This window comes from Pseudomonas sp. F-14 TE3623 (genome assembly GCF_053629015.1).
Genome location: NZ_JBRJHM010000001.1, coordinates 1,146,681 through 1,262,023, shown reverse-complemented (window position 1 = coordinate 1,262,023; position 115,343 = coordinate 1,146,681). Strand labels below are relative to the sequence as shown.

Here is a 115,343-nt window from a genome sequence, read left to right as displayed (position 1 = left end):
GTGAGCTTCTCGTTGCGCCGATGATTGAAGAACGCCTTGACCGGTGCCACCAGCACTTCGAAACCCGGCGGAACATCGCCTTCCCAGATAAGCGTGTAGACGCGAATCTGATGGCCGCGCTGCTGACATTCCTGGGCGATGCGCATGAAATCGCGCTGCAAGCCACCAAACGGAAAATATTTGTACAGGACAAATGCCAATTGCATCAGCGCAGCTCCTCAGCCAGTAACAACGTGCTCAGTCGGCTCGCGACACGCTCGGGATTCAGACGCGTGAAGCACAGGGGCCACTCGCGTTTCAGGTCGAACCGACGGGCATCGTCGGCCGTCGGTTGATAGGTGCATTTCTTTTGCAGGCACGGCGCGCAGGGAAAGTCACTGGCCATGTGAATCTGCGACTTGCCGTACGCGCCGGTCAGGCCCGGGTTGGTCGGGCCGAACAGCGACAGGGTCGGCACATCCAGCGCCGCAGCGAGGTGACCGAGACCGGTGTCCACCGCCACACAGGCTTGCGCCCCGGCCAGGACTTTGCCGACACCCGCCAGGTTCAGCTTGGGCAGCACTTCGACGTGCTTCATGTCTTTGGCGATGCGCTCGGCGCGGGCCTTTTCGACCGGATTACCCCACGGCAGCTTTACCGCCACGCCGAGGTAACCCACCCGCTCGGCCAGCTCGCGCCAATAGGCTTCGGGCCAGTGCTTGGTGTCCCAGGTGGTGCCATGGAGAAACACCACGTACGGATTCTTGCGCGGCAACTCCACCAGTCGCTCGACGTTCAGACCATAGTCGCCCAGGCCTTTGGGCAGGTCGTAACCCAATGCGACCGCGAACAGCTGACGCACTCGCTCTACCGCGTGCTGCCCGCGGGCCACGGCCAGACGTCGGGAATAGAAACGCGCGGCGATCGGTTCGCGGGCCGAGTTCTTGTCCAGCCCGGCCACCGGGGCTTTGGCGTAGCGAGTCAGCAACGCGCTTTTCAGCAGGCCCTGGGCATCGATCACCAAGTCGTATTTTGTCGCGCGAATGCTTTGTTTGAAGCGCTTCCACTCGCCACTCTTGATGGTCTGCCAGATGTTCTTGCGCCAGCGACGGATCGCCACCGGAATCACCTTGCCCACGGCCGGGTGCCAGGTCGGAATCTCGGCGAAGCCTTCTTCCACCACCCAGTCGAACGTGATGCTGGGGATCGCCCGCGCTGCGTCGGTCAACGCTGGCAACGCGTGAATCACGTCGCCCAGCGAAGAAGTCTTGATCAACAGTACCCGCAAACTATTTGACCTCGACCACAGTGCCCAGCAACCGCTGCAAGGCTTCGTTCACTGCCTTCGGCATGAGCTGGCGCAAGCAATTGTAATGACCGAAACGGCAGGTGCGATCGAAGCACGGACTGCATTCGATGCCCAGGCGTACGATTTCGACGTGCTCGGCCAATGGTGGCGTGAAACCCGGCGACGTCGAGCCGTATACCGCCACCAATGGGCGGTTCAGCGCGGCGGCCACGTGCATCAGGCCGGAGTCGTTGGAGACCACCGCATCAGCGCAGGACAGCAGATCGATGGCCTCGGCCAGGGAGGTGTCGCCACTGAGGTTCACCGACTCTTCACGCAGACCGGGAATCAGCCGCGCGCGAATGTCTTCGCCCACCGCGTGATCGTTTTTCGAGCCGAACAGCCAGACCTGCCAGCCTTCACGGATCTTCGCTTCGGCGACCTTGGCGTAGTGCTCGGACGGCCAGCGCTTGGACTCGCCGAACTCGGCGCCGGGGCACAGCGCCAACACTGGACGGTCGAGGGCCAGACTGAATTTGGCCAGTGCGCCGTCGCGGGTCACCGGGTCGATCTGCAGGCTCGGCCGCGGATACGGCTTCGGCAACTCGACGCCGGGCTCAAAGGCCAGGGCCATGAAGCGCTCGATCATCAGCGGGTAACGTTCTTTGTCGAGCGTGCGCACGTCATTGAGCAGGCCGTAGCGGAATTCGCCACGCCAGCCGGTGCGTTTCGGGATACCGGCGAAAAACGGTACCAGTGCCGACTTCAGGGAATTGGGCAGCAGGATGGCCTGGTCGTACTGACCGACCAGGGATTTACCGATGCGCCGACGCGTCGCCAGCTCCAGCACGCCGTGGCCGAGCGGGAAGCTCAAGGCTTGGCGCACTTCGGGCATGCGCTCGAGAATCGGCCGGCTCCACTCGGGGGCCAGCACGTCGATTTCGCATTGCGGGTGGCGCTGCTTGAGACACTGAAAAAGTGTCTGCGCCATCACCATGTCACCGACCCAACTGGGCCCAACGATCAGAATTTTCATGTGGTTTCCATAAACGAGCCGGGGAGGCATACGCCTCCCCGCCTCGAGAATCCAGCACCTTCGGGGTGAACCGTCAGGTCATTTGGACGAGCCGATTGGGGCTCGTCGGATCAATTTTGTGCACATCCATGCGATACAGCTTAGCTGCCTCAATCTACCAGACACTGCAGATCTACTGTGGGAGCGGGCTTGCTCGCGAAGGGGCCGTCACATTCAATATCAGTAGTGACTGACACTCCGCCTTCGCGAGCAAGCCCGCTCCCACATTGGGTATCAGGTGTTGCAAATATCCAGTTTCAGCTTAACCCCAGCTCGCGCCAGATCCGCATTACCTGCCGTCGTTCATCCACGAACTGGTCGCCCGGTATCACGCCGGCGTCCTTCTGCAAGGCCTCCCGGTGAGCGGCGGAGCGATAGGCCTTATAGGCCTCACGCAACAGGCTGGCGTCTTCGGCGGGCATCAGCCCGACCTCCTCCAACCCTTCCAGAATGCGGATATTGTCGGTATAGCGCAGTAACGACGGATGCGCCTCAGACCATGCCAGAGCCGCGTATTGCACCATAAATTCAATATCGACGATACCTCCGGCGTCCTGCTTGAGATCGAACGGCGCCGTGGCCTCGAAGGCATTTGCCGCCGTGCCCGCCGCCGTGCTCTTGCTGCCGAGATTATCGCGCATCTTGGCGCGCATTTCGCTGACCTCCTGGCGCAAGGTCGGCAGGTCCCGCGGCTTGGCCAATACCGCCGCGCGAACCTTCTCGAACGCTTGACCGACATCCTGACTGCCCACCAGCACCCGCGCCCGCACCAGCGCCTGGTGCTCCCAGGTCCAGGCTTCGTTTTCCTGATACCGGGCAAATGCCCCCAGGGAACTCACCAGCAAACCGGAGGCACCGGACGGCCGCAGGCGCATGTCCACTTCATACAGCTGGCCGGAGTTGGTCTGCGCCGTCAGCAAATGAATGATGCGCTGCCCGAGCCGGGTAAAAAACTGTGCGCCATCGATAGGCTTCGGCCCGTCGGTTTCGGCCTGCGGATCGCCGTCGTGGATGAACACCAGATCCAGGTCCGAACTGTGCCCCAACTCCAGACCGCCGACTTTCCCGTAACCGACAATGATGAAACCAGGGTCGCACAAGCTGCCGTCGGTGCGCAGCGGCGTACCGTACTTGGCCACAGTCTGGCGCCAGGCCAGGGCCAGCACTTGCTCGAGGATCGCTTCGGCGAGCCAGGTCAAATAATCACTGACCTTCATCAAGGGCAGGCTGCCGGCGATTTCCGAGGCGGCGACGCGCAAGCGGTGCGCCAGTTTGAAATGCCGCAGGGCTTCCATTTGTTGTTCGAGGTCGTCTTCGGGAATCCGCGTCAAACGCTCGCGCAACTCGGCCGCCAGTTCTGGCGCCAGCGGCGGCTTGAACAACCGGCCTTCGTTAAGCAATTCGTCGAGCAGCAGCGGGAAGCGCGTGATCTGTTCGGCAATCCATGGGCTCGCGGCGCACAGTGTCAGCAAGCGGCGCAGGGCGCCGGGGTTCTCGGTCAATAACACCAGATAGGCGGAACGACGCGCCACGGCTTCCACCAGTGGCAGTACTCGCTCCAACACCAGATCGGGATTGGCATGCTCCACAGCCTGAGCCAGCAAACGCGGAATAAAAGCATCGAGGCGTTCACGCCCCAGGCGCTGCATGGCGCGCAATTGCGGACTGCCGCGCAGGCTGGCCAAGGCTTTCAGCGCTTTGGAGGCGTCGGCGAAACCACCCTCTTCCAGCTGACGGCAGGCGGCCTCCTCGTCCTGGGCCTCTTCCCACAGCGGCAACCATTCCCCGCCGACCACCACTTCGCTCTCGGCGCCGGCCTCTTCATCGGGATCGGCGATCACCTGAGCAAAGTGCCAGGCCACCCGGCCACGCCAGTACATCAGCTGTTCGTGGAATGCCGTCCAATTGGCAAAGCCGAGCATAAAGGCAATGCGCGCCTGATCCTGTTCGCCATCCGGGAGCATCTGGGTCTGACGGTCGGCAATGGCCTGTATCGCGTGTTCGGTGTAACGCAGAAATTCGTAGGCTTCACGCAATTCGCCGACCACCGCCGCCGGCAGGTAACCCTGACCTTCGAGGGTGCTCAGTACTTTTAATAGAGGACGCTGTTGCAGGCTCAGGTCGCGGCCACCGTGGATAAGCTGGAAGGCCTGCGCGATAAATTCGACTTCACGAATGCCGCCCGAGCCCAACTTGATGTTGTCGGCCATGCCCTTGCGCCGGACTTCCTGCTGGATCAGCTGCTTCATGGTGCGCAGCGCTTCGATGGCCGAGAAGTCCAGGTAACGTCGGTAAACGAACGGGCGCAGCATCTCTTGCAGTTGCGCGCCCGCCACTTGATCGCCGGCCACCACGCGCGACTTGATCATCGCGTAGCGTTCCCAGTCGCGGCCCTGATCCTGGTAATACTGTTCCAGCGCATTGAAGCTCAGCACCAGCGCGCCGGACGAACCATAAGGCCGCAAGCGCATGTCGACGCGGAACACGAAACCGTCGACGGTTATCGGGTCCAGCGCCTTGATCAACCGCTGGCCGAGACGAATGAAAAATTCCTGGTTATCCAGCGACCGCTTCACACCAACGGTTTCGCCGCCTTCGGGGTAGGCGAAGATCAAGTCGATGTCAGACGACAGATTCAGCTCCACGGCGCCGAGCTTGCCCATGCCGAGGATGACCATCTGCTGCGGCTCGCCGCTACGTCGCCCGGTGGGCGTGCCAAACTGCTGGCAATGGCGCTGATACAACCACTGATAGGCCTGATCGATACTGGCATCGGCCATGTCCGAGAGGTCGCGACAGGTCTGGATTAAATCAGCCTGGCGAGTCAGATCGCGCCAGATAATCCGCACTTGCTGGCGTGTGCGCTGGCGACGCAAGGCGCGACCAAGTTGGTCGTCGGTTTCAGCGGTACTCACCGCCGTCGCAATCTGTGCGCACAACTCGCCCGGCGCAAAAACACGGTCCAGCTCGCCGGATTGCACCAGCTCCAGCAACATCAAAGGGTCACGCACACTCTGTTCAATGACAAAGTCGCTGGCCGCGGTGACACGGGCAAATTGCGCCCAACGCTCAGGCGTCCAGGCGGACAAGCCATGATCATCGGCAAGCACCGCGACGGCCGTACGGAACGACTGCTCGGCACGGGTGACAAATGGCTGGAGTACGCCGGGCAGTTCGGCAAGCGAAGGGAGGCTCATGGTCTATCCTTGATCGGCGTGTGAAGGGCTGCATGTAGTGATTCGTGAAAATTCGCTACCTGACCGACTGTCGAACAAAGGTTAGAAATAGCTGAAATTTGTTTATTTTTGGCAGCGATCATCAAGCCTTCACCTTTTTTGGTTGGCAAAAGACCAACCTTAACGATTATTCTCACAACGCAGCCGGAGGCCACAAGCCAATCTTCTGTAGTTTTACTACTCGTCTATACATTCGAAAGGCTGAAATGCCCGATGATTTGTAGTAAAACTACACGCCGCCGGAACATACCTCTCGGCAATCCAAGAATTTATATCGTCTGCCCACAAGGCCAGTCGCAAACTCAGGCAACCGATTCTGGAAGCCTTTCCGCCCTGGAGCAAGCCATGCAAGACCTCGATCCCGTCGAAACCCAGGAATGGCTGGACGCCCTGGAATCGGTTCTCGACAAAGAAGGCGAAGACCGTGCTCACTATCTGATGACCCGTATGGGCGAACTCGCGACCCGTAGCGGCTCGCAGCTCCCTTACGCCATCACCACGCCTTACCGCAACACGATCCCCGTTACCCACGAAGCACGCATGCCTGGCGACCTGTTCATGGAACGCCGCATTCGCTCGTTGGTACGCTGGAACGCGATGGCCATGGTAATGCGTACGAACCTGAAAGATTCTGACCTGGGTGGTCACATCTCCAGCTTCGCTTCCAGTGCGACCCTGTATGACATCGGCTTCAACTACTTCTTCCAGGCCCCGACCGACGAGCACGGTGGCGACCTGATCTACTTCCAGGGCCACACCTCGCCAGGCGTTTACGCCCGCGCGTTCATGGAAGGCCGCATCACCGAAGACCAGATGAACAACTTCCGTCAGGAAGTGGACGGTCAGGGCCTGTCGTCCTACCCGCACCCATGGCTGATGCCTGATTTCTGGCAGTTCCCGACTGTATCCATGGGTCTGGGCCCGATCCAGGCGATCTACCAGGCACGCTTCATGAAGTACCTGGAAGCCCGTGGTTTCATCCCGGAAGGCAAGCAAAAAGTCTGGTGTTTCCTGGGCGACGGCGAGTGCGACGAGCCGGAATCCCTGGGCGCCATCTCGCTGGCTGGCCGCGAGAAGCTCGACAACCTGATCTTCGTTATTAACTGCAACCTGCAGCGCCTTGATGGCCCGGTTCGCGGCAACGGCAAGATCATCCAGGAACTCGAAGGCGTGTTCCGTGGTGCTCAGTGGAACGTGACCAAAGTCATCTGGGGCCGTTTCTGGGACCCGCTGCTGGCCAAAGACGTCGACGGTATCTTGCAACGTCGCATGGACGAAGTCATCGACGGTGAGTACCAGAACTACAAAGCCAAAGACGGCGCGTTCGTGCGTGAACACTTCTTCAACTCGCCAGAACTCAAGGCGATGGTTGCTGATCTGTCCGACGACGAGATCTGGAAACTCAACCGTGGCGGCCACGACCCGTACAAGGTCTACGCGGCGTACCACGAAGCGGTCAACCACAAAGAACAACCGACCGTCATCCTGGCCAAAACCATCAAAGGTTATGGCACCGGTGCCGGCGAAGCGAAAAACACTGCGCACAACACCAAGAAAGTCGATGTCGACAGCCTGAAGTTGTTCCGTGATCGCTTCGACATTCCGGTCAAAGACGAAGAGCTGGAAAATCTGCCGTTCTTCAAGCCAGAGCCAAACAGCGCCGAAGCCCGCTACCTGAGTGAGCGCCGCACTGCACTGGGCGGTTTCGTGCCACAGCGCCGCGCGCAAAGCTTCAGCGTTCCGACTCCATCGCTGGATACCCTCAAGGCTATCCTCGACGGTTCGGGCGACCGTGAAATTTCCACCACCATGGCGTTCGTGCGGATCCTCGCGCAACTGGTCAAGGACAAGGAAATCGGTCCACGCATCGTTCCGATCATCCCGGACGAAGCCCGTACCTTCGGTATGGAAGGCATGTTCCGTCAGTTGGGCATCTACTCGTCCGTCGGCCAGCTCTACGAGCCAGTCGATAAAGACCAGGTGATGTTTTACAAAGAAGACAAGAAGGGCCAGATCCTCGAAGAAGGCATCAACGAAGCGGGCGCCATGAGCTCCTTCATTGCCGCCGGTACTTCGTACTCCAGCCACAATCAGCCAATGCTGCCGTTCTACATCTTCTACTCGATGTTCGGCTTCCAGCGTATCGGCGACCTGGCCTGGGCCGCTGGCGACAGCCGCACCCGTGGTTTCCTGATCGGCGGCACCGCAGGCAGAACCACGCTGAACGGCGAAGGCCTGCAACACGAAGACGGTCACAGCCACATCCTGGCTGCCACCATCCCGAACTGCCGCACCTTTGATCCAACCTACGGCTACGAGCTGGCGGTGATCATTCAGGACGGCATGAAGAAGATGACCGAAGAGCAGCAGGACGTTTTCTACTACATCACCGTGATGAACGAGTCCTACCAGCAACCCGCCATGCCGGCCGGTGTAGAGGAAGGCATCATCAAGGGCATGTACCTGCTCGAGGAAGACACCCGCGAAGCGGCGCACCACGTTCAGCTGATGGGCTCCGGCACCATCCTGCGTGAAGTCCGTGAAGCGGCGAAGATTCTGCGTGAACAGTTCAACGTCGGCGCTGACGTGTGGAGCGTTACCAGCTTCAACGAACTGCGTCGCGATGGCCTGGCCGTCGAGCGCAGCAACCGTCTGCACCCGGGCCAGAAGCCTAAACTGAGCTACGTCGAAGAGTGCCTGAACGGCCGTAAAGGTCCGGTCATCGCGTCTACCGACTACATGAAGCTGTTCGCTGAGCAAATTCGTCAGTGGGTCCCGTCCAAGGAATTCAAAGTCCTGGGCACCGATGGTTTCGGCCGCAGTGACAGCCGCAAGAAGCTGCGTCACTTCTTCGAAGTCGATCGTCATTTCGTGGTGTTGGCAGCCCTGGAAGCTTTGGCTGACCGTGGCGATATCGAACCTAAGGTGGTGTCTGAAGCCATCGCCAAGTTCGGTATCAACCCGGAAAAACGCAACCCACTGGACTGCTGAGGAGACACTCTGTGAGCGAACTCATTCGCGTACCTGACATCGGCAGCGGTGAAGGTGAAGTAATTGAACTGTTTGTGAAGGTCGGCGACCGTATCGAAGCCGACCAAAGCATCCTGACACTTGAGTCGGACAAGGCGAGCATGGAAGTGCCTGCGCCGAAGGCCGGTATCATCAAGAGCCTGAAAGTGAAGCTGGGCGATCGCCTGAAAGAAGGCGACGAACTGCTGGAGCTGGAAGTCGAAGGTGCCGCTGCCCCGGCCTCTGCACCGCCGGCTGCGGCTGCCGCTGCGCCAGCTGCCAAGGCTGAAGCTGCACCTGCTGCCGCGAAAGCGCCAGCCGCTCCTGCTGCCGCGCCTGCTGCTGCCAGTGTTCAGCAAGTACACGTGCCGGACATCGGTTCGTCGGGCAAGGCCCAGATCATCGAGATCCAGGTCAAGGTCGGCGACACCGTCGCGGCTGATCAGTCGCTAATCACCCTGGAATCCGACAAGGCGAGCATGGAAATTCCATCGCCTGCCGCTGGCGTGGTCAAGGCCATCAGCGTCAAGCTCAATGACGAAGTCGGCACCGGCGACCTGATTCTGGATCTGGAAGTGGCGGGTGCCGCTGCACCGACCGCGGCCGCGCCAGCCCAGGCTGCTGCGCCTGCTGCCGCTGCTCCGGCGCCAGCCGCTGCGGCTCCGGCGGCTCCGGTTGCCGACACCGTTCAGGACATTCACGTCCCGGACATCGGTTCGGCGGGCAAGGCCAAGATCATCGAAGTGCTGGTCAAGGCTGGCGATACCGTCACCGCCGACCAGTCGCTGATCACCCTGGAATCCGACAAGGCGAGCATGGAAATTCCATCGCCTGCCGCTGGCGTGGTGGAAAGCGTTTCCGTCAAGCTGGATGACGAAGTCGGTACCGGCGACCTGATCCTGAAGCTGAAAGTCAAAGGCGCAGCGCCTGCTGCGGCTCCGGCTCCAGCCGCTGCTGCACCTAGCGCGCCTGCTCCAGCCGCCGCAGCACCTGCTGCTCCGGCACCTGCCGCACCTGCTGCTGCACCGGCCAAGCCTGGCGCCAAGGTTCACGCAGGCCCTGCGGTGCGCCAACTGGCCCGCGAATTCGGCGTCGAGCTGAGCGCGGTCAGCCCTAGCGGTCCGCACGGTCGTGTGCTGAAAGAAGACGTGCAGGTTTACGTCAAAGCCATGATGCAGAAGGCCAAGGAAGCTCCGGCCGCTGGCGGCGCAACCGGCGGCGCGGGCATCCCGCCGATTCCGGTCGTGGACTTCAGCCGCTTCGGCGAAACCGAAGAAGTGCCGATGACTCGCCTGATGCAAATCGGCGCGTCGAGCCTGCATCGCAGCTGGCTGAACATTCCTCACGTGACTCAGTTCGATTCGGCTGATATCACCGAGCTGGAAGCGTTCCGTATCGCTCAGAAAGCCGTTGCAGAGAAGGCCGGCGTCAAGCTGACCATCCTGCCGCTGCTGCTCAAATCCTGCGCGCACCTGCTCAAGGAACTGCCGGACTTCAACAGTTCGCTGGCGCCAAGCGGCAAGGCGATCATCCGCAAGAAGTACGTGAACATCGGCTTCGCGGTCGACACCCCTGAAGGCCTGCTGGTACCGGTCATCAAGAACGTCGACCAGAAGAGCCTGTTGCAACTGGCAGCCGAAGCCGCTGCGCTGGCTGCCAAAGCCCGCGACAAAAAGCTCACCGCTGACGACATGCAAGGCGCCTGCTTCACCATTTCCAGCCTCGGCCACATTGGCGGCACCGGCTTCACGCCGATCGTCAACGCGCCGGAAGTGGCGATCCTCGGTGTTTCCAAGGCAACCATCCAGCCAGTCTGGGACGGCAAAGCCTTCCAGCCGAAACTGATGCTGCCGCTGTCGCTGTCCTACGATCACCGTGTGATCAACGGCGCCGCTGCTGCACGCTTCACCAAGCGTCTGAGCGACCTGCTGGCGGACATCCGCACCATCCTGCTGTAACACCGACCGGCCCTCCCCTACCGGAGGGCCCGTCGCGTTCCACGTTTTCCGAGCGCCACGCTCGTACCTCAACCCCGCCAATTTGGCGGGGCTTTTTTTGGGTGCGCCAGGCATGGCGCGTTGCGCGCAAGCGCAACCAGCTTGGCTGTGGTGGCCACGCTGGTGACTTGGAGGTGGAAGTCCTCTACACACCCGGCAAGGGGAAGTGTTAGCCAGAGGCAAGGGTGTCGCGGGTGACTGCGAATCTGAAGGAAGCCCGAGGCAAAATGCTGGCCTGACGAACAGGAAGCGGATAGAGGCGGTGCAGCGGGGTAAGACGGCCCAAACCGTTAAAGCCCAATACTTGCACGGAACGCTGTGACGTAGATCCGACAGGCATAAGCAGGAAGGTCGCGCGAATTACCCTGGGAGATCTGCACGTTTGCCAGTGTGCTACCGAGCGTCGAGAGGCGACGGGATGAGCGTGCAGAAGTCAGCTGAAGCCGTAGTAAGTGGCGAATGACCATGCCGCCAAGGGCTGAACAGGTTATGCCGCCAGTAGGCGTCGAAGTCTCGTTGAATACCGAAATGCAGAAATTTCTCCCAGAGAAGACTGTTACTCCGAGTCCCGGACAGAATCCGAGGATGACGGCTGACAGCGCACAGGTATCAGCGGCGTCTGTGACGTGGACGAAAGCGGAGCCGGACACGTTGATGGGGCGGGTGCTTGCACCCGCCAACCTCAGGCGTGCGTATCAACGCGTAGCCAGCAACAAGGGCGCGCCGGGTGCCGATGGCATGACGGTCGACCAGTTGGCGGGCTATGTGAAACAGTATTGGCCGACCCTCAAGACTCGGTTGCTGGCCGGCGAGTATCACCCGCAAGGTGTACGCGCCGTCGATATTCCCAAACCCAAAGGCGGAACACGGCAATTGGGTATTCCCTGCGTTGTGGATCGCCTGATTCAACAGGCCCTGCTACAACAGCTCACGCCGATCTTCGATCCGCTGTTCTCGGACTACAGCTATGGCTTTCGTCCGGGCAGAAGCGCCCACCAAGCCATCGAAACAGCCCGCGGCCATGTGGCGGCGGGTCACCGCTGGTGTGTGGAGCTCGATCTGGAGAAGTTCTTTGATCGGGTCAACCACGATGTATTGATGGCCTGCATCGAGCGCCAAATCGAAGACAAGCGGGTGCTCACGCTGATCCGTCGTTTTCTCGAAGCCGGGGCGATGGCAGGTGGTATTGCCAGTCGGCGGCAGAAGGGGACGCCGCAAGGCGGCCCGCTCTCTCCGTTGCTGTCGAACATCCTGCTCAACGAACTCGACCGCGAGCTGGAACGGCGAGGCCATCGCTTCGTGCGTTATGCCGACGACGCGAACATTTATGTGCGCAGTCAGCGGGCAGGCGCGCGAGTAATGGCCGGTGTCGAGCGTTTCCTGAGCCAGCGCCTGAAACTGACGCTGAACCGGGAAAAGAGCCGCGTGGCGCGGCCTTGGGCCTGCGATTATCTGGGTTACGGAATGAGCTGGCACCAACAGCCGAGGCTGCGAGTGGCGACGATGAGCTTGGGTCGCTTGCGCGACCGACTCAGAGACCTGCTGCGCGGAGCACGGGGCCACAAGATGGCGACTGTCATCGAGCGGATAAACCCCGTGCTGCGTGGTTGGGCTGGCTTCTTCAAGCTAAGCCAGAGCAAGCGACCGCTTGAGGAGTTGGATGGCTGGGTACGTCATAAGCTTCGCTGTGTCATCTGGCGTCAATGGAAGCGGCCCTCTACGAGGGCGCGCAACTTGATGCGTCTGGGACTCGGTGAGGCGCGGGCGTGGAAATCGGCAGTCAATGGCCGAGGCCCATGGTGGAACTCAGGAGCGCCACATATGAATCAGGCGCTACCGAAGAAGCTGTGGGATCGACTCGGACTGGTCTCGATACTGGATACGATAAACCGGCTTAACCGCATAACTTGAACCGCCGTATACGGAACCGTATGTACGGTGGTGTGAGAGGACGGCGGATGTGAATCCGCCTCCTACTCGATCCTGAAGAAAGCCCTGCTCTGCGCCTTATTCCTACATTCATGGCTTACGCCGCCTACAACTCGAATCCACTTCCGCCCGATATTTTTCGCGAGCCAATAACTAGTCTTAGTTCGGAGAGTTTCTAATAGAAACTTCGACAACTTAATCTGCTTAGTTAGCATTACTTCGAATGGATTCGAACATGTTCAAACCGACTGTCGGCCCGATTATTGGCCACACCACAACTAATCACACCCGTATCTTCTTGCGCGGTAATTCACAGAACAACGCCTTGGTATTTGCAGGCATCCGTTATCGACGCGCCGGTGAGGAACACTGGTCAAAAGGCGTATTTGCAAAACTGACAATCTTGCGCGACATGTCCGATGTGATCGCCCTCAACGATCTCGCCACCGATACCGCCTATGAATATCAGGCAGGCTGGTTCAGCCCCATGAGCCCGGTGCATACCGTGGAGACGGTTCAGGAACTGCCGCTGCAATGGCCGCGGGAGATCTACCGCTTTCGCACGCAGTCCAGCAAAACCACCACGCCACGGGCCTATATCGCAGGCTCATGTCGTTACCTGCGAATGACCGCCGGCATTGCCTCAGCCCCGCATTTGGGTGATCGGATCTTTGCCTCGATCACAAGCCTGGCGGAACGCGCCGAGCCGCCTATCAGCGCCATATTGATGACTGGCGACCAAATCTACGTCGATGACCTGAACCTCGTGGCCCCCGACCGGGAATACAAGGACATCCTCAGCAAATACCGCACGGCTTTTTCTCAGCCGCATATCTCGAAGTTAATGTCCGGCATGCCGACTTACATGATCCTCGATGACCATGAAATTGAAGACAACTGGCCCGCCAATGCAAGTAAGAGCGATGTTCACTTATACCGAAACGCCATGACGGCGTATGAGCTCTATCAAGTCAGCCACAGCCCCGTACATGAACTGCTTGCCAACGGGCAAGTCAACAGAGCGCTGTTGCCGCACTATTGGTATCAATTCACCGAGGGCGATATCGAATGGTTTATTACCGACAGTCGAACCCGACGCAATCTGTCGGCCAGCGACCGGCGCATCCTTGATGAAGAGCAGGAACAGGCGCTGCTCAAATGGCTGATCAACAGCACGGCCCGGGTCAAATTCGTGGTCACCAGCGTCATGTTCTACCCCGACCGCAAGCTTCACGGTGATGACGCCTGGAAAGCTTTCCCGGAACAACGACTACGGCTGCTGGAGACGATTCGTACGTATGGCATCAAGAACATCTTCTTCATTTCCGGCGATGTCCATGGCTCGCTGACCAGTCGCCTGACTCACAGCGCGGACCCGGATTTCGAAGTTCACACCATCGTGTCTTCACCGCTGTGCAACAGCAAACTGCTGCCGTATGCCAAGGCATCGACCTTCATTCTCGACCAGGCGCTGGCCCGAACGACCGCGGGAGATTATCGGCATGAGCTGACCAGTGAGGTGATCAGCCAGGATAATTTCGCGCATCTGGTCGTCGATGCCGAACAGGTTCGCGTCAATTATCACGATCGGGATGGCAAGCAACTGCAGTCGATATCCATAGAATTGCGTTGATCCCGGGAAAGATCGCAGCCTTGCAGAAGCTGCCGAAGGCTGCGATTTTTTGACTCACTACATTACTTTTCGGCGCCTCGCTGGAGAAATCTTCGCGCCTGCCGACATATTCTTATAGCACTTGGCCTTCATGTCTCTTGTCAGTCGGTGTCGCAATGATGCAACCTTGCCGCAGACAACAGTAAAGAGGGCGAGAGCCCGGCGCGATCAGCATATTCGAAGCGAGTTTCCCTCCATATGAAGAGCCAACCCGATGCCGCCAGCCGTATGGTGGCCGAGGTAGTGACGCAGTTGCCAGTGCCCTCGCGGCTCGGCATGCTGCGTTTCGAACGGCTGAATGAACCGAGCTGGGCGCTGCTGTTTCTCGACCCCAATTGCGAGCGACAGTTTGGCCTGCCGGCAGTGGAGCTCTGTGCTTTGGTCGGCTCGCCCTATGCCAGCCTGATGGAGCCGGAAGCGCGCTATCAACTGCACGACACGATCCAGCAGCAACTCGCCGATAGCCCGCATTACCTGATCCGCTACACCTTGCACACTGCCGCAGGCGTACTGAGCCTGCTGGAACTGGGCGAAGCTTACAAACAACACAATCGACACCTGCTGCGCGGCTACCTGATGGTGGTGGACGGTCTGTTCGACGGCGAACCGCTAACGCCGGCACTGGACCTGGAAACCCAGAACTCACGCCTGCAAATCGCCCTGGAACTCAATCAACGCGCCCAGCAGGAACAACTGCAGCACCTGGACCGGGTACGCGCCCAGCAAGATCTGATTCTGCTGCTGACCCGCCAGCGCTACAGCACCAACAATTCCCTGCAAGAAGCCGCCGAGCTGATCACCCGCAGTGCCTGCGACATCTATGAAGTCGACTGCGCCAGCCTGTGGAACCTCGACGGCTCGCTACTGACGCCGATCTCCGCCTATCACCGCGTCACCCGGGGCCACCGACTGCCGGAGCCGATCGACGTCAGCGGTTTTCCCGATTACCTCGACGCCTTGCACACCGGTCGCGCCATCGACGCCCACAACGCCATGCGCGACCCACGCACCCGGGAAATCGCCGAAAGCCTGCGCCCGCGTGACGTCAACGCCATGCTCGACGCCAGCATCCGCGTCGATGGCCAAGTGGTCGGCGTGCTCTGCCTGGAGCAGATCGGTGCGACCCGCGCCTGGCAGTCGGACGAAATCGCCTTTGCCGGCGAGCTGGCGGATCAGTTCGCCCAAGTCATCAACAACCACAACCGCCGCACCGCCACCAGCGCTCTGCATCTGTTCCAGCGCGCGGTGGAGCAAAGCGCCAACGCCTTTCTGCTGGTCAATTGCGACGGCGTGGTGGAGTACGTCAACCCAAGCTTTACCGCGATCACCCAGTACACCACCGAAGAAGTCCACGGCCAGCGGCTGTCGGAACTGCCGGCGCTGGAAAACCTCAGCGAACTGCTGTTCGACGCACCGTCGGCGCTGGCCAAGAGCAACAGCTGGCAGGGCGAGTTCAAGAGCCGACGCAAAAACCTCGAACCCTACTGGGGCCAGTTGTCGATATCCAAGGTCTATGGCGACAACCGTGAGCTGACGCACTACATCGGCATCTACGAAGACATCACCCAGACCAAGCTCGCCCAGCAGCGCATCGAGCGCCTGGCTTACACCGACAATCTGACCAACCTCGGCAACCGCCCGGCGTTCATCCGCAACCTTGATGAACGCTTCGCCCGAGACAGCGACACGCCGATCAGCCTGCTGCTGGTGGACATCGACAACTTCAAACGCATCAACGACAGCCTCGGCCACCAGACCGGCGACAAGCTCCTGATCAGCCTGGCGCGACGCTTGCGCAACAGCCTGAGCCCGAGCGGCAGTCTGGCGCGCTTCGCCAGTAACGAATTCGCGGTGCTGCTGGACGACACTGACCTCTCGACGGGCCAGCAGGTCGCCAACCAATTGCTGGCGACCCTCGACAAACCGATGTTCGTCGACAATCAGTTGATCAGCGTCACCGGCTCCGTGGGCCTGGCCTGCGCGCCGCTGCATGGCCGCGACCCACAGACGCTGATGCGTAACGCCGGCCTGGCGCTGCACAAGGCCAAGGCCAACGGCAAACACCAAGTGCAGGTGTTCACCGAAGCGCTGAATGCCGAGGCCAGCTACAAACTGTTTGTCGAGAACAACCTGCGCCGCGCCCTGACCCAGAATGAGCTGGATGTGTTCTACCAGCCCAAGCTGTGCCTGCGCAGCGGTCGCCTGCTGGGCATGGAAGCGCTGCTGCGCTGGAATCATCCGGAAAAAGGCATGATCCGCCCGGACCAGTTCATCAGCGTCGCCGAAGAAACCGGGCTGATCATCCCGATCGGCAAATGGATCGCCCGCCAGGCCTGCCGCATGAGCAAAGAACTGACCGCCGCCGGCCTCGGCGATCTGCAAGTGGCGATCAACCTGTCCCCCAAACAGTTCTCCGACCCGGACCTGGTGGCGTCCATCGCCAACATCCTCAAGGAAGAAGAGCTGCCGGCGAACCTGCTGGAGCTGGAACTGACCGAAGGCCTGCTGCTGGAAGCCACCGAAGACACCCACTTGCAGCTCGACCAGCTCAAGCGCCTGGGCCTGACCCTGGCGATGGACGACTTCGGCACCGGTTACTCGTCGCTCAGTTACTTGAAAAAATTCCCGATCGACATCATCAAGATCGATCGAAGCTTCATCCACGAAATCCCCGACAACCAAGACGACATGGAAATCACCTCCGCGGTGATCGCCATGGCCCACAACCTGAAACTCAAGGTCGTGGCTGAAGGCATCGAGACGGCCGAGCAGTTGGCCTTCCTGCGCCGCCACCGCTGCGACGTCGGCCAGGGCTACCTGTTCGACCGACCGATCCCGGGTTCCGAGCTGATCGAAAAGCTCAAACGCTACCCGCGCGGCCCAATCGCCTGACCTGTGGGCGGGCTTGCTCGCGAAAGCGGTGTGTCAGACGCCATTGATGTCGACTGTCACACCGCTTTCGCGAGCAAGCCCGCTCCCACATTGGGTAGTGCTTAACCGGGCGTCATTAGGCAAACTGACGGTCTGTGTATTTACATCTCAACCTGACTGAGAGGACTGATCATGGTCTTGCGCTCGGAAATTCTGGTGAACAAAAACGTGCTCCCGACTAAAGAACAAGCTCTGCCTGGCCGCGAAACCCCAATGACCGTGCCGGAAAAACACTTCGTCCACGACGCCCCGCTGCTGGGCCCGTTCGTCACCGACGTGGATTTCGCGATCTTCGGCCTGGGCTGCTTCTGGGGCGCGGAACGCAAGTTCTGGCAGCGCGAAGGCGTGGTCAGTACGGCGGTGGGTTACGCCGGCGGCTTTACCCCCAACCCGACGTACGAAGAAGTCTGCTCGGGCCTGACCGGCCACAGCGAAGTGGTGCTGGTGGTCTACGAGCCGGCAAAAGTCAGCTACGAAGAGCTGCTGAAGATGTTCTGGGAACTGCACAACCCGACCCAGGGCATGCGCCAGGGTAACGACATCGGCACCCAGTACCGCTCGGTGATCTATGCCACCAACCCGACTCAACTGGCAGCCGCCAAGCATAGCGAGCAAGTATTCCAGGCCGAGTTGACCAAGGCCGGCAAAGGCACCATCACCACCGAAATCGAAGAAGCCCCGACGTTCTACTTCGCCGAGGCGTATCACCAGCAATACCTGGCTAAGAATCCTGAAGGGTATTGCGGGATTGGCGGTACAGGCGTGACTTGCCCGATCTGATCTCAGGCCCCAAAAAGCTTCGCGAGCAAGCCCGCTCCCACACTGGATCTGTGCCTGACCACACTCTTGTGATTGACATAGCCCCCTGTGGGAGCGGGCTTGCTCGCGAAGGCGTCCTTTCAGACGCCATCAATCCATCTGATCAGCAACTCAACTCTCGGCAATCAACCAATCCATCTGCCACCCACCCTGGGTCTGCCCAAGCTTCTTGGACAACCACGGCAGCAACTCACGCAATTCCTCTTCCAGCCCCCATGGCGGATTAGCAATCGCCAACCCCGAGCCATTCAGGCTATTGGGCGTATCCAACGGATGCACCAGCAATTCCACGCGCAACAACTTAGGCGCGCCCGTGCCGGCCAGATCCTGATAAAAACGACGCAACATGCGCTGGTCCTTCACCGGGTACCAGATCGCCGCCACCGTCTGACGCATCCGGCCAATCGCCTCTTTCAACGACGCCGCACAACGCTGCATCTCATCAAGCTGCTCGAACGGCGGATCAATCAGCATCACCGCCCGCTTCTCCTGCACCGGTAACATCGCCCGCGGCACATGCCAGCCCTCGCCCAAGTGAACCTTCACCCGACGATCACCGGCCATGTTGTCCTTGAGCAGCAAGCCGTCTTCGGGGTGCTTCTCGTTGAGCATCAGCCGATCCTGCGGCCGCGTCAGACGCCGCGCCAACTCCGGCGACCCCGGGTAATAGCGCAACTGGCCATCCGGATTCATGTCGTGCAGCACCTTCATGTAGTCGGCAGTCAGCGCCGGCAAATCCGGCTGATCCCACAACCGCGCGATCCCTTCCAGATACTCACCGGTACGACTGGCCTGATCGCCCTGCAGGTCATACAGACCAATACCGGCGTGAGTGTCGAGATAGGCAAACGGCTGCTCCTTGCGCGACATCAAGGCGATGAGGCGGGTCAAAGTCAGGTGTTTGAACACATCGGCGTGATTGCCGGCATGGAAGGCGTGACGATAATTCATGATTGCTCCTGCGAAGGCCGGGAAGTTTACCTTGTACGGCGCAGAACGTCAGGGGTTCGCGGCTGAGCGGACAATCTGCCCGGCAATCACCCCAACGCAAGAGCAAGGGGATGATCACAACCCCCTGTAGGAGCTGCCGAAAGCTGCGATCTTTTGATCTTTGCCCTTGTGGCGAGGGAGCTTGCTCCCGCTGGGCTGCGCAGCAGCCCCACAATATCCCGGTCAACCACAAAACCCCGTGGCGAGGAGGCTCGCCCCCGTTCGACTGCGCAGCAGTCGCCAAACCAAACACCGCGGTCTGCCTAAAAAAACCGGATTGCTGATTTTGGGGCCGCTGCGCAGCCCAACGGGAGCAAGCTCCCTCGCCACAAAAGCTGCTCGGCGCTAGTCCGAAGGCCGAGCCCGCAACCGCCGCCCAATCACATCCAGCACATCACACCCATCGCGCAATGGAATGGCGCAGAGCAAGGCAAAGTCACTGAGAATGAAGGACTCACACTCGACCGAACCGCGCATCGACATGTTCTCAAGCACCTGCGTGACGGCGCGAATTCGATAGTTGGCAGCGTCGTATAAAACATCGAGCGGCGCGTGGGTATCGACGAACAACGTGGGCATGTCGGTACAGTTGCCGGTCAATGCCATGAAGCGGTTTTCGGGATGAGGGATTATTTTTTCGTAGGGAGGATCAGGGGTCAGTGTTTTCATTTTTTGAGACCTTTGGCGGATAAATTTAAGCTACCAACGGCCTTTCCTACGGGCTTGGGTGGCAGCCGTACGCGGGAGTAGGAAACTGAGGAATCCACCAAACTCAGCCACGCCGAAGCGTGCCCCGCGCACAGCCGCCGCGAACGATCTTACGGACACGAATTAAGTGCCGCAATCAAACGACAGCGCTGATGCGCGGTGAATTTCCAAGGGTTCCTACACCCTGCCACTGCATTTGCAGCGACAGCCAAAGACTATCCATGGATCTCACTTCGCACCAGTTTATGGAAACCGATACGTTTTGAAGGAAACTTCCGACGACCTTGCCCAGAAATTTCGCTGTCTTTGAGACCGCAATCGCGGGCAAGCCTCGCTCCTACAGAATCGAGGTAGATCGCCAAAAATGGGAACGACTTCAATCCTGTAGGAGCGAGGCTTGCCCGCGATTGAGCGCGAAGCGGTCATGAAATCTATCTACCTCAGAGATAACAGACCTTACCAAGTTGATTGATCTTCAAGGCTGGCCTTCTGAAGATCGTCTTTCCACTCTTCGCTTGCCAATCTATATATATCTTCAAAAAAACCACGTGGGTCTTTCAGCGCATACCATTCAGCTCGCGGCCAACTTGAGTCATATATATCGTCTATATTGAACAAAATTTGAAAGTCATAGTTGCAATCTCTTAGCTTTTCGGCCAAAAACTCAAGCAACAAAAACTTATGCCGATAAGACAAGCACCCCAATTGCAAACTATACCTAATAATCAGAATATCTCTATCAACCTGGTTATCAGGATCAAAGGCTACGAGTTCTTCCCCACGAGTCTCCTCACGGTCATAGACATTAAATACCCCAATAAACCACATCAGGTTCGGTTCAAAATCTTCATTCATAAAAGGATCTTTCAACATTACTTTCTCTCCGAGGGAAAACCCGTATACGGCCAAGCCACCTTATCCTGATCGAACTTAACCTCGAACCAATTCAAATCATCATTCAGCGTGGGATTTTGTTTGTCTTGTTTATTAGGCCGATAACCGCGACCCGCCCCAGGCAACTCCATCCTTACAATTGGGTCATTATTGTGATCCCAACCTGTATATGGGGTCAGCCCTAGCCTTTCCCTCGTCATAGCTTTGTTCAACGCATTAAAATGAACCCTCCAGTTTGCGAACTGGGAGCTTAAATTTCCTCTTGGAGGTACTGGAACTCTTCCCGTTTTAGGATGCGCTCCATTTATAGCCCTCTGCTTGAGCGCAGCATCAGGTATTTCTGAACTGTGCTTTTTAACAGTGTGCATATCGTATTTATCCTCCATCGCCATGACCCGCCCCTTGGCATTCGCCTCAGCCAACTCATTTATCCGCGCGCGCCGCTGTTCAGTCGTCAACTTCGGCAGCGGTGGGTCGCCCTCATCCACCCTGACACCAGCAACACCATCCGGCGCAGAACACCCAGGCTTATTCGGCGGCGGACAATTCCCGCTCAACCCCAACGGGTCAACCCACCCCGTCGGATTCGGCGTGTACTGGTACTGATTCAGCCCACCCGCCAACTTGATCGGGTCCGGCGTCAGGTACCGTCCGACCTCCGGATCATAGTAGCGATGCCGGTTGTAGTGCAGGCCGCTCTCGGCATCGAAGTATTGCCCCTGAAACCGTAGCGGTTGCTCAAGCTGCTCGCCCCCGCCGAACACCAAATGCGTGACTTTGCCGTATGCGTTGTACTTCGCTGACCAGACGATCTCGCCGCCAAAATCGGTCAGTTCCTGCGGCGTTCCGAGGTGATCGAGTTGATAGTAGAACGGGCAGGCCTTGCGCGGGCCTTTGCCGTCGAGCATGGCCAACGGACGGAAGCTACCCGGTTCATAGATGTAACTGCGGTAATGCTCGCGGCCGCTTTCGGCGACGAGGTTGTCGCCTTGCCAGAAGAACTCGGTGGTGTGGCCGTCAACGGTTTTGGCGATACGACGGCCGAAGGCGTCGTAGCGGTAATTTGAGCTACGACCGTCCGGGGTGGTGACGCCGACCAGCCGGTGCTGGCAGTCGTAGCGGTATTCGGTGACGAGTTTTTGCCCGGTGCCGCGGCGTTCGCGGATGAGGTTGCCGAAGGCGTCGTAGTCGTAATGACGGTCGCCTTGCATGAGCAGGCGATTACCGAGCACCTTCGCGGCGCCGGGGCGGTCCTGCATCAGCAGGTTGCCCGCTGGGTCGTGGGCGAAGGTTTCCGGTGGGTCGTCGCGGGTGTGGCGCACGCGGGTCAGGCGGTTGAGTGCGTCGTAGTAATAGCTGCGCTGGCCATGACGGCTGTCGGCGATAGTCGCCAGGTTGCCGTTGACTGCGTAGCTGTAGTGACGCATGTACAGCGGACTGGATTGCTGGTTGATGGCGTGGGCTTGCAACCGGCCTTGTTCGTCGTAGTGGTATTGGCTGGTGAGCTGACCTTGTTGACGCTGCTGTTCGCGACCGAAGGTAAATTGGTGGCTGGTGAGCCGCGCGCCGTTAAGGTCGATGGCGGTGAGCGCGCCGCCCTTGGCGTGGTGGTAATCGAGTTTGCTACCGTCGGGCAGGCGCAGGCGATTGAGTTGCCCGCAGGCGTCGTAGCCATAGCGCAGCGTGCCCCAACCCTGATGCTCGGTGATCAGGCGGTCCTGCTGGTCATATTCGAATTCCAGCGGATGATCGTGGCCGTCGTCGACACTGGTCAGTCGGCCCAACGAGTCGTAGCGGTATTCGACGTTGATGCCGTCGGGCAGGGTCTTGGTCAGCAACCGTCCGGCCGAGTCCCGCTCATAAGCCGTGATCAGTTGCGAGGCGTCGTCGCCGAACTCGGTTTTCTCCAGCAGGTGCCCATTGAGATCGTAGGCGTACGCGGTACGGCGGCCGTCGAATCCGGTTTCCTGTCGGATCAACCCATTGGGCGTGTAATCCAGCTGATATTTTTCACCGGATTCGTTTTCGATTTCCGTGAGCAACAGCTGCGCGTTGTCGTAGCGATACTGGAGCTGAGTGCCATCGGGGTTGATCCGGCGGCTGACCACGTGCAGGTCGTCGGCGTATTCGTAGCGGGTGACGCGGCCCAGCTCATCACGTTCAGCGGTGATCTTGCCGTAGGCGTTGTAGGAGAAGGCGCGGCTGGCACCCGTCGGCAATGTCGTCTGGATCAGTCGGCCAACGGCGTCCCATTGGTACTGGGTGAGCGCACCGTGTTCGTCCTGACGGGTAATCTGCCGCCCCAATGCGTCGTAGGAAAACCGTCGCTGCCCACCGTCCGGCAAGGTCTCTTCGAGCAACTGCCCCAAGGCATTCCAGACGAACACATGGCGACTGGTGTCCGGGTAGCGGATCGACAGCAACCGCCCCTGAGGGTCGTAGTGATAATGAGTGACCTGGCCGTCCGGATCGGTCGCCTCGGTGACATCGCCCTGAGCATTGCGTTGGTATTTCCACACCGCTTTGCCGCGATAGCGAGCATGCAGGAAACCGTTGCGATACTCGTAGGCCGTTGGCTCGTCTTCCGGTGGAATCAGCGCCACCAACCGTCCGACGTCGTCATAGCGGTATTCGGTGACGGCGCCGAGCGGATCCTGCTCGGCCACCAACCGGCCCTGATCGTCATAGGCCTTGAGGTGTTCGCCACCATCCAGCTCAACCTTGCGCACCAGCCGCGCCCGGTCGTCGTGGACGTAAACCTCTTCGCTGCCGTCGATGTTCTGGACGGTGACGCTGCCCTGGTCATCCCAGACATAACGCGTGTCCATCTGCGAAAACGACGCCCAGTGCCGGATGCAGCGCGCCGCCTTGCCGGGCCGCTCCCACTCCCAGAAGAAACTCGCGCCACCGGCCAGTTGCCGCTGCAGAATCACGTGCTGATCGTCGTAGTCGTAACGCTCGCTTTCCCCGGCGGCGTTGCTCGCCTCGATCAGTTGAGCGCATTCGTCGTAGCGGTAACTGACCAGCGCTTGCTCGGTGTGCCAGGCCTCGTCGAGGGCCTGCGCCGGGACAAAAACCTGATAGTCGACGGCGATCAGGTGGGCGCGGTCATAGCGCAACAACAAGGCGCGACCGGCGCCGTTGTCCATGCGTTGAATGCGCTCCTGACGGTCGCGGGTGATGCGCAAGCGGTTGTCGTACGCATCGCTGATCGCCGTCAGCCGACCGTTATGAAAGTGGTAAAAACGCGTGTCGTCGCCAGCCTGGGCGAGGATCAGTTCTTCGGGATCAGCGCCGAGATAAATCGCCGCGCGCGACAGGCTGTTGTGGATCGCCGGGCGTTCGTAGTTCGGCAGCGGGAACGTGGTGCGGCGGTTTTCGTGGTCGATCCAGATGACCTGATCGCCCTCGATCTCCAGTCGATGGGCGAGCGAATGACTCCAGCCAAAGCCGAGGCCGCAGTCGATCTCGGCGGCGCTGGTGCGATAGAGCCGGGTGAAGTCGAACGGCAGGATTCCGTCCAGCGAGCCGTCGGTGAGGGTCAGCAATTCTTCGCCGGTGACCATCGACACCGGGCAACCGTTCTTGCAGGTGGACGGCGCGCAAGTGGCGCTGTCGCCGTTGGGGTTTTTTGCTTGATCGGGGGAGTCGTCGTGGTGTTCGTCTTTCTTCAGCACAGCGTTGCGACGTGCGCTCCAGCTCAATTGCATCCGGCCTTTTTTCATGCCCGCCGCGATGCCACGCGCGGCGACTTTTTTGTAGCGGTCGACATAGCTGATGAAGTTATTGATGATCGTGAAAATCGCCTTCACGAGACGCAGAACGGCACTGAGTAACTGCGCGGTTCGATCAGCCAAACGCATCGTCAAATAGGCGATGCCAGCGCCCGCACCGGCGAACGTCAGGACGATGCCAATCAGGATGTCGATCAACAGCTGCACCACCATCATCGACACCGCCTCGGCGGTTTTGCCGGCGATTTCACTCGGTGGCAGCATGTCCAACCACAGGCTGGCGCAGCGCACCAGCAGGCACAGCGCTGCTTCGTCACTGGCTAGCAACTGGGCTTTTTCCATGACATCCGGTGCGGTTTTGGCGAGCTTCTCCAGCGCTGCGGCGCTTTCGCCCAACCGCTCTGCGAACCTCGTCGGATCCTTGAGAATGTCCGACAGCAGGCTGATGCCGTCCCACACACCTTCAATGGCCGCCCAACTGCCCGCGAGCATTCCATTGCCTACAGCAACCGAAGGCGACTGCGACCACTTCGGTTTGAACGTCTGCCATTCATCGCGCAGCCAGCTATCGAGCTTCTTCGTCAGGCCATCGTAGGAAGAGAAAAGATCTTCAACTTGCTGCGGTGTGACTTCGTTGTGGACGTGAATGCGGTAGAACTTGCCCGCTTCCCCTCGGAACATTCCTTTGCCGTTTACATCGAGTGTGACCGGCGTCGACTCCCCGCCCTCCTGCGCAATCACATCGACCTGAATACCCCCCACGGGAATGTCGTAAACCGATTCGAACTTGCTCTCGATTTCGAGCTTTCCACCTTTCGGGCACTGCACGACGGTGGAGAGAAAGTCGTCGTCACCACTGCTCACGACGGTGCTGGCATTGCCGAACCGGATGATCCGTTCCATGCCCATCAGCGACGGCAGATCCGCGGCGTGACTGGCCGTATCCGCCGCCCGACTGAACCAGTGCTTGAGTTGTTCACGGTAGAGAGACAGGGTGTTCGGAAAACGGTCGAGCTCCTGCTCGATGCGCACAATCTGATCCATCAGTTCAGCTCCGCCATCAGGTAATCCACCAACGCTTGTTTCGGTGCTTGGGGCAGGTCCGACGCCTCAAGAAAACTCCCGGCCTTGCGCCGCAAAACGCTTTCGGAAAACGCTTCAAGCAGGTCTGGGCGGTCTTCGCTCAGCCACTTCAGCAGGTTGTTGATTCGGGTGATTTCAGACTGTGCGGCGAGCTGCTCCAACAACGTCGCCGGGACTTTCCACCATGGAAAAACGAGGGAGGTTTTCAGCGCGCGACCACCGATCTCGTGCGCCTGGCCATTGATCAGGCAACGCCCGATCAGCGGCAGCAGCTGCACAGAATCGACCTCGGCGGATTGCAGAATTGGCAGCAGATAGCGCCCATCCCAGAACCGAAAAAACACCTTGTCGCCGTTGGGAAGCAGCGCTTGTGTGAGAGAACGAAAGTGCTCGACCAACGCTTCTTGTCTGGCCGCAGAAACCACCAACCACCCCCAGTCGCGAGATTCAGTAGCGGCAACCCACTCCAAAAACTCACCGCCAGCAGCGACGATTCCGACATAGGGCATCACCGCTTCCCACTCGGCATACGCGGTATCAGCCCAAATCGGGCTCGGCGCTTGAGCTGAGATCGAGCATTGCCAGGCTTTGAACGGTTCCGCAGCACTGGCACTACTGAAGATCGCGAACAGTTGCTCTGCCGGTTCCAGCGGCTGGCGCTCCAGCCAGGCGTGAGGTGACAAGGCATCAGGCGGCACAAACACCGTCCTTGCAGCGCTCGCACTCTTCGCAGAAGGGCGCGTCGCTTTGCAGGCTGAGTATTTGTGCTGCGCTGAGCAGCGCCGCCGGGGCGGCGGCGAGTTTCAACGGAACGTCCGGCAGGCTCGGCGCCGCAGCCATGGCCGCCATCGGCGCGCCACCGACCTGGATCGGCACGCTGCTGAAAATCCCGCCGGGGCCGATGTTGATCCACTGCCCGCCCGCCTGAATGGTCGTGCTGGCGCCGCCGTCGATGACCACTTGCTGGCCGGCGCTGACGTGGAATTGCTGACTGGCGTTGAGGGCCTGACTGGTCACGCGAATGTGCCGGTCGCCGACCACCACCAAGTGATCGTCCAGCCGCACTTCGGTCTGGCGCTGACCGTGGGTGATGCGCTTTTCGTCGGCCTTCAGTTCATGGCGAGCGGTGCCAGTGACGACGATGTTGCGCTGGTTATCGACCTGCACCTGCTGATCATTCAGTACGTGCTGAGTCCAGTTTCGCTGGGCGCGCAGGTAGATTTCCTCTGCGCCTTTGCGATCCTCGATGCGCAATTCGTTGTAACCGACGCCACCGGGACTACTTTGGCTGCGGAAAATGCTGCGGGTTTTGTCCGCCGGTAGATCGAGCGGCACCGGGGTCGCCGCGTTGGGCAGGCAACCCATCACCAATGGTTTGTCGGCATCGGCGTCGACGAACCCCACCAGCACTTCCATGCCGACGCGCGGAATCATCACGCTGCCGTAGCGGTCGTGCGCCCAGCCAGTGGCGACACGCAACCAGCAACTGGAATGCTCGTTGAGCTGGCCGTCACGGTCCCAAGCGAGTTGAACCTTGACCCGACCGTACTCGTCGCAATGGATTTCGCTGTCAGTCGGGCCGGTGACCACGGCGGGTTGATAACCAAGCATCCGCGGCTTTTCTGGCCCCAGCGGCGGGCGAAAGGAAACGTCCCACGGCGTCGCCAGAAAGGTATTGCGATAGCCTTGGAAATCATCCGGGCTGTCACCGGTGGCCGACTCTTCCAGCACCTGCGGCTGCCGGCCACGGTGTTCGATTTCGGTGATCAACCAGAGGTCATTCCACGCCTGACGCGGGTGTTCGGCGAGGTGCAGGAAATGCCCACTGACCAAAGCAGATTCATCGCCGCGACCTTCAGCCTGGCGGTAATTTACACTGTGGCGCTCCAAGGCCCGTTGCGCCAGATGCTTGCCGTGTTCGCGATCGGTGAATTGGCCGGGAAAGTGGTAGTCCTCAAGCACCGGTCGCTGTTCGCTGTCGAGGCGGCTTTCGAGTTGCAAACGCGGTTTCTGGAAGTCGTAGTCCCGACGAGTGACCGCCGTGGTGCGGGTTTCCAATCGCACGTTGAAACGTTTGATCGCCGGCGCATCCGCCGCCATCCCACTGCCCGGCAGGTACAGCGTCGGCTCGGGCAGCCGGGGGAAAACCGTCTGATCATCGCCGAACACCAACAGATGCCCGTCGGGGCTGTGCTGGAAGTGGTAATGAATGCCGACTTCTGCACATAACCGCTGGATGAACGCCAGATCGCTTTCGGCGTACTGCACGCAATACTCGCGATCGGGGTAGGCGCTGCCGAGCTGGAACTCGAAGGCATCGCGCTGGATGCCGTGGTCTTTGAGGATTTGCGTGACGATCGCCGGCACGCTTTTGTGCTGGAAGATTCGCTGATTGATGCGCCGAGCGAGGTACGCCAGACGCGGTACGAGACTGATTTGATAGCCCGTCAGACGTTGGCCGGAATCGCTCTGGCCGACGCGAAAAATCTGACCGTGAATACCGGAACCTTGCGCATCGAAACTCAGAAACGCCTGACGATGCAGCAGGCTTTCGAGGTCAATGTCGGGCCGTTCGCTGACCAGTTCCAGGTCAAAGCGGTAGGGTTGGCTGATGGCTTCCTTGCCCGTGAACTCAAGTACCTTGAGCTCATTCTGGACGCCGTCGAGGGTCAACGTGAAACGCGGTTGATTGGCAGACGCGAACATCCGATGTGTCTCTGCAGAATGAAGGCGGGCGATTCTGCATGAGCGACAAGGGGTGTTGACGGAGGGACAAGGAAATCAGATTTTCCCTACTTTTTTAGGGATTTTTCCTTCACCAGTTGAGGTATAGAACTACAGACATTCCTGTCAGAAGCACCGCCAAACAAATGTGGGAGCGGGCTTGCTCGCGAATGCGGTGTGTCAGTCGACATCAACGCTGCCTGTCACACCGCATTCGCGAGCAAGCCCGCTCCCACAGTGGAATTTCGAGGCTTCACGCCTTGCGCCAAAAGAAAACCGCAAAAAAAACGGCCCGCCTCCAAAAGGAAGCGGACCGTTTTCATGTCCGGCGAAAGATCAGAGCATCAGCTCATCCCCATCACTGGTTCAGGCGGAAATCCTTCTCGGCCGCGGCAAAGCGCTGAAGCATGCCGGCGGTCGGTGCGCCCATTTTGCTGACGAAGTAGATCGCCAGGCTGGCGAAGATGAAACCAGGGATGATTTCGTACAGGCCCAGCAGTTCGAAGTGTTTCCAGACGATCACGGTGATCGCGCCAACCAGGATGCCGGCCAGTGCGCCGTTGCGGGTCATGTCTTTCCAGATTACGGAGATCAGGACGACTGGACCGAAAGCGGCACCGAAACCAGCCCAGGCGTAGCTGACCAGACCCAGCACACGGTTTTCCGGGTTAGCCGCCATCGCAATGGCGATCAGGGCAACCAGCAGCACCATGGCGCGGCCGACCCAGACTAGCTCAACCTGAGAAGCGGTTTTACGCAGGAAGGTTTTGTAGAAGTCTTCGGTCAGGGCGCTTGAGCACACCAGCAACTGACAGCTCAACGTACTCATCACCGCAGCCAGAATAGCCGACAGCAAAATGCCAGCGACCCATGGGTTGAACAGGATTTTTGCCAGTTCGATGAATACACGCTCGTGGTTCTCGGATACTGGCATCGCCACGGCCGGGTTGGCCGAGAAGTAAGCAATACCGAAGAAACCTACAGCGACGGTGCCGCCCAGGCACAGGATCATCCAGGTCATGGAGATGCGACGTGCGTTGGCAATCGACTTGACCGAATCCGCCGCCATGAAACGCGCCAGGATGTGCGGCTGGCCGAAGTAGCCCAGGCCCCAGCCCATCAGCGAGATGATGCCGATGAAAGTGGTGTTTTTCAGCATGTCGAAGTTGCTTGGATCTTGTGCTTCGATCGCCAGGAACGTGGTGTCGATACCGCCAGTCGCCAGCAGCACGATGATCGGCGTCAGCAACAGGGCGAAGATCATCAGCGTGGCTTGTACGGTGTCAGTCCAGCTCACTGCCAGGAAACCACCGACGAAGGTGTAGGCAATCGTCGCCGCAGCACCGGCCCACAGCGCTGTCTCGTAGGACATGCCGAAGGTGCTTTCGAACAGACGGGCACCGGCCACGATGCCGGAAGCGCAGTAGATGGTGAAGAACACCAGGATCACGACCGCGGAGATGATCCGCAGCAGGCCACTTTTATCTTCAAAACGGCTGGAGAAGTAGTCCGGCAGGGTCAGTGCATCGCCGTTGTGCTCGGTCTGCACACGCAGACGGCCGGCGACGAACAGCCAGTTCAGGTAAGCACCGATAATCAGGCCGATGGCGATCCAGCTTTCGGAAAGACCGGACATGTAGATAGCGCCCGGCAGGCCCATCAACAACCATCCGCTCATGTCGGAAGCACCGGCAGAAAGCGCGGTCACGACGCTGCCCAGGCTACGACCGCCCAGAATGTAATCAGAAAGGTTGTTGGTGGAGCGATAGGCCATGAAGCCGATCAGCACCATTGCTGCGATGTAGATCACGAACGTGATCAGTGTTGGATTGCTTACGCTCATTGAGTTACGCCCTGGCATTGTTTTTATGTAACGGCGGCTGATGAACCGCTCGCAAACGACGACGTTTGACAGACGATTCCGGATCCCGCGCATTTATGACTGATGTTTCCCCAGGAAAGCCATCAGCCGGCACACCGATATTTTTGACCGGTTGCACCTTGGCCGCGAATGCTATTCAACAAAGCAAATAAGGTGCAACCAGTTTCGTACGAATAAGTTGCACCTAGTCGGATTTTCCTGAAAAGGGTCGGTTCTTGCTCCTTTTTAGGGCGTTTTTCGGTTTGCGCTAGAAGTAAAAGCACCAAGCAGGCGCGGGAGGAATGGATCAGAATCAGTTTCCTGACGAGCTGCTTATTATTCCGACAAAAAATGGTTGCACCCGGTTGCACCTCGACCGACGCACAGCTAATCTTGCCGCCAGCTGATGCCACGCGGTCGTGGCAAACATGAGGATAAAAATATGGCTACCACCACTCTTGGGGTCAAACTTGACGACCCGACCCGCGAACGCCTCAAGGCTGCCGCGACCTCGATTGATCGCACGCCGCACTGGCTGATCAAGCAGGCAATTTTCAATTACCTGGAAAAACTCGAGGGTGGTGCAACCCTGTCCGAGCTGAACGGTTTGAACGGCAAGGAAGTTGACGAAGCGGGCGAGATCCACGTCGATCACGCGCATCAATGCTTCCTGGAATTCGCTGAAAGCATCTTGCCGCAATCGGTGCTGCGCGCTTCCATCACTGCCGCCTACCGTCGCCCGGAACCTGAAGTGGTGCCGATGCTGATCGAGCAGGCGCGCCTGCCGGCCACGATGGCCGAAGCCACCAACAAGCTCGCCGCCTCGATTGCCGAGAAACTGCGCAATCAGAAAAGCGCCGGCGGCCGTGCCGGAATTGTTCAGGGCCTGTTGCAGGAATTTTCCCTGTCGTCCCAGGAAGGCGTGGCGCTGATGTGCCTGGCCGAAGCGCTGCTGCGCATCCCGGACAAAGGCACCCGTGACGCCCTGATCCGCGACAAAATCAGCACCGGCAACTGGCATCCGCACCTGGGCAACAGCCCGTCGCTGTTTGTCAACGCCGCCACGTGGGGCTTGCTGCTGACCGGCAAACTGGTCGCCACCCACAACGAAGCCGGCCTGACATCGTCCCTGAGCCGCATCATCGGCAAGAGCGGCGAGCCGATGATCCGCAAGGGCGTCGACATGGCCATGCGCCTGATGGGCGAGCAGTTCGTGACCGGCGAAACCATCGCCGAAGCCCTGGCCAACGCCAGCAAGTTCGAAGCCAAAGGCTTCCGCTATTCCTACGACATGCTGGGTGAAGCCGCACTCACCGAGCATGACGCCCAGAAGTACCTGGCCTCGTACGAACAAGCCATCCACTCGATCGGCAAAGCGTCCCACGGTCGTGGGATTTATGAAGGCCCAGGCATTTCGATCAAGCTGTCCGCCTTGCACCCGCGTTACAGCCGCGCCCAGTACGAGCGCGTGATGGAAGAGCTGTACCCGCGCCTGCTGTCGCTGACTCTGTTGGCCAAGCAATATGACATCGGTCTGAACATCGACGCCGAAGAAGCCGACCGCCTCGAGCTGTCGCTGGATCTGCTGGAGCGTCTGTGCTTCGAGCCGCAACTGACCGGCTGGAACGGCATCGGTTTCGTGATCCAGGCTTACCAGAAGCGTTGCCCGTATGTGATCGACTACGTGATCGACCTGGCTCGTCGCAGCCGTCATCGCCTGATGATTCGTTTGGTAAAAGGCGCGTATTGGGACAGCGAAATCAAGCGCGCCCAAGTCGAAGGCCTGGAAGGCTATCCGGTCTACACCCGCAAGGTGTACACCGACGTGTCCTACATCGCCTGCGCACGCAAACTGCTGTCGGTGCCGGAAGTCATTTATCCGCAGTTCGCCACGCACAACGCCCACACCTTGTCGGCCATTTATCACATCGCCGGTCAGAACTATTACCCCGGTCAGTACGAGTTCCAGTGCCTGCACGGCATGGGCGAACCGCTGTACGAACAGGTTGTAGGTAAAGTTTCCGAAGGCAAGCTGAACCGTCCGTGCCGCGTGTACGCACCGGTTGGCACTCACGAAACACTGCTGGCGTACCTGGTGCGTCGTCTGCTGGAAAACGGTGCGAACACTTCGTTCGTCAACCGCATCGCCGACCAGTCTATTTCGATTCAGGAGCTGGTGGCCGATCCAGTAGCCAGCATCGAGCAGATGGCTACGCTGGAAGGCGGCTTCGGCCTGCCGCACCCGCGTATCCCGCTGCCGCGTGATCTTTATGGTGCCGAGCGCGCCAACTCCAGCGGCATCGACATGGCCAACGAACATCGTCTGGCTTCCCTGTCGTGCGCCCTGCTGGCCACCGCTCATAACAACTGGAAAGCGGCGCCGATGCTCGGTTGCGCGTCCAGCACTGAAACCCCTGCGCCAGTCCTGAACCCGTCCGATCTGCGTGACGTAGTCGGCCATGTACAGGAAGCCACCGTCGAAGACGTCGACAACGCGATCCAGTGCGCCCTGAAAGCTGCACCGATCTGGCAGGCGACCCCACCGGCCGAGCGCGCCGCGATTCTGGAACGTGCCGCCGATTTGATGGAAGGCGAGATCCAGCCGCTGATGGGCCTGTTGGCTCGCGAAGCCGGCAAGACCTTCGCCAACGCCATCGCCGAAGTGCGCGAAGCCGTGGACTTCCTGCGTTATTACGCGGTGCAGGCGCGCAACGATTTCACCAACGATGCCCACCGCCCATTGGGTCCAGTGGTCTGCATCAGTCCGTGGAACTTCCCTCTGGCCATCTTCAGTGGTCAGGTCGCTGCTGCCTTGGCCGCCGGTAACCCGGTACTGGCCAAACCTGCGGAACAAACCCCGCTGGTGGCCGCTCAAGCCGTGCGTTTGCTGCTCGAAGCCGGGATTCCGGAAGGCGTGCTGCAACTGCTGCCGGGCCGTGGCGAAACTGTCGGCGCCCGTCTGGTCGGCGACGATCGCGTCAAAGGCGTGATGTTCACCGGCTCCACCGAAGTCGCTCGTTTGCTGCAACGCAACGTCGCCGGTCGTCTGGATGCTCAGGGCCGTCCGATTCCGCTGATCGCTGAAACTGGCGGCCAGAACGCGATGATCGTTGACTCCTCGGCACTGACCGAACAGGTTGTGATCGACGTGGTGTCGTCGGCCTTCGACAGTGCTGGCCAGCGTTGCTCGGCGCTGCGGGTACTGTGCCTGCAGGAAGATTCCGCTGATCGTGTCATCGAAATGCTCAAGGGTGCCATGGCTGAATGCCGTCTCGGTAATCCAGAGCGCCTGTCCGTGGACATCGGCCCGGTGATCGACGCCGAAGCCAAGGCGGGCATCGAGAAGCACATCCAGGCCATGCGCGACAAAGGTCGCAATGTGTACCAGGTGGCCATCGCCAACAGCGAAGAAGTCAAACGCGGCACCTTCGTGATGCCGACCCTGATCGAACTGGAAAGCTTCGACGAACTGCAACGGGAGATCTTCGGTCCGGTGCTGCACGTAGTTCGCTACAAGCGCAAAGAGATCGATCAACTGATCGGCCAGATCAATGCTTCCGGCTACGGCCTGACCCTGGGCGTACACACTCGCATCGACGAGACCATCGCCAAGGTGATCGACAACGTCAACGCCGGTAACGTCTACGTGAACCGCAACATTGTTGGTGCTGTAGTTGGCGTGCAACCGTTCGGCGGTGAAGGCCTGTCGGGTACTGGCCCGAAAGCCGGTGGTCCGCTGTACCTGTACCGTCTGCTGTCGACACGTCCTACCGATGCGATCGAACAATCCTTCGCTCGCGGCGACGCTATCGCTGCACCTGACGTCCGTCTGCGTGATGCCATGAGCAAACCGCTGACCGCGCTGAAAGCCTGGGCCGACAGCAACAAGTTCGCAGACTTGAGCACCCTGTGCGTACAGTTCGCGGCGCAATCGCAAAGCGGGATCACCCGTGTTCTGGCGGGCCCGACCGGCGAGCGCAACAGCTACGCCATCCTGCCGCGCGAACACGTGCTGTGCCTGGCTGAAGTCGAAGGCGATTTGCTGACCCAACTGGCTGCGGTATTGGCCGTAGGCGGCTCGGCGGTATGGCCGGACGCTGAACCGGGCAAGGCACTGTTCGCACGCCTGCCGAAAGAAATCCAGGCGCGGATCAAGCGGGTTGCCGACTGGACCAAGGACGAGGTGGTAATTGATGCGGTTCTGCATCATGGCCATTCCGACCAGTTGCGTGCGGTCTGCCAGCAAGTGGCCAAGCGTGCCGGTGCGATTGTTGGGGTTCATGGTTTGTCGCAGGGCGAAACCAACATTGCGTTGGAGCGTCTGGTGATCGAGCGTGCATTGAGCGTTAACACCGCTGCGGCGGGTGGTAACGCCAGTTTGATGACGATCGGCTAAACCGCAATAAGACCGGGCATCCGCAATGGCTGCCTGGTTAGCAGAACCCTTGTGGGAGCGGGCTTGCTCGCGAAAGCGGTCGTTCATTCAACATTGATGTTGAATGTGCTGGCCTCTTCGCGAGCAAGCCCGCTCCTACATTTGATCAGTGGTGCTCTCGCTGCACCATCACGCTCATCAATCATCCTGTTCAGCCAGCCCTCCCCACGCCTAGACTCGGTCCATTCCAAAAAAAGGTAGGCCGCCATGTCCGAGACGTTGCTCAGTTCCCGCAATCTGGCTTTCGAGCTGTATGAAGTCCTTGATGCCGAGGGCCTGACCCAGCGTGAGCGGTTCGCCGAGCACAACCGCGAGACCTTCGATGCGGCCATCGGTACCGCCCGCAACATCGCCGAGAAGTTCTTCGCCCCACACAACCGCAAGGGCGACGAGAACGAACCGCGCTATGAGGACGGTCAGGCGATTCTGATTCCGGAAGTGAAACCGGCGGTGGATGCCTTCCTTGAAGCCGGTTTCCTCAACGCCGCGCGCAGTTTCGACGCGGGCGGCATGCAACTTCCTACATTGCTGTCGCAAGCTTGCTTCGCGCACTTTCAGTCGGCCAACGCAGCGTCGACTTCCTACCCATTCCTGACCATGGGCGCGGCGAACCTGATCGAAAGCTTCGGCACCGATGAGCAGAAGCAGCGCTTCCTGCAACCGATGATCGACGGCCGTTTCTTCGGCACCATGGCCCTCACCGAGCCACATGCCGGCTCGTCGCTGTCGGATATTCGTACACGCGCGGAGCCCGCGTCCGACGGCACCTATCGACTCAAGGGCAACAAGATCTTCATCTCCGGCGGCGATCACCCGCTGTCGGAAAACATCGTGCACATGGTGCTGGCCAAACTGCCGGACGCACCGGCCGGGGTGAAGGGCATTTCGCTGTTTATCGTGCCCAAGTTTTTGGTCAACGATGACGGCAGTCTCGGCAAGCGCAACGACGTATTGCTGGCCGGGTTGTTCCACAAGATGGGCTGGCGCGGTACTACGTCCACCGCGCTGAACTTCGGCGACAACGGCGAGTGTGTCGGCTATCTGGTGGGCAAGCCGCACCAGGGTTTGAGCTACATGTTCCAGATGATGAACGAGGCGCGGATCGGCGTCGGTATGGGCGCGGTGATGCTCGGTTATGCCGGTTACCTGTATTCCCTGGAATACGCCCGTGAGCGACCGCAAGGTCGGGTGCCGGATAGCAAGGATCCGAGCACCGCACCGGTGGCGATCATTCAGCATGCCGATGTCAAACGCATGCTGCTCACGCAGAAAGCCTACGTCGAAGGCGCGTTCGACCTCGGGCTGTACGCGGCGCGGCTGTTCGACGACACCACAACCCTTGAGAACGAAGCCGAGCGCAAACAGGCCCATGAGCTGCTGGATTTACTGACGCCGATCGTCAAATCCTGGCCGTCGGAGTTTTGCCTGAAGGCCAATGAACTGGCGATCCAGATTCTCGGTGGCCACGGTTATACCCGTGAGTACCCGGTGGAGCAGTACTACCGCGACAACCGACTGAACCCGATTCATGAAGGGACTCACGGCATTCAGTCGCTGGACTTGTTGGGGCGCAAGCTGGCTCAGAACGGGGGCGCGGGGCTCAAGCAGCTGATCCGCCTGATCGCCAACACCGCCGAGCGAGCGCAGGCGTATGAATCACTGACGCCGCTGCGTGAACCGCTGGAGAAACTGGTGGCACGCCTGCAAACCGTGACCATCGGCCTGCTGACCGATCTGGCTCAGGGCAAGGTCAACAGCAGCCTGGCGAACTCAGCGCTGTATCTGAAAGTGTTCGGGCATATGGTGATTGGTTGGCGTTGGCTGGAACAGGCGATTCGCGCCGAGGAAGGATTGGCCAAGGGGAATGCGGCGGATGAGAGCTTTTATAAAGGCAAGCTGCAGGCGGCGCGGTATTTCCTGACGTGGGAAGTGCCGGGTTGCCACCATGAACTGGCGATTCTTGAGGCGCGGGATGATGTGTGCCTGGCGATGCGGGATGAGTGGTTTTGATCCTATCCTTGTGGTGTTGCTGAAATTCGCGAGCAAGCCCGCTCCCACACTGATTCTGCGGCGAACACATAATTTGTGAACACCTTCGATCGAGTGTGGGAGCGGGCTTGCTCGCGAAGGCGTCAGTTCAGGCAACGCATATATCAGCCCAACCGAAACCCACCCATCTGCCGCGCCAAATCATCCGCCAACCGCTGCAACATCTGACAGTCTTCCCGACAAGCCCTGACCTCCCCCGCCGTCGCTCGAGCCAAATCAGAAATCCCCTGCACATTCCGGTTGATCTCTTCCGTCACCGCCGACTGCTCTTCCGTCGCCGTGGCCACCTGATGGTTCATGTCGCTGATGCGCTCGACCTGCCCGGTAATCGCCGTCAACGACGCCCCGGTGCGCTGACTCGACTCAACACCCGTGCCAGTCGCCCCTTGCCCGGCGTGCATGGAAGACACCGCCTTCTCTGCGCCCTGCTTGAGGCTGCCGATCATCTGCTGAATCTCGTCGGTAGACGATTGAGTTCGCCGCGCCAGGGTCCGAACTTCATCGGCCACCACCGCAAACCCGCGCCCCATGTCCCCGGCTCGCGCCGCTTCGATGGCGGCGTTGAGCGCCAGCAAATTGGTCTGCTCGGAAATCCCGCGAATCACCGCCAACACCTGATCGATGGACGCTACTTGATGGGCCAACTCGCCCACCGCTCCGGCGGCGATGCCGATCTCGTCGGACATGCTTTCGATATGCCGGATCGACCCGCCCACCACTTCCCGCGCCTGCAGCGCTTCCTCCCGCGCGGTTTGCGAAGCGACGGCCGCGTTGCCGGCGTTTTGAGCGATTTCCTGCACGGTCAGGCCCATCTCGTGGACGGCGGTGGCGACCATGTCGGTCATTTCCTGCTGACGGCCCGAGCGTTCGGCCGTGTTGTCCACCACCCGTGCCACTTGGCCGACCGCCGTGCGCAAACGCTCACTGGTAGCCAGGACTTCGCCGATCATGTCGCGCTGACTTTCCAGGAACCGATTGAAGCCGCGAGCGAGGTCACCCAGCTCATCGGCGCGGCTGGAATCTAACCTGTGGGTCAAATCTCCACCACCGCTACCGATGGCTACCAGCGCCGCTGTTACCTGACGAATCGGTCGCACCAATCCACGGGCCAGCAACACCACCAGCAACAGGCAAACCAACGCAACCGCCAGGCCAATGCCGCTGCTCATCCACATCGCGCGACGGGCTTCGGCATAGATTTGCGACTGCGGCACTTCGGCCACCAGGGTCCAGCCCAGATCACGCAGCGGCAGGCTCAGCGCCAGAAAATCTTCGCCATCGCGGACAAAACTGCTGGTGGCGGACGCGATGGAGGTAGAGAGCGGCCCCATGACCGCTTGCGCCGCCGGAGCACCGATTTGTTCGACCAGCGTGCGTTTGCCGCTGAACTGCGTCTCGGGGTGAATCTGGATCAAACCGTCGGAGCGCACGAGATAGACCTTGCCGCGCTCACCGAAGTTGAAATTCCGGATCAACTCCGACAGCTCTTTCATGCTCAGGCCCAGCCCGGCGACGCCCACGACTTTGCCGGCCTGCTCGACCTTGAGGTCAATGAACAGCGCCAACTCACCGGTGGCGGTGTCATTGTCGATATTGAGGGTGCGCGGCTGGTTGCTGTCGAGGAAAGAATAGAACCAAGCGTCATTGGGATTGGAACGGCTGAGCGTCCGGTCCAGGCCTTTTTCAGTGATGTAATGGCTTGAAGCGGCCCCGATAATCAGCGCGGTAAAGGCTTTGTGCTCGGCGCGGATGCCTTCCAGATACTTCACGAATGTGTCGGTTTGGGCATTGTTCTCACCCCCGGCCAACCAGTCGCGCACCATGCTGTTACTGGCGATGTCCTTGGCGGCGGTGAGGGGTTGAACGAGGATTCGTTCGATGTCGTTGCGCATCGCTTCGATGCTCGACGGCAGCGCTTGCTCGACCAGATAGCGCTGGGCGAGGCGGTTGACCACGAGGGTATAAACGCCAACCACGATCAGAATACTGACCAGCAGGGCGGTGCCCATGCTCAGGATCAACTGCCATTGAATACTGCGTCGCCAGAACTGCATGGAGCACCCCCAAAGAATAAGAGGCTGAAACACTGCAACAGCCATGCCGATTGTATACAACGCAAACGACAATTTATTCTTTGGTTGTGCGCAAAGCTGATCAGGCTTGATTGATTGTCTTGGCGATCACTTCAACCGTGGCGCTGACTTGCTCTTGGTAACGGTTGAGTTCCTCCTGATGACGCTTTTGCATTTCGATCTGCTGCGAGCACAGATTCATCGCCGCCAGCACCAGCAAGCGGTCACCGATCAGCGTCGGGTATTTCTTTTTGGTCTCGGCCAAGGCGGCCTTCAACATTAATGCGGCGTCCAGCAGGGTCTGCTCTTCCCCGGCCGGCGCCTTGATCGAATAGTCCTCCCCCAGAATCGAGACGACTTTTACCCCTGCGGCGCCGTAACTCATGCGCTGACAGGGCCTGCGCTGACGCGCTCAACCAAGGCCTGAATGCGTGCCGCGGTGGAGCCTTGTTTCTCTTCCTGTTCCATCAGGCTCAGTTGCAGGCTTTCGTTTTCATCCTTGACCTGGGCCAGTTCTGCACTCAGGGATTGATTGGTGCCGAGCAGGGTCTGGTTCTGCTGCACCAGGTCGCTGACCAGTTGTTCCAATTGGCTTAGGGATGCTTCCAACATTTTGATTTTCCGGGCATTTTCAAAGGGCGCGTACGATAAAGAAAAGTCACCGTGGATGCCAGGGTTATACAGGCGCAAGGCCTTGATTTTCCTGGCAGGCGACCTTCCTCGCGAGCTTTAAAGACTGTGTTTGGCGGTTCTGGTTCCTGCACTTCGTCGCCGCGGCCCTTCTGCGACAAAAGCGCGCAGCGCCTCAAGACTTTAGTCGTATGACCGATAAGTCATCCATACAGCAGTCTCAGCCCCGCACGGATGCGCTTTTTTCGGTGAACACCATGTCCTTACGAAATATGAATATCGCACCGCGGGCGTTCCTCGGTTTTGCCTTGATTGGCAGCTTGATGCTGGTTCTGGGGGTGTTTGCGCTGAACCAGATGAGCAAAATTCGCGGCGCCGCCGAAGAAATCACCTCAAACAGCGTACCCAGCATTAAAAGCCTCGACGAGTTCACTCAGCTAACCTTGCGCCTGCGCGTCCTGTCTTACCGTCTGTTGGTGAACCGCGAGCCGGACGTCCAGCAGAAAACCATGGACCTGCTGGAAACCCGTAACCAACAGATCCGAGCGGCTCAAGCCGTCTACGAAAAACTGATCGCCAGCCCGCAGGAACGTGCAGCCTATGATCAGTATGTGCAGCTGCTGGGGCAGTATCGCCAGATCGAGGACCGGATGAAGAGCCTGTCGCGCAACAATCAGGTCGACGAACTGCGCACGCTGCTCAATACCGATTTGCTGACTAACTCTGAAGCGATCAACGTCGTGCTGAACCGTTTGCTGGAAATCAACACCCAGCAGACCGTCGACACCAACCAGCAGGCCGCCGAAGAGTACTCATCAGCCTTCAACCTGACGGTGACCCTGCTGGTCATCGCCACCGGCCTGACCCTGCTGTTCGCCTGGCTGCTGACCAACAGCATCACCAAGCCGATCGCCAACGCCCTGAGCGCCGCCGAAGAAATTGCCGAAGGCAACCTGACGCGCCCGATCACGGTCGATGGTGAAGACGAAGCCGGTCGCCTGCTGGCCGCGATGGCGAAGATGCAGGACAAACTGCGCGACACCCTGCAACGGATCTCCGGTTCGGCCACGCAACTGGCGTCCGCCGCGGAAGAGCTCAACAGCGTCACCGACGAAAGCGCCCGCGGCCTGACCCAACAGAACAACGAAATCGAACAAGCCGCCACCGCGGTCAATGAAATGACCAGCGCCGTGGAGGAAGTCGCCCGCAACGCCGTGAGCACCTCCGAAGCTTCGAAAAACGCCACCACGTCGGCGGGCGACGGTCGTGACCTGGTGCAGGAAACCGTCAGTGCCATCGAGCGCATGAGTGCCGATGTACAGAGCACCGCCACCCTGATCGGCGATCTGGCCAACGAGTCGCGGGACATCGGCAAGGTGCTGGACGTGATTCGCGGCCTGGCCGACCAGACCAACCTGTTGGCGTTGAACGCTGCCATCGAAGCAGCCCGTGCCGGTGAAGCTGGTCGTGGTTTCGCAGTGGTCGCCGACGAAGTGCGTGCCCTGGCCCATCGCACCCAGCAGTCGACCAGCGAAATCGAGCGGATGATCGGCAGCATCCAGAGCGGCACCGAACACGCCGTGGATTCGATGCGCAACAGCACCGAGCGTGCTGAATCGACTTTGAACATCGCCCGTGGTGCAGGCATGTCGCTGGACACCATCAACAGCGCCATCGTCGAAATCAACGAACGCAACCTGGTGATCGCCAGCGCGGCCGAAGAGCAGGCACAGGTGGCCCGTGAAGTGGACCGCAATCTGGTGAACATTCGTGACCTGTCGGTGCAATCGGCCACCGGTGCCAACCAGACAAGCGCGGCCAGCAACGAGCTGTCACGCTTGGCGCTGGACCTGAACAACATGGTTGGGCGGTTTAGTCTGTAACCTGCGACTGATCGTTCCCACGCTCCGCGTGGGAACGATCAGTCGACTCACGTTAAAAGCTTTTTGACAGCATCACATTTCAACAGGTTAGAATCGCTGGCACGCAGACTGCATGGTCAGTTTGTGCCCGCCTTTAGCTTTCTGGAGTACTGCCTTTGAATGCGACGACCATCAACAGCCTGTTCTTGATCGGCGCGTTGCTGGTAGGTGCGAGCATTCTGGTGAGCTCACTTTCATCACGCCTCGGTATCCCGATTCTGGTGATCATCCTCGCGGTGGGCATGGCGGCTGGTGTCGACGGCGCCGGCATTATTTTTGATAACTACCCAACAGCTTATCTGGTCGGCAACCTCGCTCTGGCGGTAATCCTGCTCGACGGCGGCTTGCGCACCCGGGTGGCGAGTTTCCGCGTGGCGTTATGGCCTGCGCTGTCGCTGGCCACAGTCGGGGTCTTGATCACCACCGGGCTGACCGGGATGGCGGCGGCGTGGTTGTTCGACCTTAATCTGATGCAAGGCCTGCTGATCGGCGCCATCGTTGGCTCCACTGACGCCGCCGCTGTGTTCTCGCTGCTGGGTGGCAAGGGTCTGAACGAACGGGTGAGCGCGAGCCTGGAGATCGAATCCGGCAGCAACGATCCGATGGCGGTGTTCCTCACCGTGACCCTGATCGACATGCTCGCCAGTGGCGAGACCGGCCTGCACTGGAATCTGCTCGTGCATTTGGTGCGCGAGTTCGGCATCGGCGGTGTGATCGGCCTCGGCGGTGGTTGGCTACTGCTGCAACTGGTCAACCGAATCAACCTGGCCACCGGCCTTTATCCGATTCTGATGATTGCTGGCGGGTTGGTCTTGTTTGCTCTGACCAACGCCCTGCACGGCAGCGGCTTTTTGGCGGTGTACCTGTGCGGTCTGGTGATCGGCAACCGCCCGGTCCGCAGTCGCCACGGCATTCTGCACATGCTCGACGGCATGGCCTGGCTGGCACAGATCGGCATGTTCCTGGTGTTGGGGCTGTTGGTTACGCCCCATGACCTGCTACCGATTGCCTTGCCGGCGCTGGGCCTGGCGCTGTGGATGATTCTGTTTGCCCGCCCGTTATCGGTGCTGGTCGGCCTGTTGCCCTTCAAGGCGTTCCATGGCCGCGAAAAGGCATTCATTTCCTGGGTTGGCTTGCGCGGTGCCGTACCGATCATTCTGGCGGTGTTCCCGCTGATGGCAGGGCTGCCCAATGCTCAGCTCTACTTCAATCTGGCGTTCTTTATCGTCCTGGTCTCGCTGCTGGTGCAAGGCACAAGCCTGCCCTGGGTTGCCAAGCTCTTGAAAGTGACCGTCCCGCCGGAGCCCCTGCCGATCTCTCGATCGGCGCTGGAAGTGCATGTCACCAGCGAGTGGGAGCTGTTCGTGTACCGCCTCGGTGCCGAGAAATGGTGCATTGGATCCCCTCTTCGCGAGCTGAAAATGCCCGAAGGTACCCGTATCGCAGCCCTGTTTCGTGGCCAACAACTGCTCCATCCGTCGGGTAGTACAGTGCTCGAAGTCGATGATTTGCTCTGCGTCATCGGCCATGAACACAACCTTCCGGCCCTCGGAAAACTCTTCAGTCAGGCACCGCAACGGGGTCTGGATTTGCGCTTCTTCGGCGACTTCGTACTCGAAGGAGACGCCCAGCTGGGCGCGGTTGCTGCCCTGTACGGGTTGAAAGTCGAAGGCATCGATCCGAACATGTCGCTGGGCCACTTCATTGCCCAGAAAGTGGGCGGTGCGCCGGTAGTCGGTGACCAGGTGGAATGGAACAACACCCTCTGGACCGTCGCTGTCATGGAAGGGAACAAGATTGGTAAGGTAGGCGTCAGATTCCCCGAAGGAAGTCGCCCCGGACCGGGACTCTTCCTCTAAACTCCATTCTTCGCCTCGTTTTCGATCGGTCTCTATGTCAACCCTGCGCACTTTTATCATCATGGCCCTGCTGGGCTTGAGCTTTTCCATCAACACGCTGCAAGCCGCCGAACCGCCGTCCAGCGAAGCCGTGCAGGCGAGCCTGGACAAGATCGCCGACCGCAAGCTGCCGGAAGCTGATCAAAAAGCTCTGCAGAGCATTTTGCAAGGCACGTTGACGCAACTCACCAACAAGCGTGATTACGAACAAAAGCTGGTTGATCTCAAGCAGCAGCTAGCTAGTGCGCCAAAGCAGAACATCGAGAACCAGCGCGAACTGACTCGCCTGAAGGCCACCAATGTAGTGCCGGTGGCGCAACGCTATACCAAAGAGACCATTCAGCAGCTTGAGCAGCTATTGACCGAGCGCTCGACCCAGCAAAGCGATCTGCAAAAAGCACTGGCCGAGGCCAACAGTCTGGTGATTACTGCCCAGACCCGTCCCGAGCGTGCCCAGGCGGAAATTTCCGCCAGCCAGACGCGCATTCAGCAAATCAATAACATCCTTAAAATCGGAAAAGACAACGGCAAGACGTTGAGCGGTGAGCAGCGCGACCAGCTCAACGCGGAGCTCGCGGCGCTGAATGCGCTGATCCCGTTGCGTCGACAGGAGCTGGCCGGTAACAGTCAGCTGCAGGATTTGGGTAATAGCCAGCATGATCTGCTGTCGGAAAAATCCGATCGCCTGGAACGAGAAATCCAGGAGCTGCAAAACCTGATCAACCAGAAGCGCCTGGCTCAATCCCAAGAGACCGTCACCCAGCAGTCCATCGAAGCGCAGAAGGCCGGCGGCAGTAGCCTGCTGGCCACCGAAAGCGCGGCCAACCTGAAGCTCTCCGACTACCTGCTCAAAAGCACCGACCGCCTCAACGAAGTCACTCAACAGAACCTGCAGACCAAACAGCAACTGGACAGCGTGACCCAGAGCGATTCGGCGCTGGACGAACAGATCAACGTGCTCAAGGGCAGCCTGCTGCTCTCCAAGATTCTCTACAAACAGAAACAGGCTCTGCCGCGCCTCCAGCTCGATCGCGACCTCGCCGACCAGATCGCCGACATTCGCCTGTATCAGTTCGAAGTCAGCCAGCAACGGGAGCTGCTCAGCAATCCGATAACCTATGTAGATAACCTGCTGGCGACTCAACCGCCCGAGCAAGTCACCCCGCAACTGCGCAAGAGCCTGCTGGAACTGGCCACCACCCGCGCAGACCTGCTGGAGCGTTTGAATCGCGAACTGAGCGCGGTGCTCAACGAATCCATCACGCTGCAACTCAACCAGAAGCAACTGCTCAGCACCGCGCAAAGTCTGCGGGCGACCCTCGACGAGCAAATGTTCTGGATTCCCAGCAACAAACCGCTGGATCTTGAGTGGATGCGCGGCGTGCCGGAACGCCTGGAACGTCAGGTCACCACCTTGCCTTGGGCCTCAAGCCTGAGCGAACTGACCGATGGCCTGACGCAGCGGCCGCTGCTGTTTCTGCCGCTGGCCTTTCTGATCGGAGCGCTGCTGTGGCGCCGCAAAAATCTCTATGCCCGCCTGAATAAAGTTCACCTGGACATCGGCCACTTCAAGCGCGACAGCCAGTGGCACACACCGCAAGCGATTCTGATCAACATCCTGCTGGCGATGCCCGTCGCCCTGGGTTTGGCCTTGTGCGGCCTGGCGTTGCAAATCGACGCCCGCGGGCAGAACGCCAATATGGGCGCGGCGCTGCTGCAAATGGCTCAAGCCTGGCTGGTGTTCTATACCGCCTACCGCATCCTCGCGCCGGGCGGCGTCGCCGAATTGCATTTCCGCTGGGAAAAACCTCAGGTCGAATTCCTTCAAGGCTGGATACGCCGACTAGGGCTGGTAGTGATGGCTTTGGTGGCGGTAGTAGCGGTCGCCGAGTTGCAACCAGCGATACTGGCCGATGACGTGCTAGGCATGCCGGTGGTGCTGACTTGCTACGCCTTGATGGCCTGGCTACTCAGCCGCCTGCTGGTTAGCAGCCCGACTCACCAGAACGCTTCACTGTTCCGCAAGGCTGTGGGGGTTCTGTTCACCGCCCTGCCAATCGCGCTGTTCGTGGCCGTGTGCTTTGGCTACTACTACACCGCGCTGAAACTCAGCGACCGGTTGATCAACACGCTTTACCTGCTGATGTTCTGGCTGGTGATCGAGGCGACCTTCGTGCGCGGCCTCAGCGTTGCGGCACGGCGCCTGGCCTATCAGCGCGCGCTGGCCAAACGTCAGGCTGCGAAAGAGGCAGGCGACGGCGAAACAGTGATCGAAGAGCCGACTCTGGACATTGAGAAGGTCAACGAGCAGTCCCTGCGACTGATCCGTCTGGCCCTGCTCGGTGGTTTCATCGCGGCGCTGTATTGGGTCTGGTCGGACCTGATCTCGGTATTCTCGTACCTGGACAACATCACCCTCTACGAGTACACCAGCGGCACCGGCGCCAACATGAGCATGGTGCCAATCAGCATCGGCGACATGCTCGGCGCGCTGATCATCATCGGTATCACCTTTGCACTGGCGCGCAACTTGCCGGGTTTGCTGGAAGTGTTTGTGCTGTCGAAGCTGAACCTGGCTCAGGGCAGCGCCTATGCCACGACGACGCTGCTGTCCTATGTGATCGCGGGTGTCGGTTTCGTTTCGACACTGTCCACTCTCGGCGTGAGCTGGGACAAGTTGCAATGGCTGGTGGCGGCACTGTCGGTAGGCCTCGGTTTCGGGATGCAGGAGATCTTCGCCAACTTCATCTCCGGCATCATGATCCTGTTTGAACGCCCGGTGCGGATCGGTGACACCATCACCATTGGCAATCTGTCGGGCACGGTGAGCAAGATCCGCATCCGTGCTACGACCATCACCGACTTCGACCGCAAGGACATCATCGTCCCGAACAAGACGTTCATCACCGGGCAACTGATCAACTGGTCCCTGACCGACACCATCACTCGGGTGACCCTCAAGCTCGGCGTCGACTACGGCTCAGACCTGGACCTGGTGAAAGAGCTGCTGCTCAAGGCTGCCCGGGACAACCCGCGCGTGCTGAAGGATCCGGAGCCTCACGTGTACTTCCTGAACTTCGGCGAAAGCACCCTCGACCACGAGTTGCGCATGCATGTGCGCGACCTCGGCGACCGTAACCCAGTACTCGACGAGGTCAACCGCTTCATAAATCGTGAGTTCAAGAAGCAGAAGATCAACATCTCGTTCCGGCAAATGGAGGTCTACCTCAAGAACCTTCACGGCCAAGAGTACAAGATGGTGCCGGTCGAGCAGGAAACCAAAACCATCGTGCCGCTGGCCGATGGCAAACCGCGACACGAGCCGCCGCCTGTCGAACTCGACTAACTGCTCTATCCCTAGCAGAATGCTCGGACATTCTGCTGGAGATGGCCGTTGAAAGCCCTCGACGAACTGACCTTCGACAATCGCTTCGCCCGCCTGGGCGACGCGTTCTCAACCCATGTGCTGCCCGAGCCCATCGCCGCGCCACGCTTGGTGGTCGCCAGCCCCGCCGCCATGGCGCTGCTGGACCTGGACCCGGCCGCGGCCGAAACGCCGGTGTTCGCCGAGCTGTTCGGTGGCCACAAGCTCTGGGCCGAAGCCGAGCCGCGGGCAATGGTCTATTCCGGGCATCAGTTCGGCTCTTACAACCCGCAACTGGGCGACGGTCGCGGCCTGTTACTGGGCGAGGTCTATAACGAAGCCGGTGAACATTGGGACCTGCACCTCAAGGGCGCCGGCCAGACGCCTTACTCGCGCATGGGTGATGGACGGGCGGTGCTGCGCTCGTCGATCCGCGAGTTTCTCGCCTCCGAAGCCTTGCATGCGCTGAACATTCCCACCACTCGCGCGCTGTGCGTGATCGGCTCCGACACGCCCGTCTGGCGCGAGAAACAGGAACGCGCGGCCATGGTCTTGCGCCTGGCGCCGAGCCATGTGCGCTTCGGGCATTTCGAATTTTTCTACTACACCAAGCGCCCCGAGCAACAGAAAGAACTCGGCGACCATGTGCTGGCCATGCATTTCCCGCATTGCCTGGAACAGCCGGAACCGTACCTGGCGATGTTCCGCGAAATCGTCGAGCGCAACGCCGAGCTGATCGCCAAATGGCAGGCCTATGGGTTCTGCCACGGCGTGATGAACACTGACAACATGTCGATCCTGGGCATCACCTTCGACTTCGGCCCGTTCGCCTTCCTCGACGACTTCGACGCCCACTTCATCTGCAACCATTCCGATGATCAGGGTCGTTACTCCTTCAGCAACCAGGTGCCGATCGGCCAGTGGAACCTCAGCGCCCTCGCCCAGGCCCTGACGCCGTTCATCAGCGTCGAAGCCCTGCGCGAAACCCTCGGCCTGTACCTGCCGCTGTTTCAGGCCCACTACCTGGACCTGATGCGCCGCCGCCTCGGTTTCACCACTGCCGAAGACGACGACCAGAAACTGCTGGAACACTTGCTGCAGCTGATGCAGAACAGCGGCGTCGACTACAGCCTGTTCTTCCGCCGCCTGGGGGATGAGTCACCCGAACTGGCCATCGGCCGCTTGCGCGATGACTTCGTCGACATCAAGGGCTTCGATGCGTGGGGCGAGCTCTACATCGCCCGGGTTGCTCGTGAAGGTGTGGTTGACCAGGAACAGCGCCGCAAACGAATGCATGCGGTCAATCCGCTGTACATCCTGCGTAACTATCTGGCGCAGAAAGCCATCGATGCGGCGGAAAGCGGCGACTATGCGGAAGTTCGTCGTTTGCACGCAGTATTGAGCAATCCGTTCGAGGAACAACCTGGAATGGAGAGTTATGCCGAGCGGCCACCGGAGTGGGGTAAGCATTTGGAGATCAGTTGTTCGTCGTAGACGGGTCAGATAAACGTCTCCACTGATACACCAAAGCGTTCGGCTAACCAGCGGATCTGCCGCAGGTTGAGCTGACGCTTGCCGCTCAATATCTCGGAAACCACCGACTGAGTGCCAACGCCGGGCAGTTCGCTCTGGCTGAGGCCGTGTTCGCGCATCATATAGCCGAGAACCTCTGCACCAGAGGCCTCGCGCATGGGGTGATGCTTGCGATCCCACTCCGCAATCCAGTCACCGATGATATCCACCAAGCTCATCAACGGGTGCGACTCATCATCCCCGGTCATCTCAAGCAATTCATCGAGTGCCTGCGCCAACCTGTCGTAGTCGTCTTCGTTTTTCGGTTTTCGAAGCAATGGCGAGACGAACTCCCAATGCTCGGCAGCCTTTTTGATCAGAACACTCATGACCTTCCCTCCTTCCATTTACCGCGGTCATATTCGCGGTGATCCAGCACATGCTTGATATAAAGCTTTTGAGACCGATACCTGACGAAAGCGATCAGCCGCAACTTGTTGCCACCGATGTCGAACACATGAAACTCGCCGACTTTGTCAGTCGCGGGGAAAATCGACTTCATCGCCGCGAAGTCTCTTGGGTTACTCCCTTTGGCAAGTCGATACCACTGCTCCAGTGCATTGGCTGCCCGCGGCCACTTTTCCTTGGCCTCACGGACTGGTTTTTCGGTGAACACATGCATGCAACATCCTTATCGCATTCTGCTATGGAGATTAATCACAGATAAAAAATATCGCAAGTTGCGATAATTCTAAGCAGACCAACAGTGTCGCTCAGTACAACCCAGCCTAGTTACATCGCAGGTCGCTGCACGATTGAAAACATGAGCAAACGTCTCCAAATAGAAGTAATCGGCTTCTTAACAGGACCATCCTCATGACTGACCCACTCCTCATCCCCTGCCCCCACTGCAACGGGCTGAATCGCATTCCCGCCGAGCGTCTCAATGACCACCCAAAGTGCGGCCGCTGCAAGGCCGAAGTCCTGCTCAACAAGCCATTCGAGTTGAAGCAAGGCGATTACGCCAGTCAGATCAAGGGCGACCTGCCGTTGCTGGTGGATGTGTGGGCGGACTGGTGCGGGCCGTGCAAGTCGTTTGCGCCGGTGTTCGAGCAAGCGGCGGGTCAGTTGGCGGGCAAGTGTCGGTTGGCCAAGCTGGACAGCGAGGCGAATCAGCAATTGTCGGCACAGCTGGGGATTCGCTCGATTCCGAGCCTGATTCTGTTCAAGAACGGCCGGGAAGTGGCTCGCCAGAGCGGGGCCTTCCCGTTGCCGCAGTTGATGAGCTGGCTGCGTAGCCAAGGGATTTAGAGCCACCACAAATAAATGTGGGAGCGAGCCTGCTCGCGAAGAGGGTTTCACATTCAACATCTCTGTTGACTGGACTTCCGCTTTCGCGAGCAGGCTCGCTCCCACAGTGGTTCGGTGTTGTTTGCAGGAATCAGGTGTTTTCGAGAAGGTTGTGCAGGTCGACGAACTGCTGGGTCAGCTTGTGCCGCGGGTCGAGGTGGATCAGCGGCGTGTTGGCCTGGTGGGATTCGCGCATGCGCACCGAGCTTGCCAGGTACACCGGCAACACCGGTAGCCCTTCGGCGATCAGTTCGTCGAGGATTTGCTGAGGCAAACTGGCGCGTGCCTGGAACTGGTTGACGACGATGCCTTCAACTTCCAGCCCTTCGTTGTGGTCCTCCTTCAACTCTTCGATTTCCGCCAGCAGGCCATACAGCGCCTGACGCGAGAAACTGTCGCAGTCGAAGGGAATCAATACACGATCAGCGGCGATCAAGGCCGAGACGGCATAGAAATTCAGTGCTGGCGGTGTATCGAGGTAGATTCGGTCGTAATCGCCGTCCAGCTCCTCGAGCAATTTTCGCAGTTTGTTGATCTTGTGCTTGGCCTCAAGCTTGGGCTGCAAGTCAGCCAGCTCGGCGGTGGCGGTGACGACGTGAAGGTTGTCGAATGGGGTTTCGTAGATATCGACCTGGTTTTTCTTCGAGAACGGTCCGGAGGACAGGGTTTGCTTGAAGAAGTCAGCGATCCCCATCGGGATATCATCACCGGTGAGTCCCGTCAGGTATTGAGTGGAGTTGGCCTGAGCATCGAGATCCACCAACAGCGTACGATAGCCTTCGCTGGCGCTGACCGCCGCCAGATTACAGGCAATGCTTGACTTGCCCACGCCACCTTTCTGATTGAACACCACGCGCCGCATGTCAAAACCTCCGTGTATCAAAGAATGACCGAGTGTAGTAGTCCACGGCGCTGCTTAGCTACCTCGCCGGCATCGGGACTACACAGTCATTGGTAAATATCCGTCGGAAGAAGCCGCCAACTCGTCCATTGACAGCCGATAGAGCCGACAGACATGTCCGCTGCAACGTGGATAATGGCCAAACGACAGTTTTTTCGCGAACCAGACGGTACATTTCGTTGCGCAAAATGTAACCAGCATTTGCTACACGCCCGCCGCACCGGGATAATGCGCACCACTCGGCGTTAAGCGCCACGTAAGGTCAGCCGCGATTTCTGCGACTCACCGCGTCAAGGAAGCCCGCAGGGGCGGGATGAATGTCTGTGATCAATTTCAACATCGCCCAATGGCGCGCGTGGGCCCCTGGGCTTGAAAGCGTGGATGATTGGCAGGCCTGGAGCCGACAACCGGTCGTGCTCGAGCCCAGCGATGCCGCCCCCGATGTGTCGTTTTTGCCGGCTATGCAGCGTCGGCGACTCAGCCGTCTGGCGCGGATGGCATTCAGCGTTGGCTGGCCGTTGGCTGATGGTCGCCAGGACCTACCGCTGGTCTTTATTTCCCGCCACGGCGAAACCCCGCGCACTTTCGAAATTCTCAGCGATCTGGCGACTGACCAACCGTTGTCGCCCACTCAGTTCAGCTTGTCGGTGCACAACGCGGTCATCGGCCTATGGTCGATCATGCGCGGCGAAACCAGCGAAATGACCGCCCTCGCTGCGGCCGGTGATGGCCTTGAACACGGCATGCTAGAGGCGGCGGCATTGCTTGATGAAGGAGCGCCTGCGGTACTGCTGGTAGTGACGGAAGAGCAACCGCCCACGGCCTACTCGGCCTGGATCGACGACGTGCCATTCCCTTATGCGGTCGGCCTGCTGATTACGCCCGGCAATCAGTGGCAGCTGTCGCTGAACAGCACCTCGCAAGCGTTGTCCAAAGCCCACTGGCCCCATGCCCTGAATCTGTTGCGTACCCTGCTCGGCCAGCAGACCACCTGCCAACATGCCTGGAAAAATCGTCTATGGACCTGGCAACGCAACCTGTAACCGATAAAAACCGCGACGCCTATTACTGGCGCCTGCTGGCCACTGCCGCAAGCTTCACCCTGTTCGGGTTGGGCGGGCTATGCCTGCGACTGGTGGTGTTCCCGCTGTTGAGTTGCTTGCCGGGAAACGCCCAGGCCCATCGTCAGCGGGCACGACAGACGGTGAGCCGCTGTTTCTGGTTTTTCATTCGGTTCATGGCTCGCACTGGCGTGCTGACTTATGACATTCAGGGTGCGGAAAAGCTTGGGCGGCCAGGCCAGATGATCGTCGCCAATCACCCTTCGCTGATCGATGTGGTGTTTTTGATCGGCCTGGTAGGCCACGCCAACTGCGTGGTCAAGAAAAGCCTCTGGGAAAATCCGTTCACCCGCAGCCCACTACGTCGCACCGATTACATCAGCAACGACGGCAGCATGGACATGCTCGACGCCGCTGCCGACGCGCTGAAAAGCGGTCAGACCCTGATCATTTTCCCCGAGGGCACCCGCACTCAACCCGGCAAACCACCGGCATTTCATCGGGGGGGCGCGGCAATCGCTGTGCGCGGTGCGAAAATCCTCACCCCGGTGATCATCAAGGTCAGCCCGAGCACATTAACCAAGGCCGAACCCTGGTATCGGATCCCCAAACGCCGCGTGCACTTCAGTTTTCGTGTCGGGGCCGATATAGACCCACAGGCCTTCGCTACGCAGGGGCCCGCGCCCCAAGCCTCGCGCAAGCTCAATGATTATTTGCACCATTACTTTATTAAGGAGCTCGCCGAAGATGAGCGATCTACACCGTGAAATCAAAGAACTGATCATTGACGCCCTGGGCCTCGAAGACATCAGCGTCGAAGACATTGGCGATGACCAGACACTGTTCGGCGAAGGCTTGGGCCTGGACTCGGTAGACGCCCTGGAACTCGGTCTGGCGATTCAGAAAAAGTACGGTATCAAAATCGATGCCGACGCCAAGGACACCCGTAATCACTTCACCAACGTGGCGAGCCTTGCGGCGTTCGTCACTGCAAAACAGGCAGCTTGAGACCGGACCATGCAAACTCGTGACGATATTTTCAATACCCTGCGCGATGCTCTGGTCGAACTCTTCGAGCTGGAGCCCGAGCGCATCAGCCTGGGGTCCAACCTGTATCAGGATCTGGAAATCGACAGCATCGATGCGGTCGATCTGATCGATCACATCAAACGCCAGACAGGCAAGAAAATCGCCGCCGAAGAATTCAAATCGGTGCGTACCGTCAGCGACGTGGTCGAGGCGGTCTACCGTCTGGTTCAACCCGCCGCATGAGCCGATTGATCGGCCTGGGCCTGCTGCTGGCAGGCCTGTTGTACCCCTTTGCGGTGTATTTCGGCATGGAGCATTTTGCCCCGTGGCAGTTCGGTCTGCTGCTGGGTAGCCTGTGGCTGGCGCGAGCGCTGACCGGCGAGCGGCGCCCCGGAAGCCTGTGGATGGCCACGGTCGCCATCGGGTTTTGCCTGCTGCTGGCGCTATTCGACAGCCCGGTGCTGCTGCGCTGGTACCCGGTGCTGATCAGCGCGTTCATGTTGGTGCTGTTCGGCCTGAGCCTGAAATACGGCCCACCGATGATCGAACGCCTGGCCCGTCTGCGAGAGCCGGAATTACCGGCCAGGGCCATTCGCTACACCCGCCAGGTGACGATTGCCTGGAGCGTGTTTTTTCTCTGCAACGGCTTGTGCGCCGCCGCCCTGACCCTTTGGGCGCCGCTGAGTTGGTGGATGTTGTACACCGGCCTGATCTCCTACGGATTGATCGGCCTGATGTTTGCCATTGAATGGCTGATACGACAACGGGTAAGAGGCCGCCCATGAATTGGATAACACTTGAGCAACTGTTGCTCAAAGCTCAGCCGGACCGAGCCGTGACGGTGCAACCTGCGTTAAATCACGCGCAATTGTGCGAACAGGCCCTGAGCCTGGCTGCCGGCCTGCAAGCGCAAGGCGTACAGCGCATCGCCGTGCACCTTGAGGACGCTGCCGACCTGGCCATTGCCCTGCTCGGCGCCTGGCGTGCCGGGGTCAGCGTGCTGCTGCCCGCCGACCTGCAAGCGCAGACTCGCCAGCGCTGGTCGACCGAGGTCGATCTGTGGCTGACCGATCAGGCCGACGATGCTCATTTGAGCGATTATCAGCATCCACCGCTGCCGGCCAGCCCGCTGGATCTGGATCGCTGTCAGCTGAGCCTGTGCACCTCCGGCTCCAGTGGCGAACCCAAGCGCATCGACAAAACCCTGCGCCAACTGGCCAATGAAGTCAAAGCGCTGGAGCACCTGTGGGGCGCAGATTTGGGCGAGGCCTGCATCATCGGCAGCGTCGCCACCCAGCACATCTACGGGTTGCTGTTTCGGGTGCTGTGGCCGTTGTGCGCCGGGCGCTCGTTCGTGCGTAAACAACTGGCCTTCCCGGAAGACCTGCAACGCGCCAGCCGCGAACACTCGGCCTTCGCCTGGGTCGCCAGCCCGGCACTGCTCAAACGCATGGGCGACAACCTCGACTGGCCAGCGCTGAGCGCGGTGCGCCGAGTGTTTTCCTCCGGTGGCGCGTTGCCCGCCGATGCGGCGCAAAGCCTGCATGAGCGCCTGCAACAATGGCCGACAGAAATCTTCGGCAGCTCGGAAACCGGCGGCATCGCCTGGCGTCAGGGCCAGAATCTCTGGCAGCCCTTCGCCGAGGTTGCGCTGAGCCAGGACAGCGATGGCGCCTTGCTTATCGCCTCACCGTACTTGCCGGCCGGCCATATCGAACACACCGCCGATGCCGCGCGCATCGCCGCCGACGGCCGTTTCGAGCTGTTGGGACGGCTGGACCGAATCGTCAAACTGGAAGAAAAACGTATCTCGCTACCGATGCTCGAACAAGCGCTGATGACCCATGAGTGGGTCGCTGAAGCGCGGCTTGGCGTCGTCCAGGAAAACCGTGCTTCGCTGGGCGCGCTGCTGGTGTTGAGCGAGCAGGGTTTGCATGCCTTGCGCAATCAGGGTCGACGTACGCTTACTCAGGAGTTGCGCCAACACCTGAGCCAGCATTGCGAAGCACTCGCCCTGCCCCGTCGCTGGCGCCTGTTGCGACAATTGCCACTGAACGCTCAAGGTAAACTGCCTCAGGCCGACGTGGAGACCATATTGCTGGCGCCACGCCCAAAGGCGCCGGAAGTGCTGGAGCAGATCGACACCGATGGCGAGTGGAGCCTGCAACTGGCCGTCCCGCCAGACCTGGCGTATTTCAGCGGGCATTTCCCTCAGACACCGGTATTGCCCGGCGTGGTGCAGGTGGATTGGGCGCTGAGCCTGGGTCAGCAATTGATGGATCTGCCGGCAAAATTCGCCGGTATGGAAGTGCTGAAATTCCAGCAACTGGTGCGCCCCGGTGATGAAATCCAGTTGCACCTGCGCTTCGACTCGGCGCGCAGCAAATTGTATTTCGCCTATCGCAATGAAACCGCCACCTGCTCAAGTGGGCGGATTTTGCTGGAGGCTGCCAGCGATGCATAACTTTGGTGAGTGCTACGCACTCAATCGCGAGCAGGCTCGCTCCCACATTGGATCTCTGTTAAACACGATTTCCCTGTGGGAGCGAGCCTGCTCGCGATGCAGACACCTCGATCCTTCAGATGCACGCCATCATGCATAACCCCTGCGCCGTAATCCCGGTCTACAACCACGAAACCGCAATCACTGCCGTGGTCGATGCCCTGCTTGCCAGTGGCCTGCCTTGCATTCTAGTGGACGATGCCAGCAGTCCGGCCTGCGCCAAGGTACTTGATCAACTGGCCCTGCGTGACCGGGTTTACCTGATCAGGCTCACCGTCAATCAAGGCAAGGGCGGCGCGGTGATGACCGGTTTGCGCGAAGCTTCGCGCCTGGGCTTCAGCCACGCCTTGCAGGTGGACGCTGACGGCCAGCACGACCTGCAAGACGTCAAAGTCTTCATCGAGCATTCGCGCGCTAATCCCGAGGCGGTGATCTGCGGCTATCCGCAATACGACGACAGCGTGCCGAAGGGCCGTTTGTACGCCCGCTACCTGACGCACGTCATGGTGTGGATCAACACCCTGTCATTGCAGATTCGCGACTCCATGTGCGGCTTTCGCGTCTACCCATTGCCACCAACACTGGCACTGATCGACTCGGCCAGGATTGGTAAACGCATGGACTTCGACTCCGACATCCTGGTGCGCCTTGCCTGGCGCAATATGCCAATGCAGTGGCTGAAAACCAAGGTCCATTACCCCTTGGATGGCGTCTCGCATTTCCGCCTGTTCCACGACAATGTACTGATTTCGAGCATGCACACCCGGCTGTTCTTCGGCATGTTGCTGCGCGCACCGGTGATCCTCTGGCGACGGTGGCGAGCATGAGCGACAACGCAGACAAACAGCATTGGGCCGACCGCCAGGAGCGCGGCAGTTTCTGGTTGATGAAGTTCACCGCGCTCTGCGCAAAAGTCTTGGGTCGCCGACTGTTGAGCCCGCTGCTGTACGGCATCGTGCTGTATTTTTTCCTGTTCGGACGCAGCGCCCGCCAAAGCGCCTGGCAATACCAGCAGCGGCTTGCCGACTGGAGCGGTCGTAGCGAATTGCGCCCGAGCCATTGGCGGGTGTTCGGCCAGTTCATGGCGTTCGCCGACTCTATGCTCGACAAGCTCGATGTGTGGAACGGCAAGCTGAGCATCGATCAAATCGAAATCATCGACCCGGCGCTGCTGCGCAATAAACTGCGCGGTACACGCGGGCAAATGCTGGTGGGCGCACACCTGGGCAATCTCGAGGTCTGCCGGGCGCTGGCCGAGATCGGTGAGAAAGTCACCATGAACGTGCTGGTGCACACCAAGCACGCCGAACAATTCAACCGTCTGCTGGGCGAAGCCGGGGCGACCAATCTGCGGCTGATCCAGGTCAGCGAGCTGGACCCGGTGATCATGCTGCAACTGCATGAACGCCTGGAGCGCGGCGAATGGCTGGCGATTGCCGGCGACCGCGTGCCGCTGCATGGCGGACGCAGCGTGAGCGTGGATTTCCTCGGCCATCAAGCCGCGTTTCCTCAGGGCCCATGGTTGCTGGCCGGTCTGCTGAAATGCCCGATCAACCTGATGCTGTGCCTGAAGAAACCCACTGGCGACTATCGACTGACCCTCGAACCGTTCGCCGACGCCATCGTGTGGAAACGCAGCGACCGCGAACAGGTCATTCATCAGTGGGCCTCCCGCTACGCCGAACGCCTGAGTCACTATTGCCTTGAAGCGCCCCAACAATGGTTCAACTTTTACCCTTTCTGGAAGACCGATGACGACGCCAACGCTTGAGCCGGTAACCTTCGGCGAACTCCCTTTGTGCATCGAGGACGTGTTAGCCCTGGCCAACCGCCAGGTGCCGACGCAGTTGCAGGGCGACCCCGAGTTTCGCCAGCGCATCGCCAAGGGGCCGCAGTTCCTTGACTCCCTGTTGGACAAGGAAGGCGTGATTTACGGTGTGACCACCGGTTATGGCGATTCCTGTGTGGTGGCGGTGCCGCTGCACCACGTCGAAGCTCTGCCCCGTCACTTGTATACCTTCCACGGCTGCGGCCTGGGCAAACTGCTCGACGCCCAAGCCACCCGCGCGGTGCTGGCGGCGCGTTTGCAATCGCTTTGCTACGGCGTTTCCGGGGTACGCGTGGAACTGCTGGAGCGTCTGCAAGCCTTCCTCGAACACGACATTCTGCCGCTGATTCCGGAAGAAGGTTCGGTGGGCGCCAGTGGTGATCTGACGCCGCTGTCCTACGTCGCCGCGACCTTGTCCGGCGAGCGCGAAGTGATGTTCCGTGGTGAGCGTCGACAAGCCGCCGATGTGCACAGCGAACTGGGCTGGGAACCGCTAGTATTGCGCCCCAAAGAAGCGCTGGCGCTGATGAACGGCACCGCCGTGATGACCGGCCTCGCTTGCCTGGCTTATGCCCGCGCTGATTACCTGCTGCAACTGGCCACGCGCATCACCGCGCTGAACGTGGTCGCTTTGCAGGGCAACCCGGAACACTTCGACGAGCGCCTGTTCGCCGCCAAACCCCATCCAGGGCAGATGCAAGTCGCCGCATGGTTGCGCAAGGACCTGGCGATCGATGCGCCGACCGCGCCGCTGCATCGCCTGCAAGACCGTTATTCCCTGCGTTGTGCGCCGCACGTGCTCGGTGTGCTGGCCGACAGCCTGAACTGGCTGCGCTCGTTCATCGAGATCGAACTCAACAGCGCCAACGACAACCCGATCATCGACGCCGAAGCCGAACGCGTACTGCACGGTGGGCACTTCTACGGCGGCCATATCGCCTTCGCCATGGACAGCCTGAAAACCCTGGTGGCCAACGTCGCCGACTTGCTCGACCGTCAGCTCGCACTGTTGGTGGACGAGCGCTACAACCATGGTTTGCCAAGCAACCTGTCTGGCGCCACCGCCGACCGCGCGATGCTCAACCACGGCTTCAAGGCTGTGCAGATCGGCACCAGTGCCTGGACTGCCGAGGCGCTGAAAAACACCATGCCAGCCAGCGTCTTCTCGCGTTCCACCGAGTGCCACAACCAGGACAAAGTCAGCATGGGCACCATCGCCGCCCGCGACGCCATCCGCGTGCTGGAGCTGACCGAACAAGTCGCCGCTGCCACGCTGCTGGCTGCCAACCAAGGCGTCTGGCTGCGCGGCCAGGCTGAAGACGCGCGCCCACTGCCACCGGCCCTGGCCGCGATGCACGAAGAATTGGCCAAGGACTTCCCGCCGGTCATCGAAGACCGTGCGCTGGAAGGTGAATTGCGCCTGTGCCTGCAACGCATCGCCGAACAACACTGGAGGCTGCATGCGTAGCAAGGGAGTGCTTCACACCGACACGGAAATCCTCGTACCGTTCTTTGACGTCGACACCATGAACGTGGTCTGGCACGGCCATTACGTCAAATACCTGGAAGTCGCCCGCTGTGCGCTGCTGGACAAGATCGGCCACAACTACGACGCCATGGTGGCGTCGGGTTACGCGTGGCCGGTGATCGACTTGCAGCTGCGCTATGTGCGCGGTGCCGTGTTCGGCCAGATGCTGAATGTGCGCGCCAGCCTGGTGGAGTGGGAAAACCGCCTGAAGATCACCTATCTGATCAGCGATCTGGCCACCGGCGAGCGCCTGACCCGCGCCTGTTCCGTGCAGGTCGCCGTCGACATGAGCAGCCGCGAAATGCAGCTGGCCTCACCGAAGGTGTTCACCGACGCGGTTGAAAGGATGCTGCCATGAATTCGCTGCTCAAATGCCTCGGCGCCTTCGCGTTGCTCGGGCTTTCATCATTGGCGCAAGCCTTCGATCTGCAACAGCTCAGCGATCAACTGGCCAAACCCGATGTGATCCACGGCAGCTTCATCCAGGAAAAACACCTGCGCGCCCTGCCCCAGCCGCTGACCAGCAAGGGCACCTTCGTTCTGGCAAAAAACCATGGTCTGCTCTGGCTGCTGAAAACCCCGCTGCAACAGGACTACCGCATCAGCGACAAGGGCATTGCCCGGCGTGATGCCAACGGTTGGCAAATGCTGCCGAACAAGAGCGCCGGCGCCGAGCAGAACCGCTTGTTCCTCGCGGTGCTGCAAGGCGACAGCAGTGGCCTGCAACGGGATTTCGAGCTTTCGCTGAGCGGCGACGCACAAAACTGGAAGCTGACCCTGACCCCGCGTTCGATGCTGCTCAAGCAGGTGTTCAATCAGATCAACATTGACGGTGGCGAACTGGTGCACAGCATCGAGCTGCTCGAAACCCAGGGTGACCGAACCCTGTTGCGCATGCAGGACAGCACCAGCGCACAACCTTTGAGCGATGCGGAGCAACATGACTTTGCCGAGTGAACGGATGCTGCCGCGGCTGTTTCTGATCCTGCTGCTGGCGGTGCTCGCGCTCGCCGGCTGGCAATGGCGCGGCGACGCACCACTGTCGGCCAACCTGATGGAACTGGTGCCAGGCACCGCGCCGGACGCCCTGGAACTGCGCGCCGAACAACGCATGCAAGAACCATTGAATCGGGAAATGCTGGTGCTGGTCGGCCATAAAGACCGCCAGCAAGCCATCGCCATGGCGCAAAAGCTGGGCGAGCAATGGCAGGCCAGCGGCGTGTTCGAAAAGGTCCAGTGGAACCTGCAGGCCGACTTGCCGGCGCTACGCACGCAATTGCTGCAAGGCCGCCTGGCGATGCTGTCCGCGACCGACCGGCAGCAACTCATCGAGCACCCCGACGTCTTTATTCAGCAACGGGTACAAGCCCTGTTCGACCCGTTCACCGGCTTCAGCCTGGTGCCGAGCCAGGACGACTGGCTCGGCCTGACCGGGCGCATCCAGAACAGCCAGCCACAGCACGGCTCTGTGCAACTGGACATCGGCAGCGGTGCGCTGGTTGCCGATGCTGACGGCAAGAGTTGGGTGATGCTGCGGGCGCAAACCGTCGGCAACGCATTCGACATGAACCTGCCGCTGCAAGTGGCTGACCTGCTCCAGCACAGTCGCGAAGAAGCCGCCCGGTCGGATGTGCAACTACTCGCCGCCAGTGGCCTGTTGTATGCCGCCAGCGGTCAACGGCAAGCCGCACGCGAGATGACCTGGGTCGGCGGCGGCGCCACGGTCGGGATTTTGTTGTTGCTGTTGCTGGCCTTCCGGCGCTGGCGGGTGTTGTTGGCATTCGTCCCGGTGCTGGTGGGCATGCTGTTCGGCGCGGTTGCCTGCGTGGCGCTGTTCGGTCACATGCATGTGATGACGCTGGTGTTGGGCTCCAGCCTGATCGGCGTGGCGGTGGATTACCCGCTGCATTACCTGTCCAAAAGCTGGAGCCTGAAACCCTGGCACAGCTGGCCGGCGTTGCGCCTGACCCTGCCGGGGCTGACGCTGAGCCTGATCACCAGTTGCATCGGCTACCTGGCCCTGGCCTGGACGCCGTTCCCGGCCCTGACCCAAATTGCCGTGTTCTCCGCCGCCGGTCTGGTGGGCGCCTATCTGTCGGCAGTGTGCCTGCTGCCAGCGCTGCTCAAGGGCGTGGATCTGCGTCCGGCACAATGGCCGATGCGCATCGCCGAGAAGTTGCTGGAGCTGCGTGAATCGCTGCTGAAATACTTGCGCACGCCGGTACTGCTGGCACTGCTGATCGCCTTCTGTGTCGGCGGTCTGTTGCAGTTGCAGAGCAAAAACGACATTCGCCAATGGGTCGGCACGCCGCAGCAACTGACTGACGAAGCCCAGACCATCGCGCGCATCACCGGCTATCAGCCTACCAGCCAGTTCTTCCTGGTGTGCGCGACCAATCAGCAGGAGTTGCTCGAACGCCTGACGGCACTGAGCGAGCGTCTGGATCAATTGGTCAATCTGGAGAAACTTCAGGGCTATCTGTCGCTCAATCAACTGGTCAGCCAGCCGAGCGAACAGCGCAAAGTGCGTGAAGCACTGAGCAAACTGCCGCAGTTCTGGCAACCGTTGCTCGAACTCGGCGTGCCGGCCGCCGCGTTGCAAGCCGAGTTGGCAACGTTGCAGGCGCTGCCCACCGAAGACATCGACGCAGCGCTGGCCGGCCCATTGGCCGAGCCCTACCGCACCCTGTGGCTGGGACCGACCGATGACGGCGTGGCGGCGATGGTCAGCCTGCAAGGCTTGAACAATCCCACGCTGCTGCGGGTCCAGGCGCTGGACTTGCCGGGTGTGGAACTGGTGGATCGCCTCGGCGAACTGAACCAGGTTTTCGCCGCCACTCAAATCAGCGCCGCTGAACTGAAACTCGCCTCCTGCGTGTTGATCGTGCTGGTGCTGATCCTGCCATTCGGTCTCGGTGGCGCGTTACGCATCGTCTCCCTGCCATTGCTGGCGGCCCTGTGCAGTCTGGCAAGCCTGGGTTGGCTCGGTCAGCCGCTGACATTGTTCAGCCTGTTCGGCCTCTTGCTGGTGACGGCGATCAGCGTCGATTATGCGATCCTCATGCGCGAACAGATCGGTGGTGCTGCGGCGAGCCTGCTGGGCACTTTGCTGGCAGCGGTGACCACTTGGCTGTCGTTCGGCCTGCTGGCGGTGTCCAGCACGCCGGCGGTGAGCAACTTCGGCCTGTCGGTGAGCCTCGGCCTGGCGTTCAGTTTCATTCTGGCGCCGTGGGCCGGACGCCAAGTCCACGCCGCCCCAATCACGGAGCCGGCAGCATGATGGTCGCTGTGTTCTGGTTGATGGCCCTGGTGTTGTTCGCCGTGGCCACCCGTATCGGTCGTCATTTCGGTCTGATTCCGATTGTCAGCCAGTTGCTGCTGGCGACCTTCGGCCTGCCATTGCTGATGTACTTCTGGATCGAACCGGGCTGGCACTTGAGCGGCGCCGACCTGATCTCGCCGGACTGGCTGAAGAACCTCTACAGTCTGAGCTTTGCCTTACTGTTGGGGCACATCCTCAGCGACGTGATTGACCTGCGGCTGGAACGCCAGAGCCTGAAAATCGCCCTGCCGAGTTTCTGCATTCCGTTTGCCTGCGGGCTGGTAACGGCAGTCTGGTTGTTGCCGCCGCAGCCGTGGATCAGCTCGCTGGCGGTCGGTCTGCTGTTCGCCATCACCGCGATTCCCGTGTTGTATCTGTACCTGCGACACATCAACTACCCGCCCGCTGCCACCCGACGCCTGGTGCAGACCGCGATCCTGATCGACCTGACCTGCTGGACCCTGTTCGCGTTCGCCCAAGGCAGCCTGCACCTGAGCAGCCTCTTGCTGCCGCTGGCCGGCGCCTGCCTGCCGTTGTTGCTGCGGCTGCTCGGGTTGCGCCAACCGTTGCTGCACAGCGGCTGCTTCTTCGCGCTGCTGGTGGTCGCCGAACACTTCAAACTCAATGCGCTGATTTTCGGCATCGGCTATCTGCTGTGCATGGCCACGCTCAAGGTGCCATTGGTGCTGCCATTGTCGGCGGCGTGGATGAGCCGTTTGCAAACCTGGATTGCCATCCCGCTGATCCTCACGTTCGGCATCGTGCAGATCAACGTGCACAGCGCCATCGACAGTCTCAGCGGCGTGCAACTGGCCGCGCTCCTGCTGTTGCCGATCGCCAGCAAACTGTTGGGCAACTGGCTGGGCCTCGGCTGGGCTGGCGCCTCGTTTGAAGGTGCCAGCCGCTGGCGGGAAAGCCTGCTGCTGAATATTCGCGGCTTGAGCGAGATCGTCTTTCTCAACCTGCTGCTGCAACAACAGCTCATCAGCCCGGCGCTGTACTTCGCGCTGATGCTGATGGGCCTGATCGCAACCCTGCTGCCGGCACTCGCCGGCATGCACCGAATCCCTTTGAACATCGCCGCCCCGGCAAGGAGCACCCGTGCCAACAGTTGAAATGGAACGTCGTCAGGTACTGGTAATCGGCGCCGGCCCCTCGGGCGCCATCGCCGCCGCGCTGCTCAAGCGTAAAGGTCATGATGTGCTGATGATCGAGCGCCAGCATTTCCCACGGTTTTCCATCGGTGAAAGCCTGCTGTCCCACTGCCTGGATTTCGTCGAAGAAGCCGGCATGCTCGAGGCGGTAAATGCTGCTGGTTTCCAGCGCAAAAACGGTGCAGCGTTCGCTTGGGGCGATCAGTACAGCACCTTCGATTTCGGCGACACCTTCACCAACGGCAAGCCGACCACGTTCCAGGTCACGCGCGCCGACTTCGACAAGCTGCTGGCCGATCAAGCTGAGTTGCAGGGTGTCGATGTCCGTTATGGCGAAGCCATCGTCAGCGCCGATTTCAGCCTGCCGAAACCGCAGCTCGATGTGCTTCGCGAAGACGGCAGTCAATACCGCGTCGAGGCCGACTTCGTGCTCGATGCCAGCGGCTACGGTCGCGTGCTGCCGCGCTTGCTCGATCTTGAAGCACCGTCGAACTTCCCGGTGCGCCAAGCCGTGTTTACCCATGTCGAAGACTGTATCGACAACCCGGCTTTCGACCGGGAGAAAATTCTCATCACTACCCATCCGACCCAGCGGGATATCTGGTTCTGGACCATCCCATTCAGCAACGGCCGTTGCTCGGTGGGCGTAGTGGCGGCCGCCGAACATTTCGCAGGCCGCACCGAGAATCTGGACGATTGCCTGCGCGGCTTTATCGCTGAAACCCCAAGCCTGGCCGGTGTGCTGAACAACGCCGTGTGGGATACGCCCGCGCGGACCATCGGCGGCTATTCTGCCAACGTCAAAACCCTGCACGGCAAAGGTTTCGCTCTGTTGGGCAACGCGGCGGAATTTCTCGACCCGGTGTTCTCTTCCGGTGTGACCATCGCCATGCGTTCGGCGAGCATGGCCGCCGGGGTGCTGCACCGCCAATTGCAAGGTGAAAGCGTCGACTGGCAGACCGAGTTCGCCGAACCGCTCAAGCGCGGCGTCGACACCTTCCGTTGCTACGTCGAAGGCTGGTACGCCGGGACCTTTCAGGATGTGATTTTCTATCAGGGCGGCGCAGCGGAAATCCGCCGCATGATCAGCTCGATCCTCGCGGGTTACGCCTGGGATGAACGCAACCCGTTTGTCAGCGAACCCAAACGTCGACTGCGGATGATTTCGGACCTGTGCGCCCAGGATCCGACATGAGTTACTTGAGCGACAACTATGTCGAAGAAACCCGTTTCGGTTTCTGGTTTCTGCGCAGTCACACCTGGCAGCACCATGTATTGCGAGTGGCGATCAATGATTTGCGCGACCTGTTCAGCGCGCCATTGCCCGACAACCCGGTATTGCTGGATGCCGGTTGCGGCCAGGGCAAATCGTTCCAGTACCTGCGCCAGACCTTCGCGCCTCGGCGCCTGATCGGGCTGGATGCCGACCCTCACAGCCTGAACCTGAGCGGCGAAGAAGCGGCTCGCCAGGGCATGGATGTAGAACTCATCGGCAGTGACTGCGCGAACATCAAAGTGCCGGACGCCAGCGTCGATCTGCTGTTCTGTCACCAGACCTTCCATCACCTTGTCGAGCAGGATCAGGCCCTGGCCGAGTTCTATCGGGTGCTCAAGCCGGGCGGCTATTTGCTGTTCGCCGAGTCCACCGAGGCTTACATTGATACATGGGTAATTCGTTGGCTGTTCCGCCACCCGATGCACGTGCAGAAGAGCGCCGCCGGCTACCTGGAGATGATTCGTCGGCAGGGTTTTGAATTCGGCGTGCAGAACGTGTCTTACCCTTACTTGTGGTGGAGTCGCGCCAAGGATTTCGGCCTGCTCGAACGCTTCGGCCTGCGCCAGCCCAAAACCTTTGGCCAACGGGAAGAAACTCTGGTCAATGTAGTCGCGCGCAAGCCTCTTGAAGGGTGTGCCTGATGATCCGTTTCCTGCTTCTGGGTTGCCTCCTGTTGCTGAGCGCTTGCGCCAGCCAGGCACCGCTGCCCGAGCGAACCCCGAACCTGGCGTTGCCGCTGCAACTGCACATCGAACGGCAGATGGCCGAACAGCGTCAGGACTGGCTACTGGTGATCCAGCGTGAAGGTCCAGGCATTCGCTGGTCGATGATGGACCCTTTGGGGATTCCCGTGGCACGGCAGAAATTGATCGATGGCCAGTGGCAGGCCGACGGCCTGCTGCCGCCTAATCCGGAAGCCCGGGAGCTGTTCGCCGCCTTGTTGTTTGCGTTGACCCCTGCGGGCGAGTTGCATGGCAGCTATCCCGCCGCCCGGCAGGATGGCGGGCAACGGTCATTGTCACCGCGCTGGAACATTCGTTACTCACAACCATTGAGCTTTGAATTGAACGTGTCCCAAGGCCCGCACTATCGCATTACTCCGTTAGGCGAGCACACGCCATGACGGCTTATCTGAACGCCCTCGGGGTGATCTGCGCCTTGGGCCGCGACAAGCAGGAAGTCGCCCGCAACCTGTTTGCCGGCGATTGCTCGGGCATGCGCAGCGAGGCCGGCTGGGTGGTGGAACGCTCGCTGCCGGTCGCGGCGGTGCGCGGTGAGCTGGCGCCGATTCCGGCTGAGCTGGCGCATCAAAGCAGTCGCAACAATCAATTGCTGCTGGAGGCTGCGCTGCAGATCCGCGAAGACATCGAGCAGGCGATCCAGACCTACGGTCGCGACCGTATCGGCGTCATTCTGGGCACCAGCACTTCGGGCATTCACGAGGCCAGCAGCGGTCTGGCCCATTACATCCGAGAGCATCAGTTCCCTGCCGATTATGACTATCAGCAACAGGAACTCGGCGCGCCGGCGACGTTTCTCGCCGACTGGCTGCAATTGAGCGGCCCGGCCTATGTGATTTCCACCGCCTGCACCTCCAGCGCCCGTGCGCTGATGAGTGCTCAACGACTGCTCGATCTGGGCGTGTGCGACGCTGTGTTGTGCGGCGGTGTCGACAGCTTGTGCAAGCTGACCCTCAACGGTTTCTCGGCCCTGGAAGCGGTGTCCGAGCAGCGCTGCAACCCGTTTTCAGCCAACCGCAACGGCATCAATATCGGCGAAGCGGCGGTGCTGTTTCTGATGAGCAAATGCCCCGGCAATAGCCAACCGATTGCCCTGCTCGGCAGTGGCGCCAGTTCCGATGCACACCATATTTCCGCGCCGGAACCGACCGGCCGTGGCGCTCTGCAAGCGATGCGCAAAGCCTTGAGCCGCGCGGGCCTGCAACCGCAGCAGATCGGTTATCTGAACCTGCACGGCACCGCCACGCAACATAACGACGCCATGGAAAGCCTGGCCGTGACGACGCTATTCCCGCAAGGCGTGCCCTGCTCATCGACCAAACCGATGACCGGCCATACCCTCGGCGCTGCCGGTGCCCTGGAGGCGGCGTTCTGCTGGTTGAGCCTGAGCGCGGACAACAGCGAACATGCCTTGCCGCCTCACGTCTGGGACGGCAAGGCCGACCCCGAATTACCGGCCCTGCATTGGGTGACCCCGACCGACCACCTGACGTCCATTGCACCTCGCTACCTGATGAGCAATTCCTTTGCCTTCGGTGGCAATAACGTCAGCCTGATTATCGGAGACGCCCCATGATTGCCTGGCCGCTCGCCGAACTGCTGCCGCATGCTGGCGACATGATCCTCATCGAGCAGATCCTGTCGTTCGATGACGAGCAGATTCACACCCGACTCACCGTCAAACCCGGCGGGCTGTTCAACCGCCCCGACGGCAGCCTGCCGGCCTGGGTCGGCATCGAGCTGATGGCCCAGAGCGTCGCCGCGTACGCCGGCTGCCATGCGCGCAAGAAAGGCAATGCGGTGGAGTTGGGTTTCCTGCTCGGCACCCGAAAATTCGAATGCAACGTGGAACACTTCCCCGCCGGCACCGAGTTGACCATTCATGGGATACGCTCGCTGGAAGACGACAACGGCATGGGTGTGTTCGAATGCCATCTCACCGCCCCCGGCATCCACGCCACCGCCCGGCTGAACGTGTTTCGCCCGCCTCAGGCCGCGCAATATCTTCATGAACCCCAAGGAGTCGAGTGATGACTGAATCCGTACTGGTCACCGGCTCCAGCCGTGGTATCGGCCGCGCCATCGCGTTGCGTCTGGCCCGAGCCGGGCATGACATCGTGCTGCATTGCCGCAGTGGTCTGGCGGACGCCGAAGCCGTCAAGGCCGAAATCGAGGCCCTGGGCCGCAACGCTCGCATTCTGCAATTCGACGTGTCCGACCGTGCCCGTTGCAAAGCTATTCTCGAAGCCGATGTCGAAGCTCATGGCGCCTATTACGGCGTAGTGCTCAACGCTGGCCTGACCCGCGACGGTGCTTTTCCAGCCCTGAGCGAGGAGGATTGGGATCTGGTGATGCGCACCAATCTCGACGGTTTCTACAACGTGCTGCACCCGGTAATGATGCCGATGATCCGTCGTCGCGCCGCCGGACGGATTGTCTGCATTACCTCGGTCTCCGGCCTGATCGGCAATCGCGGGCAAGTCAATTACAGCGCGTCCAAGGCCGGTTTGATCGGCGCAGCCAAGGCGCTGGCGATCGAACTGGGCAAGCGCAAAATCACGGTTAACTGTGTCGCACCCGGCCTGATCGACACGGCGATGCTCGACGAAAACGTGCCGGTGGAAGAACTGATGAAAATGATCCCCGCACAACGCATGGGTACCCCGGAAGAGGTGGCCGGTGCGGTGAATTTCCTGATGTCGGCGGAAGCGTCGTACATCACCCGGCAGGTTCTGGCCGTCAATGGAGGCCTGTGCTGATGAAACGCGTCGTCGTCACCGGCATGGCCGGCATTACCTCACTGGGCAGCGACTGGGACACCATCGCCGGCAACTTCGCCGCCAATCGCAGCGGCATCCGCCGCATGGACGAGTGGGACCGTTTCACTGAACTCAACACGCGCCTGGCCGGGCCGATCGATGACTTCAAGGTGCCAAGCCACTGGACCCGCAAGCAGCTGCGCAGCATGGGCCGCGTCTCGCGCCTGGCCGTGGGCGCGGCTGAACAGGCCTTGACGGACGCCGGTCTGCTGGGTGACGAGTCGATCAAGGACGGACGCATGGGCGTTTCCTGCGGCTCGTCCACCGGCAGCACCGACGAGATCAAGGCGTTCGGCAAAATGCTGCTCAACTCAGTGGCCGAAGGCCTGAACGCCAACTCTTACGTACGAATGATGCCGCACACCACGGCAGCGAATATCAGCATCTTCTTTGGCCTCACCGGCCGACTGATCCCGACCTCCAGCGCCTGCACCAGCGGCAGCCAGGGCATCGGTTATGCCTACGAATCGATCAAGTTCGGCCGCCTGCCGCTGATGCTCGCCGGCGGCGCCGAAGAGCTGTGCCCGACCGAAGCCATGGTGTTCGATGCGCTCTACGCCACCAGCCTGAAAAACGACGCCCCGCAAACCAGCCCTCGCCCTTACGACACCGGCCGCGATGGCCTGGTTATCGGTGAAGGCGGCGGCATGCTGGTGCTTGAAGAACTCGAACACGCCCTGGCGCGCGGTGCACATATCCACGCCGAGATCGTGGGTTTCGGCAGCAACGCCGACGGTCAGCACGCCACCCGTCCGGAGCAGCTCACCATGCGGCGGGCCATGGAACTCGCCCTGGAAGACGCCGGACTGCAACCTTCGGACATCGGCTATGTGAACGGTCATGGCACCGCTACGGAACAGGGCGACATTGCCGAAACACTGGCCACCAGCGCGTTGTTCGGCGAACACATGCCAATCAGTTCGCAGAAGAGTTTCCTCGGTCATACCCTGGGAGCCTGCGGCGCTCTGGAGTCCTGGTTCAGCATCGAAATGATGAACCGCGACCAGTACGTGCATACGTTCAACCTCGATGAGGTCGATCCGCAGTGCGGCAAGCTCGATTACCTGCGCGGTGAATTCCGGCAGATGAGCAACCAGTACGTGATGAACAACAATTTCGCTTTTGGTGGGGTCAACACCTCGTTGATTTTCCGCCGCTGGTCGTAATCGGAATTACTCAGGGTCAAGGAGACCTCCATGCACTTCAAGAAACTCGCTGCCGCCGCCACCCTGCTGATCTGTGCGTTGCCGGGCATCAGCCAGGCCCGTGACACCGCGGTGTATCTGCCTTTTGACAAAGCAGTCGCCGAAGCAACCCGCGCCGGCAAAATCGATGGCAGCGTGAAATTCTACCTGGCGGGCAATACCCCGACTGGCAACGTCACCGTCCTCAGTACGGGTGCCGTGACCAACAAGAAAACCAACGCCTTCAACAAGTCTGACGAAGTGGCCTGCGAGTGGGTCGCGCAATCGGCAATCATCAGCCTGCACCAAGCAGCGAAGAACGCCGGCGCCAACGCCGTGACCAACATCGTCAGTTTCTACAAGAGCAACGAGCGCAAGGATGCCAAGAACTATGAGTGCCATGCTGGGGCGCTCATGGCGGGCGTTGCGTTGAAAGGGGATTTGGCGAAGGTTCAGTAACGCCTGACGCAGACTAGCCGCGACACACTCAGGTATTACCGAGGATCAAAAGATCGCAGCCTTCGGCAGCTCCTACATAGATCGGTGTAGGCGCTGCCGAAGGCTGCGATCTTTTAAACGCTTTACGCGCCAGCAACTTCTCGCCACATCTGAGTCCTCGGCACATACATGAAACATAGGAAAACGGAGTGTATCACTTCGGAAAGCTCCTACAGCCAGCCTTGTGATTTCAATATATAGGCAAACCCAAACAACCAGCACATCTAAAACAAGCGCGACGAAGTATTACTTCGAAAAAACGCCGAACTATTACAATTCATTACCCCGCTATTGCCCCCCTCACTCCCAGCCTATACTTTTCACGCATTGAATCTGGATAATCAATAGCGAGCAACCAACAAAAGCAGATAAGGAGTTATCCGCATGCAAAAGAACAACATTACTTCTACATGCCTACTTCTTGCGGCATTGTTCTGTCCGCTGGGTAGTTTTGCGCAACAAGCCCCCGCCACTGCCGATACTCGGGCTCTGGCATCTTCTCCTCGATGGCTGACAACCAAGGTCTATATAGAGGGCGCACCACAAACGGACGTAAAAGCGAATTATCCTGGCGTGGTAGGAATATCGACGTGGGATCCCGAACGCAATCGCTATGAATTCTTTTACACCGATACGGGAAATTCAAAGTACGACAATGGAGGTGGAGGTTACTTCTTTGTCACTGGTGATCAAAAAAGCCACATTTTAGTGCCCGATATCGGGCCAACCAAAACCGTAGTCAGGCGATTGGAAAAGTTGAATCCAAATGAATTCACCTATTCTCGCGAAGTGCCTCGCGACATGATAGCCAATAACCCTCTGGTGCGTATCTATGTAGTTCATGCCCCCTACACTGGAACAGTGGAAACAAAGTCCACCATTAAGCCAGATACTAATATCACAAACTGAAACCAGTCGCCCATAGCACACTAAATGACTCAGGTAGTTCCGCTGGAGTAGCGTTACCGCTTGAAATCAATCTTGCCGCCTAATAAAACATGGAATTTCAACATGCAGAAATCACTCAAAACACTCCTTGCATCTACGCTTTTGATAACCTCGGCCTTCTGCGGCGCTGTCAATGCGCAGTCCACAACAAATTCCCCTGCAAAAAATGCCGTTGCCACGCCAGATAATGCGGTCATGCTGACCGTATTTTTAAAGCACGATCAATCACGGCCATTGGGCGAATTAAAGGCTCAACTTGCCAAACAAGGATTCTATAAGGCATTTCCACCTGCGGGAGTAGAGGTTGTCAGTTGGAACATAATGATGGGTATCGGACAAGTCGTCACAGTGCGCTTCCCGGCCTCCCGTCTTGCCGAAGTAAACCTTGCACTTGAAAATACAGCGTGGGGAAGTTACAAAACCGAGTTCTATCCGACCTATGATTTCAAAGCTATAGCACAGGCGGAACAAAACAAGGCGCAGCAAACGCAAACTGCCCAGTGATGCTAGTTGGCGCGAGTGTTAGCGAATTCATTGCGCGATGGTTGCGATCTGATGGATGTCATCGGGCGACGATTGCAGGTGCAGGTTTCGGTGTAGTGCCTGGTAAAAAAACGGGTGACCTCACTGGGGTCACCCGTAGTTACGGCTTCAAAGGTTCAACCTTACGCGTCAGCAATTCCACAAACGCCTTGGCCATCGGCGACTTCTGATCCTTGCGCTGTACCAGCCACACCGCCGACACCGCTTCCGGATCGAGCAACGGGCGGTAGACCACGCCATCAATACGCATCCGCTGATACGACGCCGGCAATACCGACACTCCCAGACCTGCCGCCACCAACCCGATAATCGTCATCGCCTCGCCAGCCTCTTGCGCGAAGTGCGGGCTGAACCCGACATCCCGCGCCAGGCTGAGCAGCTGTGCGTACAAACCACTGCCATAGCTACGTGGGAAAAATACGAAGGGTTCGAGGGCCAGCGCCGAGAGGAATAAACCGTCTTCGCTGCCGCTCACCAACGGATGCTTGGAGCTAAGCACCGCCACCAGTGGCTCGCGCATCAGTTCCACCACGCTGAGTGAGTCCGGCAAGCCCAGCGGCCGCATGATGCCGACTTCAATCGACTCATCCACCAATGCATCGGCCACTTGGGTGCTGCTCATTTCCCGCAGATTCAGGTGTACCGCCGGGAAACTCTGGCGAAACGAGAAAATCGCCTGAGGAATGGTCGAGTTGAACGGGGCCGACGAGGTGAAGCCGATCTTCAGTTCACCCAACTCTCCGAGTTGTGCCCGTCGCGCAACGTCCGCCGCTTTGTCGACTTGAGCCAGCACCAACCGCGCCTCTTCCAGAAACAGCCGACCGGCCTCACTGAGTTCGACCCGACGATTGGTCCGTTCGAATAACCGGGCGCCGACCTCCTGTTCCAGCGCCTGAATCTGCTGGCTCAGCGGCGGTTGCGAGATGCCCAGCACTTGGGCTGCGCGGCCGAAATGCAGTTCTTCGGCGACGGCGATGAAGTAGCGCAGGTGGCGCAATTCCATGAAAACTCCATTAGGTCGTAAAACCTATCAAACAGGTCGAACAATATATTGGATTGAATCATTAGCCAGCTATATGATTTTTTCATTGCCTGACCGGCTGCGCCCCTCCGAGGTCCGAAGTGAAAACTGCTGTCGCTCCACTCGCCCATGAAATTCCGCCCGCTCCGCTGGACGACGTCGTCACTGAGCTACGCGAGATCTACATCGAGAAAGGCACACCGATGTTTATGCGCACGGTGCTGGCGCTGTTCTCGGGCGGTTTCGCGACCTTTGCCCTGCTGTATTGCGTGCAGCCGATGATGCCGCTGCTGTCACATGAGTTTTCCATCAACGCAGCCCAGAGCAGCCTGATCCTGTCGGCTGCCACCGGCATGCTTGCCATCGGCTTGCTGATCACCGGCCCCATCTCTGATCGCATCGGGCGTAAACCGGTGATGGTCGCCGCACTGTTCGCCGCAGCTCTCTTCACCATGGTCAGCGCGATGATCCCGAGCTGGCAAGGCGTGCTGGTGATGCGGGCGCTGGTGGGGCTGTCGTTGAGCGGTCTGGCGGCGGTCGCGATGACTTACCTGAGCGAAGAAATCCATCCGCAGCACCTTGGCCTCGCCATGGGGTTATACATCGGTGGCAATGCCATCGGCGGCATGTGTGGACGGTTGATCGTCGGGGTATTGATCGACTTCGTCAGCTGGCACACGGCGATGCTGGTCATCGGCGGCCTGGCGCTGATTGCCGCAGCGGTGTTCTGGAAAATCCTCCCGGAATCGCGCAACTTCCGAGCCCGCTCGCTTCATCCGCGCAGCTTGCTGGACGGCTTCACCATGCACTTTCGCGATGCAGGTCTACCACTGCTGTTCCTTGAGGCGTTCGTGCTGATGGGCGCGTTTGTCACGCTGTTCAACTACATCGGCTATCGCTTGCTGGCCGAGCCGTACCATATGGACCAGGCCTTCGTCGGGCTGCTTTCGGTGGTGTACCTGTCGGGTATCTACAGCTCGGCGAAAATCGGCGCCTTGGCCGACCAGCTCGGCCGGCGCAAAGTGCTCTGGGCAACCATCGTGGTCATGCTCGCGGGCATCGCCCTGACCATGTTCACGCCGTTACCGCTGGTGATTCTCGGCATGCTGATCTTTACCTTCGGCTTCTTTGGTGCGCATTCGGTGGCCAGTAGCTGGATCGGCCGTCGTGCGATAAAGGCCAGAGGACAGGCGTCGTCGCTGTACCTGTTCAGCTATTACGCCGGGTCGAGTATCGCGGGTACGGCGGGCGGTGTGGCCTGGCACTGGGGTGGCTGGAACGGGATCGGGTTATTTATTGGCGGGTTGTTGGTGATTGCGTTGTTGGTGGCGTTGAAGCTGGCGAAGTTGCCGCCGTTGGAAAATGTGAAAGCCTGACGCACAACCTTGTGGGAGCGGGCTTGCTCGCGAAGGTGGCGGATCAGTCGACATCAATGCTGAATGATTAACCGCTTTCGCGAGCAAGCCCGCTCCCACATTGACCGGGTACTACCTGATGTCTCATACAAAAACGCCCGGCATAAGCCGGGCGTTTTTTATTGGGCCACGATTACTCGTGATACTGCGCCGACAGTTCATGTACCGCACGCAGGAACGCACCAGCATGTTCTGGATCGACTTCAGGTGTGATGCCATGGCCGAGGTTGAACACGTGGCCGCTGCCCTTGCCGTAGCTGGCGAGGATCCGGCCGACTTCGGTGCGGATGGCTTCAGGTTTCGCGTAGAGCACGGTTGGGTCCATGTTGCCTTGCAGGGCGACTTTGCTGCCGACGCGTTGGCGGGCTTCGCCAATGTCGCAAGTCCAGTCCAGGCCGAGCGCATCCGCGCCAGCGTCAGCGATGCTTTCCAGCCACAGGCCGCCGTTCTTGGTGAACAGGATGACCGGCACTTTGCGGCCTTCGTGTTCGCGGATCAGGCCGCTGACGATTTTGCGCATGTAGGCCAGGGAGAATTCCTGGTAGGCCGCCGCGGAGAGGTTACCGCCCCAGGTGTCGAAGATCTGCACCGCTTGCGCACCGGCCATGATCTGGCCGTTGAGGTACGAAGTGACCGACTGTGCGAGTTTGTCCAGCAGCAGGTGCATGGCTTGCGGGTTGTCGTAGAGCATGGCTTTGGTCTTGCGGAAGTCTTTCGACGAACCGCCTTCGACCATGTAGGTGGCCAGGGTCCATGGGCTGCCGGAGAAGCCGATCAGCGGCACGCGGCCGTTCAGTTCGCGGCGGATGGTGCTGACCGCGTCCATGACGTAGCCGAGGTCTTTGTGCGGATCAGGAATCGGCAGGGCTTCGATGTCGGCCAGGGTGCTGATGACTTTTTTGAAGCGCGGACCTTCACCGGTTTCGAAGTACAGGCCTTGGCCCATGGCATCGGGGATGGTCAGGATGTCGGAGAAGAGGATCGCCGCGTCCAGTTGCGGATAGCGGTCGAGCGGCTGCATCGTGACTTCGCAAGCGAACGCCGGGTTCATGCACAAGCTCATGAAGTCACCGGCCTTGGCACGGCTGGCGCGGTATTCAGGCAGGTAGCGACCGGCCTGACGCATCATCCACACAGGGGTGACGTCTACGGGTTGCTTGAGCAGGGCGCGAAGGAAACGGTCGTTCTTCAGGGCAGTCATGTCGGCATCCGGAAAAAAAGTGCGGGCATTTTCTCAGAGCGCGACGCAAAAGGCACGGTAAGAGCCGTTCCTTTTGTCTATCGGGTCAATTTGTCGCGGTGGAACACGGTTTTGGCAACACCAAAAAACACTGTGGGAGCGGGCTTGCTCGCGAAGGGGCCGTCATATTCAACAGAGATGTTGACTGACAGACCGCTTTCGCGAGCAAGCCCGCTCCCACATTTGATCGCATTCCAGTTTTGGAAAGTGATCAGACGCCCAGGTAATCCAGGATCCCTTCAGCGGCATTGCGGCCTTCGAAGATCGCCGTCACCACCAGGTCGGAACCGCGCACCATGTCGCCACCGGCGAAGATTTTCGGGTTGCTGGTCTGGTGCTTGTACTGACCTTGTTCCGGCGCCACGACGCGGCCCTGGCTGTCGGTCTGTATGCTGAACTGCTCGAACCACGACGCCGGGCTTGGACGGAAACCGAACGCGATGACCACGGCGTCGGCCGGGATGATCTCTTCGGAACCCGGGATCGGCTCAGGGCTGCGACGGCCACGGGCGTCCGGTTCGCCGAGACGGGTCTCGACCACTTTCACACCTTCGACGCGATCTTCACCCACGATAGCGATCGGCTGGCGGTTGTAGAGGAATTTCACGCCTTCTTCCTTGGCGTTCTTCACCTCTTTGCGCGAGCCCGGCATGTTCGCTTCGTCACGACGATACGCACAGGTCACCGACTTGGCGCCCTGACGGATCGAAGTGCGGTTGCAGTCCATCGCCGTGTCGCCACCACCCAGCACCACGACCTTCTTGCCTTTCATGTCGACGAAATCTTCCGGCGACTTTTCAAAGCCCAGGTTGCGGTTGACGTTGGCGATCAGGAAATCCAGAGCGTCATACACGCCCGGCAGATCTTCACCGGCAAAGCCGCCCTTCATGTAGGTGTAGGTGCCCATGCCCATGAACACGGCATCGTATTCTTCGAGCAGTTGCTCGATGGTCACGTCCTTGCCAATCTCGGTGTTCAGGCGGAACTCGATGCCCATGCCGGTGAAGACTTCGCGGCGATTGCTCAGCACGGTCTTTTCCAGCTTGAACTCGGGAATGCCGAAGGTCAGCAGACCGCCGATTTCCGGGTTCTTGTCGAACACCACCGGTGTCACGCCGCCACGTACCAGCACGTCGGCACAGCCCAGGCCGGCAGGGCCCGCGCCGATTACCGCGACACGCTTGCCGGTCGGTTTGACCTTGGACATGTCCGGGCGCCAGCCCATGGCGAACGCGGTGTCGGTGATGTACTTCTCCACCGAACCGATGGTCACCGCACCGAAACCGTCATTAAGGGTGCAGGCACCCTCGCACAGACGATCCTGGGGACAAACCCGGCCGCAGACTTCCGGCAGGGTGTTGGTTTGGTGCGACAGCTCGGCGGCCTGGAGGATGTTGCCCTCGGCCACCAGCTTGAGCCAGTTCGGAATGAAGTTGTGCACCGGGCACTTCCATTCGCAATACGGGTTACCGCAACCCAGGCAGCGGTGGGCCTGGTCGGCCGACTGCTGGGGTTTGAAGGGTTCGTAGATTTCCACGAACTCTTTCTTGCGTTGACGCAACAGTTTCTTCTTCGGATCTTTGCGCCCGACATCGATGAACTGGAAGTCGTTATTCAGACGTTCAGCCATTGTTAAAACCTCATCAAGCTCTTCAGGCGCATATCACTGCGGGTTGGCACGGGTGCTGGAAAGCAACGATTTCAGGTTGGCAGCCTTGGGCTTGACCAGCCAGAAACGACGCAGATAGTCATCGAGGTTTTCAGCGAGGTTACGACCCCACTCGCTGTCGGTTTCCTCGACGTATTCGTTCAGCACGCGTTGCAGGTGGCTGCGATAGGCTTCCATCGCCTCACCGCTGATCCGCTGGATTTCCACCAGTTCGTGGTTGACCCGGTCAACGAAGGTGTTGTCCTGGTCGAGCACGTAGGCGAAACCGCCGGTCATGCCTGAGCCGAAGTTGTAACCGGTCTTGCCCAACACGCAGACGAAACCACCGGTCATGTACTCGCAGCAGTGATCGCCAGTGCCTTCCACCACGGTGTGAGCACCGGAGTTACGCACCGCGAAACGCTCGCCCGCGGTACCGGCGGCGAACAGCTTGCCCCCGGTGGCGCCATACAGGCAGGTGTTGCCGATAATGGCGCTGTCCTGAGTCTTGTAGATGCTACCCTTCGGCGGAACGATGACCAGCTTGCCGCCGGTCATGCCTTTACCGACGTAGTCGTTGGCATCGCCTTCCAGATACATGTTCAGACCGCCGGCGTTCCACACACCAAAGCTCTGGCCGGCTGTGCCTTTGAAGCGGAAGGTGATCGGCGCGTTGGCCATGCCCTGGTTGCCGTGCTTGCGAGCGATTTCACCGGAGATCCGCGCGCCGATGGAACGGTCGCAGTTGCAGATATCCAGGGCGAAATCGGCGCCGCTCATGTCGTTGATGGCCGAGGTGGCCAAGTCGACCATTTTCTCGGCCAGCAGGCCTTTGTCGAACGGCGGGTTACGCTCGACCTGGCAGAACTGAGGCTTGTCTGCCGGGATGTGATCGCTGCCCAGCAACGGGGTCAGGTCCAGGTGGTTTTGCTTGGCGGTCTGGCCTTCGAGGATTTCCAGCAGATCGGTGCGACCGATCAGCTCTTCGAGGGAGCGCACGCCCAGCTTGGCCAGCCACTCACGGGTTTCTTCGGCGACGTAGGTGAAGAAATTCACCACCATGTCAACGGTACCGATGTAGTGATCCTTGCGCAGCTTCTCGTTCTGAGTCGCGACGCCGGTGGCGCAGTTGTTCAGGTGGCAAATACGCAGGTATTTGCAGCCCAGGGCGATCATTGGCGCAGTGCCGAAGCCGAAGCTTTCAGCGCCAAGGATCGCTGCCTTGATCACGTCGAGGCCGGTTTTCAAGCCGCCGTCAGTCTGCACACGGACCTTGCCGCGCAGGTCGTTGCCGCGCAGGGTCTGATGGGTTTCGGCCAAACCGAGTTCCCACGGTGCGCCCGCGTATTTGATCGAGGTCAGTGGCGATGCACCGGTGCCGCCGTCGTAGCCGGAAATGGTGATCAAGTCCGCGTAAGCCTTGGCCACACCGGCAGCGATGGTGCCGACGCCCGCTTCTGCTACCAGCTTCACCGAGACCAGCGCCTTCGGGTTGACTTGTTTCAGGTCGAAAATCAGCTGCGACAAGTCTTCGATCGAATAGATGTCGTGGTGCGGCGGAGGCGAAATCAGGGTCACACCCGGCACTGCGTAACGCAGCTTGGCGATCAGACCGTTGACCTTGCCGCCCGGCAGCTGACCACCTTCGCCGGGCTTGGCGCCCTGAGCGACTTTGATCTGCAGCACTTCAGCGTTAACCAGGTATTCCGGGGTCACACCGAAACGGCCAGTGGCGACCTGCTTGATTTTCGAGCTCTTGATGGTGCCGTAGCGCGCCGGGTCTTCGCCGCCTTCGCCGGAGTTTGAACGCGCGCCGAGGCGGTTCATGGCTTCGGCCAGGGCTTCGTGAGCTTCCGGCGACAGTGCGCCCAAAGAGATGCCCGCGGAGTCGAAGCGCTTGAGCACCGATTCCAGCGGTTCGATCTCGCTGATGTCCAGCGGCGTATCCAGGGTCTTGACCTTGAACAGGTCGCGGATCATCGACACCGGACGGTTGTCCACCAGCGCCGTGTATTCCTTGAACTTGCTGTAGTCGCCCTGCTGCACAGCGGCTTGCAGAGTGCTGACTACGTCCGGGTTGTAGGCGTGATATTCGCCACCGTGGACGAACTTCAGCAGGCCGCCTTGCTGGATCGGCTTGCGCGGGCTCCAGGCTTCGGCCGCCAAGGCTTTCTGCTCGGCTTCGATGTCGACGAAACGCGCGCCCTTGATGCGGCTTGGCACACCACGGAAGCTCAGGTCGCAGACTTCTTCGGACAGGCCGATAGCCTCGAACAGTTGCGCACCGCGATAAGAGGTGATGGTGGAGATACCCATCTTCGACAGGATCTTCAGCAGGCCTTTGGTGATGCCTTTACGGTAGTTCTTGAACACCTCATAGAGGTCGCCCAGCACTTCACCGGTGCGGATCAGGTCGCCCAGCACTTCGTAGGCCAGGAACGGATAAACGGCAGAAGCGCCGAAACCGATCAACACTGCAAAGTGGTGCGGATCGCGCGCAGTGGCGGTCTCGACCAGAATGTTGGAGTCGCAACGCAGGCCTTTTTCGGTCAGGCGATGATGCACTGCGCCGGTAGCGAGCGAAGCGTGGATCGGCAACTTGCCCGGGGCGATGTGACGGTCACTCAGTACAATCTGGGTGCGACCGGCGCGAACGGCTTCTTCAGCCTGATCGGCAACATTGCGCACCGCCGCTTCGAGGCCAACGCTCTCGTCGTAGTTGAGGTCAATGATCTGACGCTCGAAGCCTGGGCGATCGAGGTTCATCAGCGAACGCCACTTGGCCGGGGAAATGACCGGCGAGCTGAGGATTACGCGCGAGGCGTGTTCCGGCGACTCCTGGAAGATATTGCGCTCGGCGCCGAGGCAGACTTCCAGCGACATGACGATGGCTTCGCGCAGCGGGTCGATCGGCGGGTTGGTCACCTGCGCGAACTGCTGGCGGAAATAGTCGTACGGCGTACGCACACGCTGGGACAGCACAGCCATCGGCGTATCGTCGCCCATCGAGCCGACGGCTTCGTAGCCTTGCTCGCCGAGCGGACGCAGCACCTGGTCGCGCTCTTCGAACGTGACCTGATACATCTTCATGTACTGCTTGAGCTGGTCGACGTCGTAGAACGCCGAACCATGGTCGTTGTCTTCCATGGTCGCCTGGATGCGCAGGGCATTCTTGCGCAGCCATTGCTTGTACGGATGACGGGACTTCAAGCGGTTGTCAATGGCATCGGTGTCGAGGATCTGACCGGTTTCGGTGTCCACGGCAAAGATCTGGCCCGGACCGACACGGCCCTTGGCGATCACGTCTTCAGGCTGGTAGTTCCAGACACCGATTTCCGAGGCCAGGGTAATGAAGCCGTTCTTGGTGGTGACCCAACGCGCCGGACGCAGACCGTTACGGTCGAGCAGGCACACCGCGTAACGACCGTCAGTCATTACTACGCCGGCCGGGCCGTCCCACGGCTCCATGTGCATCGAGTTGTATTCGTAGAACGCGCGCAGATCCGGGTCCATGGTTTCGACGTTCTGCCACGCAGGCGGAATGATCATCCGCACGCCACGGAACAGGTCGATGCCACCGGTGACCATCAACTCGAGCATGTTGTCCATGCTGGAGGAGTCGGAACCTACACGGTTCACCAGCGGGCCGAGTTCTTCCAGATCCATCAGATCGTTGGTGAACTTGGTGCGACGGGCCTGAGCCCAGTTGCGGTTGCCGGTGATGGTGTTGATCTCGCCGTTGTGGGCGAGGAAGCGGAACGGCTGAGCCAGCGGCCATTTCGGCAAGGTGTTGGTGGAGAAGCGCTGGTGGAACACGCAGATTGCGGTTTGCAGGCGCTGGTCGCTCAGGTCTGGATAGAAGGCGGTCAGATCCGCCGGCATCATCAGGCCTTTATAAATAATGGTCTTGTGGGAAAAGCTGCAGATATAGTGATCGACGTCGGCGGCGTTGGCCACGGACGAACGACGACGGGCGCTGAACAGCTTGATCGCCATGTCCTGATCACTCAGGCCTTCACCACCGATGAACACTTGTTCGATCTGCGGCAGGCGCTCGAGGGCCAGGCGGCCGAGGACGCTGGTGTCGATCGGCACTTTGCGCCAGCCAACCAGGGTCAGGCCTTCGGCCAAAATCTCGCGGTTCATGTTCTCGCGAGCGGCTTCGGCTTTGACCGGGTCCTGGTTGAAGAAGACCATGCCCACAGCGTATTGCTTGGGCAGTTCGACGCCGAAGGTTTCCTGGGCAATCGCACGCAGGAATACATCCGGCTTTTGAATCAGCAGACCGCAACCGTCACCGGTCTTGCCGTCGGCGTTGATCCCACCGCGGTGGGTCATGCAGGTCAGGGCCTCAATGGCCGTTTGCAAAAGGGTATGACTGGGCTCGCCCTGCATATGGGCTATCAGGCCGAAACCGCAGTTATCCTTGAATTCATCTGGTTGGTACAGACCTGCTTTCATAGACACTTTCTCACCAGGCTGCCTCTTATCGAGGCAAATTTCTTTTCAATTCAGCCAGTTACCATCCACGCCGAACGTACGCCAGCTTTGCGGGGGCAAAAGGGAGGTCATTGTACACACCGACACTGAGGCTCACAAATTTGACGACGAAATGTCGCAAATCTATGTCGCATTTGTGAAAGGTTTAAAGCGATATGCTGTGCTAGTCAAAACTTTTTTTAATTTTGACCGCAACGACTCAAAGACCACTGTGACGCAGACACCACAAGGCACGCGGCCTGGAGAGGCGGCATGCACTTGCAGAAATTTTGAGGTGCCGGGAGAGGCGGCCTGGGTAAGGCCGCCGAATCTTCAGCGAGTTGTTGCCAGTTCCTGTTGGACGCTGGCGACAGTGCGAGGCCAAGGTTTACCAGCCTGAACCTTCGCTGGCAAGGCCTTGATGGCGGTAACGGCTGCATCGCGGTTGGCGAAGCTACCGTAGGTAATGACGTAAAGCGGCTTGCCGTTGAGTACTTTCTTGAAATAACGGTACTCGCCGCCCTGCTCTTTGACGAAGCTTTGCGCGGCCGATTCGGAGCTGGTGCCGAGGATTTGCACCACATAGTTACCCGGCGCCTGGCCTGCGTACCAGCTGCCACCGGCGGCTTTGGCCACGGTGACTGGCTTCTCGACCGGTTTGACGGCGGTGGCCGGCTTGGCGGGCGCTGGAGCCGGTTTGGCAACTGGTGCAGGCGCTGGCTTGGCGGTCGCGACCTGAGTCGGCGCTGGAACCGGTTTGGCGGCAGGTGTTGGCGCCGGGCCCGGCTGGATGCCGGCAGGCGGCGCAGTGGTGATCACGGTTGGCGGTGTAGCGCTGGAACCTTCGACCGGCACGCCGTCGTCGCCTTCGGTGATACCACCAGCCGCTTCGGCCAATGGGCCACGCATCACCGGCTGCGAGTTGCCGACCAACGGCAACGGCATCGGTTGCGAATTACCGGCGAACTCGACGGATGGAGCGCCGCCACTGTCAGGTTGTGGCGTGCCCTGGCCCAGCGGCAGTTGCGCCTGTTCGTTGGCAGGTGCGCCGGTGGTCGGCGCTTTGCTGCGACCCGGCATCAACCAGGCGGCGGCTACCGCGACCACGACAACGGCGGAAATCGCCAATACGTGTTTCTTCGGCATGTTGAACCCCATACTTGGACGCTTCACCGCTGAGCGGCTGGCAATCATGGCTTCGATCATTGCATCGCGGGCGACCTGGTTGATGGTGCCAGGCCAGCCGTCGGAGCTTTCGTGAATATCAGAGATCTGATCCGCGGTAAAAAGTTCGATACCCCGGCCGGCACCTTCAAGACGCTGGTCCAGATACTCGCGAGTTTCTTCCTCGGTGTAGGGCTGCAATTCGATGACGTGGAAGCGCTCTTCCTCAAGGCTCAGCGCTTCAAGTTGGGCAATCAGCGAGGACTCCCCGAACAGAAACACGTGCGGGCGACCTTCCGGTGCACCAGCGGCCAACGCCAGCAAGGCTTCCAAGGCAGATTCATCGAGTTGCTCGGCATCATCCAACAGCAAATAGACTTCCTGCCCCGTAAGGGCAAGCTGTACCACTTGGGCCAGGATCGCGCCGATTTCGACCTGCTCGACGTTCAACGCCTGAGCCACCTGACGCAGAACGCCAGCGGCATCGCCAGCGCCACGGGCGGAAACCACCACGCTCTGCACTGACTGTTTGTTGGTGCTGGCCACCAGGGCCTGACGCAACAGGGTTTTGCCACTGCCTTGAGGGCCAGTGACCACCAGCAACAACTGACTGTAACGGGCCAGATGATGCAGCTGCCCCAGCACCGGTTTGCGCTGGGCCGGGAAAAATTTGAAGCCAGGCACCCGTGGAGCGAAAGGGTCATGACTTAACTGGTAATGGCCGAGGAAAGCCTCGTCGGCATGCAAACTAGTCATCGGGATCTTATTAACCTTTAAGCTGAGCCAGGGCGCGGTAATCCGCTCCCAGCGTGGCCTGTAAAACCTCTTTCGGATAATCGTCGGTCACTACTGCTTCGCCCATGTGGCGCAGCAGCACCAGGCGCAAACGACCGTCGATCACTTTCTTGTCAACTGCCATGTGTTCGAGAAAATCGGCTTCGGTCATCTCTTCCGGCGGAATGACCGGCAGACCGGCACGCTGGAATAGACGAATACCGCGATCACGTTCCTGTTCGCTGATCCAGCCCAGGCGCGCGGACATCTCCAAAGCCATTACGGTGCCAGCAGCCACTGCTTCACCATGAAGCCAGACACCATAGCCCATATGAGTTTCGATCGCGTGGCCGAAGGTGTGGCCCAGATTCAACGTGGCACGTACGCCCGTCTCTTTCTCGTCGGCACCGACCACCGCAGCCTTGGCCGCGCAAGAGCATTCGATGGCGTAAGTCAGGGCGACCTGATCCAGGGCGCGCAGGCGATCGACGTTTTCTTCGAGCCAGGTCAGGAATGGCTCGTCGCAGATCAGCCCGTATTTGATGACTTCCGCCAATCCGGCGGACAGCTCGCGGGGCGGCAAGGTGTTGAGGGTGGCGGTATCGATCAGCACCACGTTGGGCTGATAGAAGGCGCCGACCATGTTCTTGCCCAACGGGTGATTGATCCCGGTTTTGCCGCCCACCGAGGAGTCGACTTGAGACAACAATGTGGTCGGTATCTGGATGAAATCGACGCCACGCTGGTAGCAGGCGGCCGCAAAACCGGCCATGTCGCCGATCACACCGCCACCCAGGGCGATTACCGTGGTGCGGCGATCATGCCGTGCAGTCAGCAGTCCGTCGAAAATCAGTTGCAGGGTTTCCCAGGTCTTGAAGGCCTCGCCATCGGGCAGCACCACGGAAATCACCGAGAACTGCGCAAGACTGCTGGTCAGACGCTCCAGGTAGAGCGGCGCGACGGTCTCGTTGGAGATGATCGCCACCTGCCGCCCGCGGATATGCGGGGCCAGCAGCTCAGGCTGATCCAACAAACCTTCGCCAATATGAATCGGGTAGCTGCGCTCGCCTAGGTCGACTTTGAGTGTCTGCATGTGTCCCCACAGTGAAGATGGAATCAGGCGTCCTGCCTTGAGTTAACGAATTCCATGGCGTCTGCTGGTGTGACGCCGTTTGGTAGCCAGCCACCACAACCTTCAGCGGCTGCGACAGGACGCCGAGGATAGCGCATTTCGCGCCGCGCATTAACGGGGAGGTAGCTGCTGCAAGCGTTCGAGGATGTCGAGCACCACCATCCGCGGCGGCCGCTCATCGGTTTCCACCACTAGGTCGGCGATTTCCCGATACAGCGGATCACGGATCGCCAGCAAGTCCCGCAGGGTCTTGGCGGGATCGGCGGTGCGCAGCAATGGCCGATTGCGGTCGCGGGCTGTTCGGCCGACCTGCTGCTCAACAGACGCATGCAGATAGACCACCCGACCACCGGCGTGCAGCGCTCGACGGTTGGCTTCGCGCATCACCGCGCCACCACCGGTCGCCAATACCACGCCGTCGAACGCGCACAGCTCGGCAATCATCGCCTGCTCGCGGTCACGAAAACCCGGTTCGCCTTCCTTATCGAAAATCCACGGGATATTGGCGCCCGTGCGCAATTCAATTTCCTTATCGGAATCTTTGAATGGCAGGCGCAGCTCTTTGGCCAGCAAACGGCCGATGGTGCTTTTACCAGCCCCCATCGGTCCAACAAGAATCAAATTTCGCACAGAATCAATGACTCACAGCAATCGCCTGATTGTTCATGATACGCGGAGTGAGAAATACCAGCAGCTCGGATTTTTTCTCCGAAACCACGTCACGCCGGAAAAGGCGGCCAAGATACGGCACATCACCGAGAAATGGCACCTTATCTACAACCTTGCTCTGAGTATTTGAGAAAACCCCACCAATGACGATGGTCTCGCCGTCGTTAACCAACACCTTGGCGTTGACCTCGTTTTTCTTGATCGGCGGCACATCCTGCACTTTGTTCAGGTAGTCCGGTTCGTCCTTGGTGACTTTGACCTCCATGATGATGCGATTGTCTGGAGTGATCTGCGGGGTCACTTCCAGGGACAGCGAAGCTTCCTTGAACGACACCGAGGTGGCGCCGCTGGAGCTGGCTTCCTGATAGGGAATCTCGGTGCCCTTGAGGATTTTCGCGGTTTCCTTGTCGGACGTGACCACCTTGGGCTGCGAGACGATTTCCCCGTTGCCGGTTTTCTCCATGGCCGAAAGCTCAAGGTCCAGCAGCACATTGTCGGTAATGAAGGCGATGCCGATCCCAGAAGTATTGGCAGAGGTCCCCAAGTCGACGAACGGCGAGTTGGTACTGGTGCTGCCCGGCGTACCAATGGTGGTCGAAGAGCCGTTGACCCCGGATGTGTTCCAGTTGCCCTTCTGCACCGAACCACCCCAGCGTACGCCAAGACTTTTGTCGTAATCGACGTTGGCCTCAACGATGCGCGCCTCGATCATCACCTGACGCACCGGAATATCCAGTTGCGCAACGATACGACGCAGTTCGTCGAGGCGATCCTGGGTCTGGTAGGCAATGATGTTGTTGGTTCGCTCATCAACCGTGATTGAACCTCGCTCGTCAACTTTCGCTTCGGCGCTGGTTACTGACTGGAACAGCTTGGCGATATCGGCGGCCTTGGCGTAGTTGACCTGTAGCAGCTCGCGACGCAGCGGCGCCAGTTCGGAGATCTGCTTCTGCGACTCCAGCTCCTGACGCTCTCGGGCAGCGATTTCATCGGCCGGCGCCACCAGCAGCACGTTACCAATCTTGCGTTTATCCAGACCTTTGGTTTTCAACACCAGGTCCAGCGCCTGATCCCACGGCACATTCTGCAGGCGCAACGTGATGCCGCCCTGCACCGTGTCGCTGGCCACCAGATTGAGGTTGGTGAAATCGGCGATCAGTTGCAGCACCGAGCGCACATCGATGTCCTGAAAATTCAGCGAGAGTTTTTCGCCGGTGTAGGCAAAGCGTTCGGTGTTGCGCTTCTGCAAGTCATCGACAGTCATCGGCCGGATGCTGACGGTCAGTTTGTTGTCGGTCTGATAGGTCGAATAATCGAAGGCGCCACTGGGCTCGATACTGATAATGGCCCGGTCGCCCGTGGCGCTGGCGTTGACGAACTGCACCGGCGTGGCGAAATCCTTGACGTCGAGGCGTACACGCAACCGTTCAGGCAGTTGTGTCTTGGTGAAACCGACGATGATTTTGCCATCGCGCTCCTGGATGTCCGGGGCGATGGACGGATCCGACAGATCAATGACCACATTGCCCTCACCCTGGGTACCGCGCTGGAAATCCACGCCCCGAATGGCTTTGCCAACGGGTGCATTGACCCTGGCAGGTGCTGGCGTCGCTGTGGCTGCGCGCGGTGCGGCGGGGATCGGTTTGGATGCCTTGTTACCGGCCCCTTGCCCGACGACAACGAACAGATTGTTGCCTTCGACGCGGGCATTGTACGGGGCTAATTGAGTCAGGCTGATGATCAGCCGTGTACGGTCCTTGGCCTCCACGACCGTGGCGCTGCGGGCATTGCCGCCGCCCAGGTCCCGATTCTTGTTCGCCAGCTGACTGGTGACCCCCGGCAGGTCCAGCGCAATCCGCGCAGGCTGCTCTGTCGTGTAACCGTGAGGCTGCGGTGGTGGCCCATCGAACGACAACTTCAACTCGACACGGTCACCGGGCAACGCGGCGACATCCAGCGCTTTGAGGTTCGCCGCCACTACCATCGGCGACAAAAACGCTATCCATAGCGAAATACCGAAGGTTGAGAAAATCCTGTTCATTATTCGAGTTCCACTATGAGTGCTCTTTCAAAGGGATGGTTCGCGGCCGTTCCAGCCAGGCACCTTCGCCATCGGGAACGATTTCAACCACGTCAACTTGCGAACCGCTGATGGCGACGATCCGCCCATCGTTACGCCCCAGGTAATCGCCGACTTTCAGCCGATGCACGCCGCCCGCCCCGCGCAATAGCGCAAAGGAGCCAGCTGCATTGGAGATGGTGCCGACCATTTCAAATTGCTCGATGTTGAAACCTTCGAGGTACTGCTTGACCCGGTTGGGGTCGGGTTTGACGTTACGCGAGCCGTGCTTCTGGCCGGCCAGATCGACTCTGACCTGCCGGGAGAACGGGCTACGCAGATTGGCAGCGTTGTAGGTGAATGTCGGGTAAGACCGGAATGTCGGCGTTGGTTCAATCTTGCCGGGGGCACGCAGGCGCACTTCGTTCAAATAGGCGTCCAGGTCGCTGAAATCAGTGTCGCCGCCACAACCGGCCAGGATGACCAGACACATAACCATCGACAGGCAACGAATCGGGCTCATTTCTGCAACCCCTTATCGTTGTAGCGATAGGTCTTGGCCAGGATGCTCATGCGTAACTTCGGACCGCCATCAGGATTGGCCGGCGCCAGGTCGAAGTCATGCAGGGTGACGATCCGCGGCAGCCCGGCCACGCCGCTGACGAAAGTGGCCAGGTCGTGATAGGCGCCGGTGACGGTGATCCGGATAGGGAGCTCAATGTAGAACTGCTGGGTGGCCTCCGGAAGCAGCTTGATTTCTTCGAACTCCAGGCCGCTGCCCAGGCCGGTGCGGGTGATGTCCTCCAGCAGGCCGGGTACTTCGGTGTCGCTGGGCAATTGCCGTAATAGCATGCCGAAGGAGTTCTCCATTTCCTTCATCTGCTGGGTATACAGCTCCAGATTCGCCGCCATATGGGCCTTGGTCGCGAATTGCTCCCTGAGCGTCGACTCTTCCTCGCGCCTGAGTTCCAGGTGGTTTTGCAGATCGCTGATCAAGAAGCTGTAGCCCAGGCCCAGCACCAGCACCATCAGCAGGACACTCGCCAGGACCTTGATCGCCGGTGGCCAGGACCCCATGTTGTTGGTATCCAGATCGTTGATGTCGATCTGGCGTAACCCTTCGAACCATTCGGACAGCCTCATTTCACGCCCCCCACAACTGCGGGCTGAGTCTGACGGACGGTCAACTGAAAAACATTGGCCTGATCCAGCTGACCGGCGGTGGTCGCTTTGACTTCCGTGAGGTTGGGCGCATCGAACCAGTCGGAAGCATCAAGATTGCGCATCAGATCCGAAACACGATTGTTGGACTCCGCCGCGCCGGTGATGGACAACGTCTTGCCGACCATTTTCACTTCGGTGAAATAAACTCCGTCCGGCAAAGTACGCGCCAATTGATCGAAAATCCTCCCACTGATCGGCCGGTTGCCTTGCAGGTCCTGAATAATGCGCATGCGCTCGACGAGTTGCTGTCGACGGGCCTTCAGGTCGCTGATCTGTTTAATCCGCTCGTCGACCACGGCAATCTGCTTGCTGATGTAATCGTTACGGGCGACTTGCCGATTAATGGCACTGTTAATGACCTGATCCGCGATCAACAGCGCGCCCACCGACCCCACCAGCACACCGACCAACGCCAGTAAAAAGCGTTTGCGACGCCCTTCGCGCAACTCTTCACGCCAGGGTAAAAGATTGATCCGCGCCATCAGTCGAAACTCCTGAGGGCCAGCCCGCAGGCGATCATCAGCGCCGGAGCATCGCTCGCCAGGGCACCGGCGTTGACCTTGCTGCTCAGGGTCATGTTGGAGAATGGATTGGCAACCTGGGTCGGCGTACCCAGTCGCTGCTCGATCAATCGCTCCAGCCCGGGGACCGAGGCGGTGCCGCCGGCCAGGAGGATGTGATCGACCGAGTTGTACTGGCCGGAGGCAAAGAAGAACTGCAATGAACGCGACACCTGCTGCACCAACGCATCACGAAATGGCTGCAAGACCTCGCTAACGTAATCGTCCGGCAAACCGCCCTGCTTCTTCGCCAGCCCCGCCTGCTCGACGGTCAGACCATAACGACGCTGGATCTCTTCCGTCAGTTGACGGCCGCCGAACAATTGTTCGCGGGTGTAGATAATCCGCCCGTTGTGCAGCACGCTCAGGGTGGTCATGGTGGCGCCGATATCGACCACCGCCACGGTCAGACGCTCCTGAGAAGCGGCCAACTGGGTTGCCAGCAGGCCGAACGATCGCTCCAGGGCATAGGCTTCGACATCGACCACTCGCGCGGTCAGCCCGGCCAGAGCAAGGGCCGCTTCACGGACCTCGACGTTTTCCTTGCGACAGGCCGCCAGCAGCACATTGACCCGTTCGGGGTTACGCGCCGACACACCCTGCACTTCGAAATCGATCGCCACTTCGTCCAGCGGATAAGGGATGTACTGATCGGCCTCGATCTTCAGCTGGTTTTCCATCTCGTCGTCGGAAAGACCGGCATCCATCTCGATGGTCTTGGTGATCACCGCCGAACCGGCCACCGCCACGGCAACGTTCCTGAGGCTGGTTTTAGCCTTGGATAGCACCCGCGCAAGAGCCTGCCCCACGCCTTCGAGCTCGGCGATATTTTTCTCGACCACAGCACTGGCGGGCAGCGGTTCGACCGCATAGGCCTCGACCCGATAGCGGTCGCCCTGGCGACTTAGCTCCAGTAGCTTCACCGACGTGGAGCTGATGTCGATCCCCAAAAGCGTATTGGCTTTTTTATTGAAGAGTCCTAGCACTACCAATTCCCTATGACTATCCGTGAGTTACGGACTCTGTAATATCCATTGCGTTCAATACCCCCCGTCTTGACAGAAGCGCAAATGACGCCCCCGGCGGAAAAATGCTTATAATGCCGAGCGTTTTTTCCGCTTTCACTGCAAGCGCGGGTCATTCTCTGTATAGCCTGAACCCTGATGCCTAATTCATTCTTTGCCCTGGATATCCAAAAGCCTTGATTCGTCTGCTGAAATTTTTCGGTTGGTCCATCGTCGCCGTTTTCTGCGGACTGCTCCTGGGTCTGAGCGGCGCTTTTCTTTACCTTAGCCCCGGATTGCCATCCGTGGAGGCGCTGAGAAGTATTCAGTTGCAGATTCCTTTGCGGGTGTACAGCAGCGACAACAAATTGATCGCAGAATTTGGCGAAATGCGCCGTACGCCAATCCGTTTCGCCGACATTCCCCCCAATTTCATTAATGCGTTACTAAGTGCTGAAGACGACAATTTCGCCAACCACTACGGCGTCGATCCCAGCAGCCTGATGCGTGCCGCTACCCAGCTGGTAAAGAGCGGACACATTCAGTCCGGCGGCAGCACCATCACCATGCAGGTGGCGAAGAATTTCTTCCTGACCAGCGAACGCAGCTTCTCGCGCAAAACCACCGAAATCCTCCTGGCCCTGCAGATCGAACGGCAGTTGACCAAGGACGAGATCCTTGAGCTGTACGTCAACAAGATCTATCTGGGCAACCGCGCCTATGGCATCGAGGCGGCGGCGCAGGTCTATTACGGCAAGTCGATTCGTGACGTCAGCCTGGCGCAGATGGCGATGATCGCCGGCCTGCCAAAAGCCCCTTCACGCTTCAACCCGCTGGCCAACCCGGCCCGCAGCAAGGAGCGTCGCGACTGGATCCTGGGGCGCATGTACAAGCTCGGCAAGATCACCGAAGCCGACTACACCACTGCGATCAATGAACCGCTGAACGCCAGCTACCATGTGCCGACCCCGGAAGTGAACGCACCGTACATCGCCGAAATGGCCCGTGCCGAAATGGTCGGCCGCTATGGCAGCGATGCGTACACCGAAGGTTTCCGTGTCACCACCACCGTGCCGAGCAATCTGCAGGAGATGGCCAACACCGCGGTTCACGAAGGTTTGATGACCTACGATCAACGGCACGGTTATCGCGGCCCCGAGTCACGCCTGCCAGGTAAAACCCGAGAGGCCTGGGCCCTGGAGCTGACCAAGCAGCGGACCATCAGCAGCCTGGAACCGGCGATCGTGACCCAGGTCGACAAGAACGGCGTGCAGGTGCTGACCCGCACCGGCGAAGAACACGTTGCCTGGGACACCATGAAGTGGGCACGCCCCTTCCTGAACACCAACAGCATGGGCGCCAATCCGAAGCAGCCGTCGGATGTTGCGCAGGTCGGTGATCTGATTCGCGTGCAGCGTCAGCCAGACGGTTCGCTCAAATTCAGCCAGATTCCGCAGGCCCAGGGCGCACTGGTTTCCCTCGACCCGCAGAACGGCGCCATTCGTTCGCTGGTCGGCGGTTTCGCCTTCGAGCAGAGCAACTACAACCGCGCCATGCAGGCCAAGCGTCAGCCGGGTTCGAGCTTCAAGCCATTCGTCTACAGCGCCGCCCTGGACAACGGCTATACCGCCGCCAGCCTGGTAAACGACGCACCGATCGTGTTCGTCGACGAGTACCTGGACAAGGTCTGGCGTCCGAAGAACGACACCAATACCTTCCTCGGTCCGATCCGCATGCGTGAAGCGCTCTACAAGTCGCGTAACCTGGTATCGATCCGATTGCTGCAAGCGCTGGGTGTCGACCGCACCATCGACTACATCAGCAAATTCGGCTTCAACAAGCAGGACCTGCCGCGCAACCTGTCGCTGGCCCTGGGGACCGCGACCCTGACGCCAATGGAAATCGCCACCGGCTGGAGCACCTTCGCCAACGGCGGCTACAAGATCACTCCGTACATCATCGACAAGATTGAAAGCCGCAACGGCGACACGCTATTCGTCGCCAACCCGCCGAGCGTTCCGAAAGGCGTCGTAGCAAGCGATGGCATCGCCATGCCGGCCTCCGACACCTTCACGGTCAACGCCACTCCAGGCGCAGCGCCGAGCGCCCAGCCAGCGCCACAAACGCCAGCCGTGGCCGAGCGCATCGTCGATGGCCGTACCACCTACATCCTCAACAGCATGCTTGAGGACGTGATCAAACTCGGTACCGGCCGCCGTGCACTGGCCTTGGGTCGCAGCGACATCGCGGGCAAGACCGGCACCACCAACGAATCCAAGGACGCCTGGTTCTCCGGCTACAATGCCGATTACGTGACCACCGTCTGGACCGGCTTCGACCAACCGGAAAGCCTGGGCAGACGCGAGTTCGGCGGTACCGTTGCCTTGCCGATCTGGATGAACTACATGGCGGCGGCCCTCAAAGACAAACCGCCCCACACCCAAGCGGAACCCGAAGGCATTCTCAGCCTGCGCGTCGACCCGATCAGCGGCCGTGCAGCCACCCCAAGTACGCCAGGCGCCTACTTCGAACTGTTCAAGGCCGAAGACACACCACCGTCGGTGAACGAGCTGGGTAACGGCAATGTGCCGGGCAGCCCGCTGCCAGCGGACGAGGCAGCGCCGATCGATTTGTTCTGATCCCGTAGCGCAACGCAAAAGCCCCGTTCTTCTCTAGAAGACGGGGCTTTTTGTTGCGCCTGGAATTTGTGCACCGACTGAAACCAGGGTTGCCTGTCAGGCCGCCTTCGCGAGCAAGCCCACATTGGAATGCATACCCCTGTGGGAGCGGGCTTGCTCGCGAAGAGGCCCTCAAAGACACCACAAAAACCGCAGACAATAAAAAGCCCCGACTCGCGAGAGCCGGGGCTTTTGGTTGAAGCGTTACAACGGCTTAGCCGTTGAACACGTCATCCACGCTTTTCAGCGGGTAGTTCTTCGGATACGGCAGGGTCGCCACACCGGTCTCGATCGCAGCCTTGGCCACGGCATCGGAGATCAGGGTGATCAGACGGGCATCCATTGGTTTCGGAATGATGTACTCACGACCGAATTCCAGCTTGATGCCGCCGTAGGCGTCGCACACTTCCTGAGGCACTGGCAGCTTGGCCAGTTCACGCAGGGCGTTGGCGGCAGCCACTTTCATTTCTTCGTTGATGCGCTTGGCGCGAACGTCCAGGGCACCACGGAAGATAAACGGGAAGCCCAGTACGTTGTTGACCTGGTTCGGGTAGTCCGAACGGCCGGTGGCCATGATCACGTCGTTACGGGTGGCGTGAGCCAGTTCCGGGGAGATTTCCGGATCCGGGTTCGAGCACGCGAACACGATCGGGTTGGCCGCCATGGATTTCAGGCCTTCAGCGCTCAGCAGGTTCGGACCGGACAGGCCAACGAACACGTCAGCGCCTTCCAGCGCGTCAGCCAGGGTGCGCTTCTCGGTCGCGTGAGCGAACACAGCCTTGTACTGGTTCAGGTCGTCACGGCCGGAGTGGATCACACCGGTACGGTCAACCATGTAGATGTTTTCGATGTTGGCGCCCATGCTCACCAGCAATTTCATGCAGGAGATGGCGGCCGCACCGGCGCCCAGGCAGACGATTTTGGCGTCAGCCAGGGTTTTGCCAGCGATTTCCAAGGCGTTGATCATGCCGGCCGCAGTAACGATCGCGGTGCCGTGCTGGTCATCGTGGAATACCGGAATATCGCACTGCTCGATCAGAGCGCGTTCGATCTCAAAGCACTCAGGTGCCTTGATGTCTTCCAGGTTGATGCCACCGAAGGTAATGGAGATACGCTTGACGGTGTCGATGAAGGCTTGCGGGCTTTCGGAGTCGACTTCGATGTCGAATACGTCGATGCCGGCAAAGCGCTTGAACAGCACGCCCTTACCTTCCATAACCGGCTTGGAAGCCAATGGGCCAAGGTTACCCAGGCCGAGAATCGCGGTGCCATCGGAAATGACTGCAACCAGGTTGCCCTTGCCGGTGTATTTGTAGGCCAGTTCAGGATCGCGGGCGATTTCGCGTACTGGTTCGGCTACGCCGGGGCTGTAGGCCAGCGACAGATCGCGGGCGGTAGCGGTGGCCTTGGTGAGCTCGACACTCAGCTTCCCTGGACGGGGATGGGCGTGATATTCGAGAGCGGCAGTTTTCAGATCAGACATAGGGGCGTTCCGCTTTTTACTGTTGGACAGACGGACCGCCGAGGATACTCGCCTCGCAAAGTCCTCACAAGACTGACCAGTCACCCCTGTCAAGCGCCCGGCCCTACGACTTTGGGCCAAGAGCCACGGAAAACAAGGGATAGACTGTTCACAATCGATAGAAAAAATGTCTACAACTTTTTCTTACGGCGCTACCAGCAACATCGACGGATCGGTCAGCGGCAGAAGCCAGCGCGCCTGCCCCGGTTTCAACCCACCACGGCGCGAACGATCCACCACCCAGCCACGAGCCTCGATTTGCCTGCCTTTGAGCTTTTCAAGCGATGCGACATCGAATTGGTCCAGCATATTGGGTGCAACCCGCAATACAACCGAATCCTGTAACTCGATCCAAACCCCGCCGCGATTGCGCTGAACCTTGCTCACACGACCGCTGAGCATGGCGAAACCGGACGCGCTGATCTGCTCCGCTTTCAGTACAGGTGATTGTCGCCACAGCCCGAGACCGGCCCGACGAGCACTGCGTTCCGCGGCTTGCTGACAGGCGACCAAATCGACATTCGGTGCCACCGCCACCTGAAAGCCGAGCCCCTCGGCGAGCATCTGCGCTTCGAGGTTGGCACCATCGACGCCATAGACATGGGCCAGAGTCCGGCCGTAATGGTCCTTGCTTTCTTTACCCGGCAGCAAACCGACCTGCCCGTCGCTGGCGGCCACCAGTGCTTCAAGGCGTTTGCGCGCGGCCACGGCGAAAGGCTCGTCTGAACGCCCCTGCTTGCCCAACTCCGGCGTATTCAAACCGATCATGCGCACGCTGCGGCCATCGCGCAGACGCAAGGTGTCGCCATCCACCACCCGCTGCACCGCGGTCGACGTCAGCCCGCTCGGCGCCGGGCAGAAGGCCTGGGCAGCGGAAAGCCAAATCGCGGACACAAAAAAGGCGCCCGCGAGGGACGCCTTTTTCATCAGCAAGGAAAAGCCCATCGGGCCCTTCAACCTTACTCTGCAGCAGCTGGAGCTTTCTTGCCGAAAGCGCCGAAACGGTCTGCGAAGCGCTGTACACGACCGCCAGTATCCAGAGTCTTCTGCTTACCGGTGTAGAACGGGTGGCATTCGTTGCATACGTCGATCGCCAGAGGCTTGGCCAGGTTCGAACGAGTTTCGAACTTGTTGCCACAGCTGCAGGTAACTGCGGTGATTTCGTATGTTGGATGGATATCGGCTTTCATGATGTATTCCTCAGGCTAGCGTGCCGCCACTCAACACCATTGTTGAATACCGCACGTAATTAGGCCGCGGATTCTACCAGACCTTTGCAATCACGCAAGCTGTCGCTTAAACCAGTCGTCTGCTAGGCTCCCGGCCTTCTTCATCGCCCTCTCATCGAGAAAACAATCGCGTGCCCAACGCCATTTTGCGCCTCGCCCTGCCTTCGCCCCTGCGCCGCCTGTTCGATTACCGCGCCCCGGCCGGAGTCCTGCGCGTCCAGTTGCACCCGGGTATGCGCTTGCGGGTGCCTTTCGGTCGGCGAGAGATGATCGGGATTCTGGTAGAGGTCTCCGACACCAGCGAAGTACCGCCGGAAAAACTCAAACCGGCCCTGGCGCTGCTCGACGCCACGCCGCCGCTGCCGCCAGCGCTGTTCAAACTGTGCCTGTGGACTTCCCAGTATTACCAGCACAGCCTCGGCGACACCTTGAGCTGGGCTCTGCCGGTACTGTTGCGACAAGGTGAACTGGCCGAAGCACGCCAGGAACGCTTCTGGTCCGCCGCGCCCGGCGCCAGCCTTGATGACCCGCGCATCGCCCGCGCACCGCGACAGCGCGAAGCCCTGGCGACCTTGGCCCAGCATCCACACGGCGTCGCTCATCAGCTGCTGAGCAAATTGATGCTGAGCAAGGACAGCCTCGATCTGTTGCTGGCCAAGGATCTGGTGCAAGTCGAAATCCGCAAGCACGCGCCCGGTGTGCGCCACGAACACTGGCTGGCGCAACCGGAACTGCCGCTTAACCCTGAGCAGCGCGCCGCTTATGAAGCGATTCGCGCCGGATTCGACAGTTATCACGCGTTCCTGCTGGCCGGCGTTACCGGCAGCGGCAAGACCGAAGTCTATTTGCAGCTGATCCGCGAAACCCTCGAAGCTGGCAAGCAAGCTCTGGTGCTGATCCCGGAGATCAACCTCGGCCCGCAAACCCTGGCGCGCTTCGAGCAGCGCTTCAATGCGCGCATCGCGCTGATCCACTCCGCAGTCAATGACCGCGAACGCCTGGAAGCCTGGCTGGCGGCGCGGGATGGCGAGGCCGACATTATTATCGGTACCCGTTCGGCACTGTTCACGCCGATGAAGAACCCGGGCCTGATCATCATCGATGAAGAACACGACGGCTCTTATAAACAGCAGGAAGGTCTTCGTTACCACGCCCGCGATCTGGCACTGGTCCGCGCCCGGCAGGAAAACATCCCGATTGTCCTCGGATCCGCCACCCCTTCGCTAGAAAGCCTGCAAAATGCCTACACAGGTCGTTACGGCCTCTTACGCCTGAATGAGCGGGCCGGTGGTGCCAAGCAGCCGCGTTTCCTGCGTCTGGACGTGAAAAGTCGCCCGCTGGACAGCGGCATTTCCGGGCCGATGCAGCAAGCCATTGGTCAGACCCTGGCCGCCGGCCAGCAGGTGCTGGTGTTCCTCAACCGACGAGGGTTCGCCCCGACGCTGCTCTGCCACGACTGCGGCTGGATGTCTGAATGCCAGCGCTGCGACGCGCGAATGACCGTGCACCAGCGCTCTGGCGAACTGCGTTGCCACCACTGTGGCTACGTCGAACGCGTGCCTCGGCATTGCCCGAAGTGCGGCAAGGTCGATTTGCGGCCCGTGGGCGCCGGTACCGAGCGCGCCGAAGAACGCTTGGGGATTCTGTTTCCGGACGTGCCGGTGCTGCGGGTCGACCGCGACAGCACTTCACGCAAAGACGCGATGAATCAACTGTTCGCCACCATCCAGAAAGGCCAGCCATGCATTCTGGTCGGCACACAAATGCTTGCCAAAGGTCACCACTTTCCTCGGGTAACGCTGGTGTCGATTCTGGATGCCGACGGCGGACTGTTCTCCGGCGACTTCCGCGCCAGCGAACGCATGGCGCAGCTGATCGTCCAGGTCGCCGGGCGCGCGGGGCGGGCCGAAGAGCCGGGCAAAGTGATCATCCAGACGCATTTGGCAGACCATCCACTGCTGGTGCAACTGACTGAGCAAGGCTATTTCGCCTTTGCCGAACAGGCGTTGAGCGAACGCCGCTCCGCAGGGCTTCCGCCGTTTGCGCATCTCGCGCTGCTGCGGGCCGAAGCACATAAACCGGGGCAAGCCGAAGGCTTCCTTGATGAGGCGTGCAGCGAGGCCGAGCGTTTGCTGGCCGAGCAGAATCTGACCGGTATCGAGTTGCTGGGGCCAGTGCCGGCGCCGATGGAGCGCCGAGCCGGGCGATATCGTGCACAGTTGTTGCTGCAAGCGACGGCCCGGGCACCGCTGCATCGATTGCTGAGCAGTTGGTTGCTGGTTTTGGAGCAGATGCCGAGTGGGCGGGCGGTGCGCTGGTCGCTGGATGTCGATCCGGTCGATTTGTATTGAATTCAAGATCGCTATCGCGGGCAAGCCCGGCTCCCACAGGGATCTGCGTTGTTCACATGCTCTACGTCCTACCACTTACCCTGTGGGAGCGGGCTTGCCCGCGATAGCGGCCGAATTGTCACCACATATCCATAACCTGCCCGCTATAGTTGGCAAGCCCGTCTTCGCCACGGATAATACCCAGTTTTTCCACTAGCGCATCGAAGCGCCGCCGCGTTTGCGGTCGACAGAGAACACCATGAAAGACACCATTCGCCAGCTGATCCAACAAGCCATCACCCAACTCGTCAACGAAGGTGTGTTGCCTGAAGGCCTGTCGCCGGCGATCCAGGTGGAAAACTCCCGTGACAAGAAAAACGGCGACTTCGCCAGCAACATCGCCATGATGCTGGCCAAGCCTGCGGGCATGAAACCCCGTGACCTGGCCGAGAAAATCATCGCCGCGCTGCCGGCTGACGAGAACGTCTCCAAAGCTGAAATCGCCGGCCCTGGCTTCCTGAACTTCTTCCAGAACACTCAAGCCCTGGCGACCCGTCTGGACGCCGCGCTGGCCGACGACCACATCGGCGTGCGCAAGGCCGGCCCGGTGCAGCGCACCGTGGTAGACCTGTCGGCCCCGAACCTGGCCAAAGAAATGCACGTCGGCCATTTGCGTTCGACCATCATCGGCGACGGCGTGGCCCGGGTTCTGGAATTCCTCGGCGACGAAGTGATCCGCCAGAACCACGTTGGCGACTGGGGCACCCAGTTCGGCATGCTGATGGCTTATCTGCAGGAAAACCCGATCACCAGCGATGAGCTGTCGGACCTGGAAAACTTCTACCGCGCCGCCAAGCAACGCTTCGATGAATCCGAAGAATTCGCCGACCGCGCCCGCGGCCTGGTGGTCAAGCTGCAAGCCGGCGACCCGGACTGCCTGGCGCTGTGGACCAAGTTCAAAGACATCTCGCTGTCGCACTGCCAGAAAATCTACGAACTGCTGAACGTCAAACTGACCATGGCCGACGTAATGGGTGAAAGCGCCTATAACGACGACCTGATCAACGTGGTCAACGACCTCAAGGCCGCCGGCCTGCTGGTCGAAAGCAACGGCGCCCAGTGCGTGTTCCTCGACGAATTCAAAAACGCCGACGGCGACCCGCTGCCGGTGATCATCGTCAAGGCCGACGGCGGCTACCTCTACGCCACCACCGACCTGGCGGCTGTACGCTACCGCAGCGGCGTGCTGAAGGCCGATCGTGCGCTGTACTTCGTCGACCAGCGTCAGGCCCTGCACTTCCAGCAAGTGTTCCAGGTCGCGCGCCTGGCCGGCTTCGTGACCCATCCGATGGAAATGGAACACATGGGCTTCGGCACCATGAACGGCGCCGACGGCCGTCCGTTCAAGACCCGTGACGGCGGCACCGTGAAGCTGATCGACTTGCTGACCGAAGCCCAGGAACGCGCCTACACCCTGGTGAAGGAGAAGAACCCGACGCTTGCCGAAGACGAGTTGCGCAACATCGCCAAGGTCGTGGGCATCGGCGCCGTGAAATACGCCGACCTGTCCAAGCACCGCACCAGCGACTACAGCTTCAACTTCGACCTGATGCTGAACTTCGAAGGCAACACCGCGCCATACCTGCTGTACGCCTACACCCGCGTGGCCGGTGTGTTCCGCAAGCTCGGCAAAGACTTCAGCGAAGTCGAAGGGCAGATAGTCCTCGAAGCCGCCCACGAACATGAACTGGCGGCGAAACTGGCGCAGTTCGGTGAAATCCTGAATAACGTGTCCGACAAAGGCACGCCGCACATCCTCTGCACCTACCTGTACGATGTCGCCGGCCTGTTCTCCAGCTTCTATGAGAACTGCCCGATCCTCGGCGCCGACACCCCGGCGCAAATGCAGAGCCGCCTGCGCCTCGCCGCGCTGACCGGTCGCACTCTCAAGCAAGGCCTGGAACTCTTGGGTCTGGAAACTCTGGAGCGTATGTAAGTTGGCTGCCAAGAAAAAACCTGCACCCAAGCGTGGCGCCAGCCGTTACCAAGCTCCTGCAAAGCAACCGATCCCGGGCTGGCTGTGGATGGCCATTGGCCTGACGGTCGGCGCGTTCATTGTGTTCCTGATGAAGCTGGAGCCGGGCAAGGGCAGCGATACCGTCAAGCGCGAGAAGATCGAACAGCAGAAAGCCAGCAAGATCGCCGAGGCCAACAAGACCCCGCCGAGCCCGACGCAACCGGTGAAGCCGAAGTACGACTTCTACACCTTGCTGCCGGAATCGGAAGTCATCGTGCCGCCGGACGCGGTGCCGGAGAAAACCCTGCCGACGCCACAAGTGCCGGCCATCCCGACCACGCCGGTGACGCCAGCGGAAGCGGCGAAGATCGACACGGCCCGGGCTCAAGCGGCATTGGCCGGCATCACCCCGCCGCCAGCGCCACCCGTGGCGAAAGCTGCGCCGGTGACCAAGTTCTTCCTGCAGGCCGGTTCGTTCCGCAAGGAAGCCGATGCCGACAAGGTGCGTGCGCAGATCATTCTGTTGGGTCAGGCCGTGGCGGTTGAATCCGGCACTGTGAAGGACGAGACCTGGTATCGGGTTCTGGTCGGCCCGTTCAGCAACCGCGAACAGCTGACCACCGCTCAGAAACAACTGGCTGGCAGCGGTTTCAGCAACCTGTTGTTACAACAACGTCAGAGTCGCTGATTTCCCGACAGGGTAGCCGCGTCATCGTTCATCGCGGGCAAGCCCGCTCCCACAGGGTTGGCGCATATCCTGTGGGAGCGGGCTTGCCCGCGATGGCGTCATCAGCGACACCGCCTCCTCCACCTGCCCTACACCGCTCGTCCCCCGCCGCGTCCTACAGTTGAAAAACGCTCCACCACCCCCATATGAGTTGGCATAGGCATTTTCGCCCCGCTGCGTGGAGACTCTCCCTTGACCACCATCGTTTCAGTTCGCCGCCACGGCAAAGTCGTCATGGGCGGCGACGGCCAGGTTTCACTCGGCAATACCGTGATGAAAGGCAACGCGAAGAAAGTTCGTCGCCTCTACCACGGCCAGGTTATCGCCGGTTTTGCCGGGGCCACCGCTGACGCCTTCACCCTCTTCGAGCGTTTTGAAGGCCAGCTTGAGAAACATCAAGGTCACCTGGTTCGCGCCGCCGTCGAACTCGCCAAAGAATGGCGCACCGACCGCTCCCTGAGCCGCCTCGAAGCCATGCTCGCGGTCGCCAACAAAGATGCCTCTCTGATCATCACTGGCAACGGTGACGTGGTTGAGCCCGAAGAAGGCCTGATCGCCATGGGTTCCGGCGGCGGCTACGCCCAGGCTGCCGCGAGTGCCCTGTTGAAGAAAACCGATTTGTCGGCGCGGGAAATTGTCGAAACAGCGCTCGGCATCGCCGGCGACATCTGCGTATTCACCAACCACACCTTCACCATTGAGGAGCAGGACCTCGCCGAGTAAGCCTGTTTCGGCCTAGCGCCACGGCTCACTTTTGCTTGAGGACCGCCAATTATTATGCCCATGACCCCCCGTGAAATCGTCCACGAACTCAATCGCCATATCATCGGCCAGGACGATGCCAAACGCGCCGTCGCCATCGCCTTGCGCAACCGCTGGCGCCGGATGCAGCTGCCCGAAGAGCTGCGCGTCGAAGTCACCCCCAAGAACATCCTGATGATCGGCCCGACCGGTGTCGGTAAAACCGAGATCGCCCGTCGCTTGGCCAAGCTCGCCAACGCGCCGTTCATCAAAGTCGAAGCGACCAAGTTCACCGAAGTGGGCTATGTCGGCCGTGACGTCGAATCGATCATTCGTGATCTGGCCGACGCCGCGATCAAGCTGCTGCGCGAACAGGAAATGACCAAGGTTCGTCACCGCGCCGAAGACGCCGCCGAAGAGCGCATCCTCGACGCTTTGCTGCCACCGGCACGCATGGGCTTCAGCAACGAGGACGCCGCACCGTCCCAGGATTCCAACACCCGTCAGCTGTTCCGCAAACGCCTGCGTGAAGGTCAGCTGGATGACAAGGAGATCGAAATCGAAGTGGCCGAAGCGACCGGCGTCGATATCTCCGCGCCACCGGGCATGGAAGAAATGACCAACCAGCTGCAGAGCCTGTTCGCCAACATGGGCAAGGGCAAGCGCAAAAACCGCAAGCTCAAGGTCAAGGAAGCGCTGAAACTGGTTCGCGACGAAGAAGCCGGTCGCCTGGTCAACGAAGAAGAATTGAAGGCCAAGGCCCTGGAAGCCGTTGAGCAGCACGGTATCGTGTTCATCGATGAAATCGACAAGGTCGCCAAGCGCGGCAATTCCGGTGGCATCGACGTGTCCCGCGAAGGCGTACAGCGCGACTTGCTGCCGCTGATCGAAGGCTGCACCGTCAACACCAAACTGGGCATGGTCAAGACTGACCACATCTTGTTCATCGCTTCTGGTGCGTTCCACCTGAGCAAACCGAGCGATCTGGTGCCAGAGCTGCAAGGTCGTCTGCCGATTCGGGTCGAACTCAAGGCCCTGAGCCCGGAAGATTTCGAGCGCATCCTCAGCGAGCCGCATGCATCGCTCACCGAGCAGTACTGTGCACTGCTGAAAACCGAAGGTCTGCTCATCGAATTCCTGCCGGACGGCATCAAGCGTCTCGCCGAGATCGCCTGGCAGGTCAACGAGAAAACCGAAAACATCGGTGCCCGTCGCCTGCACACCCTGCTCGAGCGCCTGCTCGAAGAGGTGTCGTTCAGCGCCGGCGATCTGGCCAGCACCCACGAGGACAAGCCGATCCTGATCGATGCCGACTACGTCAACAGTCACTTGGGCGAATTGGCGCAGAACGAAGACCTGTCCCGTTATATCCTGTAAGCCATACTTACAGTGTCAGCGAACCTGTGGGAGCGGGCTTGCTCGCGAAGAGGCCGTAACATTCAACATCTGAGTTGACTGTTACACCGCCTTCGCGAGCAAGCCCGCTCCCACATTTGAACTGTGGTGTTTTGCAGATCAGGTTCCAACAGGTCTCCCACAAAGACGGACTGCCGGCCATGACCCAACTCCCCACCGACATCAAACTCCACAAAGCCTCAAAAACCCTGACGCTCAAATACGCGTCCGGCGAGGAATATCACCTGCCCGCCGAATTTCTCCGCGTGCACTCCCCCTCCGCCGAGGTCCAGGGCCACGGCAAACCTATCCTGCAATTTGGCAAGATCGGCGTCGGCCTGAGCAAGGTCGAACCGGCCGGTCAGTACGCACTGAAATTGACCTTCGACGACGGCCACGACAGCGGCCTGTTCACTTGGGAATATCTGTACCAGCTGGCAGTGCGCCAGGAAGATCTCTGGAACGATTATCTTGCGGAACTCAAAGCGGCTGGAAAGACCCGTGATCCGAATGAGTCGGTCGTCAAGCTGATGCTCTAAATCAGGCCTCTGGCTATTTAGAGGGCATTTTCTAATTCCATCTGTTTGAATGCTTGGCTGCCGGGTCAACGATTGGCCCGCTTGCGAAAAAAATTAAACTCGGGTAACCAATGGAGCTGGCAAGTTCCGTGCATTTGTAGCTATGCGCAATTAACGGTCACCCGAGCAGTAGTACCTGGCGTTTGTTGTGTGACTACACAGCTGGGCTCCGGTACTCGCCTCAGGACAATGGAGCGTCGTAGATGAGTAACAAGCAAAACGATGACCTGAAATTCCAGGCTTCAGAAAATACCTTGGGACTGAATCCTGTTGTTGGGCTGCGTAGAAAGGATCTACTGGGTTCTGCCCGCATGGTGCTGAGCCAGGCCATCAGACAACCCATCCACAGTGCCAGGCATGTCGCCCATTTCGGCATCGAACTCAAGAACGTGCTGCTCGGAAAATCCGAGCTTCAACCGCAAAGTGATGACCGTCGCTTCCTTGACCCGGCGTGGAGTCAGAACCCGCTCTACAAACGTTATTTGCAAACTTATCTGGCGTGGCGCAAGGAGCTTCACGCGTGGATCGATGACAGCAACCTCTCGCCCAAGGACGTCGCTCGCGGTCATTTCGTGATCAACCTCATGACCGAAGCCATGGCCCCGACCAACACGGCGGCCAACCCGGCGGCAGTCAAACGCTTCTTCGAAACCGGTGGCAAGAGCCTGCTCGACGGCCTCTCCCATCTGGCCAAGGATCTGGTGCACAACGGCGGTATGCCGAGCCAGGTCAACATGGGTGCATTCGAAGTCGGCAAGAGCCTCGGCGTGACCGAAGGCGCAGTGGTGTTTCGCAACGATGTGCTGGAGTTGATCCAGTACCGACCGATCACCGAGCAGGTGCATGAACGCCCGCTGCTGGTGGTGCCGCCACAGATCAACAAGTTCTACGTTTTCGACCTGAGCCCGGACAAGAGCCTGGCGCGCTTCTGCCTGCGTAACAACGTGCAGACGTTCATCGTCAGCTGGCGCAACCCGACCAAGGAGCAGCGCGAGTGGGGTCTGTCGACCTACATCGAAGCGCTCAAGGAAGCGGTCGATGTCGTCACCGCGATTACCGGCAGCAAAGACGTGAACATGCTCGGTGCCTGCTCCGGCGGCATCACCTGCACCGCCCTGCTGGGTCACTACGCAGCGATCGGCGAGAAGAAGGTCAACGCCCTCACCCTGCTGGTCAGCGTGCTGGACACCACCCTGGACAGCGACGTAGCCCTGTTCGTCGACGAGCAGACCCTCGAAGCCGCCAAGCGCCATTCCTACCAGGCCGGTGTGCTGGAAGGTCGCGACATGGCGAAAGTTTTCGCCTGGATGCGCCCCAACGACCTGATCTGGAACTACTGGGTCAACAACTACCTGCTGGGTAATGAGCCGCCGGTTTTCGACATCCTGTTCTGGAACAACGACACCACCCGGTTGCCCGCGGCGTTCCACGGCGACCTGATCGAGATGTTCAAAAACAACCCACTGATCCGCTCCGATGCCCTGGAAGTGTGCGGCACGCCGATTGACCTCAAGCAGGTGACCGCCGACATCTTTTCCCTGGCCGGTACCAACGATCACATCACTCCGTGGAAGTCCTGCTACAAATCCGCGCAGCTGTTCGGCGGCAAGGTCGAGTTCGTGCTGTCCAGCAGCGGGCACATCCAAAGCATTCTGAACCCTCCGGGCAATCCGAAAGCACGCTACATGACCAGTATCGAAATGCCGGTCAAAGCCGAAGAGTGGTTGGAAAACTCCACCAAGCACACCGATTCCTGGTGGTTGCATTGGCAGGCGTGGCAGGCCGAGCGTTCGGGCAAACTGAAAAAATCCCCCGCCCACCTTGGCAACAAGGCCTATCCCGCAGGTGAAGCTTCGCCGGGTACTTATGTGCATGAACGTTGAGCTTCAACTAACTCGCAGTCCGCGGCACTGGGAGGTGCCGCGATCTCTATCTATTACTCTCGAGGCCAGCCTCGAACATTCTGCGACGGCCCGGGACGGCTCGATCAGCGTTTAAAACCTACAGGGCTCTGTGCATGCCGCAACCGTTCGTCTTTCGTACCGTCAACCTGGATGGCCAGACCCTCCGCACAGCGGTACGCCCCGGCAAGCCTCACTTGACGCCCTTGCTGATTTTCAACGGCATCGGCGCCAACCTGGAGCTGATATTCCCGTTCGTCCAGGCTCTGGATCCGGACCTGGAAGTCATTGCCTTCGACGTACCCGGCGTCGGCGGTTCATCGACGCCCAACCGCCCGTATCGTTTTTCGGGCCTGGCGAAACTCACGGCGCGAATGCTCGACTATCTCGATTACGGGCAAGTCAATGTGATTGGTGTGTCGTGGGGTGGCGCCCTGGCGCAGCAATTCGCCCATGACTATCCCGAGCGCTGCAAGAAGCTGGTGCTGGCGGCTACAGCGGCCGGTACCGTGATGGTGCCGGGCAAGCCTAAAGTGCTGTGGATGATGGCCAGCCCACGGCGCTACATCCAGCCATCCCATGTGATCCGCATCGCACCGATGATCTATGGCGGTTCGTTCCGTCGCGATCCGACCCTGGCAGCCAGTCACGCCGCCAGGGTCCGCTCGGCAGGCAAACTCGGTTATTACTGGCAACTGTTCGCCGGCTTCGGCTGGACCAGCATTCACTGGCTGCACAAGATTAACCAGCCAACGTTGGTGTTGGCCGGCGACGACGATCCACTGATCCCGCTGATCAACATGCGCATGTTGGCTTGGCGAATCCCAAACGCCCAATTGCACATCATCGACGATGGGCATCTGTTTTTGATTACCCGTGCCGAAGCGGTGGCGCCCATCATCATGAAGTTTCTTGAGGAAGAACGTCAGCGTGCCGTGATGCATCCGCATCCGGCGCCATCGGGCAGTTAACCGACGCAGTATTGCTCGGCAGGACGCCGTGCCGCGCAACAATCCGCAACAACGTCTATGGTGTTTTGTTCGGGTGTGTTTGTTTTTGGCCTGATGACGAAGGAGTGTTAACTCATGCGCGACAAACCAGCGAAGGGCTCTCTGCCCACTCCCGCTGCATTCATCAATGCACAGAGTGCGGTTACCGGTCTGCGCGGCCGGGACCTGCTTTCGACCTTGCGCAGCCTGGCCACCCACGGCCTGCGCAATCCGGTGTATACGGCCCGGCATGCCTTGAAGCTGGGTGGCCAGTTGGGCCGCGTACTGTTGGGTGAAACCCTACACCCGACCAACCCCCAAGACAGTCGCTTTGCCGACCCGACGTGGAGCCTCAATCCTTTTTATCGCCGCAGCTTGCAGGCCTATCTGAGCTGGCAGAAAGAAGTCAAAAGCTGGATCGACGAAAGCAACATGAGCCCGGAGGATCGTGCCCGCGCCCACTTCGCCTTTGCCTTGATCAACGACGCCGTGGCGCCATCCAACACCCTGCTCAATCCGCTGGCGATCAAGGAACTCTTCAACTCCGGTGGCAGCAGCCTGGTCCGGGGCATTGGCCATTTGCTCGACGACCTCCTCCACAACGACGGCCTTCCAAGACAAGTCACCAAACAAGCATTCGAGGTGGGCAAAACGGTCGCCACCACCACCGGCTCTGTGGTGTTTCGCAATGAGCTGCTGGAACTGATCCAATACAAACCGATGAGCGAAAAGCAGTATGCCAAGCCCTTGCTGATCGTGCCGCCACAGATCAACAAGTACTACATTTTTGACTTGAGCCCCGCTAACAGCTTCGTCCAGTTCGCCCTTAAAAACGGTTTGCAGACCTTCGTTATCAGCTGGCGCAACCCTGATGTACGTCATCGCGAATGGGGGCTGTCGTCTTACGTCGAAGCCGCCGAAGAAGCGATGAATGTATGCCGGGCGATCACCGGCGCTCGCGAGGTCAACCTGATGGGTGCCTGCGCCGGCGGGCTGACCATTGCCGCGCTGCAAGGGCACTTGCAGGCCAAGCGGCAGCTACGACGGGTGTCCAGCGCGACCTACCTGGTCAGCATGCTCGACAGTCAGATAGACAGCCCGGCCACCCTCTTCGCCGACGAACAGACACTGGAAGCGGCCAAGCGCCGCTCGTACCAGAAGGGTGTTCTGGAAGGTCGTGACATGGCCAGGGTGTTTGCCTGGATGCGCCCCAACGACTTGATCTGGAATTACTTCGTCAACAACTACCTGCTGGGCAAGGAGCCGCCGGCGTTCGATATCCTCTATTGGAACAATGACAACACCCGGCTGCCGGCAGCGTTTCATGGCGACCTGCTGGACTTCTTCAAGCACAACCCACTGAGTCATCCGGGCGGGCTGGAAGTGTGCGGCACGCCGATCGACCTGCAGAAAGTCACTGTCGACAGCTTCAGCGTGGCGGGCATGAATGATCACATCACCCCATGGGATGCGGTGTATCGCTCGACATTGCTGCTGGGTGGCGAGCGGCGCTTTGTGCTGTCCAATAGCGGTCATGTGCAGAGCATTCTCAACCCGCCCCACAATCCGAAAGCCAACTACGTCGAGAATCCGAAACTGAGCAGCGACCCACGGGCCTGGTATTACGACGCCAAGCGCGTCGACGGTAGTTGGTGGACGCCATGGCTGGGCTGGATTCAGGAACGCTCCGGCGCGCAACGCGAAACCCAGATGACCCTCGGCAACCAGAACTATCCACCGATGGAGGCGGCACCCGGTACTTACGTGCGCGTGCGCTGACGTTCAACGAACCGCGGCCGCCAATGGCCGTGGCATGACTCGACCATTAAGAAGACTGGATGAAAACCCGCGACCGGATTCTCGAATGTGCCCTGCAGTTGTTCAATCAGAAGGGCGAACCGAATGTGTCCACCATGGAAGTGGCCAACGAAATGGGCATCAGCCCGGGCAACCTTTACTACCACTTCCACGGCAAGGAACCGCTGATCCTCGGGCTGTTCGAGCGTTTCCAGGCCGAGCTGACGCCCTTGCTCGATCCACCGTCCGATGTGGAATTGGCGCCCGAAGATTACTGGCTGTTCCTGCACCTGATCATCGAACGCCTGGCCCATTACCGGTTTCTGTTCCAGGACCTGTCGAACCTTGCTGGCCGCCTGCCGAAACTGGCCAAGGGGATACGCAACCTGCTCAATGCGTTGAAGCGCACACTGGCGTCATTGCTGGCACAGTTGAAAGCTCAAGGTCAGTTGGTCAGTGACACCCAGGCGCTGGGGCAGCTGGTGGAACAAATCACCATGACCTTGCTGTTTTCACTGGACTATCAACGGATTCTCGACCGTGAAGGTGAAGTGCGACTGGTGGTGTATCAGATCATGATGCTCGTGGCGCCGCACTTGCTGCCGCCGATCAAGATTGCGACCGAGCGGTTGGCGTTGCAGTATCTGGAAGAGCATTAAGATCAAAAGATCGCAGCCTTCGGCAGCTCCTACAGGTATACGCAATCCCCTGTAGGAGTTGCCGAAGGCTGCGATCTTTTTTCGACAAGCGACCCAAATCTTGAATCTTCAAAACAAAAACGCCCGACCTTTGCAGGCCGGGCGTTTTTTTAGTCCTGAACTCAGGACTGACTGGTTGGCGTCGATGGAGCCGGCGCGGCAGTCGGGGTTACAGCAGGGGTCGGTGCAGTGGCGGAGTTCGCCGTGCTGACCGGGGTTACCGGCTTGGCGGCAGCCGCTGCTGGTTTTGGTGCAGCCGCTTTCGGGGCTGCCGGTTTTTTCACTGCTGGCTTCTTGGCTGCTGGCTTCTTCGCTGCAACGGGTTTGGCCGCTGCGGTTTTAGCTGCAGGTTTTGCGGCCGCTTTGGCTGCAGGTTTCGCTGCAGGTTTCGCTGCGGCAGTTTTGGTTGCCGGTTTAGCGGCAGCCTTGGCCAATGGTTTGGCTACGCTTTTGGCCGCTGGTTTGGCCGCCGCGGTTTTCGCCGCAACAGGCGCAACCTTGGCACCGGTGAGTTTTTCGATTTGCTTGGTCAGAGTATCGACCTTGCTGTGCAGTGCCTTGACCTCATTGCGGCTCGGTACACCCAGGCGCGAAATGGCGCTGTTCAGACGCTTGTCGAAAGCCCCTTCCAGCTCATCCCATTTGCCCAGTGCACGATCTTTCACGCCGCTGATGCGCGACTTGGCCGACGAAGCGGAGTCCTTGGCGGCATCGACTTTTTTGCCGACAGCGCTCTTGGTGAGCTTCTCGGCTTTCTCGCCGTCCTTAACCAATGTATCGAAGAGCTTGCTGCCGTCAGTGTCGATCTTCGAGTACACGCCTAAACCAGCCAGCCAGATCTTGCGGGAGTAGTCTTCGACCTTCCCGATCCACGAGCTGCCTTCTTTTTCAGTATTCTTTTTACCAGCCATCCCGTTCTCCTTAAGATTTACGCGCGACACGTTCGAGCAATGCCGTCAGCTCATCGAGCTTAGCAGAGAGTGTCTCAACGTCATGTTTAGACGGAATGCCGATACGATTCAAGGCACTTGCGATACGTGTATCGAAAGCCCGCTCGACCTTATCGAGTTGAAGTTCGACTTTGCCTTTGAAAGTGCTCACTTCACTCTTGGCTTCATCGATCTCGGCATTGGCCGCTTCAAGTTTTTCAGTGACGACCTTTTTGCCTTTCTTTTCAACAGCTTGACCAGCCTTGATCAGCTCTTGAACGTACTCGCTACCCTCTTGGCCGACCTTGGTGTAAGCACCCAGACCAGCGAGCCAGATCTTGCGGGCATACGATTTGACGTCGCCCAAGGCGTTAGTTTCAACGTCGACTTTTTTCTTCAAAATAACTTTGGCCATGGTGCACCTCACGCGCAGAAGGGTCGAGGAACTGCCCGCAGAGAGTCGGGCTCAGGCACAAAGTAGTGAGAATAATTAGAAACGGCACCCTAACAAGTGACACAAAACCTGTAGACGCAGAACAAATGTGGGAGCGAGCAAGCCCGCTCCCACATTAATCGCATTCCACACAACGACCGGATTATGCCAACGCTTTATCGAGCGCCCTTTCGATTTCCGATTTGATGGTGCCGCTCATGGCGGACATCAACAGGCCCAGTTCGACATCGACCTTGATCGAGTCCTCGCCCACATACACCGCCCCTTTTACACCCGAGCGTCTGAGATTCAGGGTGTCGCCTGACCACTGCGGCTCCAGGCCATATTGTTCGGACAGTTTCTGCGCCAACTTGTCGGCCTTCTCGCGGGCCGCTTCCTTACCCAGGCCGTGGGCACGCTCAACACTAATACGGGCCATCGAATGACTCCTGCTTTATCGTGACTTGCTCAAGACATCTTGACCCTGCATGCGTCAAAACGTCCCGGTAGTTGCCTATCTTACCTTCAGCCTTGCCAAGACAAAGCAGGCCACCGGGATTAGAATGTCCCGCATTCTCTTTTGGTGACAGCGATATGACTGATCAGCGCAAAGGCAGCGATGCCGAACCCACCACTCACTTCGGCTTCAAAAACGTTCCGGAAAGCCAGAAAGCGGAAAAAGTCGCTGAGGTTTTCCACTCGGTAGCCGCCAAGTATGACCTGATGAACGACCTCCTGTCGGGCGGCATGCACCGCCTGTGGAAGCGCTTCGCGATCGAACTGTCGGGCGTGCGCACCGGTAACCGCGTGCTGGACATCGCCGGTGGTACTGGCGACCTGACCCGCAAGTTCTCGCATCTTGTGGGACCGACGGGTCAGGTAGTGTTGGCGGACATCAACGAATCCATGCTCAAGGTCGGTCGTGACCGCCTGCTGGATCTGGGTGTGTCCGGCAACGTCGAATTCGTCCAGGCCGATGCTGAAAAGCTGCCGTTCCCGGACAACCATTTCGATTGCGTGACCATCGCCTTCGGCCTGCGCAACGTGACGCATAAAGAAGACGCCCTGCGCTCGATGCTGCGCGTGCTGAAACCGGGCGGCCGTTTGCTGGTACTGGAATTCTCCAAGCCGACCAACGCGCTGATGTCCAAGGCCTACGACGCCTATTCGTTCGCCTTCATGCCGTTGATGGGCAAGCTGATCACCAATGATTCGGAAAGCTATCGCTACCTGGCCGAATCGATCCGCATGCACCCGAACCAGGAAACCCTGAAGTCGATGATGGTCGAGGCCGGTTTCGACCGCGTGACCTATCACAACATGACCGCAGGCATCGTCGCCCTGCACCGCGGCATCAAGCCCTGATGCTGCTGGCCGGCCTGCTTGCCAGCGTTGAGCTCGGCCTGAACCGGGTGCTGCGTCTCGACAGCACGGCGCTGCCGCGGCTGGCGCATTTGAGTGGCAAGGTGGTTGCCGTCGACTGCCGCAACCCGGCGTTGCAACTGTTCATCCTGCCCAGCGATGAAGGCCTGATGCTCGCCTCCCAGTGGGAAACCGGTGCCGACTGCACCTTGCGCGCACCGGCCTCAAGCCTGCTGAAACTGGCGACGAGCAAGGACAAGACCTCGGTTCTGCATGCCCCGGAAGTCGAACTCGACGGCGACAGTGGCGTGCTGCTGGAACTGGCGGCGATCCTTCAGGACCTCGAACTGGACTGGGAGTACGAACTCTCGCGCTGGCTCGGCCCGGTGGCCACGCAACTGGTCGGCGGTCACCTGCGCAGTCGCGCACGCTGGTATCAGCAAGGGTTCGCCAGCCTGAATCAGAACCTGGGCGAATACCTGGCCGAAGAATCGCGCGCCCTCGTCGGTCAGCGCGAAGCTGACGCCCGTTTTAATGAACTGGACCAGATCAAGCTCGATCTGGAACGTCTCGAGGCGCGTTTCGAGCGCCTTTTCCGATCCCTCGACCCAAGCGATAACGCATGAAGCTGCTTGCCGTCCGCCGTTTGTTGCGCATCCAGCGCGTTGTGATTCGCTACCGCCTCGATGACTTGCTGTTCGCCCTGCCACTGCCCTGGTTTCTGCTGGCACTGCGCTTTGCCTTGCCGTGGCGCTGGTTTCCGCGCAAGACGCTGGACCTGAGCCGTGGTGCGCGACTGCGCCTGGCGCTGCAGGACCTGGGGCCGATTTTCATCAAGTTTGGCCAGATTCTTTCGACGCGCCGCGACCTGCTGCCCGAAGACATCGCCGATGAACTGATGAAACTGCAGGACCGCGTGCCGCCATTCGACTCGCAAGTGTCGATCCGGCTGATCGAAGAGCAGCTTGGCAAAAAAATCAGTGAAGTCTTCAGCCGTTTCGACGTCGAACCGCTAGCCTCGGCCTCGGTGGCGCAGGTGCACGCCGCGCAGCTGAAAACCGGCGAAGAAGTCGTCGTCAAAGTGATCCGCCCGGGCCTGAAACCGATCATTGCCCAGGACCTGGCATGGCTGTTCATTCTTGCCCGTGCGGCGGAAAAGCTCTCGGCCGACGCTCGCTTGCTGCACCCGGTGGACGTGGTCAGCGACTACGAAAAAACCATCTACGACGAACTCGACCTGCTGCGCGAGGCGGCTAACGCCAGCCAGCTGAAGCGCAATTTCGAAGGTTCGCCGCTGCTCTATGTGCCGCAAGTCTATTGGGACTGGTGCCGGCCAAAAGTGCTGGTGATGGAGCGCATCTACGGGATTCAGGTCACCGACCTCGCGACCCTGGCCGACCAGCGTACCGACATGAAAATGCTCGCCGAGCGTGGTGTGGAGATTTTCTTCACCCAGGTGTTCCGCGACAGCTTCTTCCACGCCGACATGCACCCCGGCAACATCTTCGTCAGCACCGTGCAACCGTGGAGCCCGCAGTACATTGCGATCGACTGCGGCATCGTCGGCAGCCTGACCCCGGAAGACCAGGACTATCTGGCGCGCAACCTGTTCGCGTTCTTCAAGCGTGATTACCGCCGTGTCGCACAGTTGCACATCGATTCGGGCTGGGTGCCGGCGGAAACCAAACTCAACGAATTCGAAGCAGCGATCCGCACCGTGTGCGAGCCGATCTTCGAAAAACCGTTAAAAGATATTTCCTTCGGCCAGGTGCTGATGCGCCTGTTCCAGACCGCTCGACGCTTCAATATGGAAGTGCAGCCGCAATTGGTCTTGCTGCAAAAAACCCTACTGAACATCGAAGGCCTGGGCCGTCAGCTGTACCCGGACCTCGATTTGTGGAACACCGCCCAGCCGTTCCTCGAACGCTGGATGCGCGAGCGCGTCAGCCCCAAAGCCTTGTTAGGCAACGTGCAGAGCCAGTTCGAGCAAATCCCGCATCTGGCCAACATGGCCCGCGACCTGCTCGAACGTATGTCCCAGCCCCACGCCAACGACCCGCCCCCCCCTTGGCACAAGCGTAAGGACGACTGGTTCCTGCGGTTGCTCGGTACCGCTCACCTGGCGGGTGGCACGATACTCGCTGCCGGGGGCCCACTGAACGAATTGGGGCATTGGCCCGCCGGAATCATGGTGGCGGTCGGCTTGTATCTGGTCGTTCGCCGATAGCCAGTCGAGTGATCGGCTGGCACACTGTTTGAACGCTGAATTGAACGTCGGCCTCAACTATTGAAGTAGAGCCCGCTGTCGGAGTCGAAGATGAAAAACTGGCTGGACGAGATCAAGTGGGACGCCGATGGCCTGGTGCCCGCGATTGCCCAGGATCACAAGACCGGACGCGTCCTGATGATGGCCTGGATGAACCGCGAAGCGCTGGAATTGACCGCTGCCGAGAACCGTGCCATTTACTGGTCACGTTCCCGTGGCAAGCTCTGGCGCAAGGGCGAAGAGTCCGGCCACGTGCAAACCCTGCATGAGATGCGCCTGGACTGTGACGCTGACGTGATCATCCTGATGGTTGAGCAGATCGGCGACATCGCCTGCCATACCGGCCGTCAGAGCTGCTTCTACCGCGTCTTCGAGAACGGCGACTGGAAAACCGTCGACCCGGTGCTGAAAGACCCGCACGCTATCTATTCCGCAGGACACAAACATGAGTGACACTTTGACCCGTCTGGCTCAGGTGCTGGAAGAGCGCAAAGGCGCCGCCGCCGATAGCTCGTATGTCGCCAGCCTGTACCACAAGGGCTTGAACAAGATTCTGGAAAAAGTCGGCGAAGAGTCGGTCGAAACCATCATTGCCGCCAAGGATGCCGCCATCAGCGGTGACTGTAGCGATGTGATCTACGAGACCGCCGATTTGTGGTTCCACAGCATGGTCATGCTCGCCCAACTGGGGCAGCATCCACAGGCTGTGCTCGATGAACTGGACCGTCGCTTCGGTCTGTCCGGACACGCCGAGAAAGCCTCTCGCCCGTCCGCCTGAACAACTATTTAGAGAGGAACGCAACATGGGCATTTTTGACTGGAAACACTGGGTCGTCATCCTGGTTGTCGTGGTGCTGGTGTTCGGCACCAAGAAACTGAAAAACCTCGGCACTGACGTGGGCGAGTCGATCAAGGGCTTTCGTAAAGCCATGAACGACGACGAGAAACCGGCTGACCCGACAGCGACCCCGGCCCAACCGGTTCCACCTGTTCAGCCACAGACCACACAGTCCGTGAACCCGCCGCACACCATCGACGTGCAGGCGCAAAAAGTCGAAGAGCCGATCCGCAAAGACTCGTGAGCACTGACTAATGTTTGGTATCAGCTTCTCTGAACTGCTGCTTGTCGGCCTTGTCGCCCTGCTGGTGCTGGGCCCCGAGCGTCTGCCGGGCGCTGCGCGCACCGCCGGTCTGTGGGTTGGGCGGCTGAAGCGCAGCTTCAACGCGATCAAACAAGAAGTTGAACGTGAAATCGGTGCCGACGAGATTCGCCGGCAACTGCACAACGAGCACATTCTGTCCCTGGAGCAGGAGGCGCGGAAGATCTTCACGCCAACTCAGCAGGAGCCGACGCCGGTTCAGCCGGTTGAGCCCGCGGCGGAGCAGACGATTCATGCTCCGATTGTAGAAGCTGCACCTGCCGCTGCACCAACGGAAACGGTGAAAGCTGTTGAGTCGGCGCCGGTGGTCGCGTCCGTTGAACCTGTTGCTCCAGCCGCCGCGCCGACAACACCGGCGCCTCACGACACCACTTTGCCGCCGCGAGCCTCATGAGCGATCTCCCCGAAAACGACCAGCACATGCCGCTGGTTTCGCACCTCACCGAGTTGCGCACTCGCCTGCTGCGTTGCGTAGCGGCGATCTTCATCATCTTCGCCGGGTTGTTCGCCTTCACCCAGCAGATCTATACCTTCGTCTCCACGCCGCTACGGCAGTACCTGCCGGCCGGCGCGACGATGATCGCCACCGACGTGTCGTCGCCATTCCTGACGCCGCTGAAACTGACCATGATGGTTTCGCTGTTCCTGGCGATCCCGGTGATTCTGCATCAGATCTGGGGCTTCATCGCACCGGGCCTGTACAAGCATGAGAAGCGCATTGCCGTGCCCTTGCTGGTATCGAGCATCATGCTGTTCTATACCGGCATGGCGTTCGCCTATTACCTGGTGTTCCCGCTGATCTTCAAGTTCTTCGCCGCCGCCACCCCGGCCGGCGTGGAGATGATGACCGACATCAGCAGCTACCTCGATTTCGTCATGACGCTGTTCTTCGCCTTCGGCGTGGCGTTCGAGATTCCGGTAGCCGTGGTGCTGCTGGTATGGATCGGTGTGGTCAACGTCGCCTACCTGAAGAAAATACGTCCGTACGTGATCATCGGCTGCTTCGTGGTCGGCATGATCCTGACGCCGCCGGACATCTTCTCGCAGACGTTGCTGGCCGTTCCGATGTGGTTGCTGTTCGAGATCGGCATCCTGTTCGGTAGCCTGATCAGCAAGCGCGGCGAGCACCCGGACGATCAGCCGGCTGACGATCACAACGACCAGCCGCCAGCGACCCAAGCGTGAACCTGCTGCTCCTCGAAGAGGCCGACTTCATTGCGGCCGACCGGGCGATCCTGCGCGATCGCCGGTTGACTCATATGCAGGAAGTCCATCGCTCGGCGGTTGGCGACAGCCTGCGGGTCGGGCGTATCGGCGGTTTGATGGGCTCGGCCGAGTTGCTGCGCCTGGACGCCGATGAAGCCGAGTTGCGTGTCACCCTCGACCAGCCGCCACCGGCCAAGCTGCCACTGACTTTGGTGCTGGCCCTGCCGCGACCGAAAATGCTCCGTCGGGTGTTTCAGACCGTGGCCGCCATGGGTGTGCCGCGCATCGTGCTGGTGAACAGCTATCGCGTCGAGAAGAGCTTCTGGCAAACCCCGTTCCTGGAACCCGAGGCGATTCGCGAGCAGTTGATCCTGGGTCTTGAACAGGCCCGGGACAGCGTGCTGCCGGAAGTCGTCATCGAGAAGCGCTTCAAGCCCTTTGTCGAAGATCGTTTGCCGGCCATTACCGAAGGCACCCTCGGTCTGGTCGGTCATCCCGGTA

At 59.8% G+C, this 115,343-nt stretch carries 92 protein-coding genes and 2 pseudogenes (2 of these 94 cut by a window edge); 58 read left to right on the top strand and 36 right to left on the bottom strand.

Going from position 1 to position 115,343, the window contains the following annotated elements; genetic code table 11:
* The 4 genes from AB7M29_RS05700 to glnE form a co-directional block, all read right to left on the bottom strand.
* Positions 1–206, bottom strand: the 5' end (the start) of a protein-coding gene (locus AB7M29_RS05700) for a glycosyltransferase family 4 protein (protein ID WP_217855485.1). Its footprint begins 916 nt before the window's first position; only the first 206 of its 1,122 coding nucleotides appear in the window; it begins with the start codon at positions 204–206; the stop codon falls past the left edge of the window.
* Positions 206–1,267, bottom strand: a complete 1,062-nt coding sequence (waaC, locus tag AB7M29_RS05695) for a lipopolysaccharide heptosyltransferase I (RefSeq protein WP_454246496.1) — start codon at positions 1,265–1,267, stop codon at positions 206–208. The genes AB7M29_RS05700 and waaC overlap by 1 nt, the downstream gene beginning before the upstream one ends.
* A 1-nt stretch (position 1,268) precedes the next feature.
* The gene (waaF, locus tag AB7M29_RS05690) at positions 1,269–2,303 is read right to left on the bottom strand and encodes a lipopolysaccharide heptosyltransferase II (protein WP_201061386.1); all 1,035 of its coding nucleotides are present in this window, start codon (positions 2,301–2,303) and stop codon (positions 1,269–1,271) included.
* A gap of 296 nt (positions 2,304–2,599) precedes the next feature.
* Positions 2,600–5,539: a bifunctional [glutamate--ammonia ligase]-adenylyl-L-tyrosine phosphorylase/[glutamate--ammonia-ligase] adenylyltransferase gene (gene glnE, locus AB7M29_RS05685; RefSeq protein ID WP_454246495.1), complete on the bottom strand. Its 2,940-nt coding sequence runs from the start codon at positions 5,537–5,539 to the stop codon at positions 2,600–2,602.
* Between the two features lie 384 nt (positions 5,540–5,923).
* Here glnE and aceE point away from each other — a divergent pair, with 384 nt between their 5' ends.
* The 6 genes from aceE (at position 5,924) to msrA (ending at position 17,896) form a co-directional block, all read left to right on the top strand.
* On the top strand, positions 5,924–8,569 hold the full coding sequence (aceE, locus tag AB7M29_RS05680; protein WP_123358735.1) for a pyruvate dehydrogenase (acetyl-transferring), homodimeric type: 2,646 nt from the start codon (positions 5,924–5,926) through the stop codon (positions 8,567–8,569).
* Between the two features lie 11 nt (positions 8,570–8,580).
* Positions 8,581–10,545 carry a dihydrolipoyllysine-residue acetyltransferase gene (gene aceF, locus AB7M29_RS05675; protein WP_454246494.1) on the top strand — a complete coding sequence of 655 codons (1,965 nt, stop codon included), beginning with the start codon at positions 8,581–8,583 and terminating at the stop codon, positions 10,543–10,545.
* Positions 10,546–11,073: 528 nt separating this feature from the next.
* Complete coding sequence (gene ltrA / locus AB7M29_RS05670) at positions 11,074–12,495, top strand: group II intron reverse transcriptase/maturase (protein ID WP_454246493.1); 1,422 nt, start codon at positions 11,074–11,076, stop codon at positions 12,493–12,495.
* Between the two features lie 253 nt (positions 12,496–12,748).
* A complete protein-coding gene (locus tag AB7M29_RS05665; RefSeq protein ID WP_454246492.1) occupies positions 12,749–14,146 on the top strand; it encodes an alkaline phosphatase D family protein in 1,398 nt (465 codons plus the stop codon).
* Positions 14,147–14,383: 237 nt separating this feature from the next.
* Positions 14,384–17,077 carry a putative bifunctional diguanylate cyclase/phosphodiesterase gene (locus AB7M29_RS05660; protein ID WP_123721539.1) on the top strand — a complete coding sequence of 898 codons (2,694 nt, stop codon included), beginning with the start codon at positions 14,384–14,386 and terminating at the stop codon, positions 17,075–17,077.
* A 171-nt stretch (positions 17,078–17,248) separates the two neighbouring features.
* A complete protein-coding gene (gene msrA / locus AB7M29_RS05655; protein ID WP_030129439.1) occupies positions 17,249–17,896 on the top strand; it encodes a peptide-methionine (S)-S-oxide reductase MsrA in 648 nt (215 codons plus the stop codon).
* A gap of 150 nt (positions 17,897–18,046) precedes the next feature.
* On the opposite strand, the gene AB7M29_RS05650 is transcribed toward msrA, so the two are convergent.
* From AB7M29_RS05650 to putP, 7 genes are all read right to left on the bottom strand, one after another.
* The gene (locus tag AB7M29_RS05650; RefSeq protein ID WP_008009107.1) at positions 18,047–18,886 is read right to left on the bottom strand and encodes a 23S rRNA (adenine(2030)-N(6))-methyltransferase RlmJ; all 840 of its coding nucleotides are present in this window, start codon (positions 18,884–18,886) and stop codon (positions 18,047–18,049) included.
* Between the two features lie 384 nt (positions 18,887–19,270).
* Positions 19,271–19,594, bottom strand: coding sequence for a hypothetical protein (locus tag AB7M29_RS05645; RefSeq protein ID WP_454246491.1), 324 nt, complete (start codon positions 19,592–19,594; stop codon positions 19,271–19,273).
* Between the two features lie 495 nt (positions 19,595–20,089).
* A complete protein-coding gene (locus AB7M29_RS05640) occupies positions 20,090–20,506 on the bottom strand; it encodes a hypothetical protein (RefSeq protein ID WP_123721542.1) in 417 nt (138 codons plus the stop codon).
* Positions 20,506–25,305 (bottom strand): RHS repeat-associated core domain-containing protein, encoded by a 4,800-nt coding sequence (locus AB7M29_RS05635; protein WP_454246490.1) that lies wholly within the window; start codon positions 25,303–25,305, stop codon positions 20,506–20,508. The genes AB7M29_RS05640 and AB7M29_RS05635 overlap by 1 nt, the downstream gene beginning before the upstream one ends.
* A complete protein-coding gene (locus AB7M29_RS05630; protein WP_454246489.1) occupies positions 25,305–26,042 on the bottom strand; it encodes a DUF4123 domain-containing protein in 738 nt (245 codons plus the stop codon). Before AB7M29_RS05630 ends, AB7M29_RS05635 begins: the two co-directional genes overlap by 1 nt.
* Positions 26,032–28,050: a type VI secretion system Vgr family protein gene (locus AB7M29_RS05625; RefSeq protein WP_454246488.1), complete on the bottom strand. Its 2,019-nt coding sequence runs from the start codon at positions 28,048–28,050 to the stop codon at positions 26,032–26,034. Before AB7M29_RS05625 ends, AB7M29_RS05630 begins: the two co-directional genes overlap by 11 nt.
* A gap of 376 nt (positions 28,051–28,426) precedes the next feature.
* The gene (gene putP, locus AB7M29_RS05620; RefSeq protein WP_217855469.1) at positions 28,427–29,911 is read right to left on the bottom strand and encodes a sodium/proline symporter PutP; all 1,485 of its coding nucleotides are present in this window, start codon (positions 29,909–29,911) and stop codon (positions 28,427–28,429) included.
* 460 nt (positions 29,912–30,371) lie between these two features.
* On the opposite strand from putP, the gene putA reads away from it, so the two are divergent.
* Both putA and AB7M29_RS05610 read left to right on the top strand, forming a co-directional pair.
* Positions 30,372–34,325 carry a trifunctional transcriptional regulator/proline dehydrogenase/L-glutamate gamma-semialdehyde dehydrogenase gene (putA, locus tag AB7M29_RS05615; protein WP_454246487.1) on the top strand — a complete coding sequence of 1,318 codons (3,954 nt, stop codon included), beginning with the start codon at positions 30,372–30,374 and terminating at the stop codon, positions 34,323–34,325.
* A gap of 246 nt (positions 34,326–34,571) precedes the next feature.
* Positions 34,572–36,374: an acyl-CoA dehydrogenase gene (locus AB7M29_RS05610; protein ID WP_454246486.1), complete on the top strand. Its 1,803-nt coding sequence runs from the start codon at positions 34,572–34,574 to the stop codon at positions 36,372–36,374.
* Positions 36,375–36,517: 143 nt separating this feature from the next.
* On the opposite strand, the gene AB7M29_RS05605 is transcribed toward AB7M29_RS05610, so the two are convergent.
* The 4 genes and pseudogenes from AB7M29_RS05605 to AB7M29_RS05590 form a co-directional block, all read right to left on the bottom strand.
* The gene (locus AB7M29_RS05605) at positions 36,518–37,249 is read right to left on the bottom strand and encodes a methyl-accepting chemotaxis protein (RefSeq protein WP_454248700.1); all 732 of its coding nucleotides are present in this window, start codon (positions 37,247–37,249) and stop codon (positions 36,518–36,520) included.
* Positions 37,250–37,384: 135 nt separating this feature from the next.
* Positions 37,385–38,422: pseudogene (locus AB7M29_RS05600) on the bottom strand (HAMP domain-containing protein); the annotation flags it as partial.
* A 145-nt stretch (positions 38,423–38,567) separates the two neighbouring features.
* Positions 38,568–38,870 carry a cell division protein ZapA gene (locus tag AB7M29_RS05595; RefSeq protein WP_048396096.1) on the bottom strand — a complete coding sequence of 101 codons (303 nt, stop codon included), beginning with the start codon at positions 38,868–38,870 and terminating at the stop codon, positions 38,568–38,570.
* Positions 38,867–39,097, bottom strand: a complete 231-nt coding sequence (locus tag AB7M29_RS05590) for a hypothetical protein (protein WP_217855460.1) — start codon at positions 39,095–39,097, stop codon at positions 38,867–38,869. Before AB7M29_RS05590 ends, AB7M29_RS05595 begins: the two co-directional genes overlap by 4 nt.
* A gap of 209 nt (positions 39,098–39,306) precedes the next feature.
* Here AB7M29_RS05590 and AB7M29_RS05585 point away from each other — a divergent pair.
* From AB7M29_RS05585 to selO, 5 genes and pseudogenes are all read left to right on the top strand, one after another.
* Positions 39,307–40,143 (top strand): annotated as a pseudogene (locus AB7M29_RS05585) (MCP four helix bundle domain-containing protein); the annotation flags it as partial.
* Positions 40,126–40,998, top strand: a complete 873-nt coding sequence (locus AB7M29_RS05580; RefSeq protein WP_390176098.1) for a methyl-accepting chemotaxis protein — start codon at positions 40,126–40,128, stop codon at positions 40,996–40,998. The pseudogene AB7M29_RS05585 and the gene AB7M29_RS05580, both read left to right, overlap by 18 nt.
* Positions 40,999–41,153: 155 nt before the next feature.
* Positions 41,154–42,896 (top strand): potassium/proton antiporter, encoded by a 1,743-nt coding sequence (locus AB7M29_RS05575; protein WP_454246485.1) that lies wholly within the window; start codon positions 41,154–41,156, stop codon positions 42,894–42,896.
* A gap of 34 nt (positions 42,897–42,930) precedes the next feature.
* A complete protein-coding gene (gene mscK, locus AB7M29_RS05570; protein WP_454246484.1) occupies positions 42,931–46,281 on the top strand; it encodes a mechanosensitive channel MscK in 3,351 nt (1,116 codons plus the stop codon).
* Positions 46,282–46,329: 48 nt separating this feature from the next.
* On the top strand, positions 46,330–47,793 hold the full coding sequence (gene selO, locus AB7M29_RS05565) for a protein adenylyltransferase SelO (RefSeq protein ID WP_454246483.1): 1,464 nt from the start codon (positions 46,330–46,332) through the stop codon (positions 47,791–47,793).
* 5 nt (positions 47,794–47,798) lie between these two features.
* Here selO and AB7M29_RS05560 read toward each other — a convergent pair whose 3' ends face one another.
* On the bottom strand, positions 47,799–48,200 hold the full coding sequence (locus tag AB7M29_RS05560; RefSeq protein ID WP_217855450.1) for a helix-turn-helix domain-containing protein: 402 nt from the start codon (positions 48,198–48,200) through the stop codon (positions 47,799–47,801).
* Positions 48,197–48,493: a type II toxin-antitoxin system HigB family toxin gene (locus AB7M29_RS05555; RefSeq protein WP_123721553.1), complete on the bottom strand. Its 297-nt coding sequence runs from the start codon at positions 48,491–48,493 to the stop codon at positions 48,197–48,199. The genes AB7M29_RS05560 and AB7M29_RS05555 overlap by 4 nt, the downstream gene beginning before the upstream one ends.
* 194 nt (positions 48,494–48,687) lie before the next feature.
* On the opposite strand from AB7M29_RS05555, the gene trxC reads away from it, so the two are divergent.
* A complete protein-coding gene (gene trxC / locus AB7M29_RS05550; RefSeq protein ID WP_030129872.1) occupies positions 48,688–49,122 on the top strand; it encodes a thioredoxin TrxC in 435 nt (144 codons plus the stop codon).
* A 130-nt stretch (positions 49,123–49,252) separates the two neighbouring features.
* On the opposite strand, the gene AB7M29_RS05545 is transcribed toward trxC, so the two are convergent.
* Complete coding sequence (locus AB7M29_RS05545) at positions 49,253–50,023, bottom strand: ParA family protein (protein WP_007903183.1); 771 nt, start codon at positions 50,021–50,023, stop codon at positions 49,253–49,255.
* A 356-nt stretch (positions 50,024–50,379) separates the two neighbouring features.
* Between AB7M29_RS05545 and AB7M29_RS05540 the strand changes: the two genes are divergently transcribed.
* The 23 genes from AB7M29_RS05540 to AB7M29_RS05430 all read left to right on the top strand — a co-directional run bounded on the left by AB7M29_RS05540 (position 50,380) and on the right by AB7M29_RS05430 (position 70,456).
* Positions 50,380–51,105 (top strand): beta-ketoacyl synthase chain length factor, encoded by a 726-nt coding sequence (locus AB7M29_RS05540; RefSeq protein WP_454246482.1) that lies wholly within the window; start codon positions 50,380–50,382, stop codon positions 51,103–51,105.
* On the top strand, positions 51,081–51,890 hold the full coding sequence (locus tag AB7M29_RS05535; RefSeq protein WP_217855448.1) for a lysophospholipid acyltransferase family protein: 810 nt from the start codon (positions 51,081–51,083) through the stop codon (positions 51,888–51,890). Before AB7M29_RS05540 ends, AB7M29_RS05535 begins: the two co-directional genes overlap by 25 nt.
* Positions 51,871–52,131, top strand: a complete 261-nt coding sequence (locus AB7M29_RS05530) for a phosphopantetheine-binding protein (protein WP_217855446.1) — start codon at positions 51,871–51,873, stop codon at positions 52,129–52,131. The genes AB7M29_RS05535 and AB7M29_RS05530 overlap by 20 nt, the downstream gene beginning before the upstream one ends.
* A 9-nt stretch (positions 52,132–52,140) precedes the next feature.
* Positions 52,141–52,395, top strand: a complete 255-nt coding sequence (locus AB7M29_RS05525) for an acyl carrier protein (protein WP_007903178.1) — start codon at positions 52,141–52,143, stop codon at positions 52,393–52,395.
* Positions 52,392–52,937, top strand: a complete 546-nt coding sequence (locus tag AB7M29_RS05520; RefSeq protein ID WP_030129182.1) for a COG4648 family protein — start codon at positions 52,392–52,394, stop codon at positions 52,935–52,937. Before AB7M29_RS05525 ends, AB7M29_RS05520 begins: the two co-directional genes overlap by 4 nt.
* Positions 52,934–54,616 (top strand): AMP-binding protein, encoded by a 1,683-nt coding sequence (locus tag AB7M29_RS05515; RefSeq protein ID WP_454246481.1) that lies wholly within the window; start codon positions 52,934–52,936, stop codon positions 54,614–54,616. Before AB7M29_RS05520 ends, AB7M29_RS05515 begins: the two co-directional genes overlap by 4 nt.
* 131 nt (positions 54,617–54,747) lie before the next feature.
* Positions 54,748–55,482, top strand: coding sequence for a glycosyltransferase family 2 protein (locus AB7M29_RS05510; protein ID WP_217855811.1), 735 nt, complete (start codon positions 54,748–54,750; stop codon positions 55,480–55,482).
* Positions 55,479–56,426, top strand: coding sequence for an LpxL/LpxP family acyltransferase (locus tag AB7M29_RS05505; protein WP_217855442.1), 948 nt, complete (start codon positions 55,479–55,481; stop codon positions 56,424–56,426). Before AB7M29_RS05510 ends, AB7M29_RS05505 begins: the two co-directional genes overlap by 4 nt.
* Positions 56,407–57,951 (top strand): HAL/PAL/TAL family ammonia-lyase, encoded by a 1,545-nt coding sequence (locus tag AB7M29_RS05500; RefSeq protein ID WP_454246480.1) that lies wholly within the window; start codon positions 56,407–56,409, stop codon positions 57,949–57,951. The genes AB7M29_RS05505 and AB7M29_RS05500 overlap by 20 nt, the downstream gene beginning before the upstream one ends.
* Positions 57,944–58,369: an acyl-CoA thioesterase gene (locus AB7M29_RS05495; protein WP_217855437.1), complete on the top strand. Its 426-nt coding sequence runs from the start codon at positions 57,944–57,946 to the stop codon at positions 58,367–58,369. The genes AB7M29_RS05500 and AB7M29_RS05495 overlap by 8 nt, the downstream gene beginning before the upstream one ends.
* Positions 58,366–58,968, top strand: a complete 603-nt coding sequence (locus AB7M29_RS05490) for an outer membrane lipoprotein carrier protein LolA (RefSeq protein WP_454246479.1) — start codon at positions 58,366–58,368, stop codon at positions 58,966–58,968. Before AB7M29_RS05495 ends, AB7M29_RS05490 begins: the two co-directional genes overlap by 4 nt.
* Positions 58,952–61,291 carry an MMPL family transporter gene (locus AB7M29_RS05485; protein WP_454246478.1) on the top strand — a complete coding sequence of 780 codons (2,340 nt, stop codon included), beginning with the start codon at positions 58,952–58,954 and terminating at the stop codon, positions 61,289–61,291. Before AB7M29_RS05490 ends, AB7M29_RS05485 begins: the two co-directional genes overlap by 17 nt.
* Entirely contained in the window at positions 61,288–62,448 is a 1,161-nt protein-coding gene (locus AB7M29_RS05480) for a sodium:proton antiporter (RefSeq protein ID WP_217855431.1), read from the top strand. The genes AB7M29_RS05485 and AB7M29_RS05480 overlap by 4 nt, the downstream gene beginning before the upstream one ends.
* Positions 62,435–63,682, top strand: coding sequence for an NAD(P)/FAD-dependent oxidoreductase (locus AB7M29_RS05475; protein WP_454246477.1), 1,248 nt, complete (start codon positions 62,435–62,437; stop codon positions 63,680–63,682). Before AB7M29_RS05480 ends, AB7M29_RS05475 begins: the two co-directional genes overlap by 14 nt.
* Positions 63,679–64,404 (top strand): class I SAM-dependent methyltransferase, encoded by a 726-nt coding sequence (locus AB7M29_RS05470; protein WP_217855427.1) that lies wholly within the window; start codon positions 63,679–63,681, stop codon positions 64,402–64,404. Before AB7M29_RS05475 ends, AB7M29_RS05470 begins: the two co-directional genes overlap by 4 nt.
* Entirely contained in the window at positions 64,404–64,886 is a 483-nt protein-coding gene (locus AB7M29_RS05465) for a DUF3261 domain-containing protein (RefSeq protein ID WP_217855420.1), read from the top strand. The genes AB7M29_RS05470 and AB7M29_RS05465 overlap by 1 nt, the downstream gene beginning before the upstream one ends.
* Positions 64,883–66,079 carry a beta-ketoacyl-[acyl-carrier-protein] synthase family protein gene (locus AB7M29_RS05460; protein WP_454246476.1) on the top strand — a complete coding sequence of 399 codons (1,197 nt, stop codon included), beginning with the start codon at positions 64,883–64,885 and terminating at the stop codon, positions 66,077–66,079. The genes AB7M29_RS05465 and AB7M29_RS05460 overlap by 4 nt, the downstream gene beginning before the upstream one ends.
* On the top strand, positions 66,076–66,534 hold the full coding sequence (locus AB7M29_RS05455; protein ID WP_454246475.1) for a hotdog family protein: 459 nt from the start codon (positions 66,076–66,078) through the stop codon (positions 66,532–66,534). The genes AB7M29_RS05460 and AB7M29_RS05455 overlap by 4 nt, the downstream gene beginning before the upstream one ends.
* Positions 66,534–67,262 (top strand): 3-oxoacyl-ACP reductase FabG, encoded by a 729-nt coding sequence (gene fabG / locus AB7M29_RS05450; RefSeq protein ID WP_217855416.1) that lies wholly within the window; start codon positions 66,534–66,536, stop codon positions 67,260–67,262. Before AB7M29_RS05455 ends, fabG begins: the two co-directional genes overlap by 1 nt.
* Complete coding sequence (locus AB7M29_RS05445; RefSeq protein WP_454246474.1) at positions 67,262–68,488, top strand: beta-ketoacyl-ACP synthase; 1,227 nt, start codon at positions 67,262–67,264, stop codon at positions 68,486–68,488. Before fabG ends, AB7M29_RS05445 begins: the two co-directional genes overlap by 1 nt.
* Positions 68,489–68,518: 30 nt before the next feature.
* Positions 68,519–68,965: an excinuclease gene (locus AB7M29_RS05440; RefSeq protein WP_217855412.1), complete on the top strand. Its 447-nt coding sequence runs from the start codon at positions 68,519–68,521 to the stop codon at positions 68,963–68,965.
* Positions 68,966–69,388: 423 nt separating this feature from the next.
* Entirely contained in the window at positions 69,389–69,913 is a 525-nt protein-coding gene (locus AB7M29_RS05435) for a DUF4822 domain-containing protein (RefSeq protein ID WP_454246473.1), read from the top strand.
* 102 nt (positions 69,914–70,015) lie between these two features.
* Positions 70,016–70,456 carry a hypothetical protein gene (locus AB7M29_RS05430; RefSeq protein WP_052965079.1) on the top strand — a complete coding sequence of 147 codons (441 nt, stop codon included), beginning with the start codon at positions 70,016–70,018 and terminating at the stop codon, positions 70,454–70,456.
* A gap of 139 nt (positions 70,457–70,595) precedes the next feature.
* Here AB7M29_RS05430 and AB7M29_RS05425 read toward each other — a convergent pair whose 3' ends face one another.
* Positions 70,596–71,498 (bottom strand): LysR family transcriptional regulator, encoded by a 903-nt coding sequence (locus tag AB7M29_RS05425; protein WP_052965078.1) that lies wholly within the window; start codon positions 71,496–71,498, stop codon positions 70,596–70,598.
* A gap of 152 nt (positions 71,499–71,650) precedes the next feature.
* Between AB7M29_RS05425 and AB7M29_RS05420 the strand changes: the two genes are divergently transcribed.
* Positions 71,651–72,892 carry an MFS transporter gene (locus AB7M29_RS05420; RefSeq protein WP_454248699.1) on the top strand — a complete coding sequence of 414 codons (1,242 nt, stop codon included), beginning with the start codon at positions 71,651–71,653 and terminating at the stop codon, positions 72,890–72,892.
* A 172-nt stretch (positions 72,893–73,064) separates the two neighbouring features.
* Here AB7M29_RS05420 and hemE read toward each other — a convergent pair whose 3' ends face one another.
* The 11 genes from hemE to AB7M29_RS05365 all read right to left on the bottom strand — a co-directional run bounded on the left by hemE (position 73,065) and on the right by AB7M29_RS05365 (position 88,866).
* On the bottom strand, positions 73,065–74,132 hold the full coding sequence (gene hemE, locus AB7M29_RS05415) for a uroporphyrinogen decarboxylase (RefSeq protein ID WP_052965076.1): 1,068 nt from the start codon (positions 74,130–74,132) through the stop codon (positions 73,065–73,067).
* Positions 74,133–74,382: 250 nt separating this feature from the next.
* Complete coding sequence (locus AB7M29_RS05410; RefSeq protein ID WP_048396075.1) at positions 74,383–75,801, bottom strand: FAD-dependent oxidoreductase; 1,419 nt, start codon at positions 75,799–75,801, stop codon at positions 74,383–74,385.
* Between the two features lie 33 nt (positions 75,802–75,834).
* A complete protein-coding gene (gene gltB / locus AB7M29_RS05405) occupies positions 75,835–80,280 on the bottom strand; it encodes a glutamate synthase large subunit (protein ID WP_454246472.1) in 4,446 nt (1,481 codons plus the stop codon).
* Between the two features lie 351 nt (positions 80,281–80,631).
* Positions 80,632–82,218 carry an AAA family ATPase gene (locus AB7M29_RS05400; RefSeq protein ID WP_454246471.1) on the bottom strand — a complete coding sequence of 529 codons (1,587 nt, stop codon included), beginning with the start codon at positions 82,216–82,218 and terminating at the stop codon, positions 80,632–80,634.
* A gap of 10 nt (positions 82,219–82,228) precedes the next feature.
* A complete protein-coding gene (gene aroB, locus AB7M29_RS05395; protein WP_454246470.1) occupies positions 82,229–83,329 on the bottom strand; it encodes a 3-dehydroquinate synthase in 1,101 nt (366 codons plus the stop codon).
* Between the two features lie 150 nt (positions 83,330–83,479).
* Positions 83,480–83,998, bottom strand: a complete 519-nt coding sequence (gene aroK, locus AB7M29_RS05390; protein WP_052965071.1) for a shikimate kinase AroK — start codon at positions 83,996–83,998, stop codon at positions 83,480–83,482.
* A 4-nt stretch (positions 83,999–84,002) separates the two neighbouring features.
* Positions 84,003–86,078 (bottom strand): type IV pilus secretin PilQ, encoded by a 2,076-nt coding sequence (gene pilQ, locus AB7M29_RS05385; RefSeq protein ID WP_454246469.1) that lies wholly within the window; start codon positions 86,076–86,078, stop codon positions 84,003–84,005.
* Positions 86,079–86,091: 13 nt separating this feature from the next.
* Complete coding sequence (locus AB7M29_RS05380; protein WP_217855398.1) at positions 86,092–86,619, bottom strand: pilus assembly protein PilP; 528 nt, start codon at positions 86,617–86,619, stop codon at positions 86,092–86,094.
* Positions 86,616–87,239, bottom strand: a complete 624-nt coding sequence (pilO, locus tag AB7M29_RS05375) for a type 4a pilus biogenesis protein PilO (RefSeq protein WP_217855396.1) — start codon at positions 87,237–87,239, stop codon at positions 86,616–86,618. Before pilO ends, AB7M29_RS05380 begins: the two co-directional genes overlap by 4 nt.
* Positions 87,236–87,802, bottom strand: a complete 567-nt coding sequence (locus AB7M29_RS05370; protein WP_052965067.1) for a PilN domain-containing protein — start codon at positions 87,800–87,802, stop codon at positions 87,236–87,238. The genes pilO and AB7M29_RS05370 overlap by 4 nt, the downstream gene beginning before the upstream one ends.
* Entirely contained in the window at positions 87,802–88,866 is a 1,065-nt protein-coding gene (locus tag AB7M29_RS05365; RefSeq protein WP_123499947.1) for a pilus assembly protein PilM, read from the bottom strand. The genes AB7M29_RS05370 and AB7M29_RS05365 overlap by 1 nt, the downstream gene beginning before the upstream one ends.
* 218 nt (positions 88,867–89,084) lie before the next feature.
* Between AB7M29_RS05365 and AB7M29_RS05360 the strand changes: the two genes are divergently transcribed.
* Positions 89,085–91,523, top strand: coding sequence for a penicillin-binding protein 1A (locus AB7M29_RS05360; protein WP_454248698.1), 2,439 nt, complete (start codon positions 89,085–89,087; stop codon positions 91,521–91,523).
* Between the two features lie 253 nt (positions 91,524–91,776).
* Here AB7M29_RS05360 and AB7M29_RS05355 read toward each other — a convergent pair whose 3' ends face one another.
* From AB7M29_RS05355 to rpmE, 3 genes are all read right to left on the bottom strand, one after another.
* Positions 91,777–93,045, bottom strand: a complete 1,269-nt coding sequence (locus AB7M29_RS05355; protein ID WP_007899225.1) for a malic enzyme-like NAD(P)-binding protein — start codon at positions 93,043–93,045, stop codon at positions 91,777–91,779.
* A gap of 183 nt (positions 93,046–93,228) precedes the next feature.
* Positions 93,229–94,029, bottom strand: coding sequence for a thermonuclease family protein (locus AB7M29_RS05350; protein ID WP_217855392.1), 801 nt, complete (start codon positions 94,027–94,029; stop codon positions 93,229–93,231).
* Between the two features lie 14 nt (positions 94,030–94,043).
* Positions 94,044–94,274, bottom strand: a complete 231-nt coding sequence (gene rpmE / locus AB7M29_RS05345) for a 50S ribosomal protein L31 (protein WP_007899231.1) — start codon at positions 94,272–94,274, stop codon at positions 94,044–94,046.
* Positions 94,275–94,444: 170 nt separating this feature from the next.
* On the opposite strand from rpmE, the gene AB7M29_RS05340 reads away from it, so the two are divergent.
* The 10 genes from AB7M29_RS05340 to AB7M29_RS05295 all read left to right on the top strand — a co-directional run bounded on the left by AB7M29_RS05340 (position 94,445) and on the right by AB7M29_RS05295 (position 107,447).
* A complete protein-coding gene (locus AB7M29_RS05340; RefSeq protein WP_454246468.1) occupies positions 94,445–96,664 on the top strand; it encodes a primosomal protein N' in 2,220 nt (739 codons plus the stop codon).
* A 238-nt stretch (positions 96,665–96,902) separates the two neighbouring features.
* Complete coding sequence (gene argS / locus AB7M29_RS05335) at positions 96,903–98,639, top strand: arginine--tRNA ligase (RefSeq protein ID WP_052965061.1); 1,737 nt, start codon at positions 96,903–96,905, stop codon at positions 98,637–98,639.
* Between the two features lies 1 nt (position 98,640).
* Positions 98,641–99,348: an SPOR domain-containing protein gene (locus tag AB7M29_RS05330; protein WP_038978602.1), complete on the top strand. Its 708-nt coding sequence runs from the start codon at positions 98,641–98,643 to the stop codon at positions 99,346–99,348.
* Between the two features lie 231 nt (positions 99,349–99,579).
* Complete coding sequence (gene hslV / locus AB7M29_RS05325) at positions 99,580–100,110, top strand: ATP-dependent protease subunit HslV (RefSeq protein WP_007899242.1); 531 nt, start codon at positions 99,580–99,582, stop codon at positions 100,108–100,110.
* A gap of 54 nt (positions 100,111–100,164) precedes the next feature.
* Positions 100,165–101,505, top strand: coding sequence for an ATP-dependent protease ATPase subunit HslU (gene hslU, locus AB7M29_RS05320; protein WP_217855388.1), 1,341 nt, complete (start codon positions 100,165–100,167; stop codon positions 101,503–101,505).
* Positions 101,506–101,684: 179 nt separating this feature from the next.
* Positions 101,685–102,062: a gamma-butyrobetaine hydroxylase-like domain-containing protein gene (locus AB7M29_RS05315; RefSeq protein ID WP_019581848.1), complete on the top strand. Its 378-nt coding sequence runs from the start codon at positions 101,685–101,687 to the stop codon at positions 102,060–102,062.
* A 242-nt stretch (positions 102,063–102,304) separates the two neighbouring features.
* Positions 102,305–103,984: a class II poly(R)-hydroxyalkanoic acid synthase gene (gene phaC, locus AB7M29_RS05310; protein WP_217855386.1), complete on the top strand. Its 1,680-nt coding sequence runs from the start codon at positions 102,305–102,307 to the stop codon at positions 103,982–103,984.
* A 134-nt stretch (positions 103,985–104,118) separates the two neighbouring features.
* Positions 104,119–104,973, top strand: coding sequence for a poly(3-hydroxyalkanoate) depolymerase (gene phaZ, locus AB7M29_RS05305; RefSeq protein WP_217855384.1), 855 nt, complete (start codon positions 104,119–104,121; stop codon positions 104,971–104,973).
* Between the two features lie 114 nt (positions 104,974–105,087).
* The gene (phaC, locus tag AB7M29_RS05300; protein WP_052965057.1) at positions 105,088–106,770 is read left to right on the top strand and encodes a class II poly(R)-hydroxyalkanoic acid synthase; all 1,683 of its coding nucleotides are present in this window, start codon (positions 105,088–105,090) and stop codon (positions 106,768–106,770) included.
* A gap of 59 nt (positions 106,771–106,829) precedes the next feature.
* Complete coding sequence (locus AB7M29_RS05295) at positions 106,830–107,447, top strand: TetR/AcrR family transcriptional regulator (RefSeq protein WP_052965056.1); 618 nt, start codon at positions 106,830–106,832, stop codon at positions 107,445–107,447.
* Between the two features lie 161 nt (positions 107,448–107,608).
* On the opposite strand, the gene AB7M29_RS05290 is transcribed toward AB7M29_RS05295, so the two are convergent.
* From AB7M29_RS05290 to AB7M29_RS05280, 3 genes are all read right to left on the bottom strand, one after another.
* Entirely contained in the window at positions 107,609–108,397 is a 789-nt protein-coding gene (locus AB7M29_RS05290; protein ID WP_217855380.1) for a phasin family protein, read from the bottom strand.
* Positions 108,398–108,407: 10 nt separating this feature from the next.
* Positions 108,408–108,830 (bottom strand): phasin family protein, encoded by a 423-nt coding sequence (locus tag AB7M29_RS05285; RefSeq protein WP_007899266.1) that lies wholly within the window; start codon positions 108,828–108,830, stop codon positions 108,408–108,410.
* A gap of 181 nt (positions 108,831–109,011) precedes the next feature.
* Positions 109,012–109,287: a polyhydroxyalkanoic acid system family protein gene (locus tag AB7M29_RS05280; protein ID WP_007899268.1), complete on the bottom strand. Its 276-nt coding sequence runs from the start codon at positions 109,285–109,287 to the stop codon at positions 109,012–109,014.
* 155 nt (positions 109,288–109,442) lie between these two features.
* On the opposite strand from AB7M29_RS05280, the gene ubiE reads away from it, so the two are divergent.
* The 9 genes from ubiE to AB7M29_RS05235 all read left to right on the top strand — a co-directional run.
* Positions 109,443–110,213, top strand: coding sequence for a bifunctional demethylmenaquinone methyltransferase/2-methoxy-6-polyprenyl-1,4-benzoquinol methylase UbiE (ubiE, locus tag AB7M29_RS05275; RefSeq protein WP_008005057.1), 771 nt, complete (start codon positions 109,443–109,445; stop codon positions 110,211–110,213).
* On the top strand, positions 110,213–110,836 hold the full coding sequence (locus AB7M29_RS05270) for a ubiquinone biosynthesis accessory factor UbiJ (protein ID WP_454246467.1): 624 nt from the start codon (positions 110,213–110,215) through the stop codon (positions 110,834–110,836). The genes ubiE and AB7M29_RS05270 overlap by 1 nt, the downstream gene beginning before the upstream one ends.
* A complete protein-coding gene (gene ubiB, locus AB7M29_RS05265) occupies positions 110,833–112,437 on the top strand; it encodes a ubiquinone biosynthesis regulatory protein kinase UbiB (RefSeq protein ID WP_217855376.1) in 1,605 nt (534 codons plus the stop codon). Before AB7M29_RS05270 ends, ubiB begins: the two co-directional genes overlap by 4 nt.
* Positions 112,438–112,527: 90 nt before the next feature.
* Positions 112,528–112,929 carry a phosphoribosyl-AMP cyclohydrolase gene (gene hisI / locus AB7M29_RS05260; protein WP_007909357.1) on the top strand — a complete coding sequence of 134 codons (402 nt, stop codon included), beginning with the start codon at positions 112,528–112,530 and terminating at the stop codon, positions 112,927–112,929.
* The gene (locus tag AB7M29_RS05255) at positions 112,922–113,254 is read left to right on the top strand and encodes a phosphoribosyl-ATP diphosphatase (RefSeq protein ID WP_007899279.1); all 333 of its coding nucleotides are present in this window, start codon (positions 112,922–112,924) and stop codon (positions 113,252–113,254) included. Before hisI ends, AB7M29_RS05255 begins: the two co-directional genes overlap by 8 nt.
* A gap of 25 nt (positions 113,255–113,279) precedes the next feature.
* Complete coding sequence (locus AB7M29_RS05250) at positions 113,280–113,558, top strand: twin-arginine translocase TatA/TatE family subunit (protein ID WP_123721592.1); 279 nt, start codon at positions 113,280–113,282, stop codon at positions 113,556–113,558.
* A 10-nt stretch (positions 113,559–113,568) separates the two neighbouring features.
* On the top strand, positions 113,569–114,030 hold the full coding sequence (tatB, locus tag AB7M29_RS05245) for a Sec-independent protein translocase protein TatB (protein WP_454246466.1): 462 nt from the start codon (positions 113,569–113,571) through the stop codon (positions 114,028–114,030).
* Positions 114,027–114,821, top strand: coding sequence for a twin-arginine translocase subunit TatC (gene tatC, locus AB7M29_RS05240; RefSeq protein WP_123721594.1), 795 nt, complete (start codon positions 114,027–114,029; stop codon positions 114,819–114,821). Before tatB ends, tatC begins: the two co-directional genes overlap by 4 nt.
* On the top strand, positions 114,818–115,343 hold the 5' portion of the coding sequence (locus tag AB7M29_RS05235; protein ID WP_454246465.1) for a 16S rRNA (uracil(1498)-N(3))-methyltransferase. The gene runs 182 nt beyond the window's last position; 526 of the gene's 708 nt are visible here — the first part of the coding sequence; it begins with the start codon at positions 114,818–114,820; its stop codon lies off the right edge, out of view. The genes tatC and AB7M29_RS05235 overlap by 4 nt, the downstream gene beginning before the upstream one ends.

Excerpts from the sequence above, each read along its gene's own strand:
- ubiE (WP_008005057.1), top strand. The coding sequence starts at position 109,443 with ATGACTGATCAGCGCAAAGGCAGCGATGCCGAACCCACCACTCACTTC.
- AB7M29_RS05295 (WP_052965056.1), top strand. The coding sequence starts at position 106,830 with ATGAAAACCCGCGACCGGATTCTCGAATGTGCCCTGCAGTTGTTCAAT.
- AB7M29_RS05445 (WP_454246474.1), top strand. The coding sequence starts at position 67,262 with ATGAAACGCGTCGTCGTCACCGGCATGGCCGGCATTACCTCACTGGGC.
- AB7M29_RS05665 (WP_454246492.1), top strand. The coding sequence starts at position 12,749 with ATGTTCAAACCGACTGTCGGCCCGATTATTGGCCACACCACAACTAAT.
- AB7M29_RS05540 (WP_454246482.1), top strand. The coding sequence starts at position 50,380 with ATGTCTGTGATCAATTTCAACATCGCCCAATGGCGCGCGTGGGCCCCT.
- AB7M29_RS05460 (WP_454246476.1), top strand. The coding sequence starts at position 64,883 with ATGACGGCTTATCTGAACGCCCTCGGGGTGATCTGCGCCTTGGGCCGC.
- AB7M29_RS05425 (WP_052965078.1), bottom strand. The coding sequence starts at position 71,498 with ATGGAATTGCGCCACCTGCGCTACTTCATCGCCGTCGCCGAAGAACTG.
- AB7M29_RS05430 (WP_052965079.1), top strand. The coding sequence starts at position 70,016 with ATGCAGAAATCACTCAAAACACTCCTTGCATCTACGCTTTTGATAACC.
- AB7M29_RS05355 (WP_007899225.1), bottom strand. The coding sequence starts at position 93,045 with ATGTCTGATCTGAAAACTGCCGCTCTCGAATATCACGCCCATCCCCGT.
- AB7M29_RS05625 (WP_454246488.1), bottom strand. The coding sequence starts at position 28,050 with ATGTTCGCGTCTGCCAATCAACCGCGTTTCACGTTGACCCTCGACGGC.
- gltB (WP_454246472.1), bottom strand. The coding sequence starts at position 80,280 with ATGAAAGCAGGTCTGTACCAACCAGATGAATTCAAGGATAACTGCGGT.
- hemE (WP_052965076.1), bottom strand. The coding sequence starts at position 74,132 with ATGACTGCCCTGAAGAACGACCGTTTCCTTCGCGCCCTGCTCAAGCAA.
- AB7M29_RS05410 (WP_048396075.1), bottom strand. The coding sequence starts at position 75,801 with ATGGCTGAACGTCTGAATAACGACTTCCAGTTCATCGATGTCGGGCGC.
- AB7M29_RS05645 (WP_454246491.1), bottom strand. The coding sequence starts at position 19,594 with ATGAAAACACTGACCCCTGATCCTCCCTACGAAAAAATAATCCCTCAT.
- AB7M29_RS05595 (WP_048396096.1), bottom strand. The coding sequence starts at position 38,870 with ATGAGTTACGGCGCCGCAGGGGTAAAAGTCGTCTCGATTCTGGGGGAG.
- msrA (WP_030129439.1), top strand. The coding sequence starts at position 17,249 with ATGGTCTTGCGCTCGGAAATTCTGGTGAACAAAAACGTGCTCCCGACT.
- AB7M29_RS05555 (WP_123721553.1), bottom strand. The coding sequence starts at position 48,493 with ATGCATGTGTTCACCGAAAAACCAGTCCGTGAGGCCAAGGAAAAGTGG.
- AB7M29_RS05380 (WP_217855398.1), bottom strand. The coding sequence starts at position 86,619 with ATGAGCCCGATTCGTTGCCTGTCGATGGTTATGTGTCTGGTCATCCTG.
- phaC (WP_217855386.1), top strand. The coding sequence starts at position 102,305 with ATGAGTAACAAGCAAAACGATGACCTGAAATTCCAGGCTTCAGAAAAT.
- aceE (WP_123358735.1), top strand. The coding sequence starts at position 5,924 with ATGCAAGACCTCGATCCCGTCGAAACCCAGGAATGGCTGGACGCCCTG.
- ubiB (WP_217855376.1), top strand. The coding sequence starts at position 110,833 with ATGAAGCTGCTTGCCGTCCGCCGTTTGTTGCGCATCCAGCGCGTTGTG.
- ltrA (WP_454246493.1), top strand. The coding sequence starts at position 11,074 with ATGCCGCCAGTAGGCGTCGAAGTCTCGTTGAATACCGAAATGCAGAAA.
- AB7M29_RS05250 (WP_123721592.1), top strand. The coding sequence starts at position 113,280 with ATGGGCATTTTTGACTGGAAACACTGGGTCGTCATCCTGGTTGTCGTG.
- tatB (WP_454246466.1), top strand. The coding sequence starts at position 113,569 with ATGTTTGGTATCAGCTTCTCTGAACTGCTGCTTGTCGGCCTTGTCGCC.
- AB7M29_RS05640 (WP_123721542.1), bottom strand. The coding sequence starts at position 20,506 with ATGTTGAAAGATCCTTTTATGAATGAAGATTTTGAACCGAACCTGATG.
- AB7M29_RS05590 (WP_217855460.1), bottom strand. The coding sequence starts at position 39,097 with ATGTTGGAAGCATCCCTAAGCCAATTGGAACAACTGGTCAGCGACCTG.
- AB7M29_RS05490 (WP_454246479.1), top strand. The coding sequence starts at position 58,366 with ATGAATTCGCTGCTCAAATGCCTCGGCGCCTTCGCGTTGCTCGGGCTT.
- phaZ (WP_217855384.1), top strand. The coding sequence starts at position 104,119 with ATGCCGCAACCGTTCGTCTTTCGTACCGTCAACCTGGATGGCCAGACC.
- phaC (WP_052965057.1), top strand. The coding sequence starts at position 105,088 with ATGCGCGACAAACCAGCGAAGGGCTCTCTGCCCACTCCCGCTGCATTC.
- pilQ (WP_454246469.1), bottom strand. The coding sequence starts at position 86,078 with ATGAACAGGATTTTCTCAACCTTCGGTATTTCGCTATGGATAGCGTTT.
- AB7M29_RS05290 (WP_217855380.1), bottom strand. The coding sequence starts at position 108,397 with ATGGCTGGTAAAAAGAATACTGAAAAAGAAGGCAGCTCGTGGATCGGG.
- AB7M29_RS05350 (WP_217855392.1), bottom strand. The coding sequence starts at position 94,029 with ATGGGCTTTTCCTTGCTGATGAAAAAGGCGTCCCTCGCGGGCGCCTTT.
- AB7M29_RS05440 (WP_217855412.1), top strand. The coding sequence starts at position 68,519 with ATGCACTTCAAGAAACTCGCTGCCGCCGCCACCCTGCTGATCTGTGCG.
- AB7M29_RS05515 (WP_454246481.1), top strand. The coding sequence starts at position 52,934 with ATGAATTGGATAACACTTGAGCAACTGTTGCTCAAAGCTCAGCCGGAC.
- tatC (WP_123721594.1), top strand. The coding sequence starts at position 114,027 with ATGAGCGATCTCCCCGAAAACGACCAGCACATGCCGCTGGTTTCGCAC.
- AB7M29_RS05525 (WP_007903178.1), top strand. The coding sequence starts at position 52,141 with ATGCAAACTCGTGACGATATTTTCAATACCCTGCGCGATGCTCTGGTC.
- AB7M29_RS05500 (WP_454246480.1), top strand. The coding sequence starts at position 56,407 with ATGACGACGCCAACGCTTGAGCCGGTAACCTTCGGCGAACTCCCTTTG.
- AB7M29_RS05510 (WP_217855811.1), top strand. The coding sequence starts at position 54,748 with ATGCATAACCCCTGCGCCGTAATCCCGGTCTACAACCACGAAACCGCA.
- glnE (WP_454246495.1), bottom strand. The coding sequence starts at position 5,539 with ATGAGCCTCCCTTCGCTTGCCGAACTGCCCGGCGTACTCCAGCCATTT.
- rpmE (WP_007899231.1), bottom strand. The coding sequence starts at position 94,274 with ATGAAAGCCGATATCCATCCAACATACGAAATCACCGCAGTTACCTGC.
- AB7M29_RS05480 (WP_217855431.1), top strand. The coding sequence starts at position 61,288 with ATGATGGTCGCTGTGTTCTGGTTGATGGCCCTGGTGTTGTTCGCCGTG.
- AB7M29_RS05535 (WP_217855448.1), top strand. The coding sequence starts at position 51,081 with ATGGACCTGGCAACGCAACCTGTAACCGATAAAAACCGCGACGCCTAT.
- trxC (WP_030129872.1), top strand. The coding sequence starts at position 48,688 with ATGACTGACCCACTCCTCATCCCCTGCCCCCACTGCAACGGGCTGAAT.
- AB7M29_RS05610 (WP_454246486.1), top strand. The coding sequence starts at position 34,572 with ATGTCCGAGACGTTGCTCAGTTCCCGCAATCTGGCTTTCGAGCTGTAT.
- AB7M29_RS05485 (WP_454246478.1), top strand. The coding sequence starts at position 58,952 with ATGACTTTGCCGAGTGAACGGATGCTGCCGCGGCTGTTTCTGATCCTG.
- AB7M29_RS05435 (WP_454246473.1), top strand. The coding sequence starts at position 69,389 with ATGCAAAAGAACAACATTACTTCTACATGCCTACTTCTTGCGGCATTG.
- AB7M29_RS05315 (WP_019581848.1), top strand. The coding sequence starts at position 101,685 with ATGACCCAACTCCCCACCGACATCAAACTCCACAAAGCCTCAAAAACC.
- argS (WP_052965061.1), top strand. The coding sequence starts at position 96,903 with ATGAAAGACACCATTCGCCAGCTGATCCAACAAGCCATCACCCAACTC.
- AB7M29_RS05465 (WP_217855420.1), top strand. The coding sequence starts at position 64,404 with ATGATCCGTTTCCTGCTTCTGGGTTGCCTCCTGTTGCTGAGCGCTTGC.
- hslU (WP_217855388.1), top strand. The coding sequence starts at position 100,165 with ATGCCCATGACCCCCCGTGAAATCGTCCACGAACTCAATCGCCATATC.
- AB7M29_RS05455 (WP_454246475.1), top strand. The coding sequence starts at position 66,076 with ATGATTGCCTGGCCGCTCGCCGAACTGCTGCCGCATGCTGGCGACATG.
- AB7M29_RS05545 (WP_007903183.1), bottom strand. The coding sequence starts at position 50,023 with ATGCGGCGCGTGGTGTTCAATCAGAAAGGTGGCGTGGGCAAGTCAAGC.
- AB7M29_RS05270 (WP_454246467.1), top strand. The coding sequence starts at position 110,213 with ATGCTGCTGGCCGGCCTGCTTGCCAGCGTTGAGCTCGGCCTGAACCGG.
- hisI (WP_007909357.1), top strand. The coding sequence starts at position 112,528 with ATGAAAAACTGGCTGGACGAGATCAAGTGGGACGCCGATGGCCTGGTG.
- AB7M29_RS05505 (WP_217855442.1), top strand. The coding sequence starts at position 55,479 with ATGAGCGACAACGCAGACAAACAGCATTGGGCCGACCGCCAGGAGCGC.
- AB7M29_RS05520 (WP_030129182.1), top strand. The coding sequence starts at position 52,392 with ATGAGCCGATTGATCGGCCTGGGCCTGCTGCTGGCAGGCCTGTTGTAC.
- AB7M29_RS05650 (WP_008009107.1), bottom strand. The coding sequence starts at position 18,886 with ATGAATTATCGTCACGCCTTCCATGCCGGCAATCACGCCGATGTGTTC.
- AB7M29_RS05635 (WP_454246490.1), bottom strand. The coding sequence starts at position 25,305 with ATGGATCAGATTGTGCGCATCGAGCAGGAGCTCGACCGTTTTCCGAAC.
- AB7M29_RS05255 (WP_007899279.1), top strand. The coding sequence starts at position 112,922 with ATGAGTGACACTTTGACCCGTCTGGCTCAGGTGCTGGAAGAGCGCAAA.
- AB7M29_RS05495 (WP_217855437.1), top strand. The coding sequence starts at position 57,944 with ATGCGTAGCAAGGGAGTGCTTCACACCGACACGGAAATCCTCGTACCG.
- putP (WP_217855469.1), bottom strand. The coding sequence starts at position 29,911 with ATGAGCGTAAGCAATCCAACACTGATCACGTTCGTGATCTACATCGCA.
- AB7M29_RS05560 (WP_217855450.1), bottom strand. The coding sequence starts at position 48,200 with ATGAGTGTTCTGATCAAAAAGGCTGCCGAGCATTGGGAGTTCGTCTCG.
- AB7M29_RS05400 (WP_454246471.1), bottom strand. The coding sequence starts at position 82,218 with ATGACTAGTTTGCATGCCGACGAGGCTTTCCTCGGCCATTACCAGTTA.
- AB7M29_RS05280 (WP_007899268.1), bottom strand. The coding sequence starts at position 109,287 with ATGGCCCGTATTAGTGTTGAGCGTGCCCACGGCCTGGGTAAGGAAGCG.
- waaF (WP_201061386.1), bottom strand. The coding sequence starts at position 2,303 with ATGAAAATTCTGATCGTTGGGCCCAGTTGGGTCGGTGACATGGTGATG.
- putA (WP_454246487.1), top strand. The coding sequence starts at position 30,372 with ATGGCTACCACCACTCTTGGGGTCAAACTTGACGACCCGACCCGCGAA.
- AB7M29_RS05370 (WP_052965067.1), bottom strand. The coding sequence starts at position 87,802 with ATGGCGCGGATCAATCTTTTACCCTGGCGTGAAGAGTTGCGCGAAGGG.
- aroB (WP_454246470.1), bottom strand. The coding sequence starts at position 83,329 with ATGCAGACACTCAAAGTCGACCTAGGCGAGCGCAGCTACCCGATTCAT.
- fabG (WP_217855416.1), top strand. The coding sequence starts at position 66,534 with ATGACTGAATCCGTACTGGTCACCGGCTCCAGCCGTGGTATCGGCCGC.
- AB7M29_RS05470 (WP_217855427.1), top strand. The coding sequence starts at position 63,679 with ATGAGTTACTTGAGCGACAACTATGTCGAAGAAACCCGTTTCGGTTTC.
- AB7M29_RS05605 (WP_454248700.1), bottom strand. The coding sequence starts at position 37,249 with ATGGTCGCCACCGCCGTCCACGAGATGGGCCTGACCGTGCAGGAAATC.
- AB7M29_RS05285 (WP_007899266.1), bottom strand. The coding sequence starts at position 108,830 with ATGGCCAAAGTTATTTTGAAGAAAAAAGTCGACGTTGAAACTAACGCC.
- AB7M29_RS05580 (WP_390176098.1), top strand. The coding sequence starts at position 40,126 with ATGGCGAAGATGCAGGACAAACTGCGCGACACCCTGCAACGGATCTCC.
- AB7M29_RS05530 (WP_217855446.1), top strand. The coding sequence starts at position 51,871 with ATGAGCGATCTACACCGTGAAATCAAAGAACTGATCATTGACGCCCTG.
- AB7M29_RS05660 (WP_123721539.1), top strand. The coding sequence starts at position 14,384 with ATGAAGAGCCAACCCGATGCCGCCAGCCGTATGGTGGCCGAGGTAGTG.
- mscK (WP_454246484.1), top strand. The coding sequence starts at position 42,931 with ATGTCAACCCTGCGCACTTTTATCATCATGGCCCTGCTGGGCTTGAGC.
- pilO (WP_217855396.1), bottom strand. The coding sequence starts at position 87,239 with ATGAGGCTGTCCGAATGGTTCGAAGGGTTACGCCAGATCGACATCAAC.